The 115,343-nt window shown below is 39.1% G+C and carries 116 protein-coding genes (1 of these 116 running past the window's edge); 42 read left to right on the plus strand and 74 right to left on the minus strand.

The features are described 5' to 3' along the window. Positions 1-200: 200 nt before the first annotated feature. The 3 genes from OC25_RS28230 to rplU form a co-directional block, all read right to left on the minus strand. Positions 201-1,061, minus strand: coding sequence for a hypothetical protein (locus OC25_RS28230; protein WP_039476068.1), 861 nt, complete (start codon positions 1,059-1,061; stop codon positions 201-203). Between the two features lie 460 nt (positions 1,062-1,521). Continuing rightward, positions 1,522-1,938 (minus strand): 50S ribosomal protein L27, encoded by a 417-nt coding sequence (gene rpmA, locus OC25_RS27335; protein WP_082018584.1) that lies wholly within the window; start codon positions 1,936-1,938, stop codon positions 1,522-1,524. Between the two features lie 51 nt (positions 1,939-1,989). Further along, entirely contained in the window at positions 1,990-2,301 is a 312-nt protein-coding gene (rplU, locus tag OC25_RS11600) for a 50S ribosomal protein L21 (RefSeq protein ID WP_039476071.1), read from the minus strand. Positions 2,302-2,717: 416 nt separating this feature from the next. Here rplU and OC25_RS26900 point away from each other — a divergent pair, with 416 nt between their 5' ends. Both OC25_RS26900 and OC25_RS11610 read left to right on the plus strand, forming a co-directional pair. Then, entirely contained in the window at positions 2,718-3,674 is a 957-nt protein-coding gene (locus OC25_RS26900) for a GLPGLI family protein (protein ID WP_052266159.1), read from the plus strand. Beyond that, positions 3,671-6,331: a TonB-dependent receptor gene (locus OC25_RS11610; protein ID WP_039476075.1), complete on the plus strand. Its 2,661-nt coding sequence runs from the start codon at positions 3,671-3,673 to the stop codon at positions 6,329-6,331. Before OC25_RS26900 ends, OC25_RS11610 begins: the two co-directional genes overlap by 4 nt. Before the next feature lie 58 nt (positions 6,332-6,389). Here the strand turns inward: OC25_RS11610 and OC25_RS11615 are convergent, their stop codons facing one another. The 4 genes from OC25_RS11615 to OC25_RS11630 all read right to left on the minus strand — a co-directional run bounded on the left by OC25_RS11615 (position 6,390) and on the right by OC25_RS11630 (position 10,344). Beyond that, a complete protein-coding gene (locus tag OC25_RS11615) occupies positions 6,390-7,889 on the minus strand; it encodes a M56 family metallopeptidase (protein WP_039476078.1) in 1,500 nt (499 codons plus the stop codon). Between the two features lie 5 nt (positions 7,890-7,894). Further along, positions 7,895-8,257, minus strand: a complete 363-nt coding sequence (locus OC25_RS11620; RefSeq protein WP_039476366.1) for a BlaI/MecI/CopY family transcriptional regulator — start codon at positions 8,255-8,257, stop codon at positions 7,895-7,897. A 99-nt stretch (positions 8,258-8,356) separates the two neighbouring features. Beyond that, positions 8,357-8,857 carry a hypothetical protein gene (locus OC25_RS11625; protein ID WP_052266160.1) on the minus strand — a complete coding sequence of 167 codons (501 nt, stop codon included), beginning with the start codon at positions 8,855-8,857 and terminating at the stop codon, positions 8,357-8,359. 101 nt (positions 8,858-8,958) lie between these two features. Next, positions 8,959-10,344: a dicarboxylate/amino acid:cation symporter gene (locus OC25_RS11630; protein ID WP_039476080.1), complete on the minus strand. Its 1,386-nt coding sequence runs from the start codon at positions 10,342-10,344 to the stop codon at positions 8,959-8,961. Between the two features lie 326 nt (positions 10,345-10,670). Here OC25_RS11630 and OC25_RS11635 point away from each other — a divergent pair, with 326 nt between their 5' ends. The 3 genes from OC25_RS11635 to OC25_RS11645 all read left to right on the plus strand — a co-directional run bounded on the left by OC25_RS11635 (position 10,671) and on the right by OC25_RS11645 (position 12,433). Further along, entirely contained in the window at positions 10,671-11,168 is a 498-nt protein-coding gene (locus OC25_RS11635) for an RNA polymerase sigma factor (protein WP_039476083.1), read from the plus strand. Continuing rightward, positions 11,155-11,754: a hypothetical protein gene (locus OC25_RS11640; RefSeq protein ID WP_039476086.1), complete on the plus strand. Its 600-nt coding sequence runs from the start codon at positions 11,155-11,157 to the stop codon at positions 11,752-11,754. Before OC25_RS11635 ends, OC25_RS11640 begins: the two co-directional genes overlap by 14 nt. A 103-nt stretch (positions 11,755-11,857) precedes the next feature. Further along, positions 11,858-12,433: a DUF922 domain-containing protein gene (locus OC25_RS11645; RefSeq protein ID WP_039476087.1), complete on the plus strand. Its 576-nt coding sequence runs from the start codon at positions 11,858-11,860 to the stop codon at positions 12,431-12,433. Here the strand turns inward: OC25_RS11645 and OC25_RS11650 are convergent. From OC25_RS11650 to OC25_RS11675, 6 genes are all read right to left on the minus strand, one after another. Next, complete coding sequence (locus OC25_RS11650) at positions 12,422-12,793, minus strand: diacylglycerol kinase family protein (protein ID WP_039476089.1); 372 nt, start codon at positions 12,791-12,793, stop codon at positions 12,422-12,424. The two genes, OC25_RS11645 and OC25_RS11650, sit on opposite strands and share 12 nt — an antisense overlap. Positions 12,794-13,110: 317 nt before the next feature. Next, the gene (locus OC25_RS11655; RefSeq protein WP_039476091.1) at positions 13,111-13,737 is read right to left on the minus strand and encodes a hypothetical protein; all 627 of its coding nucleotides are present in this window, start codon (positions 13,735-13,737) and stop codon (positions 13,111-13,113) included. 64 nt (positions 13,738-13,801) lie between these two features. Then, the gene (locus tag OC25_RS11660) at positions 13,802-15,712 is read right to left on the minus strand and encodes a beta-N-acetylhexosaminidase (RefSeq protein WP_039476093.1); all 1,911 of its coding nucleotides are present in this window, start codon (positions 15,710-15,712) and stop codon (positions 13,802-13,804) included. Between the two features lie 231 nt (positions 15,713-15,943). Then, the gene (gene trxB / locus OC25_RS11665; RefSeq protein ID WP_039476095.1) at positions 15,944-16,900 is read right to left on the minus strand and encodes a thioredoxin-disulfide reductase; all 957 of its coding nucleotides are present in this window, start codon (positions 16,898-16,900) and stop codon (positions 15,944-15,946) included. 170 nt (positions 16,901-17,070) lie between these two features. After that, on the minus strand, positions 17,071-17,289 hold the full coding sequence (locus tag OC25_RS11670; protein WP_039476098.1) for a hypothetical protein: 219 nt from the start codon (positions 17,287-17,289) through the stop codon (positions 17,071-17,073). An 86-nt stretch (positions 17,290-17,375) separates the two neighbouring features. Beyond that, a complete protein-coding gene (locus OC25_RS11675) occupies positions 17,376-19,004 on the minus strand; it encodes an acyl-CoA carboxylase subunit beta (protein ID WP_039476100.1) in 1,629 nt (542 codons plus the stop codon). A 162-nt stretch (positions 19,005-19,166) separates the two neighbouring features. On the opposite strand from OC25_RS11675, the gene OC25_RS11680 reads away from it, so the two are divergent. Then, positions 19,167-19,610, plus strand: coding sequence for a DUF2721 domain-containing protein (locus tag OC25_RS11680; RefSeq protein ID WP_039476103.1), 444 nt, complete (start codon positions 19,167-19,169; stop codon positions 19,608-19,610). Here OC25_RS11680 and OC25_RS11685 read toward each other — a convergent pair. The 5 genes from OC25_RS11685 to guaB all read right to left on the minus strand — a co-directional run bounded on the left by OC25_RS11685 (position 19,607) and on the right by guaB (position 26,104). After that, complete coding sequence (locus tag OC25_RS11685) at positions 19,607-20,155, minus strand: hypothetical protein (protein WP_039476105.1); 549 nt, start codon at positions 20,153-20,155, stop codon at positions 19,607-19,609. The two genes, OC25_RS11680 and OC25_RS11685, sit on opposite strands and share 4 nt — an antisense overlap. Before the next feature lie 63 nt (positions 20,156-20,218). Beyond that, entirely contained in the window at positions 20,219-20,680 is a 462-nt protein-coding gene (locus OC25_RS11690) for a MaoC family dehydratase (protein WP_039476107.1), read from the minus strand. A gap of 260 nt (positions 20,681-20,940) precedes the next feature. After that, positions 20,941-21,534 carry an LOG family protein gene (locus tag OC25_RS11695; RefSeq protein ID WP_039476109.1) on the minus strand — a complete coding sequence of 198 codons (594 nt, stop codon included), beginning with the start codon at positions 21,532-21,534 and terminating at the stop codon, positions 20,941-20,943. Between the two features lie 211 nt (positions 21,535-21,745). Further along, the gene (locus tag OC25_RS11700; protein ID WP_039476111.1) at positions 21,746-24,331 is read right to left on the minus strand and encodes a TonB-dependent receptor; all 2,586 of its coding nucleotides are present in this window, start codon (positions 24,329-24,331) and stop codon (positions 21,746-21,748) included. 303 nt (positions 24,332-24,634) lie between these two features. Then, the gene (guaB, locus tag OC25_RS11705) at positions 24,635-26,104 is read right to left on the minus strand and encodes an IMP dehydrogenase (RefSeq protein WP_039476114.1); all 1,470 of its coding nucleotides are present in this window, start codon (positions 26,102-26,104) and stop codon (positions 24,635-24,637) included. A gap of 196 nt (positions 26,105-26,300) precedes the next feature. Here guaB and OC25_RS11710 point away from each other — a divergent pair, with 196 nt between their 5' ends. From OC25_RS11710 to ppnP, 3 genes are read left to right on the plus strand one after another with little or no spacing between them, the layout of a single operon-like run. Beyond that, on the plus strand, positions 26,301-28,307 hold the full coding sequence (locus OC25_RS11710) for a DUF3857 domain-containing protein (RefSeq protein ID WP_039476116.1): 2,007 nt from the start codon (positions 26,301-26,303) through the stop codon (positions 28,305-28,307). After that, positions 28,307-30,202: a DUF3857 domain-containing protein gene (locus OC25_RS11715; protein WP_039476117.1), complete on the plus strand. Its 1,896-nt coding sequence runs from the start codon at positions 28,307-28,309 to the stop codon at positions 30,200-30,202. The genes OC25_RS11710 and OC25_RS11715 overlap by 1 nt, the downstream gene beginning before the upstream one ends. Before the next feature lie 7 nt (positions 30,203-30,209). After that, entirely contained in the window at positions 30,210-30,491 is a 282-nt protein-coding gene (gene ppnP / locus OC25_RS11720; protein ID WP_039476120.1) for a pyrimidine/purine nucleoside phosphorylase, read from the plus strand. A 102-nt stretch (positions 30,492-30,593) separates the two neighbouring features. Here the strand turns inward: ppnP and OC25_RS11725 are convergent, their stop codons facing one another. Next, positions 30,594-31,865 (minus strand): M16 family metallopeptidase, encoded by a 1,272-nt coding sequence (locus OC25_RS11725; protein WP_039476124.1) that lies wholly within the window; start codon positions 31,863-31,865, stop codon positions 30,594-30,596. Further along, positions 31,858-33,102 carry a M16 family metallopeptidase gene (locus tag OC25_RS11730; RefSeq protein WP_039476127.1) on the minus strand — a complete coding sequence of 415 codons (1,245 nt, stop codon included), beginning with the start codon at positions 33,100-33,102 and terminating at the stop codon, positions 31,858-31,860. The genes OC25_RS11725 and OC25_RS11730 overlap by 8 nt, the downstream gene beginning before the upstream one ends. Positions 33,103-33,240: 138 nt before the next feature. Here OC25_RS11730 and OC25_RS11735 point away from each other — a divergent pair, with 138 nt between their 5' ends. From OC25_RS11735 to OC25_RS11755, 5 genes are all read left to right on the plus strand, one after another. Further along, positions 33,241-33,945 carry a hypothetical protein gene (locus OC25_RS11735; RefSeq protein ID WP_039476129.1) on the plus strand — a complete coding sequence of 235 codons (705 nt, stop codon included), beginning with the start codon at positions 33,241-33,243 and terminating at the stop codon, positions 33,943-33,945. A 24-nt stretch (positions 33,946-33,969) separates the two neighbouring features. Then, entirely contained in the window at positions 33,970-35,079 is a 1,110-nt protein-coding gene (locus tag OC25_RS11740; RefSeq protein ID WP_039476131.1) for a hypothetical protein, read from the plus strand. A 28-nt stretch (positions 35,080-35,107) separates the two neighbouring features. Then, complete coding sequence (locus OC25_RS11745; protein ID WP_039476135.1) at positions 35,108-36,103, plus strand: hypothetical protein; 996 nt, start codon at positions 35,108-35,110, stop codon at positions 36,101-36,103. 118 nt (positions 36,104-36,221) lie between these two features. Next, positions 36,222-37,346 (plus strand): CofH family radical SAM protein, encoded by a 1,125-nt coding sequence (locus OC25_RS11750; RefSeq protein ID WP_039476139.1) that lies wholly within the window; start codon positions 36,222-36,224, stop codon positions 37,344-37,346. Positions 37,347-37,360: 14 nt separating this feature from the next. Next, positions 37,361-37,867 carry a hypothetical protein gene (locus tag OC25_RS11755; RefSeq protein ID WP_039476142.1) on the plus strand — a complete coding sequence of 169 codons (507 nt, stop codon included), beginning with the start codon at positions 37,361-37,363 and terminating at the stop codon, positions 37,865-37,867. Positions 37,868-37,956: 89 nt separating this feature from the next. On the opposite strand, the gene OC25_RS11760 is transcribed toward OC25_RS11755, so the two are convergent. Together OC25_RS11760 and OC25_RS11765 are read right to left on the minus strand one after the other, a co-directional pair. Then, positions 37,957-38,835, minus strand: a complete 879-nt coding sequence (locus tag OC25_RS11760) for a ferritin-like domain-containing protein (RefSeq protein WP_039476145.1) — start codon at positions 38,833-38,835, stop codon at positions 37,957-37,959. 18 nt (positions 38,836-38,853) lie between these two features. Next, entirely contained in the window at positions 38,854-39,576 is a 723-nt protein-coding gene (locus OC25_RS11765; protein ID WP_039476148.1) for a ferritin-like domain-containing protein, read from the minus strand. A 123-nt stretch (positions 39,577-39,699) separates the two neighbouring features. Between OC25_RS11765 and OC25_RS11770 the strand changes: the two genes are divergently transcribed. The 5 genes from OC25_RS11770 (at position 39,700) to OC25_RS11790 (ending at position 45,772) form a co-directional block, all read left to right on the plus strand. After that, positions 39,700-40,485, plus strand: coding sequence for a LytR/AlgR family response regulator transcription factor (locus tag OC25_RS11770; RefSeq protein WP_039476151.1), 786 nt, complete (start codon positions 39,700-39,702; stop codon positions 40,483-40,485). Positions 40,486-40,525: 40 nt separating this feature from the next. Next, complete coding sequence (locus tag OC25_RS11775; RefSeq protein ID WP_245221976.1) at positions 40,526-43,480, plus strand: ligand-binding sensor domain-containing protein; 2,955 nt, start codon at positions 40,526-40,528, stop codon at positions 43,478-43,480. Between the two features lie 252 nt (positions 43,481-43,732). Then, positions 43,733-44,299, plus strand: a complete 567-nt coding sequence (gene scpB, locus OC25_RS11780; RefSeq protein ID WP_039476154.1) for an SMC-Scp complex subunit ScpB — start codon at positions 43,733-43,735, stop codon at positions 44,297-44,299. 87 nt (positions 44,300-44,386) lie between these two features. Further along, a complete protein-coding gene (locus OC25_RS11785; RefSeq protein ID WP_039476158.1) occupies positions 44,387-44,581 on the plus strand; it encodes a hypothetical protein in 195 nt (64 codons plus the stop codon). 72 nt (positions 44,582-44,653) lie between these two features. After that, the gene (locus OC25_RS11790; RefSeq protein ID WP_039476162.1) at positions 44,654-45,772 is read left to right on the plus strand and encodes a hypothetical protein; all 1,119 of its coding nucleotides are present in this window, start codon (positions 44,654-44,656) and stop codon (positions 45,770-45,772) included. Between the two features lie 120 nt (positions 45,773-45,892). Here OC25_RS11790 and OC25_RS11795 read toward each other — a convergent pair whose 3' ends face one another. From OC25_RS11795 to mce, 10 genes are all read right to left on the minus strand, one after another. After that, a complete protein-coding gene (locus tag OC25_RS11795) occupies positions 45,893-46,822 on the minus strand; it encodes an EamA family transporter (protein ID WP_039476165.1) in 930 nt (309 codons plus the stop codon). A gap of 4 nt (positions 46,823-46,826) precedes the next feature. After that, complete coding sequence (locus tag OC25_RS11800) at positions 46,827-47,306, minus strand: Lrp/AsnC family transcriptional regulator (protein ID WP_039476168.1); 480 nt, start codon at positions 47,304-47,306, stop codon at positions 46,827-46,829. A gap of 108 nt (positions 47,307-47,414) precedes the next feature. After that, positions 47,415-47,732 carry a helix-turn-helix domain-containing protein gene (locus OC25_RS11805; RefSeq protein ID WP_039476171.1) on the minus strand — a complete coding sequence of 106 codons (318 nt, stop codon included), beginning with the start codon at positions 47,730-47,732 and terminating at the stop codon, positions 47,415-47,417. Positions 47,733-47,828: 96 nt separating this feature from the next. Beyond that, positions 47,829-49,181, minus strand: coding sequence for a UDP-N-acetylmuramate--L-alanine ligase (locus tag OC25_RS11810; RefSeq protein ID WP_039476175.1), 1,353 nt, complete (start codon positions 49,179-49,181; stop codon positions 47,829-47,831). A gap of 90 nt (positions 49,182-49,271) precedes the next feature. Then, positions 49,272-50,111: a 50S ribosomal protein L11 methyltransferase gene (gene prmA / locus OC25_RS11815; protein ID WP_039476178.1), complete on the minus strand. Its 840-nt coding sequence runs from the start codon at positions 50,109-50,111 to the stop codon at positions 49,272-49,274. After that, positions 50,111-50,872 carry a triose-phosphate isomerase gene (gene tpiA, locus OC25_RS11820; RefSeq protein WP_039476181.1) on the minus strand — a complete coding sequence of 254 codons (762 nt, stop codon included), beginning with the start codon at positions 50,870-50,872 and terminating at the stop codon, positions 50,111-50,113. The genes prmA and tpiA overlap by 1 nt, the downstream gene beginning before the upstream one ends. Before the next feature lie 50 nt (positions 50,873-50,922). Beyond that, on the minus strand, positions 50,923-52,095 hold the full coding sequence (locus OC25_RS11825; RefSeq protein WP_039476186.1) for a putative sugar nucleotidyl transferase: 1,173 nt from the start codon (positions 52,093-52,095) through the stop codon (positions 50,923-50,925). A 71-nt stretch (positions 52,096-52,166) separates the two neighbouring features. Then, positions 52,167-52,415 (minus strand): type B 50S ribosomal protein L31, encoded by a 249-nt coding sequence (locus OC25_RS11830; RefSeq protein WP_025142617.1) that lies wholly within the window; start codon positions 52,413-52,415, stop codon positions 52,167-52,169. A gap of 234 nt (positions 52,416-52,649) precedes the next feature. Further along, positions 52,650-52,934 carry a hypothetical protein gene (locus OC25_RS11835; RefSeq protein ID WP_039476192.1) on the minus strand — a complete coding sequence of 95 codons (285 nt, stop codon included), beginning with the start codon at positions 52,932-52,934 and terminating at the stop codon, positions 52,650-52,652. 257 nt (positions 52,935-53,191) lie between these two features. Next, complete coding sequence (mce, locus tag OC25_RS11840; RefSeq protein WP_039476195.1) at positions 53,192-53,599, minus strand: methylmalonyl-CoA epimerase; 408 nt, start codon at positions 53,597-53,599, stop codon at positions 53,192-53,194. A gap of 119 nt (positions 53,600-53,718) precedes the next feature. Here mce and OC25_RS11845 point away from each other — a divergent pair, with 119 nt between their 5' ends. The 8 genes from OC25_RS11845 (at position 53,719) to OC25_RS11880 (ending at position 61,027) form a co-directional block, all read left to right on the plus strand. Then, positions 53,719-54,930, plus strand: coding sequence for an IscS subfamily cysteine desulfurase (locus OC25_RS11845; RefSeq protein ID WP_039476197.1), 1,212 nt, complete (start codon positions 53,719-53,721; stop codon positions 54,928-54,930). A gap of 125 nt (positions 54,931-55,055) precedes the next feature. Further along, positions 55,056-55,469, plus strand: a complete 414-nt coding sequence (gene iscU, locus OC25_RS11850) for a Fe-S cluster assembly scaffold IscU (RefSeq protein ID WP_039476200.1) — start codon at positions 55,056-55,058, stop codon at positions 55,467-55,469. 103 nt (positions 55,470-55,572) lie between these two features. Beyond that, positions 55,573-55,899, plus strand: coding sequence for a HesB/IscA family protein (locus OC25_RS11855; RefSeq protein ID WP_039476203.1), 327 nt, complete (start codon positions 55,573-55,575; stop codon positions 55,897-55,899). Positions 55,900-56,275: 376 nt separating this feature from the next. Further along, positions 56,276-58,192: an AMP-dependent synthetase/ligase gene (locus OC25_RS11860; protein ID WP_039476206.1), complete on the plus strand. Its 1,917-nt coding sequence runs from the start codon at positions 56,276-56,278 to the stop codon at positions 58,190-58,192. Positions 58,193-58,253: 61 nt separating this feature from the next. Beyond that, the gene (locus OC25_RS11865; protein ID WP_039476210.1) at positions 58,254-58,547 is read left to right on the plus strand and encodes a type II toxin-antitoxin system HigB family toxin; all 294 of its coding nucleotides are present in this window, start codon (positions 58,254-58,256) and stop codon (positions 58,545-58,547) included. 5 nt (positions 58,548-58,552) lie between these two features. Continuing rightward, positions 58,553-58,909 carry a helix-turn-helix domain-containing protein gene (locus tag OC25_RS11870; protein WP_039476212.1) on the plus strand — a complete coding sequence of 119 codons (357 nt, stop codon included), beginning with the start codon at positions 58,553-58,555 and terminating at the stop codon, positions 58,907-58,909. 61 nt (positions 58,910-58,970) lie between these two features. Continuing rightward, positions 58,971-60,680 (plus strand): lysine--tRNA ligase, encoded by a 1,710-nt coding sequence (gene lysS, locus OC25_RS11875; protein WP_039476215.1) that lies wholly within the window; start codon positions 58,971-58,973, stop codon positions 60,678-60,680. Between the two features lie 134 nt (positions 60,681-60,814). Then, positions 60,815-61,027: a hypothetical protein gene (locus OC25_RS11880; protein WP_039476219.1), complete on the plus strand. Its 213-nt coding sequence runs from the start codon at positions 60,815-60,817 to the stop codon at positions 61,025-61,027. Between the two features lie 55 nt (positions 61,028-61,082). Here the strand turns inward: OC25_RS11880 and OC25_RS11885 are convergent, their stop codons facing one another. Further along, on the minus strand, positions 61,083-61,637 hold the full coding sequence (locus tag OC25_RS11885; RefSeq protein ID WP_039476221.1) for a pyridoxamine 5'-phosphate oxidase family protein: 555 nt from the start codon (positions 61,635-61,637) through the stop codon (positions 61,083-61,085). Positions 61,638-61,755: 118 nt separating this feature from the next. On the opposite strand from OC25_RS11885, the gene OC25_RS11890 reads away from it, so the two are divergent. Next, positions 61,756-62,253: a DUF1905 domain-containing protein gene (locus OC25_RS11890; RefSeq protein ID WP_039476223.1), complete on the plus strand. Its 498-nt coding sequence runs from the start codon at positions 61,756-61,758 to the stop codon at positions 62,251-62,253. A gap of 54 nt (positions 62,254-62,307) precedes the next feature. Here OC25_RS11890 and OC25_RS11895 read toward each other — a convergent pair whose 3' ends face one another. Both OC25_RS11895 and OC25_RS11900 read right to left on the minus strand, forming a co-directional pair. Further along, positions 62,308-64,329, minus strand: a complete 2,022-nt coding sequence (locus OC25_RS11895; protein WP_039476226.1) for a M3 family metallopeptidase — start codon at positions 64,327-64,329, stop codon at positions 62,308-62,310. Positions 64,330-64,444: 115 nt separating this feature from the next. After that, positions 64,445-64,984, minus strand: coding sequence for a YgaP family membrane protein (locus OC25_RS11900; protein WP_039476229.1), 540 nt, complete (start codon positions 64,982-64,984; stop codon positions 64,445-64,447). A 113-nt stretch (positions 64,985-65,097) separates the two neighbouring features. Here OC25_RS11900 and OC25_RS11905 point away from each other — a divergent pair, with 113 nt between their 5' ends. The 4 genes from OC25_RS11905 (at position 65,098) to OC25_RS11920 (ending at position 67,530) form a co-directional block, all read left to right on the plus strand. Then, positions 65,098-65,616, plus strand: coding sequence for a thioredoxin family protein (locus OC25_RS11905; protein WP_039476232.1), 519 nt, complete (start codon positions 65,098-65,100; stop codon positions 65,614-65,616). A gap of 91 nt (positions 65,617-65,707) precedes the next feature. Continuing rightward, positions 65,708-66,388, plus strand: coding sequence for a uracil-DNA glycosylase (gene ung / locus OC25_RS11910; RefSeq protein ID WP_039476235.1), 681 nt, complete (start codon positions 65,708-65,710; stop codon positions 66,386-66,388). Continuing rightward, the gene (locus OC25_RS11915; protein ID WP_039476238.1) at positions 66,389-67,048 is read left to right on the plus strand and encodes an alpha/beta hydrolase; all 660 of its coding nucleotides are present in this window, start codon (positions 66,389-66,391) and stop codon (positions 67,046-67,048) included. 77 nt (positions 67,049-67,125) lie between these two features. Continuing rightward, positions 67,126-67,530, plus strand: a complete 405-nt coding sequence (locus OC25_RS11920) for a GxxExxY protein (protein ID WP_039476241.1) — start codon at positions 67,126-67,128, stop codon at positions 67,528-67,530. Positions 67,531-67,994: 464 nt separating this feature from the next. Here the strand turns inward: OC25_RS11920 and OC25_RS11925 are convergent, their stop codons facing one another. Next, complete coding sequence (locus OC25_RS11925; RefSeq protein ID WP_025142637.1) at positions 67,995-68,465, minus strand: Lrp/AsnC family transcriptional regulator; 471 nt, start codon at positions 68,463-68,465, stop codon at positions 67,995-67,997. A 127-nt stretch (positions 68,466-68,592) separates the two neighbouring features. Between OC25_RS11925 and OC25_RS11930 the strand changes: the two genes are divergently transcribed. Together OC25_RS11930 and OC25_RS11935 are read left to right on the plus strand one after the other, a co-directional pair. Then, entirely contained in the window at positions 68,593-69,255 is a 663-nt protein-coding gene (locus tag OC25_RS11930) for a metal-dependent transcriptional regulator (protein WP_039476245.1), read from the plus strand. After that, positions 69,242-71,107, plus strand: coding sequence for an Nramp family divalent metal transporter (locus tag OC25_RS11935; RefSeq protein WP_039476248.1), 1,866 nt, complete (start codon positions 69,242-69,244; stop codon positions 71,105-71,107). The genes OC25_RS11930 and OC25_RS11935 overlap by 14 nt, the downstream gene beginning before the upstream one ends. Before the next feature lie 144 nt (positions 71,108-71,251). On the opposite strand, the gene OC25_RS11940 is transcribed toward OC25_RS11935, so the two are convergent. Beyond that, a complete protein-coding gene (locus OC25_RS11940; RefSeq protein WP_052266161.1) occupies positions 71,252-71,731 on the minus strand; it encodes a TlpA family protein disulfide reductase in 480 nt (159 codons plus the stop codon). A gap of 395 nt (positions 71,732-72,126) precedes the next feature. Between OC25_RS11940 and smpB the strand changes: the two genes are divergently transcribed. After that, positions 72,127-72,576 (plus strand): SsrA-binding protein, encoded by a 450-nt coding sequence (smpB, locus tag OC25_RS11950; protein ID WP_039476253.1) that lies wholly within the window; start codon positions 72,127-72,129, stop codon positions 72,574-72,576. Between the two features lie 122 nt (positions 72,577-72,698). On the opposite strand, the gene OC25_RS11955 is transcribed toward smpB, so the two are convergent. From OC25_RS11955 to OC25_RS11965, 3 genes are all read right to left on the minus strand, one after another. Next, a complete protein-coding gene (locus OC25_RS11955; RefSeq protein WP_039476255.1) occupies positions 72,699-73,355 on the minus strand; it encodes a protein-L-isoaspartate(D-aspartate) O-methyltransferase in 657 nt (218 codons plus the stop codon). A 194-nt stretch (positions 73,356-73,549) separates the two neighbouring features. Continuing rightward, positions 73,550-76,030, minus strand: coding sequence for a replication restart helicase PriA (priA, locus tag OC25_RS11960; protein WP_039476257.1), 2,481 nt, complete (start codon positions 76,028-76,030; stop codon positions 73,550-73,552). Then, positions 76,030-76,416, minus strand: coding sequence for a DUF423 domain-containing protein (locus OC25_RS11965; RefSeq protein ID WP_039476261.1), 387 nt, complete (start codon positions 76,414-76,416; stop codon positions 76,030-76,032). The genes priA and OC25_RS11965 overlap by 1 nt, the downstream gene beginning before the upstream one ends. 90 nt (positions 76,417-76,506) lie before the next feature. Here OC25_RS11965 and OC25_RS11970 point away from each other — a divergent pair, with 90 nt between their 5' ends. Both OC25_RS11970 and OC25_RS11975 read left to right on the plus strand, forming a co-directional pair. Beyond that, positions 76,507-78,075 (plus strand): hypothetical protein, encoded by a 1,569-nt coding sequence (locus tag OC25_RS11970; RefSeq protein ID WP_039476264.1) that lies wholly within the window; start codon positions 76,507-76,509, stop codon positions 78,073-78,075. Between the two features lie 31 nt (positions 78,076-78,106). Continuing rightward, positions 78,107-79,516 carry a DUF5723 family protein gene (locus OC25_RS11975; RefSeq protein ID WP_052266162.1) on the plus strand — a complete coding sequence of 470 codons (1,410 nt, stop codon included), beginning with the start codon at positions 78,107-78,109 and terminating at the stop codon, positions 79,514-79,516. Here OC25_RS11975 and tsaB read toward each other — a convergent pair whose 3' ends face one another. The 8 genes from tsaB to OC25_RS12010 all read right to left on the minus strand — a co-directional run bounded on the left by tsaB (position 79,517) and on the right by OC25_RS12010 (position 84,364). Beyond that, positions 79,517-80,212, minus strand: coding sequence for a tRNA (adenosine(37)-N6)-threonylcarbamoyltransferase complex dimerization subunit type 1 TsaB (gene tsaB / locus OC25_RS11980; protein WP_039476267.1), 696 nt, complete (start codon positions 80,210-80,212; stop codon positions 79,517-79,519). Between the two features lie 189 nt (positions 80,213-80,401). After that, a complete protein-coding gene (gene yidD / locus OC25_RS11985) occupies positions 80,402-80,632 on the minus strand; it encodes a membrane protein insertion efficiency factor YidD (protein ID WP_039476271.1) in 231 nt (76 codons plus the stop codon). Then, a complete protein-coding gene (locus OC25_RS11990) occupies positions 80,616-81,014 on the minus strand; it encodes a ribonuclease P protein component (protein WP_039476274.1) in 399 nt (132 codons plus the stop codon). Before OC25_RS11990 ends, yidD begins: the two co-directional genes overlap by 17 nt. A gap of 66 nt (positions 81,015-81,080) precedes the next feature. Beyond that, positions 81,081-81,239, minus strand: coding sequence for a 50S ribosomal protein L34 (gene rpmH, locus OC25_RS27340; RefSeq protein ID WP_010601723.1), 159 nt, complete (start codon positions 81,237-81,239; stop codon positions 81,081-81,083). Positions 81,240-81,469: 230 nt separating this feature from the next. Next, positions 81,470-82,204, minus strand: a complete 735-nt coding sequence (locus OC25_RS11995; RefSeq protein WP_039476277.1) for a LytR/AlgR family response regulator transcription factor — start codon at positions 82,202-82,204, stop codon at positions 81,470-81,472. Next, positions 82,182-83,243 (minus strand): sensor histidine kinase, encoded by a 1,062-nt coding sequence (locus OC25_RS12000; protein WP_245221978.1) that lies wholly within the window; start codon positions 83,241-83,243, stop codon positions 82,182-82,184. Before OC25_RS12000 ends, OC25_RS11995 begins: the two co-directional genes overlap by 23 nt. After that, a complete protein-coding gene (locus OC25_RS12005) occupies positions 83,240-83,581 on the minus strand; it encodes a DUF4288 domain-containing protein (RefSeq protein ID WP_039476280.1) in 342 nt (113 codons plus the stop codon). The genes OC25_RS12000 and OC25_RS12005 overlap by 4 nt, the downstream gene beginning before the upstream one ends. A 21-nt stretch (positions 83,582-83,602) precedes the next feature. Then, a complete protein-coding gene (locus tag OC25_RS12010; RefSeq protein WP_039476283.1) occupies positions 83,603-84,364 on the minus strand; it encodes a LiaF transmembrane domain-containing protein in 762 nt (253 codons plus the stop codon). A gap of 131 nt (positions 84,365-84,495) precedes the next feature. Between OC25_RS12010 and OC25_RS12015 the strand changes: the two genes are divergently transcribed. After that, positions 84,496-85,368, plus strand: a complete 873-nt coding sequence (locus tag OC25_RS12015) for a ChaN family lipoprotein (protein ID WP_039476286.1) — start codon at positions 84,496-84,498, stop codon at positions 85,366-85,368. A gap of 41 nt (positions 85,369-85,409) precedes the next feature. Here the strand turns inward: OC25_RS12015 and mscL are convergent, their stop codons facing one another. Then, positions 85,410-85,847: a large conductance mechanosensitive channel protein MscL gene (gene mscL, locus OC25_RS12020; protein ID WP_039476289.1), complete on the minus strand. Its 438-nt coding sequence runs from the start codon at positions 85,845-85,847 to the stop codon at positions 85,410-85,412. Between the two features lie 162 nt (positions 85,848-86,009). Between mscL and rpoN the strand changes: the two genes are divergently transcribed. After that, positions 86,010-87,482 carry an RNA polymerase factor sigma-54 gene (gene rpoN / locus OC25_RS12025; RefSeq protein WP_039476292.1) on the plus strand — a complete coding sequence of 491 codons (1,473 nt, stop codon included), beginning with the start codon at positions 86,010-86,012 and terminating at the stop codon, positions 87,480-87,482. A gap of 160 nt (positions 87,483-87,642) precedes the next feature. Here the strand turns inward: rpoN and OC25_RS12030 are convergent, their stop codons facing one another. From OC25_RS12030 to OC25_RS12045, 5 genes are all read right to left on the minus strand, one after another. After that, positions 87,643-88,653, minus strand: a complete 1,011-nt coding sequence (locus OC25_RS12030) for a PorP/SprF family type IX secretion system membrane protein (RefSeq protein ID WP_039476295.1) — start codon at positions 88,651-88,653, stop codon at positions 87,643-87,645. Positions 88,654-88,655: 2 nt separating this feature from the next. After that, the gene (locus OC25_RS12035; protein WP_039476297.1) at positions 88,656-92,204 is read right to left on the minus strand and encodes a T9SS C-terminal target domain-containing protein; all 3,549 of its coding nucleotides are present in this window, start codon (positions 92,202-92,204) and stop codon (positions 88,656-88,658) included. A gap of 246 nt (positions 92,205-92,450) precedes the next feature. Then, on the minus strand, positions 92,451-92,663 hold the full coding sequence (locus OC25_RS12040) for a hypothetical protein (protein ID WP_039476300.1): 213 nt from the start codon (positions 92,661-92,663) through the stop codon (positions 92,451-92,453). A 104-nt stretch (positions 92,664-92,767) separates the two neighbouring features. Continuing rightward, complete coding sequence (gene tatA, locus OC25_RS27345; protein ID WP_082018585.1) at positions 92,768-92,911, minus strand: twin-arginine translocase TatA/TatE family subunit; 144 nt, start codon at positions 92,909-92,911, stop codon at positions 92,768-92,770. Positions 92,912-93,118: 207 nt separating this feature from the next. Beyond that, positions 93,119-93,973, minus strand: coding sequence for an HD domain-containing protein (locus tag OC25_RS12045; RefSeq protein ID WP_052266164.1), 855 nt, complete (start codon positions 93,971-93,973; stop codon positions 93,119-93,121). Between the two features lie 211 nt (positions 93,974-94,184). On the opposite strand from OC25_RS12045, the gene OC25_RS12050 reads away from it, so the two are divergent. Together OC25_RS12050 and OC25_RS12055 are read left to right on the plus strand one after the other, a co-directional pair. Further along, positions 94,185-94,838, plus strand: coding sequence for a TetR family transcriptional regulator C-terminal domain-containing protein (locus tag OC25_RS12050; protein ID WP_039476303.1), 654 nt, complete (start codon positions 94,185-94,187; stop codon positions 94,836-94,838). Between the two features lie 8 nt (positions 94,839-94,846). Continuing rightward, entirely contained in the window at positions 94,847-96,151 is a 1,305-nt protein-coding gene (locus OC25_RS12055) for an ABC1 kinase family protein (RefSeq protein ID WP_039476306.1), read from the plus strand. Positions 96,152-96,308: 157 nt separating this feature from the next. Here the strand turns inward: OC25_RS12055 and OC25_RS12060 are convergent, their stop codons facing one another. Next, positions 96,309-96,665 carry a response regulator gene (locus OC25_RS12060; protein WP_039476309.1) on the minus strand — a complete coding sequence of 119 codons (357 nt, stop codon included), beginning with the start codon at positions 96,663-96,665 and terminating at the stop codon, positions 96,309-96,311. A 292-nt stretch (positions 96,666-96,957) separates the two neighbouring features. Here OC25_RS12060 and OC25_RS26905 point away from each other — a divergent pair, with 292 nt between their 5' ends. Further along, complete coding sequence (locus OC25_RS26905; protein ID WP_052266165.1) at positions 96,958-97,560, plus strand: GIN domain-containing protein; 603 nt, start codon at positions 96,958-96,960, stop codon at positions 97,558-97,560. Positions 97,561-97,642: 82 nt separating this feature from the next. Here OC25_RS26905 and OC25_RS12070 read toward each other — a convergent pair whose 3' ends face one another. From OC25_RS12070 to OC25_RS12160, 19 genes are all read right to left on the minus strand, one after another. Further along, a complete protein-coding gene (locus OC25_RS12070; protein WP_039476312.1) occupies positions 97,643-97,924 on the minus strand; it encodes a hypothetical protein in 282 nt (93 codons plus the stop codon). Between the two features lie 2 nt (positions 97,925-97,926). Then, entirely contained in the window at positions 97,927-98,868 is a 942-nt protein-coding gene (locus OC25_RS12075) for a hypothetical protein (protein WP_039476316.1), read from the minus strand. Between the two features lie 12 nt (positions 98,869-98,880). After that, positions 98,881-99,240: a hypothetical protein gene (locus tag OC25_RS12080; RefSeq protein WP_039476319.1), complete on the minus strand. Its 360-nt coding sequence runs from the start codon at positions 99,238-99,240 to the stop codon at positions 98,881-98,883. 160 nt (positions 99,241-99,400) lie between these two features. After that, the gene (locus tag OC25_RS12085; protein ID WP_052266166.1) at positions 99,401-99,886 is read right to left on the minus strand and encodes an ankyrin repeat domain-containing protein; all 486 of its coding nucleotides are present in this window, start codon (positions 99,884-99,886) and stop codon (positions 99,401-99,403) included. Between the two features lie 33 nt (positions 99,887-99,919). Then, positions 99,920-100,402, minus strand: coding sequence for an ankyrin repeat domain-containing protein (locus OC25_RS26910; protein ID WP_052266167.1), 483 nt, complete (start codon positions 100,400-100,402; stop codon positions 99,920-99,922). A gap of 37 nt (positions 100,403-100,439) precedes the next feature. Then, complete coding sequence (locus OC25_RS12095; protein WP_039476321.1) at positions 100,440-100,853, minus strand: immunity 70 family protein; 414 nt, start codon at positions 100,851-100,853, stop codon at positions 100,440-100,442. 16 nt (positions 100,854-100,869) lie between these two features. Continuing rightward, positions 100,870-102,345: a hypothetical protein gene (locus OC25_RS26915; protein WP_052266168.1), complete on the minus strand. Its 1,476-nt coding sequence runs from the start codon at positions 102,343-102,345 to the stop codon at positions 100,870-100,872. Positions 102,346-102,348: 3 nt separating this feature from the next. Beyond that, complete coding sequence (locus tag OC25_RS12105) at positions 102,349-104,127, minus strand: type VI secretion system Vgr family protein (RefSeq protein ID WP_039476323.1); 1,779 nt, start codon at positions 104,125-104,127, stop codon at positions 102,349-102,351. A gap of 23 nt (positions 104,128-104,150) precedes the next feature. Next, positions 104,151-104,735, minus strand: a complete 585-nt coding sequence (locus tag OC25_RS12110) for a T6SS effector amidase Tae4 family protein (protein ID WP_039476326.1) — start codon at positions 104,733-104,735, stop codon at positions 104,151-104,153. A 1-nt stretch (position 104,736) separates the two neighbouring features. After that, positions 104,737-105,285, minus strand: coding sequence for a hypothetical protein (locus tag OC25_RS12115; protein WP_039476329.1), 549 nt, complete (start codon positions 105,283-105,285; stop codon positions 104,737-104,739). A gap of 128 nt (positions 105,286-105,413) precedes the next feature. Continuing rightward, positions 105,414-105,809 carry a type VI secretion system tube protein TssD gene (gene tssD, locus OC25_RS12120; RefSeq protein WP_039476331.1) on the minus strand — a complete coding sequence of 132 codons (396 nt, stop codon included), beginning with the start codon at positions 105,807-105,809 and terminating at the stop codon, positions 105,414-105,416. Positions 105,810-105,974: 165 nt separating this feature from the next. Continuing rightward, the gene (gene tssD, locus OC25_RS12125) at positions 105,975-106,370 is read right to left on the minus strand and encodes a type VI secretion system tube protein TssD (RefSeq protein ID WP_039476332.1); all 396 of its coding nucleotides are present in this window, start codon (positions 106,368-106,370) and stop codon (positions 105,975-105,977) included. 309 nt (positions 106,371-106,679) lie between these two features. Continuing rightward, positions 106,680-107,252 carry an NAD(P)H-dependent oxidoreductase gene (locus OC25_RS12130; protein WP_039476333.1) on the minus strand — a complete coding sequence of 191 codons (573 nt, stop codon included), beginning with the start codon at positions 107,250-107,252 and terminating at the stop codon, positions 106,680-106,682. 125 nt (positions 107,253-107,377) lie between these two features. Continuing rightward, the gene (locus OC25_RS12135) at positions 107,378-108,766 is read right to left on the minus strand and encodes a DUF5458 family protein (RefSeq protein WP_039476336.1); all 1,389 of its coding nucleotides are present in this window, start codon (positions 108,764-108,766) and stop codon (positions 107,378-107,380) included. 18 nt (positions 108,767-108,784) lie between these two features. Continuing rightward, positions 108,785-109,231 (minus strand): hypothetical protein, encoded by a 447-nt coding sequence (locus OC25_RS12140; RefSeq protein WP_039476338.1) that lies wholly within the window; start codon positions 109,229-109,231, stop codon positions 108,785-108,787. Between the two features lie 56 nt (positions 109,232-109,287). Then, positions 109,288-111,807, minus strand: a complete 2,520-nt coding sequence (locus OC25_RS12145; protein ID WP_052266169.1) for an ATP-dependent Clp protease ATP-binding subunit — start codon at positions 111,805-111,807, stop codon at positions 109,288-109,290. Positions 111,808-111,811: 4 nt separating this feature from the next. Then, a complete protein-coding gene (gene tssR / locus OC25_RS12150) occupies positions 111,812-114,184 on the minus strand; it encodes a type VI secretion system protein TssR domain-containing protein (protein ID WP_039476340.1) in 2,373 nt (790 codons plus the stop codon). A 43-nt stretch (positions 114,185-114,227) separates the two neighbouring features. Continuing rightward, entirely contained in the window at positions 114,228-115,208 is a 981-nt protein-coding gene (locus OC25_RS12155; protein ID WP_052266170.1) for a PKD domain-containing protein, read from the minus strand. A 32-nt stretch (positions 115,209-115,240) separates the two neighbouring features. Continuing rightward, positions 115,241-115,343, minus strand: the 3' end of a protein-coding gene (locus tag OC25_RS12160) for a type VI secretion system transmembrane protein TssO (protein ID WP_039476342.1). Its footprint extends 383 nt past the window's final position; only the last 103 of its 486 coding nucleotides appear in the window; the start codon falls outside the window, past its right edge — the gene reads right to left on this strand; the stop codon is at positions 115,241-115,243.

Raw genomic sequence — 115,343 nt, forward strand, 5'->3', positions numbered from 1 at the left:
AATTGTAACTGTGATTTAGCCAATCCATACATATTGGAAAGTTCATGTACAGAGTGTTCTTCTTTGATTACCTTGTTGACTAAATCAAGTTTAAACTGATAGTCATATTTTTGTTTTCTACTCATAAAAAATGCCCCAAAAAGTGTCTAACTTTTTGGGGCATGTCCATTCTTCATAGAACGACAGCTTTTTTATAACTATCAGGCTCTAACCAGCTTATATTTAATCCAAAAATCGGCTGATTTAGCGGCAGATTCTCCGCCTTGCTGGGGTCTTTCACCACCGCCACCACCTCGCATACCACCTCCTGATCTTCCTCCACCCATACCACCACGGCCGCCGCCCATTCCGCCCATACCTTTTCCACCACCACCGCCGAAACCACCTGCTCTTCCGCCACCTTCTGGCTTACCTGCTCTATGCATGGCAGTTTTATTCGGCTGGTTAATTTTGATGTTGTACACCAGCGGTTTTTTCATATCTAAATTCACAGCCAGTTGCGCCAGCGGAATACGCAATTCGTAAATCAAATCTTTATTGGGGTGAATACTCATACCGGTTTCAATGCCACTCTGGTTATCGGCAGGTAAATCGCCATCAGCAATATTTTTAAAACCCGAAACACGAATACTTTTATTCATCGTTGATGGATCGTGCATCATCCCGTTATCCTCATCATGGTGCTGTGTTTGATGATCATTCGATCCATCAGCATCTCTGGGCATCGGCGGTCTTTCCATTAGCGGAAAGGTTAATTTAATCCCGTCTTTCTTCTTGCCTGCTGTATTAATATTTAGGGTAATGCCCCCGCTTAACACGCTAAAGGTAGTTTGCGGGTCTAAAGATTCGATAATAACATAAAGATTTTGATCATCGTTAGCCAGCGCAAAAGCCAGCCGTGTGGCATCGTTATACTGATTAAGCGGTTCGTTCCATTCGTTCGATATACCATCGGCTTTAAAAGGCTTTACCATGCGGATGTTCTCTTCTACATCTTGTGCGTATAATAAACTGCCTGAAATAAGTAATGGAATTAATAAGGATATTTTCTTCAGATTCATGGGGATTTGTTTTAAAATCAATACCCAAATCTAAATGCCTGAAATGTTAATTTTTGTTATTTAACAGGGTTTAACAATTTAGTCGGAAGTCGGGAGGGCATCTAAAAGGGGAAATGAACTGATGTCCAGTTTTCAGTTATCAATTTTCAGTTGGATTAGGCTATTAACTATCAACCATTGACTATAAATCAATTTTCAGTTATCAATTTTCAGTTAGATTAGGCTATGAACTATTGACCATTAGCTATAAACCAATTTACAGTTATCAATTTTCAGTTGGATTGGACTATTAACCATTGACTATAAACCAATAAACTAATGACCAGTATCCAGTTAACTGTAGGTAGTTCGCAGTTAACCAATTAACCGATTTAAACAATTAACCGACCAATAAAAGCTATAAACGCAAAAAAGGTCCTGATTTGCATCAGAACCTTTTTTATATTTTATTTCGTACTAATTATTCTGCAGATGCAGCTTCTTCAGTAGCTTCGTCTTTTTTAGCTGCTTTTTTTGCAGGTGCTTTTTTAGCAGGTGCTGCTTCAACTTCAGCTACAACTTCTTTCTTTGCAGCCGCTTTTTTAGCAGCTGGTTTAGCGATTGCTGCTTCGATCTCTGCATCAGTGATAGGAAGAATAGAAACGTATGATTTGTTATCTTGTTTCTTTTTGAAAACAACCGTACCATCAACTAAAGCGAATAAAGTATGGTCTTTACCAATACCCACGCCTTTATCAGGATGGTGTTTTGTACCACGTTGACGTACTAAAATGTTTCCTGCGATAGCTAACTGACCACCGAAAACTTTAATACCTAAACGCTTACTATGCGATTCACGTCCGTTTTTCGAACTACCGGCTCCTTTTTTGTGTGCCATGATTTTATATTTTGTAACCCGCTAAAAGCGGATTATTGGGTTAACAATTAATTATAACGTGATGTCAGAGATCTGAATCTTAGTGAAAAACTGGCGGTGACCGTTTTTCTTTTTGTAACCTTTTCTACGTTTTTTGTGGAAAACGATTACTTTATCACCTTTTAAATGAGATACGATCTTAGCTGAAACTTTAGCACCTTTAACTGCAGGAGCACCTACAGTAATTGCACCACCGTTATCAACCAACAATACATTATCAAATTCAATACTAGCGCCTTCATCTCCTTGCAATCTGTGTACAAAAAGGTGCTGGTCTTTAGCAACTTTAAATTGCTGCCCTGCTATATTTACTATTGCGTACATTGTTTAAATATTAGTTTTTTAATTTTTATTTAACGAGGTGCAAATATAGAACAATTTCAATTAACACACAAATAGATATCGAAAATATTTTTCGATAAAACATTCCGCCCATTATTACCTCCCCTTCCATATCCGTTTACCCACCCCGACTTTAGTTTTCACAAGGGCAAAGATAAACATTTTAGCATCGTCATGTATCCTGCACTTGCTTTGTTTATAAACCCGATAGCAATGGAAAGCCTCCGCTTTTTCAGCGGTGCTTGTAATGAATAGCGGGACTACAGGCCGCCAAATGCTTCCCCACACTCCTTTTCTGAATAAAAAACAGCCATCTGTTAAAAAATGTTAAACCGCAATCTTATTACGAAAATTTCGTAGATTTACGAAAATTAAATAGACAACTAAATCCCAATACCATGAAACGAATATTGACTACCTGTCTGGCTACGGCCATTTTATTTTCTGCAAAGGCCCAGGAAGCCGATAAAGCACTGGCCAGGGTGCGCTATACTTTTACACACGTGAGAGATACCACTCAAAGAGATCAACCTAAAGTAGAAAACATGCTGCTGGTAACCGGTAAAAATGCATCGGTTTATACGAGTTACGACAAACTGAACCAGGCACTTAAAATGCAACAGCAGCTACAGGAGCAGATTAAGAACCAAACCGGCAACGGCAACGTGAAAATTGAGCTGAAAAGCGAAATGAAAACACAACCTACCCAGGAAGATTATTTCTTTTTTGCCAGCGAGCATAAAATGATTACCAAAGAACGCCTGTTTAACAATTATCTGGTTGAAGAACCTGCCGCTACCATTGACTGGAAAATACTAAAAGATACCATGAGCTTTTCGGGGGTGGCTTGCCAGAAAGCAACAACGCGGTTTAAAGGCCGCAACTGGATTGCCTGGTTTGCTACAGAAATTCCGTTTCAAAGCGGTCCGTGGAAATTAAACGGCCTGCCCGGATTAATTATAGAAGCTTACGACGATAAAAAAGAAGTGAAATTTGAATTTGCAGGACTTGAAAATGTAAAAGAAGCAGCTGCCACTACCAATGCTGATGGCGATGTTAAAATTGCAGCTCCAAATGGCGGAGTGGGCTCGGTAAAAATTATGGGCATAGATGTAAACACGAGCTACCTGGGAGCCGAAATTAAACTACCAAGCGATGCGATAAAAACCACCCGGAAAGAGCTGGATAAACTTAAAGCTGCCCGCGATAAAGACCCGCAAGGTTTTATGCAGGCACAAATGGCCGCGAATGGTATGCAGGGCTCGTTCAGAATGAATCAGGCACCACGCCCCGCAGGTGTAGCTGCAGTTAAAGCCGAAGTAAATAACCCAATAGAAATTGAAGATAAAAAATGAGAAAGCTCGTTTTAACCTGCTGGCTGCTGCTGGCAGCTTTTTCAGTTTTTGCCCAAAAGCCCCTTAAAGGCCAGGTAAAAGATGCCAGTGGTAAAGGGGTCGAATCGGTTAATGTAACTTTAAAGGATGCCGAAGGTAACATCATTAATTTTACCCGTACAAACAAAAATGGCGTTTTTAGTATGGTGCTCAAAAACGACCAGATTGCAGGTTACAAAATTGAAGCTTCGAGCATTGGTTATAAAAAACTGATTACCACGGTAACTGATCTGGCTAAAAACTACGACCTGACTTTGCAGTCCAGCGAAACCACATTAGAAACAGTTAACGTTAAAAACAGGCCATCGTTAACAGCCCGTGGCGATACTTTAAATTACCGTACAGCTGATTTTGCTGATAAACAAGACAGAAGCATTGGCGATGTGCTAAAAAAAATGCCGGGTGTGGAAGTTGCCGAAGATGGTAAAATCAGCTACAATGGCAAATCGATTTCGAACCTCTATGTGGATGGCGACAATTTGTTAGATGACAAATACAATATTGGCACTAAAAGTATCCCGCATGGGGCAGTTGATAAGGTACAGGTAATCCAAAATGATCAGCCTGTTAAAATGATGCGCAAAAATAATATGAGCGATGATGTTGCCCTGAACCTGGTGATTAAAGATGAAGCCAAACTTAAAGTAATGGGCGATGCTACTGTGGGCGCAGGCATGCCCAATCGTTTTGACGAAAACCTGACAGCCATGCTGTTTAACAAAAAGCTAAAGTTTATTAACAACATTAAGGGCAATAACATTGGCAGCGACCCGGGTGGCGACCTTATTGCACACAATTTTTCTGATTATTTAAAGAAACTGGATAACGATAAACCTAACGGACTGCTCTCAACAGGTGCTGCCGGAGTGCCATCTTTACCGCAAAGCAGGTACCTTTTTAATAAAGCAGGATTGATTAACCTGAACAATTTGTACAAGTTTAATCAAGACCTGCAATTAAGGGCCAATATTTCCTATTTGTATGACGAGCGACGCCAGGAATACAATAAATTTTCGGAAACTTATCTTCCAGGTCAAACTATACGGTATGCCGAAACACAAAACAATGGTATTAATCCACAAAAGCTGAGGGCGCAGTTTAACTTAAACGGCAATGCCGAGCAATACTACCTGAATAATAATCTGGTAGTGGAGTATGCGCCTTTCAAAACTACTTCTGGTTTTGTAATTAACAACGTAGCGGCCAACCAGGTGCTTAAACAGGAAACCTTCGATTTGTCGAACGAATTTAATTACCGCAAAAAGTTAAAATCGGAGGATGTGATTAACCTCTACTCCTACTTAAACCGCACCACACAACCAGAAACACTAAATATTACCCCCGGTTTAAATGCCGACATCTTGAATAATGGGAACAGTTATCTGGGTTTAACGCAGTATATTAAACTCCCAACCTGGTACACCAACAACTATGTATCGTTCGCTTTCGTTAAAAACAATTTTGTGCAAACCTATAAAGCAGGTTTCAATGTGCAACAGCAACAGCTTAACTCGGAACTCTACCGCACACAAAACAACCAGCAAACAGAGCCAGTTACAGGCAGCACAGTAAATGATCTCGACTGGCTTAAAACCAAACTTTACACCGAAGCTACTTACGAATATACCAGCGATAAGTTAAAGGCCGGTTTGAGCTTGCCCTTAAGCTACAACCATATTAACTATAGTGATGCAACTAATCAACTGGATAACGACCTGAATAAACTATTTATCAACCCGGGGCTTAATATAAAATACCAAACCAGTACCGAAAATTACGTTACGGCAAATTATAATTTCAGAAACGATCTGGGCGGCATTAACGATGTTTACCGGGGTACCATCTTAAAGAATTATCGCTCGTTATTTTCGAACGATGCACCCATTGCCGAATCCAAATCGCATAATATTGGGGCAGGTTTTAATTTTAGAAAAGCCATGCAGATGTTGTTTGCGAACGTAACGGCTAATTACAGTGATACTGAGCTGAGCACCATTTCGGCCTACAACTTAAGCAACAACATTCAGCAGAAAATTGTACTGCCGCTAAACAACCACATCCGCAGTCTCTCTTTAGCCGCAAATGCAAGCAAATACCTGTTTAGCTTAAAAAGCACTGTAAATGCCGGCGTAAGTTTTGCGCAAAGCAAATACAGCCAGCTGCAGAACGATGCACTTTTACCGTTTAACACACAAACCGTGGCTTACAAAGTCGGCATTGAAGCGAAGCTCACCAACTTCATTAACTGGTCGTACGCGGCTAATTTTGCCATTACCGACAATAAAGCCATGGTAGCCGACGGAATAAAAACCAATTTTAAACAATTGAGGCAACAGTCTGCTTTAGCCATTACCACGGTTAGAAATCTGTATTTAAATTTATCTGCCGAGCACCTTTTAACCCGGCAATCTTCGCAACCTGATTTGAAGTACCTTTTTGCTGATGCGAATATGCGTTACAAATGGTTAAAAATGAAGACTGATATTGAATTTGGAATAACCAACCTTACCAATATTAAAAGCTTTGATGCCATTTACCTTTCGGCAAACTCCCTCACTACCGGCACTTATGCTATCCCGGGGCGTGTAGCGATGCTAAAGGCTACTTTTAATTTTTAATCAATCAATTGCATTAGTTGTCAACTTTCTGGTATTCTTGCTATTAAAGTTGACAACTTTAATTTGCCGAAGGCTTGGTATTAATCTGGATAAATTGTCCTTTCTGATCCATTTTCAAATCCATAATCATATTGGGATTCAACTTATCAAGTTCTGCTTTGCTCACCTTATTTCCATTCAGATAATAACTCGTACTGGTAACCGATGATTCTTTTGCTGCTGGTTTATCTTTTCCGCCTTCATTGTTTTCTTTCGTATTTACGGTTGATTTCATGATAAAAACGGCAGTTATTTTTTTCCCTTTGGTATCAGCAACATTCCCAAAGCCCGTGTTGGCCTGGTCAGCAAGCATCATTTGTTCAATTTTCTCGTTGGTTGGCACTGAATCGGTTAAAGTAAAATGTTTCACAAAAGTTCGCTTACTTAAACTTCCATCTGTTTTAAAATCGAATTTAACATTGCCTGTCATTTTTTTCAGTACTTCCGCCACGCGGTGCTGTACAGTATCGCCTGCCTGATCGTTAGACCTAAAAACAAAGGTAAATCTGGTAGCGGTGTCCTTTTTAACCAGCGGCAATCTAGTCTTTCTTTTTTTGTTGATTTTTGATTTTATTTTGGCTTCCGCAATAGTTTCAGCTTCCTTATGCGGGATCACATTTACCACCATTTTAGTTAAAGGGACAAAACTTTTTTGAACGGCTTTTTTATCGATAGTAAAAGCTAAGGTAATGCACAACAAAACAGGTAAAGCAAGCATGTAACGTGTTAAATTCACCTTCGATGAGCGCCTTGCATTCATCATTTTTATTCTTTTTTTCAGATCAGACAAACTGAAATTGTTCACAATAGCAACCGAAGCCTGTAAAGTACCCACATCGAGCAAACTGTACTGATAGGCCTTTTTATCGATCCCTTTCTTTAAAATGCGGGCATCGGTAATAAACTCTATATTTTCGCGTACGGCTTTTTTCATCAGCCAAACGCCCGGGTTAAACCAGTAAAAAACCACACAAATTTCGGCCAGGATAATATCAAGCGTATGCCATTGTTCTACATGCACTTTCTCGTGTGCCAAAATATTCGGCAAATCTTCCTGCTTATGCAGCCCCGGATTAATGTAAATGGTTTGCCAGAAACTAAAAGGACTTACCTCATCGGTTAAAATTCTTACCGGATACTGATTCAAACTATCGGGCGAAGAATTTTGGTGCATACGGTACAGGGAAATAAACTGCACCAGTAAACGCAGCGCCATCAGCACCACGCCCACATAAAAAAGCAGGGTAAGTACTTGCCACACTACCGAAACGGCATCTTGTTTTACCAGCTGGCTTACCTGCTGGTTCAGCCCGGGAACAAACGCAGGTATAGCTTTATGGTCAGCCAAAAACCCGGTAAGATTGATAAAAGGGTACGCAGAAGAAAAGATAATTCCAAATACAAGAAAAGCCCGGTTAAGCGAATAAAAGGTAAGCCTGCGCAAGACCAAGTAGTAGGTAGCCGAAAACAAAATCAGCACCAGGTTAATTTTCAATAAAATGAGAAAGAAATGTGGCATAGCCTTTACTTTTCGGGGTTCTCTATTAAATTTATAATCTCTTTAAGTTCTTCGGCACTGATCTTTTTATCCTTAGCAAAAAAAGCAACCAGCTCTTTGTACGAGCTTTGAAAATAATTATTAACAAAACCGCTCATGAAACGCTTTTTATACTCCACTTCCTTAACCTTTGCACTGTAGCGGTTGGCATTGGCAAAACGCTCGCTTACCAGATAACCTTTACGTTCCAGGTTCTTAATTGTTGAAGCCAGTGTAGTGTAAGGTGGTTTAGGCTCGGGCAGTACATCCATAAAATCTTTAATAAAGCCTTTCCCAACCTGCCAAACAGCCAGCATCGCTTCTTCTTCCTGCAATGTTAATTTTTCCATACTTACGAATATATCGTAAATATACGAAAACATCCTAAACAAAAAAGACCTTAATCTGCTTAGATTAAGGTCTTTTCCTTTTGATATTGAATCAATATTTTATTTTGCACTTCTTTTTTCAGCCTGCAGCAAAGTTTGATCGATCACTTTACGCATTTGTACCGCAGCATCAAGCAATTTGGGGTTGCCATCAAAATCGCCATAAATTATTACATGCTTTGTTTTTTCCTTGTATTTAAACAATAAATCATAACGCGGCACACGCATTGATTTTTCGCTTTTCTTTCCAATGGTATCCGGAAAGTTCCACAAACCAATTTCATTGGCTTTGCCGTGCATGTAAAGAATATCGTCGCTCTTTAAAAATATTTTTTTCTTAATTACCGAATCAGCGCCATTAAGGTACTGATATTCGCCCGTGGCAGAATTGTAGTGATTTTCTAAAGTATCTTTAATGCCCCATTTGTACTCCATAGATACAAAATCCTTTTTTCGGAAAGGCGCATTCTGGATAATCGGTTTATAATAGATATAACAATAAATGATCATCGGCACGATGATGGTAATGGCTAAGAATATTTTTTTTCCTCTGCTTGACACTTTTTATATTTAATTATTGAATGGACGAATTACTGAATTATTTAGTGAAAGGGCCATCATTTTTTTGAATGATTGCATCTTTTTGACTCAAAGCAATCAATCTAAGCTTCCTGAACATCTTTAAGTTCACCTTCCCACTTACTTACCACTGCGGTTGCGATACTGTTACCCACCACGTTGGTTGCCGAACGGCCCATATCCAAAAGCGGATCAATACCGATTAGCAGTGCCAAACCTGCTTCAGGAATATTGAAACTGGCAATGGTGCCGGCAATCACCACCAACGATGCCCTTGGTACACCGGCAATACCTTTACTGGTTAACATCAGGATTAACAGCATCGAAATTTGTTGCTCAAAACCTAAATGAATGCCATAAGCTTGCGCAATAAACAAAGAGGCAAAGGTCATGTACATCATCGATCCATCCAGGTTAAACGAGTAACCCAATGGCAGCACAAAACTTACAATTTTATCTTTACAGCCAAACCGCTCTAACAATAACATGGTTTTAGGATAAGCCGCTTCGCTACTTGCCGTACTAAAAGCCAGTACTGCCGGCTCTTTCATATCGTTTACCAGGCGGAAAATACGTTTTTTCAGCACCAGGAAGCCCAGGAAGATTAGTAATCCCCACAGAATGGCCAAACCAAAATAAAACTCGCCAATAAAAATGGCATAGGTATTTAAAACACTTAAACCCTGCTTGGCAATAATGGCGGTCATGGCGCCAAAAACAGCAAGCGGAGCAAAATTCATCACATAACCAGTCATTTTTAAAATTACGTGTGCAATGGCATCAAAAGCTTTGATTACGATCTGCCCCATATCGCCAATGGCTGCCGTAGCTACACCAAAAAACAAGGAGAATACCACAATTTGCAAAATTTCGTTGGTAGCCATCGATTCGGCAATACTTTTTGGGAATACGTGTGCTATGAAATCTTTAACACTCATGGCCGCCTTTTGGATACCAGTATCAACCAGATGATCGGGCAGCGATAATTTCATGTGCTTACCTGGCTCAAACAAATTCACCAGAATCATTCCTAACACGAGCGACATGAGTGACATGGTTAAAAACCAGCCCAGTGTTTTACCACCAATACGCCCTACAGCTTTAATATCGCCTACTTTGGCTACCCCGACAACAAGGGTAGTAAATACCAGTGGTGCAACGATCATTTTAATCAAACGCAGAAAAATATCGCTCAAAAGGGTAAAAAACTCCAGTTTTTTCTCTCTTATTCCCTCATTTTCCTTTTTGATTTTGGCTGCAGCTTTTTTATCTGCTTTAAGTTGGGTATAAATTGCGGTAGTAGTATCGGTGGTTTTGGCAATGCTTACCTCTATACTCTTAACCTTTGCATCGGCATTCAGGATATTCTGGTTGTAAACATTGATGGAGTTTACGTTTAAAATATAGCCCAGTGCAATACCTGCAATCAGCGCTATGAAAATAAAAAGCGTGAGTTTGTTTTTCTTCATGAATAAAAAAGTTTGTGGCACTCTTAATTCGGTAAAACTACGATATTTACCGCTTGTAACAAATTTTGATATCGGGAGGTGTTAAAAAAATAGATCAATGTCGTTGAGTTAAGTCCGTATAAGCAAGCAGAAATAATTTAACCACAGATAAAAAGGATACACACAGATGTAAAAATCTTTGTTTATCTGTGTACATCCCCTCCTGACCGGCTGGGCGGGTGTGGTTATAACTTTTAACTCAATCCCATTAAAAAATATATTATTTTCGTATTCTCGTGTAACAAAAAAAGTGCACCATCATCTAAAACGCAACTATAATTCCCTAAATGGAACAAAAAGACAAGTTATTTAAGCAGATCTTCGATTCGAATTCCAAAAAAATATTCCATTTATGTTATGGTTATACCGGCGATACCGACGCTGCAAATGATCTTTTACAGGAAACTTTTTTAAAGGTCTGGCAGAATCTGGATAAATTCCGCAACAAATCTTTGATTTCTACGTGGATTTATCGCATCGCAGTAAACACCTGTTTAACTTACCTGAGATCGGAAAAGAGACAGGCTAAAGACGAATTAACGGATAACATCATTGAAAATAAAGTAGAAGAATTTTCGGAGAAAAACGAACAGGTAGCCCTGCTTTATAAATGCATTTCTAAACTTGAAGAGAATGACCGTTTAATTATAACCATGGTACTTGATGAGCTTCCATACCACGAAATTGCCGATATATCGGGCATAAGCGAAGGCAATTTGAGGGTAAAAATTCACCGTATTAAACAAAAATTAACAGAATTATATAGCCAGTATGCAAGCGTTTGATCAAATACAGGAATTGTGGCAAAAGCACGAGGTTGAAGTTAAGGTTTCTGCCGATGAAATGCTGCAACAAGCTAAAAAAGAGGTAAATGGTTTGAAGCTGAAATCGGCCTTAAACATTGGGGGTATGCTGCTGTCTTTCATCGCCATTGCCGCCTTATGGATATTTTTCCATTTCGAATCGTGGACCACACACGTAGGCATTAGCATTACCATTATTGCCATTGGTGTGTATACTTTAATCCTTTACCGTGATTACCGCCTGATTGCGAAAAACGATTTCACTGCCCATCCAAACGAGTTTTTAAACAACTTAAAAACCTACCAGTTAAACCGTTACAAATTGTACAACTCGCTTTACTGGTTTTACGTAATTGCACTTTCTTTGGGTCTGATATTTTATTTCGTAGAAATACTGGCACATTTTAACACCGCCCAAAAAGTAATTGCCGTAGGTTTAACCGCACTATGGATGATTTTCTGCTCGACTATTTTACGTAAAGCTGTAATGAAAAGAGAAAAAGAGCGGATTGCCTTGCTGATTGAAAAATTTGAGCGCATTAGCGGTCAGATTTCTACGCCTGAGTAATTTTAGGCACGGTTTTTTCGTTGTAAAATTCAACACACAAAATCCTGATGATTTGACCAGCCCCTAAGGCGACAAATAATGGGGTTACGACACCGTTGAAAAAATGACAACACTGAAAAAACTGATTATACCGATATTCGCGCTGCTGATCCTCCCCTTTTCTTTTGCCTTTAAGCAAGATTTTACGCAGCCCGTACAACTGAACTGGGAAACGTATTTTAAAGGCAAAGCCGATGAGCGTTCGCCATTTTATGCCTTAACAGCCATGACCTGGGAGTATAGCTACAACAGTACAGTGTATCGCAATCGGGTGGTGATTAATCTCAAAAATGAGGTACGGATAGATAAAACCCGCTCCTGGGTAAAATGGGATAAAATTAAAGATCCCGAAATCAGGGCGAGTTTACTGCACCACGAACAGGGCCACGTAAATATCCAGTATATTTTACTTTCTGAGGCAGAAAGGGTGCTGAAAAACCGCAATTATTCGGTTAACAATTATAAAGCGCAAATATCGGAACTGGCTAACCAGATTAGCGAGTATTTTGATACCATGCAGCGTAATTACGACGAAGAAACCGAGCATGGTAGCAATCACAAAATGCAGGCCCGCTGGGATCGTATTATCGAGGATAAAATGGAGGAATCGAGAACGGCTACACTGGCCTCACAAAAATAATTTCGGGATAAATATAATGGCACCAACGGCTACTGCTAAAAATGCAGCTACTAAAACTGCAGCTGCAGCAAGGTCTTTTACTATTTTAATTTTAGGATGAATGGCAGGCGAAACTACATCAGCCAGTTTCTCGATCGCAGCATTTAAAATTTCGGCGACAATAACCGCGGAGATAACGCCTAAAATAGCAATCCATTCTAAAGCAGAAAGTTTAAGGTAAAAAGAAAGACCAATAGCGATAATTGCCGCAAAAAGATGAACCCTTCCGTTATGATCGTTAATAAAAAACAATTTTATGCCATGAAAAGCATATTTAAAACTTTTAATGCGATCTGTAATTGAGAATTTCTGATTGTCCATTGTTTTAAATTTATACTAATAGCAATAAAGATAGTCGTTATCTCGACTGAAGCGCAGCGGAATGCCTACCCGTACAGGCGTGGAGAGATCTAAATCAAAAGGACTTTCCTCGAGATAGATTTCTCGAATTTCTTTCACTTCGCTTGAAATGACGGCTACTGGAATAGGTTTACATCGTACCTCGCAATGACAAGGGATCTACTTTTACCTAACCAAATCGTCATTCCCGCGAAAGCGGGAATCTTAATAGGCTAACACGCTAAAATTATTAAGATTCCCAGTCGAGCTGGGAATGACGAATATCTATAATAAATCTGTTACTTCTTGGCTTTGGTATCTTCCTCTGCAGTCTTTACTTCATTGGCAGAAAAACTATTACCACTTAACCTGTACTGCAAAGTTTTGGTAACCGTTTTAGTACTGTCAGCCGTATCTTTTACCGGAAACGAGCGAAAAAGATCGCCATTTTTGATAAAAAACTTATCGTTACCGGTATAACCTTTTTTTTGCTTATCGTTTAAAGCAGGAAAACTGATTTTATTAAAATCGCCACCTGCATATTCAAAAACATTCAGGTCGGAAACATTTTTCTTGCTCAGCAACTGAATGTATAATTCCGGATTTCCGTCGTTATCCAAATCCATGTTCCAGGCATCGGTTATGATTCCTTTGCGATCAACAGCTGCTGAACGGTAATTATTACGGATAGAATCGGACATTAAAATCTGGTAACCACCAATAGAATCAACCCCTTTACCCCAGCTTATGATTTCGAAGTTTAATCCGGGTTTTACTTCAATATCTTTATAAAAAGGAAAAGGATTTTTACTGGCTTTAACCGGTGCAACGGCAACTTCTTTAGGTTTATCTTCAGTGCATGCCAAACAAAACAGCATCCCTGTTATGCACAAGAGATGCTGTAATGTATATTTCTGTAGTTTCATTTTAATTCGGGACATTTTTGGTTGTTCCAAATTAATGATTTTAGCCTATCAAAGCAATTATTTTTTATTTCTTGGCATCTGCTTTAACATCAGGTGCACCATTATTTAAAACCGTTTCGGTAGTTACACTTCTTCTGCCACTTGGCGCAATTACAATGGTTTTTAATACTCTTTTCTCGCCTTGCGGAACAGTAATTTTTACCGGACCAGTGTACAAGAAAGCATTTTCTGAAGGACGGGATAAATCAATTGAATAATAGATTTTGCCACCCTTAACCGGCACTTTCAGATCAATAGTAAATTCACCACCAGTTAAAGGCTTATCGCTCTGACCAATTGGTGTTGGTACCCAAAAGTTAACTCCCATTTTATCTAAGCGTGCTAAATGCACAGGTAAACGCTCTTCGCTAAAGTTTTTCAAATCTTTACGTTCAACCGGCGACCAGGCAATTTCTGATAAAGCCAGGATGCGCGGGTAAGCGTGGTTTTCTGCTTTTTCAGGGGTTTTAATGTACTCAGTCCACATGTTAGCCTGTACACCTTTAATATACTTCCGCTGATCGGCAGTTAATACTTTTGGAATCGGATCGTAAGCGTATATTTTCTGATATGGGGCGAAACCACCAATGGTAACCGGCTCATCAGGAGAATTAGATTGTTTGTGATCGATATACAAGCCCATCGAACCAGGAGTCATAATTACATCGTGATTTTGTTGCGCCGCAGCAATACCACCATCTTCGCCTCTCCAGCTCATTACGGTAGCGTTTGGTGCTAAACCACCTTCTAAAATCTCATCCCATCCAATAATAGAACGGCCTTTGCTATTTACATGTTTCTCAATCGTCTGGATGAAATAACTTTGCAGTTCGTGTTCATCTTTTAAGCCTTTTTCTTTCATTAAAGCCTGGCAAAACGGCGATTCTTTCCAATAGGTTTTAGGCGCTTCATCTCCTCCGATATGGATATATTTTGAAGGGAAAATAGCAATAACTTCGTCCAGAATGTTGTTCAACATGGTAAAGGTATTGGCCGAAGGCACAAAAATATCGTCAAAAACGCCCCAGGTTTGTTGTACCTGTTTGCCTTTCCGGCTACCTGCCCATGGGGTTTTATCGCTGATAAAGGTATCGCGGTCTGGGAAACAGCTTAACTCCGGATAGGCTGCGATGGCTGCTGAAGCGTGACCGGGCAATTCGATTTCAGGAATTACGGTAATGTATTTTGAAGCGGCATAACGAACCACTTCTTTAGCTTCTTCCTGTGTGTAGAAACCTTTTACCGGTGTAAGGTAATTGCCGTTTCCGGGATAGTTTCCTATAATAGAGCCATTACGTAAAGAACCTACTTCGGTAAGCTTCGGATATTTTTTAATTTCCATTCTCCATCCCTGATCATCAGTTAAATGCCAGTGAAAGGTGTTGATTTTGTAATAGGCTAACTGATCGATATACTTTTTGATAAACGAAACCGGGAAAAAGTGACGGCAAACATCCAGCATGGCTCCACGGTAAGAGAAACGCGGATAATCTTTAATCGATACCAGCGGTAAAGTAATTTTATCACCAGTTTTGTCCGGCATCATTTGCATCAGTGATTCAACAGCATAAAATAAGCCAGCGCCTTTACCTACTACAGTGATTTGTTTAGCTGAGATATTAATGTTGTACCCCTCATTAGGCAACTTATCGGCACCTACTGAAGTTAATACAATGGCTTTTTGACCTGCTGGAGCTGTTTTCACTTCTCTTAAAGCAAAGCCCCCTTTGCTTACGATAAATGCATTTAAAAGATCGCCCATCTTTTGGCCGTCGGCATCGTTATGCACCAGTACAGCTGTTTTGTCTAAAATAAAGGTTCCGGCATTTTTGGTAATAGATACCGGGGCTGGGATAATACCTAAATTAGCATCGCTCTGGGCAAACGCACTTGTGCCCATTAAGACGCCAATAAAAACCGATAATGTTTTGTTCATTTGTGTTTTAGTTTAAGGTTAAATTTTTGTTTTAGCATGACCAAGATAAAGATTGTGGCAAGATTCTTAATCCCACATTCTTGTTACAATCGAGATCAAACGTTTGATTTTATTGCGCTGGGCATATAAATTTTAAGGGTAAAAAGATCTGTCGGATGCTTTATGAAACATTAGCCCATAAAAAAAGAGAAACCACTGCTGATTTCTCTTTTAAAATAAGATTTAAGCTGCTTAAGCCTCTACCGGATGCTCCTTTGCAGCCAGGTATCTTTCGGCATCTAGTGCAGCCATACAGCCAGAACCTGCAGCAGTTACTGCTTGTCTGTAGTACATATCCTGCACATCGCCACAAGCAAAAACACCTTCGATATTGGTTAAAGTAGAGCCCGGTTTAGTAGTTAAATAACCGGTTTCATCCATATCCAACTGTCCTTTAAAAATATCGGTATTAGGTTTATGTCCAATAGCTACAAAGAAACCTTCAACAGCGATATCAGATTCTACACCTGTTTTGTTATTGATTACTTTTACTGCTGTTACATTTTTACCGTTACCCAAAATTTCCTGCGTTTCGGTATTGTAGTGCACTACAATATTAGGAGTTGCTAATACACGGCTAACCATGGCTTTAGAAGCTCTGAACTCGTCGCGGCGAACCAATAAATGTACTGTTTTACAAAGTTTGGCTAAGTAAGTAGCTTCTTCGGCAGCGGTATCGCCAGCACCTACAATAGCCACATCCTGACCTTTAAAGAAGAAACCATCGCACACGGCACAGGCAGAAACACCAAAGCCATTGTATTGTTGCTCACTTGGCAAGCCCAACCATTTTGCGGTGGCACCGGTTGCAATAATTACGGTGTCGGCAGTAATGGTTTTAATTTCATCAACCACTACTTTATGTGGTGCTGAAGAAAAATCTACTGAACTTACATAACCGAAACGGATGTCAGTTCCGAAACGCTCGGCCTGCTTACGGAAATCTTCCATCATTTCCGGTCCCATAATTCCCTGAGGGTAGCCAGGGAAGTTTTCTACATCAGTAGTTTGCGTTAACTGACCGCCGGCTTGCATACCTGTATACATAACTGGTTTTAAATCGGCTCTGGCCGCATAAATTGCAGCAGTGTAACCAGCAGGACCAGAACCTATAATTAAACACTGAACGTGTTCGTTTTCTTGTGACATTATATGATGTATTTGAAATTCATTAATTGTAGCGCAAATCTAGTGCTTTAAATAATTGTTAACAAGCGCACATTGTCAACATAATTTACTTATTAACAGTGGGGCTGAGTGATGTGCGAAAAGCGGCTGGCGTTTGGCATTAAACTCAGGTGCTATTAATTAAAGTGGTTTCAGCTATTTCTAGCTGAAACTAATTGAGTAATCTTTAAGACATTATTCCCTGAAGGAACCTCATTTTTTTTAATCACTTGCTTCTTCTCCTTTGAGATACTTTTGCTTTTTAGATCCAATGTTTGTTTTCTCATTTCCTCTATAGATTTTTTGCTTTTATTTAAATTAGCCTCTTGTGCCAATTTATCCATTTCCAAGAAAGATATTTTGTAATTCATACTTGATTTTCAATACTGTGTACTAAAAACAAATTATTAACTGTCAGGTGGTAACACCTGACAGCACTGAAAACACCTGACAGCACCTAAGTCTGAATTACCCCAACATTAAACTTTTTGGTTAGCGGCGATTGGTTAGCGGCTTCAATTCCCATCGAAATGACCTTTCTGGTTTCGAGCGGATCGATAATCCCATCAACCCAAAGCCTAGATGCCGCATAATACGGTGTAGTTTGACTATCATACTTATCGGTAATCTCTTTCAGCAATTCCGCTTCTTTTTCAGGGGTAATTACCTCGCCTTTGGCTTTTAAAGAGGCTTCCTGAATTTGCAGTAAGGTTTTAGCGGCCTGTGAGCCACCCATAACCGCAATTTTTGCAGTAGGCCAGGCATAAATTAATCTTGGATCATAAGCTTTGCCACACATGGCATAATTACCGGCCCCATAAGAGTTCCCCAAAACAATGGTAAACTTCGGCACTACCGAATTGGCAACTGCATTAACCATCTTGGCGCCATCTTTAATAATGCCACCATGTTCAGACCGGCTTCCTACCATAAAACCGGTAACATCCTGCAGAAAAACCAAAGGGATTTTTTTCTGATTGCAATTCATGATGAAACGGCTTGCCTTATCGGCACTATCAGAATAAATAACCCCACCAAACTGCATCTCCCCTTTTTTCGATTTAACTACTTTACGCTGATTGGCCACAATGCCAACCGCCCAGCCATCAATGCGGCCTAAACCACAAACAATGCTTTGTCCGTAGCCTTTTTTATATTCTTCAAATTCAGAACCATCAACCAGGCGGTTAATAATATCCATCATTTCATAAGGTTTATCTCTGTTTTCGGGCAAAATACCGTACAATTCTTCTTCTTTTTCTTTGGGTTTTGCTGGTGCAATACGATTAAAACCTGCATTTTCAGGTGTTCCCAACATACTCATGATATTGCGGATCGAATCCAGGCAAGCCTCATCATTAGGATGTTTATAATCGGTAACACCCGAAATTTCGCAATGTGTGGTTGCGCCGCCCAGGGTTTCGTTATCTACATCTTCGCCTATAGCCGATTTAACCAAATAAGAACCTGCTAAAAATACCGAGCCTGTTTTATCTACAATCATGGCTTCATCGCTCATGATGGGCAGATAGGCACCTCCTGCTACACAAGCCCCCATAATGGCTGAGATCTGTACAATCCCCTCTCCCGACATGATCGCATTGTTACGGAACATCCTGCCGAAATGTTCTTTATCGGGAAAAATCTCATCCTGCATGGGCAGATAAACGCCTGCGCTATCAACCAGGTAAATTACCGGTAAGCGATTTTCCATGGCAATTTCCTGTGCACGAAGGTTCTTTTTAGCCGTCATCGGAAACCAGGCACCTGCTTTTACGGTGGCATCATTAGCCACAATCATACATTGGCGGCCACTTACATAACCAATACCACAAACCACACCTGCTGCCGGGCAACCGCCTTGCTCTTTATACATTCCATCGGCTGTAAAAGCACCTACTTCTAAAAACTCGGAGTCTTTATCAATCAGGTAAGCAATACGCTCGCGGGCCAGTAACTTGCCTTTTTCTTTTTGTTTGGCTGCATTTTTTTCGCCACCGCCCTGGTATATTTTTTTGAGTCTGGTTTTCAGTTCGTACACCAACTGCTTGTTTACATCCTCATTTTTATTGAATTCGATATTCATGGAGGCAATTTAAATTTAATTTTATAAAAACAGTATTGACCAAATTGGTTTCTGGTATACGGCATATTTTTTACCACAGAGAAAACGGGAGAAAACACAAAGCATATCGAGACTGTGATTAAATTATCCGTTTAAAATGATATTTTTGGTTAAACGCCAAAAATGGAACTAACCATCAATATCCCAGCATTACTTTTTCCGGCCATCAGTTTAATCATGCTGGCCTATACCAATCGGTTTCTGGCTTTGGCCAGTCTGGTAAGGAGTTTAAAATCCAAATATGAGGACGGTGATAAAAACAAGGCACTGCACGGACAGATCGAAAATCTGCGTTACCGCTTAAAACTGATCAAAAACATGCAGGCTTTTGGCGTAATCAGCTTTGCCTGCTGTCTTTTTTGTATGTTTTTTATTTATCTGAAATGGAATACTTCGGCAGAAATACTTTTTGCCTTAAGCCTTATCTTTTTCATGATTTCGTTAATCATTTCATTAATCGAAATACAGATCAGCACCAGGGCGCTTGAGTTGGAACTGAGTAGCCTGGAAACGCATGACGATCCTTCATTTGTGGGTAGAATTAAGCAAAAATTTGAAAAAGACTAGTTCTGATAAACCACACCGTTAATCACTACCTTTTTCCAGTTTCCGGGAAAGCCTTTGCCTTTTATGTATTTTACCGGATGGGGATGCCCTTTTAAGTTGGGATGATAAACCGCATCGAAAGAAAAAGTCATCTCCGTATCGCTTTTTTGAATAACGGTAACTTCATTATCGTTGTAGTCTTTGTCTCCTGTTGTGAAAAATTTATCGCCAACACTGGCATTAAAATCAGCTCTCAAAAAGATTTTCAATGGCGCATCGGGATAACTCTCAATTAGCCGATTCTTTTCATCAATCCTTAAATAAGATATTGAGATTGCATCACCTCCAATTAAAGAATAAAACTGAAAATAAGGTTTGTTATTGATCATCACTTTATCCTTAATTTCAGTATAACTCCCGTCATTCAGGTACCACAGGTTACCCACTTGCATAGGCAAGAATGAATCGGATGGCGCTTGTTCAGTAGCCTTTTTCTTACAGGCACCGATAAAGAGTAAAGCAATCAGGGCTAAGATCAGGCTTGCGCTTAAGTAAGTTTTTTTCATGAGAAGAGTTTATTTTCCTACTCAAACGCAAGCTAGTATTAAAACGCTACAGCAGCTAAATATTTAACTTTCAAAGTGGTACAAGAAAACAACCTCACCATTAAATGCAGGCTTTTTCTGTCCTTCAATTTCCATTTCGATACCCATATTTACCTTGGTTACGCCACGTAGGTTGATAATTGAAGCCAGTTTAGCTTTTAGCCTTACTTTACTGTTTACGGTAACTGCCTGCGCAAACCTTAAATTTTCAATACCGTAGTTAATTTCCATTTTCAGGTTACGGATTTCGACAATCTGTTTCCATAAAAAAGGGATTAAAGAAAGGGTCAGGTAACCATGGGCAATAGTAGCTTTAAACGGTCCTTCGTTTTGAGCACGCTCTTCATCAACGTGTATCCACTGATGATCTAAAGTAGCATCGGCAAATTTGTTAATCTGCTCTTGTGTAATGGTGTGCCATGAAGAAACGCCCAATTCCTTATCCAGGTATTGCTCAAATTCTGCGTGTGATGTAATAATTTGCATTGTTATAGTTTTAGTTCCTTTTAATAAGGTATTTCGTAATGTTTTATTTCTTAGTTGATGGTTATTAGTTGATGGCTAATAGTTGATAGTTAATGGCTCAATCGTTAATCCTGCTATCAACCATGAACTATTGACTATGAACCACAAATCCCCCTCTATATCTGGGCAAATGGCTTATGGTTGATAGTTAATGACCAATTCGTAAATTCTACTATAAACAATGAACTATTGACTATGAACCACAGACCATTAACCACCTGTTAGCTCAAATTCCTATCCCTGAACCAAACTTCGTCGGGTATGGCAGAGAAATGATCCATCTTATCGATTAAACTTCCGGCATCGGCTTCATTAAAAACGAGATCGCGGTTGGCAGGTTTTAAAAATTTGTGCTGCACCATCATTTCCATTTGGGCAAATAACGGATCGTAAAACCCATTAACATTTAAAACGCCTATTGGTTTATTGTGCAAACCTAACTGTAGCCAGGTAAGCACTTCAAAAAACTCTTCAAGGGTGCCGAAACCGCCAGGCAAAATCACAAATCCATCGCTTAAATCGGCCATTTTTTGTTTCCGCTGGTGCATATTTTCAGTTACTATCATTTCGGTTACACCGGTATGCCCCACCTCTTTATCCATTAAAAACTGCGGAATTACGCCAATAACCTCGCCACCTGCGTCGAGTACATCGTTAGCCAACACACCCATTATTCCTACACTTCCTCCTCCGTAAACCAACTTGATTTCCTGTTTCACAAGTGTTTCGGCCAATTGTTTTATCGCATTGCGCACTTGTAAATCGCCATTAAAATTGGAACCACAATACACGCAAACCGCTTTAAGCTTATTCATTTAGTTTAAATTTTACCGAAGTTAAGTTTTTCTATACGCGCTGTAAAGTTTAGTTCTTCACAAAATCCTTTTAGGAGAAGCTTTACAGCCATTAAAACAATGATATATAAAAAGCTGCGCTTTGCAAAATATTATGCAGCATTATATAGATATAAAACAAAAAAGCGCCGGATAAACCGACGCCTTTAACCAAATATAAGAGAGAAAAGATTTAATTTGAGAATGCATACCGTAAGGTTGCACCGTAAGTTCTCGGATCGCCAAGTACCCCTGCGTACAAGCCAGAGTTACCTGCAGCAGCCTGTAATTGCTCAAAGTAATTTCTGTTACCAATGTTTCTGCTCCAAACAAATACCGAAAACTTATCCGATTTAAAGCCTAAACGCGCATTAAACAATCCATATCCTTTAACCACTAACACGTTTGATGGTGTTGGGTTTGAAGAATAGTCTGAACGGTAGCTGGCATCGGCAGCAATAAAGAACCTACCTGCTTTAGTAGCTAAAGTTCCCGGAAGGCTAAATTCTGATCCACCAGAGATATTCCATTTTGAGATACCTGGTAACCTGCCACCCGATGCATCTTTAAAGGCTACCTGCGTTGCAGTACCGTTAATAATTTCGGTATGACCGGTTTCCTCTAAAGGCAGTGGTGCATTAGTAAATTTCACATATTTACCATCTAAATAAGCTACAGCGGCATTAAGTGTTAAAAATCTTTCCAGCTGATAGGTACCATCAATTTCCAGTCCTTTTACATTAACTTTTTCTGCATTGGCCAGGTAGCCCCTGTTTACCCCTAACTGTGGCGATTGCACATTGGTTTGGTAATCTTTAATATCGGTATCAAAAGCAGTAACATTTAATAATCCACCTCTAACCGGGCGGGTTTTTAAACCCAATTCGTAATGCTGAACATATTCAGGTTTAACTACGGCAACTGATAAATCTGCGGCACCAGTTGAAGTAGTTGGTAAACCGCCTACGTTAACGCCCACTGGTTTGTATGCGGTAGAAAAAGTACCATAAACATTCAGGTTGGCATTAGGACGATAAGAAACGGTTAAGTTACCCGATAAATTATTGTTATCTACATTGGTAGTAAACTGCTGGTTGCTATAAACGGCAGCCTTTAGCGCTAATAAAGCAGCATCGGTAGTTTGTAAACCGCCATAAGTTACCCTATCATAGTCTACATCTTTCTTATCGTAAGTATACCTTAGTCCAGGTAATACGTGAAAATGCGTTAAAAACTCCCAGTCAACCTGCGCAAAAACTGCAGCACTTAAGGATTTGATGGTCGAATTGGTTTTAATACCGTAACCATCCAACAAGCCTGGGGTCGAATATAAAGCCTGACTACCGGTATTACTGGTTTGAACAAAACGCCATTGATCTTTACCAACTTCTTCAGTTTGCGCCAGGCCTTTTAAGTTTTGGGCCAATGCAAATACACCAACTACACCACTTAATTTATCGGTAATGTTACCGGCATATCTTACCTCCTGCGAATACTGATCGTGACGCGAGTTACCCTGCGACTTGGTTAAGGCCGCTAATTCAGAGAAGTCGCGATCGTTGGTTGGATCCCAGTTCCAGAATCTCCACGCAGTGGTAGAGGTTAGGGTTCCGTTACCAATTTTATAATCAACGTTTAAAGATATACCACCAATTGACTGATTGTGTCTCCATGGTGTGTTGGTATTGATTTCTCTCGAAAAAGGATCAATTTTAGGTTGCTGATAACCTAAATCGGAAACAATTTTAGCATATTGACGGTAAGCGCTTCTTTCGGTAGTGGCCACACCTGCAATTACCAATGGATAACCGGCAGGATGTTGAACACTTACATCGCCACTTAATAAGATCTTTAACCTGTCTGAAGGTGTGTAGTATAACTGACTTTTAAAACCCAGGTTGTTTTGTCCGCTGTATTTTCGTTCCTCTCTGGTATTCCAGATGGTACCATCGCGTTGTGTACCTGAAATAGAGATTTTTGCCGCCAGATTTTTAGCTAAACCACCCGAAACAGAGGTTTTAGCTTGCAGGAAATTATAGTTACCCACGCTGAGTTCTACTTTAGCACTGGGTGTTTGTGTAGGTTTGGTAGTAGTAATGTTAAATGCACCTGCTGTAGTATTTTTACCAAATAAAGTACCCTGCGGACCGCGGATTACCTCTATCTGCTCGATATCCAGAAAATCGGTTGAAGTAGCAGCCGGACGGGCGTGATAAACCCCATCTACATAAAAACCTACCCCCGGGTCGATACCATCGTTGGTTAAACCAAATGTTGAGCCCAATCCGCGGATATTCAAAGTAGTATTTCTGGCGTTTGAAGCATATAACTGAACTGAAGGCACCAGCTCTTTTAAACGGTTAACATTAAAAGCACCCGAATTTTCGGCAGCCTGCCCACCAATAACCGTAATCGGGATTGGCACATCCTGCAGCACTTCCGAGCGTCTTCTTGAGGTTACTACAATTTCGTCTAACAGGTCACTTTCAACCAGTACCAGTTCAATTGGTGTATCCTGTAATTTTATAATTTGAAAATCCTGAGGTTTATAGCCTACTGAGCTCACCTGGATGTAAAAAGGAAGTTCTTGTTTGGCATTGATGCTGAAAGCACCATTTTCGTCGGCAACAACAGCTGTGTTTGTGCCTCTGATCTTTACTGTTGCATGTGGTATTTTGGCACCATTAGCTCCTTTTATAATCCCGGTTACCGGGCTCTGAGCAAAAATGGCTCCCGTTATAAGTAGTAAGAAAAAGATTATTGGAAAGCTTTTTTTCATGATTGGTTATTCGTATTTATTTTAATTATTGTTGACTAGTTATGCGTTCGATGGTATTTGACTGGTATTGAAAAATAGCTGCAACAGCAATATGAACGTGGTTTTTGTTTGGTTTTCATTTTAATTTATATTAAATCTATAGATTTAGTCGACAAATATATTAAAAAAATACAGCTGCCAAATTTTATTTTGTAATTTTTATTTTTTTAACCCTTGCAGGTTTCAAAAATCTGCGGGGGTAGCGCACAAAAAAACGGGGCGATCATTACTGACGCCCCGTTTAATTTCTCTATTTAACTTAGCTTACCTGGTATAGTTAGGTGCTTCTTTAGTAATGGTAATATCGTGTGGGTGGCTTTCGCGCATACCCGCAGCGGTAATTTGTACAAATTGTGCTTCCTGCAATGCTTCGATATTGGCCGCTCCACAATAGCCCATACTTGCACGCAAACCACCAATGTACTGGTACATTACTTCTGCTAAAGTACCTTTAAATGGTACACGACCAACAATACCCTCTGGAACGAGTTTCTTAATATCGTCTTCCACATCCTGGAAATAACGGTCTTTAGATCCCTGCTCCATCGCTTCGATTGATCCCATTCCGCGGTACGATTTAAATTTACGTCCTTCGTAGATAATGGTTTCGCCCGGTGATTCTTCTACGCCAGCAAATAACGAACCTGCCATTACCGTACTTGCACCCGATGCAATTGCTTTGGCAATATCGCCTGTGTGTTTAATCCCACCATCGGCAATAACCGGTACCCCAGTACCTTTTAAAGCTTTGGCACACTCATAAACTGCATATAATTGCGGTACACCTACACCAGCAATAATCCTGGTGGTACAAATAGAACCCGGACCAATACCTACTTTAACAGCATCTGCTCCTGCTTCTGCAAGGAATTTGGCAGCTGCACCTGTAGCAATGTTACCAACAATAACCTGCAAATCAGGGTATTTGGCTTTAACCTCTTTTAATTTATCTACTACACCTTTGGTATGGCCATGGGCAGTATCGATGGTAATAACATCAACACCTGCATGTACCAGCGCATCAACACGTTGTAAAGTATCGGCAGTTACACCAACTGCAGCACCAACGCGTAAACGTCCGCGCTCATCTTTACAAGCTACAGGGTAATTTTTAACTTTCGAAATATCTTTAAAGGTAATTAAGCCGCTTAAATAGCCATCTTTGCTTACTACAGGCAATTTTTCGATTTTATGGTTCTGTAGAATTTCTTCTGCCTGAACCAAGGTAGTGCCTTCTGGTGCAGTAATCAGGTTTTCTTTAGTCATTACTTCAGAAACCGGTCTTTTCATATCTTTTTGAAAACGCAGATCCCTGTTGGTAATAATCCCTACCAATTTATTATCGCTGCTTACAACCGGAATGCCACCAATTTTATGTTCTTTCATAATTTTGAAAGCATCGGCAACAACTGCTGATTCCAATAAAGTAACCGGATCCTGGATCATACCACTTTCAGAACGCTTTACTTTGCGTACTTCGCTGGCTTGTCTTTCAATGGTCATGTTTTTATGTAACATGCCTATTCCTCCGTTTTGCGCAATGGCAATGGCAAGCTCGGCTTCTGTTACCGTATCCATTGCAGCAGAAATCAACGGAACATTGAGTTTAATTTTTTTCGTTAAAAAAGTGGATGTATTTACTTCACGTGGCAGAATTTCGGAATATGCGGGTACTAAAAGTACATCGTCATACGTCAAACCTGTGGCAATAAATTTTGTGGAATCGAGTTGCATAGCAAATAAATTAGGATTTATTATTTGCCAGGCAAAGATAAGGAAAAACCAGGAAAATAAAAATGTAAATGCGAATTTGCTTAAATATTAAGCTTTGTTGACAATTGGAATACCTGATAAGGAAATGTAATATTTCTTTCACAAAATCCGTATAATCTGTTTATTATTGCATTAACCAAAAAAACTATTTAAATACATGCAGAAAAATGCTCTCAAATTTCTGATGCTGATGCTTTGTGTCGGTATTGGAAATCTTTATGCCCAAACGGCAACGCCAGTAAAAAGAGAATTTAAATTCGGTAAAATTGCTCCGGCAGAATTTGAAATCAAAGCTTCAGGACCAGATTCTGCAGCCTCGGCCATTAAATTATTCGATGTTGGAGACTGTTATTTTGAATTAAGCCCTTCATCAAGAGGCTTTGTATATGTTTTTGAAAGACATATCCGCTACAAAATTTTAAACAAGAACGGATACGACCTGGCCAATTACAAAGTAGAACTTTACAAAAGCAGTAATGCTGCTAAAGAAGATCTGAGTTTCATGGATGGCGCTACCTACAACATGGTTGATGGTAAAATGGTGACCAGTAAATTAAACAAGGATGCGAAATTTACCGAGGAGTTCAACAAAAACTATATCATCAAAAAATTTGCCCTTCCAAATGTTAAAGAAGGCTCCATTATCGAATTCCGCTATAAAATTAAATCCGATTTTATTTTCACCCTTCGCGGATGGCGTTTTCAGTCTGATATCCCTACCCTTTGGACAGAATACAATGTTAAAATACCTGAATACCTCACTTATAAAAACAACATGAGTGGTTATTATCGTGTTGATCATCCTAAACATGAATCGGTAAGTGCTTCTTATATCCCGGGTGTTACCTCGAATGCGATGTACGATAAATATTGTGCAGAAAATGTACCGGCATTAAAAGAAGAGCCTTACGTAACTACTATGGATGATTATATCCCTAAAATCAGCTTTGAGTTACGGGCAACCAATTTTCCGGGAGAACTTGTACAGGATTTTAATGGTTCGTGGGGAAAAATCATTAATGAAATGGCTAATGACGAGAATTTTGGCAGTTTCATTAATAAAAACAGCTATGCAAAATCGGTACTTCCAGGTATTTTAAAAGGCGAAAAGGATACACTAGCAGCCATTAAACTGATTGTGAATTATGTAAAAAATAATTTAAAATGGAACAAAGAGTATTCGAAATATGCTAATGAAACCAATCCAAAAAGTGTTTTCGAAAAAAAGACAGGTTCATCAGCAGATATTAATCTTTCGTTATTGAGTTTATTAAAAGAGGCCAAAATAGAGGCCTACCCGGTTCTACTCAGTACCAGAAAGAATGGCGAACACCCAGGTTATCCATTAATTTCGGCATTTAATAATGTTGTAGGCGTTACCCAAATTGGCAATAAACTCTATTACCTTGATGCAACCGATAAAGACCTGCCTGTAGGCATGCTCGATTACGAGAACCTGAGCCATCAGGGCTTTTACATGGATCTGAAGGCCATAATCGGCAAATGGTTACCAACTGAGCCAGAACTTGCCAGCGAGGATATGTTTGTTTACAACCTGACATTAGACAAAGAACATAAACTTAAAGGAAAAATTAACCAGTATACCAAAGGTTACTCGGCATTACACCTGCGCGACAAATACAGAACCACCAATAATGAAGCTGAGTTTATTAAGAGCTTTAAAAAGGATAAAACAGGTTTAGAAGTAAGCAATTATAAAATCGAAAATCTGGATAACCTGGACGAGTTGCTTACCGAAACTATGGATGCCGAAATTGAAGATAATGTAGAAGAAGCCGGCAACCTGGTTTATTTTACCCCACTCCTTTTCGAAAGAACAAAAGAGAATCTTTTCAAACTTGAACAGCGTAAATTTCCGGTTGATTTTGCTTATCCTTTTAAAGAAACCTATCGAATTACGGTAACCTTCCCTGAAGATTATGAGATTGATAAATTACCAAAAGGCGGTATTTATAAACTACCAGAAGAAAACGGAAGTTTTGCAATCACCTATCTTACCGAAGGTAAAACTTTAATGGTAAAAAGCTCAATCAGTGTAAACAAATCGCTTTATACACCCGAAGAGTACTTCGATCTACAGGCTTTGTTTAAAGCCATAGTTGAAAAGCAGGCCGAGCAAATTGTATTTAAAAAGAAAGTATAATGAAACGATACTTAAGTTTGGCTGTTGCATTTTTAAGTATAAGCACAGCCTTTGCACAAACAAATTACGATGTAGCTAAAATTGCCGACAACCTTAAAAAAGATGCTGTTGCTGTAATTAGAAATGAAGATAGCTTTTTTGATGTGAAAGGACCTGGAGCAGCAAAAATGGATTACAAAATTGCGATAACCATTTTAAACAAGGCTGGAGATGACTTTGCAGAAATGGCTGAAGTTTACGATAAATTCAGCAACATCTACAACATCAAAGCTACCCTTTATGATGCCGCGGGCAAAAAAATTAAAGATTATAAAAGTTCGGACATTAAAGACCAAAGCCTGATTTCTGATTTCTCTATTTTTGAAGACAACAGGCTTAAACTGTTAAAGTTTGTAAGCATTTCTTACCCTTACACTATCGAGTATAGTTATAGTCAGGATTATAACGGTTTGCTTTATTTCCCTTCGTGGCGCGATCTTAAAACTTTTGGGATTTCGGTAGAGCAAAGTGCTTATACCATACAAAAGGCAAAAAATTACCAGATGCGCTACTTAACCAGCAGCAATCTTAAAACCGATTCGGCAACTATTGGCGAAAAAGTTCAGTACAAATGGAAAAGCACAAATGTGCCTGCTATTGTCCACGAACCAATGAGTACAGGCATTGATAACATTTCTGCCTGGGTAAAAGCCTCTCCAAACCAATTTGAGTACGATGGATCGACCGGTAATTTTAACAACTGGAAAAACTTTGGTTCGTGGCTATACACCTTAAACCAGGGTGGCAATAAACTACCCGATGCCACCAAACTGATGGTGCAGAACTTAATTAAGGATGCCAAAACGCCAAAAGAGAAAATGCGGATCCTATATAATCATCTGCAACAGAATACGCGCTATGTAAGTGTTCAGTTAGGCATAGGTGGTTTCCGCCCTATTCTAGCCGAGAAAGTTGCACAGGTAAATTATGGCGATTGCAAAGCGCTTTCTAATTACATGAAAGCCTTACTTAACGAAGCTGGAATTGCCTCCAACCTCATTGTAATTGGCAACGACATGCCGAGTTTAAACCCGAATTATTCGAGCATGGGGCAGGCTAATCACATGATTTTATGTGTACCCTTACCTAAAGACACCACATTCTTAGAGTGTACCAGCCAACATACCCCCATGGGTTTTATAGGCTATGGCAACGCCGATCGCAACGTATTGATTGTAACAGAAGATGGAGGCAAAATTATCCATACACCGGCTTACGTTGCCAAAGAAAACTACCAGATCAGGAAAACCAAAATCGTTCTGGCCGAAGATGGAACAGCAAGTTCAGAAATCAGAACAACTTATGGCAATGCGCAGTTTGAAGAAAATCTCTCGATGACCTTAATGGAACCAGTTGAAGCCAGAAAACGGATTATCGAAAGCAGTAAAATACCGGTTGCCGAACTCATCAATTATAAATATGCCCAGGCGGATAAAACAATTCCGGTGCTTACCGAGGAGATCAATTTCAAAACCAATCCGATTTTAACCAAAGGAGGCGATAAATTGTTTCTGGTGATTAATCAGGTAAACCGCAAAGAAAATGTGCCCTTAAAGGTCGAAAACAGAAAAACTTTTTTTGCTGTTCCGTTTAGCTATAACGATGAGGATGAGATTAACTATACTTTGCCAAAAGGATACACTGTAGAATTTATTCCGAAAGATATTACCATAACTTCTGAATTTGGATCGTACACTGCCAAGTTTAGTGTTAAAGACAATATGATTGTTTATAACCGTACCCAGATCATGAATGATAAGAAATACCCGCCTGAAAAATATGCGGAATATGTAGACTTTTATAAAAAAATCTATCAGGCTGATAAGCAAAAAGCTATTTTAGCAAAAACTTTATAATTAGACTATGATTACTGAAAACCAATATTTTGACGGCAACGTTAAATCTTTAGGATATGAAACAGCTGAGGGCAAATCAACCGTAGGGGTGATTAATCCGGGCGAATATACTTTTGGCACGGCGCAGCAGGAAATTATGCACGTTGTTGAAGGCGAACTGGAAGCACTTCTACCAGATGCTACCGAATGGATAAGCATAACAGCCGGAAACCACTTCGAAGTACCTGCCAATGCTTCGTTTAAAGTAAAAGCTGCTGTACAAACCGCTTACCTTTGCCAATACAGATAATCAAAAAAAGAAGTCAGGTTTTTACCCACTCGTCATACTGAACTTGTTTCAGTATCTCTTACGTGGCTGGAAAACCTGACTTCTTAGCTTAAACGTTTCGCCTTACTTCTTCCCGATTACCACTTCGGTAAAACTTTCGGTAGTGAGGTATTTATTGGCCAAAGCCAGCAATTCCTGGGCGGTAATGGTTTTTACGGTATTAATATATTTTGTATAATAATCGTAATCCAATCCGGCGAAATAAATATTCTTAAACTTATCGGCATGAGAGAAAACATTTTCTAAACTGCCCAACATGGAGCCCAGCATATAATTACGCACTAAATTAAGCTCTTCTTCTTCGATCAGTGTCGTTCTCAGTATTTCGATCTCTTTATAAATTTCGGTTAAAGCGGCGCCACAAACATCGGCACCGACCTCGGTTGCTATAAAAAGGTATCCGGCTTGCTGCAACGATGATATACCCGAACCGATGCCATAAGTATAACCTTTATCTTCGCGGATGTTGGCCATTAAACGCGATCCGAAATAACCACCCAAAACTGTATTTAAAATCTGAAGTCCTGAAAAATCTTCGTGCTTGCGGTTAACGGCCAGCTGCCCAATCCTAATGGCCGATTGTAAAGCCTCTGGTTTCTCTTTATATACAAACTGTTTTTCAGTCGGGCTAAAGCTAAAAGCGTTTTTTACCACCTCGCTTTTTTCCCAATCGCGACCAAAATGACTATCCAGCAGATCAAAGCCTGCTGCATCAAATTTGCCCGATACCACAATGGTACAGTTGTTTGGTGCATAAGCAGTTTTAAAATAAGTTAAAAGCGCTTCACGCTCCAGCCCGTCATAGTGTTCTGCTTTAATATCTACGCCGTAAGCAGTTTCACCAAATAAAGCGTGGGCAAATTCTTTTCTCGAAACGATATCGTTCTTTTTAAGGTTAACCTGCAGCTTTTGTTTCTGGTTCTGAATATAAATATCGAGTTCGTTTTGCGGAAACTGGCTGTTGGTTAAAACATCTTTTACTATCGGTAATACCGAATGCAAATGTTTGTTTAAAGTATACAGGGTAACCAACGATTGATCCTGCGTATACTCCGTTTGAAAAAACGCACCGTAAAAATCAATTTTTTCGGCTATTTCCTTCGCCGATAGTTTGTTCGTTCCGTTATTAATTAAAGTACTTACCGCAATGGCCTGCAAAGGTTTGTCGCGATTCCAGTTTACGTTTTCAAAGATAAATTCAATCCGTACCAGATCCTGCTCACCCGAATAAATCGTAAAAACGGGCACGCCGTTGCTTAATAATCTTTTCTCAGGCTGGATAAAATTTATAGCAGATACCTGCTTAAAATCAGGCGCTTGTTGTCTGTTAAGCATGTTCTTCAGTTAAATAATATAAGGTTGAGGATGAATTTTTGTTAAAAGTTTCGTTGGCTATCCGTTGGATGTCTGCTGATTGAACCTTTAAAAATTCGGCTGTTTCGTTATTCAATAAAGCAGCATCGCCCAGCAATTCATAATAAGCCAGGTTCATCGCTTTATCCAGTAAACCCATTTCAGAAAATACCAGGATTGATTCTACCTTGTTCTTTACTTTAGTAAGCTCAGTATCCGAAACCAGTTCGGTTTTTAGTTTTTCCAGTTCGGCCCATATGGCTTTTTCGGCTGTTTCTATGGCTACGCCTTCTATCAGTTTACCCTCAACAATAAACAAACCCGGATCTAAACTACTCGAAATATAAGCGTTAATCTCGCTAAAAAGCTGCTGTTCTTTAAGCAAGCTGTTATATAACCGCGACGATTGTCCGCGCGATAAAATATCAGACAGTAAATCGAAGGCATAATAATCACTGTTCAATCTGCCCGGCATTTTAAAAGCCATATAAATGGCATTTAACGGCACATTTGCTTTAACGGTTTCTTGCCTGGCTTCAATTTGCGGTTCTTCCTGCTCCAAATTGCGGTGATACTTCTCTCCTGCCGGAATAGGTTCAAACCATTTTTCGGCCAGTTTTTTCACCTCTTCGGTTTTCACATTGCCACCTACAACCAAAATCGCATTTTGCGGATTGTAATGTTTCTTAAAAAACGCCTTCACATCATCCATCGTTGCATTTTCGATGTGCGAAAGTTCCTTACCGATAGTTGCCCAGCGGTAAGCATGTTTTTTGTAGGCCAGCGGACGCAGTTTTAACCAAACATCGCCATAGGGCTGGTTCAGGTAGCGTTGCTTAAATTCTTCGCTTACCACATTGCGTTGCGTATCAAGGCTCTTTTCAGAAAAAGCAAGGCTCAGCATCCGGTCGCTTTCCAACCAGAACGCCGTTTCAATATTTTCGGCCGGCAGGGTAATGTAATAATTGGTAATATCGTTGCTGGTGAAGGCGTTATTTTCGCCGCCAACGCGTTGTAAGGGTTCATCGTAATTGGGGATATTAATTGATCCGCCAAACATTAAATGTTCAAACAAATGTGCAAAGCCGGTTTTTTCAGGGTCTTCATCACGCGCGCCCACATCATATAAAATATTCAGAACTGCCATCGGAGTAGTTGCATCTTCGTGCACCAAAACTTTTAAGCCGTTAGCTAGTGTAAAACGATTAAAATCTACCATTATCTAATTTTAGAGCGGTAAAGATAATTTAATAATTCATTTAGCAGAAAGCGATTAGTAAAGAGAATACAATTAAAAGATATTTTGGTAGGCGGCAATGCTATTTTTATTATTTTAGCGACAGATAATTAAGTTAACATGGGCGAGGAAACACCAAAAAATTCATTCGGAATTTTAAACAGTTTAAAAAAATTAATCTTCGAAGATAGCGCAGATGCTCCCGGCAACACTCCTGAACCGCAGCCTGCCGGCAACAATACAAAAACACCCGAACCTGTAACTTACCAGCCACCTGTTAATCTAAAGGAAAATGTTGCCGTAACCGGTGCTACTGATGTTAAGCAAATGAAGGTAAAAGTTTTGGGTATACTGGAGAAAATGAATGAACCGGGACTCGATTTTTTTGAGGTTTGGAATGCCGCAGCAGAAATGGGCAGTGTTGATGCAGCAACCATTAAAGCAGCTTATACCTCTTTAAAATATGTAGAAAAAGACTTAAGCAAACAAAAACTGTTAACTACCGGCCGTAATTATGCTACAGAACTGAAAAAAGTTATAGATCAGGAAAGCAACCAGAAACAGCAGCAAAAACAAAACATAGAAAATAGCATTGTTGATGAAAAAAACAGGCTGGCAAACGAAATTAAAATTATTGAACAAGACCTTGCCGATCTTAAAGCCAAACTGCATACTAAAGAGCAGGATTTAAAGAACATTAATGCCAAGTACGACCCGCAACTGAAAGATATCGATCAGAAAATTGCCCTGGGTAATGCTGCCGTTAATGAGGTAATAGCCGATATCGAAAAAGCATTAAGTATTATTGAAACAAACATAAATTAACGATTAAAAATTAACGAAAACGTAATGGAAAACAAAAGTCAGTATGTAAATATTCCAGCCGAAATTAAAAGTCAGCTGCCTATATTTCAGGTTTTAGGCGATCATCTCCCAAGCCAGATCCAAACACCTGAAGGCAAAAAGGTAATTTCGAGTATCTTTTTTTGGGCACTAATTTTAGGGGGTGCATTTGCTTTTTTCAAATTCCTGCCTATTATGCTGGAATATGCAGCCAAAAGTATTTTACTGGTTATCTTTAGTATTATACTGATTGTATTGCTTTTACTGGCCCCAAAAATTATTGCTTTACTCCACAGATTGGGTACTGTTTTAATTTTTAAAGGAGAAAAAGCCATCATAAGAGGTAATCCTATCGAAACCCTTCAACTACTCTCAAAAGACGCAAAAGATACTTTGAAAAGAGTAAAAGATAAAATTGCCAACGTTGATGGTGTTCGCATAGACATGATACAAAGCGGAGAAACAGCCCAAAAAACTGCCGAAGAAAAATATACTTATGCTAAACGTTTTACTGTTGAAGCGGCTAATTTAGATGAAAAAGCTAAGCAGGAATCGGCCAACAACAATATCGAAAAAGCCAACGACTTAAACAGGGATGCCAAGGAGACACGTACAAAAGCTTTCCTTTTGGGTAAAGAAGGCGAAGCCGAAGAACAAAATGCGCGCAGTTACGTACAATATGCCAACCAGTTTGCCAAAGTTTTGGAGGTTTTAAAAGATAACGAAAGTGCTGCCCGTATTTATGTAAGCACCTTAGATAGCAGTATTTCTATCATTTCTAAAAAACTGGAAGCAACCCAAAAAATGAAAAATGCAACCGAAGGGCTTGCAGAAGTTTTTAACATTAAGGATGGATGGGCTTTCCAGGAGGCGATGAATGCAGCAACAGGCGCCATTAGCCAGAATATTGCTTCTATCCGTTCAAATCTCGATTTCTTGGATCAAAACAATAACATTACTGTTGGCGGTGCCCCATCGCAAAGCGAATTGGAAGAATTCATCAAAAAAGTAGACGATCGTAACCTTAAAATGCTTAACGTAAGCAGAATGGCCGATGCTTCTTACGAACTTAAACCTGAAGAAAAAGTAGATAAAGGCTTTACCTTACTAGATTAATCAAACTCTTAATTAAAAACATATCACAATGGAAGAAAAATCAACCTGGGCAAGATTACGCTGGCCTATAAAAGCAATTATTATCGCAATACCGATTATTGGCCTTGGTTACTGGGCTTTCGAATCAGGAAAAATTGATGCCATATCAACTGAAGGAAGTAAAAAAGACAGCACAGAGCAGGTATCCTCACCTACCTCTTCTTCAGCTAAAAGCGACGAAGCAAGGAGCTTTAATTACACCCCCGAAAAACCGGTAAATGGCGAATATAAAGGTGTTGTAGAAGTTGGTGCATCAGGCTTTAACTCATTTGTAGTAAATATTGATAAAGAAAAACGCTGGGAAATTATCTCTAAAGATTTTGGAAAATCATTTGTTTACGAAGGTTTGGCAAATACTGCCGATATCAGAACCGGCCTGAAAGATTATATAGGCGCCATGTTTGATAAAGGCGTTAAATCTAAAAACATTCACTTTGTTATCAGTTCTGGTGCACAAAAAGAACCTAAAACAACTGCCATTGTTTCTGAATTAAAGAAAATGGGCTTTGTGGTTAACCTGGTTACGGCAGAACAGGAAGGTAAGCTGGCTTTAAAATGTGTGTTACCGGCATCTTACTATGATAACTCTTTCGTTGTAGACATTGGCTCTGGAAACACTAAAATTTCGTGGATGGATGGCGACATTAAATCTTTCGAAGCACCGGGCGCCAAATATTATGAGAAAAACCTGAAAGATGATGTGGTATATAACGATGTTAAATCTTTATCATCAAAAATTCCTTCCGGAAAACGCGAAGTTTGTTTCATTATTGGCGGTGTGCCATTTGAACTGGCTAAACAAACCCGTAGCGGCGAGGAAAGATTTACCGTTTTAAATGATCCGGGTAAATACAATACCGATAAAATTAAAATCAAAAGTGGTGTAAACATTTACAAAGCCATTAAAGATGCTACCAATTGCGATACTTTTGTGTTTGACTGGGATGCAAACTTTACCATTGGATTTTTATTATCACTTAAATAATAAATCTTTTAAAAGGGCGACTGTTTAAATACAGTCGCCCTTTTTTTATGTCAAAAATTTACTTTCCCGCCAGAATAACTAATCACTGTTTGTATAAACAATTTAGTATTTTTGCCTTATGAATACAGCCGATTTACTGCATAGGGCATTACATTTTGATTTTTTAAGCCTTGAAGAAGGTGTCCATTTATACCACAATGCCGATACCGCATCTTTGATGTTTGTGGCAAACGAATTGAGAAAGATACAGGTACCCAGCGGTAAAGTAACCTGGCAAATCGATAGAAATGTAAATACCACCAATGTTTGCATTGCCAACTGTAAATTCTGTAACTTCTTCCGCAGGCCTGGCCATGAGGAGAGTTACATTACCGATATCGAAACCTATAAGGTAAAAATCGAAGAAACTTTCCGCTTAGGTGGCGACCAATTGTTATTACAAGGTGGGCATCACCCCGATTTAGGTTTGGCTTTTTATGCCGATCTGTTTAAAAAACTAAAAGAATTATATACCGATTTAAAACTTCATGCTTTAGGCCCGCCAGAAATTGCACACGTTGCAAAACTCGAAGGCATGAGCCATACCGAAGTTTTAAAAACGTTAAAAGCAGCCGGTATGGATTCTCTACCAGGTGCCGGTGCCGAAATTTTAAACGACCGTGTGCGTCGCCTGATTTCGAAGGGTAAATGCGGTGGACAAGAATGGCTCGATGTAATGCGTGCCTGTCACCAATTGGATATTACCACTTCGGCTACCATGATGTTTGGCCATGTAGAAACCATCGAAGAACGTTTCGAACACCTGGTTTGGATTCGTCAGGTACAAAGCGAAAAGCCAGCCGATACCAATGGCTTCCTGGCCTTTATCCCCTGGCCTTTTCAGGATGATGGCACTTTGTTAAAAAGACTACGTGGCATCAGCAATACGGTAACTGCCGATGAATATATCCGCATGATTGCACTTAGCCGTATTATGCTGCCGAACATTAAAAACATTCAGGCCAGCTGGCTAACCGTAGGAAAAACAACCGCTCAATTGTGTTTACACGCAGGCGCAAACGATTTTGGATCGATTATGATCGAAGAAAATGTGGTTTCGGCTGCAGGTGCCCCACATCGTTTTACGGCTAAAGGCATCCAGCAATCTATCAGGGCAGCCGGTTTCGAACCTCAGTTACGTGGACAAAAATACAACTACCGGGATTTGCCAGAACATTTAGAAGAACAAGTAATTACATACTAAATAAAAAAACGCTCGTGTTAAAGAAAACTACGCTTTTATTGTTCCTGGTAATTGGAGCTGTTAAGTTAAATGCCCAAAGCAAATGGTTTAAACAACAGATTAGCGAAAAGGTAAGTGTTAACTTTCCTGTCCAGCCAAAAAAAGTTAACGAAACTTCTTATGCATTAAAAGATTCGACAGGAACCATTTATGTCAATTCCAGAGTTGACCTGCTTCCGATAATGAAATTAGACGTGGCAACCTTTAATGCTGAAATTGAAAACCAAAAATTTGCAGACGAGTTTGTTGTTGGTATAAGCGGTTCATTCCCGAAATATAAATTTGAAAACCCTAAACTGATCATGGTAAGTGGGTATAGAACTTATGCTGTAACCGCCCGCGATGAAGAAAACAAGATTAGCTTGTACATGAATGTTTGCTTTTTAGATGGTACTGCATACAGTTTTTCCTGTTTTTTACCTGACGGAAAAAGTGTCAAAAACAAAGATATATTCATGAGTACTATCTGGCTTAAGAATTAACAAAACCGCAAGTTATAAAAAAAGGGAAGCAGCCCAAACGCTACTTCCCTACCTTAAACTAAACATTACCTACTCAACAATCTATCTGGCTACGATAATTTTTTACCTGGCTGTAAGAATAAGTTAGCAATAGTAATTACACTTGCCCGATCTAAAGGCTCATCAAAACTTTCAACCGCTGCCAATTTAGCTGCTGTTGCATTTGGTGCCCCCGTAATATTGGCAATGTTCACATTAGCCTGTACAGTTAAATCTTCACCGGCATATACTGCATCTACCTGTGGTACACCCGAATCATTTGCCTGACCTGAAGCGCCAAGACTTACCCATGGTTTGTAAACCGCTGTACCTGCTGCAGTACGCATCTGGCGGATATGCGAAGCATGACGCGCCTCAACCGAGTGGATTTGCAAAGCTGTTTGTAATACGCCAGGACTAACCAATAAATTACCTGCCTGACCTTTGTAAGCCCTAACTCCTGTATCTTCAAAACCCTGTGCTACCGCTAAAAATGTATTGTAATCTGTATATACTGTAGCAAATGTACCTCCAGCCCTAAAATCGGTATCGGCATAAGCAATAGGTGCACGTGCCGAGCTTCCCAAAGCACCAACCAATAAATCTACGTGTGCTTTTTCATGATCGCGAATGGTTGTAATGGCTGTTTTTGCCGCGGCAGTTGGGTAAGTGAAAGTAACGTCAGTACCCAGCAAAGCGTGATTGTAAAAGTGATATTCCAAATATTCTAACGATAAAGCGAAGTTTAACACATCAACTACGGCAGTTGGTAAAGTCGTTTGTCCGTAAGCTTTCTGAAACATAGAGCCTAAAGCAAGCGGCATTGCAGCCAATGATATCTTTTTACCTATGTTGAAAAAGCTTTTCATCGCGGCTCTTCTCGGGTTTAAACGCTCATAGATTTCGCCATCAACTTTTTCAATTTCTTCTAATATATTTACGATATTCATGATTTCTGATTTTAAAAATTAAAGATTAATTACATTAATTTTGGTTTTGATATACTTACCTGCAGTGGCTAAAACCTTGTCGGGGGTTAAAGCAGCATCCAGGCCGCCGGCATTATTGGCACCCAGTGGCGCAAGGCTGTTCAGATCGGCAAAAGATCCGTTCGAAATCAAATCGCGCACATAGGCTGCATGACGGGCCTCAACCGAAACGATTTTTCCTGCCAATAATAAATAAGTAGCACTCTTAATTCGTGGTCCGGCACCATTGTATGCAGAAACGCCTAAATCTTCGAAAGCCATGGCAGTACCCAATACGCTCGATGCACTGGTAAAATCTATAGAATCAAAATTCACTTCCAAACTACCTATTGCAGCTGTACCTAAAGCTGCTTTGAAAAACTCACGGTGAGCAATTTCGTGAAACTGGATATCCTGAAAATAGGCTTTTTGGGCAGCGGTAAAACTTGCTGGTGGCGCTGAAGCAACTTTAACATAAAATGCTGCCTCAAGCTGCTCTAAAGCATAGGCATAATTTAAAACACCAAAATCGTCTTTAAAATCTAAAGTTACACCGGTATTCATATCCGGATAGCCACGGTCTTTTTTACAACCTGCAGCTACGAGGGCAATACCTGCCGCGCTAGCTCCGGCATACTGTAGAAAAGATCTTCTTCCTACAGCTTTTTCAAATAAACTTTCTTCCTGAAGTTCACTTTTCCTTATTGGTTCATTGTTTTTCATAGTCATCTATGTTAGTGGTTTTGAATACGTTTGATGATACATACGTGACAATCAGAGCACTGGTTTTTTGCTATTCTATTTTTTTTTGTTGTCCGATTTTAATACATTCACCAACGTATTGATATGACGACTTTAAAAGCCATTATTGTTGATGATGAGGAATTTGCCCGGTCATCCTTGTTTTTTTTATTGCAACAGAACTGCCCACAGGTAGAAATTACCGGCATTGCACGGTCTGTAGCAGAGGCTAAAGACATTTTAGCCCACCACCCTATCGACCTGATTTTTTTAGACATTGCCATGCCGGGCGGTAATGGTTTTGAGTTAATTCCAGATGCGCAAAAGCATAATGCCGCAGTTATTTTTACAACCGCTTACGATCAGTACGCCCTTAAAGCAATTAAGGCCAATGCACTTGATTATTTATTAAAACCGATAGATATTGACGAGCTGACTATTGCCGTTGACAAGGTTTTTGAACACATTAAACGCTTTAAAGGTCAGGAAGAAAATGATGAAAGAATCCAGAATCTGGCTTCCAGTTTAAGTTCGAGGGCAGAGATAAAAAAACTGACTTTACCTTATGGTCAAGGCTTTAAAATGATCGATATTGACGATATTATTTACATTGAAGCCGATAGTAATTATTCTATCGTACACCTCAATAGTCACGATAAAATAACGGTTTCTAAGGTTTTACGCGAGTTTGAAGAGCTTTTACCTGGCGATCAGTTTGTCAGGATCCATAAATCGAGCATCATTAACCTCAATCATTTAAAAGAATACAATTCTAAAAATGGTCTGCAGGTTTTTTTGAAAAATGGCGAGAGCATTAATATTTCGCGCCGCAGGGCCAGCGATTTCTTCGAAAAAATAAAACTATTTACCAAGGCAAACAGTGAGCATTAAATACCGCACCGTGCACAGAAGTTCAGCTCAAAAAGCAAAGTTGAAGTTAAACCTCAGCCGAAATTTCTTTGTACTTTTCCTTTTGTTTTTAGCTTTTTTTCAGCCAAAACAGCTTTTTGCACAAACCACTTATCTGCCCCATTACAATGCAAAAAGCGGTCTGGCCAGCAACAACTGCTACTATATTTTACAAGATAAAAAAGGCTTTATCTGGATTGCGACCGACAACGGCCTAAGCCGTTTTGATGGCACCAATTTTCAGAATTTCACCATCGAAGATGGCCTGCCCGATACGCAAATCCTGCAGATGAAAGAGGATAAAGATGGCAGGTTATGGTTTTTTGCGCTTAATGGCCAGCTCAGCTATCTAAAAGAAGGTAAATTTTATAACCGCAACAACGATCAGCTACTCAAAAAATTAAGTTTCAATACCGTAATTGTATCTTTTTTAATTGATAAAGCCGGCAGGATCTGGCTGGGTACCAATTCCAACCTGATTGTTTGCTGGGATGGAAAAACAATCAAAAAGTATGTCTCGCCTAACCCTAATGATAAATTTATCAATGCTTTTATCCACGAAGATGAGCAGGGCAACATATTGGCTTACAGCGATCAGAGTGTGCAGCAGTTTGATGGGAAAAATTTTTCGCTTATCAAATCCAAAGTACAGCCCATTTCTTACATGACCGCTATTAACACGGCCAATAAATCGATGTTCTATCTGGATAATGGTGGTTTAAAGGAATTTAAACAGGGCCGTATTAACGATTTAATTGCTATCCCGCAGAACCTGATCAAAAATATGTCGGGTTATTTTTATTATGATAGCAGCACTAAAGAAGTATGGCTCTCGAATGCCAATGGTGCCTTTGCCCTCAATAAAAATGGCAAAACGGTACAGTACCTTCAGGATATTCCGGTAAATCAGGTAATTAAAGACAATAACCAGAACATGTGGTTTGCAACTACGCAGGGCATTTACATGTTACCCAATGTAAATAACCGTCTGTCCATTATCGATGCCGAATCGGGCTTAAGCAGTAATGTAATTAAAAGCATAACTAAAGATGGGAAAAACAGGCTTTGGCTGGGAACTGACGATGCCGTAATTGATGTTTTAACCATTAATAACTATCAGGTTGATGAAATTGGTTTAGATGACTTTAAGAAGTATAAAACCATTAAACAAATTACTTTTGATCCAAAAGAGCAATCCATTTACTTCGCATCCGATTATGGGATGGGCGTTTTTAAACACGTTTATAACAATACAGAAGAGGTAAGCTATCTAAAAGAATCGAACAACTCTATGTTCGTAATTAAACACTTCAGCGTTGGCGAAAACAATAATCACTTGGCGCTGGCGCTTTCGTCAGGAGTGGTTTTTCTGGCTGATCGGAAGAATAAATTCGAATTTAATGCAGCAAAATACCGCGAAAAGGAAGACTTTTTTAAAGACCGCTCCTACCACGTTTTTTATGATCGCGACGGCAATCTCTGGTTCTCCAATATCAATGGTCTTTCGCAGTTGGTAAAAGGAAAACTGATTAAGCACTTCGAAAATCATCCTTTGCTTACCAAACGGATTAACGATATCCAGCAACTGGCTGATGGTACTTTAGTGCTGGCCACTGATGGTTACGGATTGATTTTCTATAAAGACAACAAAATCAGAACACAGATTACCCAAAAAGACGGTTTAACCAATAATATCTGCACCAAAATATTTGTCAAAAACAGCGAAATATGGGTGCTTACTAACAAGGGCGTAAATAAAATTGCCAATTACCCTGCCGAACCCAGTGTGGCCAATTTTGATTATGGAAAAGACCTCTTAAGCGATGATGTAAATAGCTTGTTTATAGATGACAGTACGGCTTATTTTGCTACGAACAAAGGTCTTATTCTGTTTAAATACAATAATAAAAACAACCTGAAAAGCCTGCCCAAAGTGTACGTTACCTCCATTATTAAAGATAACGAACGCTTACCGGTTGACCAGGCCAATTTTACCTTCGAAACGGGCAACAATACCATTCTGTTTACTTTTAGCGCAGTTGATTTTACCACCAGTGATATTACCTACCGTTACCGCTTAAATGATAACCTGGCCTGGGTAGAAACCCGCACGAGGCGCCTCGATTTTTCTTCGCTGCAAGCTGGAGATTACGTTTTCGAAGTAAGCGCCAAAAGCCAGAACGGAAACTGGGGAGAATCTGCCAAAATTGCCTTTACTATTAAAAAACATTTCTGGCAAAGCCTCTGGTTCCTTTCTATTTTAATTTTGCTCGTTGCTTATATATTTTATAAAGTTGCCGTTTACATTACCCGCAAGCAGAAAGATAAAGAACAGGAACAGTTACTGCTAAAAAACAAAGTACTCATGCTGGAGCAACAAGCTTTGCAGGCCATGATGAACCCACATTTCGTGTTTAATGTAATGAACTCCATTCAACACTACATCAACACGCAAAATACTGCTTCGGCCAATAAAGTTTTAACCGGTTTTGCACGGCTGATTAGAAAAAACCTGGAAATTTGTACCAAAAGCTATATCTCGTTAGAAGAAGAGCTTGAATACCTGAACCTTTACCTTAAACTGGAAAAAAACCGATTTGGTGATAAACTCGATTACACTTTTACCATCGACGAAAATATCGATCAGGAAGAAACCTTTATCCCTTCCATGCTATTGCAGCCTTATGTAGAAAACGCCATCTGGCATGGCATTATGCCCAAAGAAACCGGAGGTAAAATCCAGATCAACATCAAACTGCAGGATGCTTTTTATTTAAATATCGAAATTATTGATGATGGCGTAGGTATTGATAACTCTTTAAAGAACAAAAAAGAAACCCACATCAGCAAAGGCATGCAACTTACCAAAGAAAGATTGCACCTTTTAGGTCAGATTGGAGCAAAACCTATACACTTAAGTGTACGCCAAAACCCTGTAAATGGTACAACAGTATCTATTTCTATACCGTTAAAATAGAAATTTTACCGTTTACTCAATTATTAATACCACTCACTAAATAGGAGTTTCACGGAAGCCCGATTAGCCTTAAACTTGTAATAGAAATAAACGATAGTGTTTATCAAAGACGTTCTTATAGAATTGATATAGATATTTAATAACCTAACCTAAAACTATATCTTAATTCAGGTTTCATTTGTGTGTTGAAAGCGGTCTTGTTTTTTAAAAGCGAGACCGCTTTTTTTATACCCAAAAATTCTATTTTTGCATATGTCCAATCCTAACATTACCAGGCACATTGAAGCCTTGGTATTCTCTTCTGTTCAAAGCATAGGCGTACAAGAGATTATACTCGCTTTAAATGCCATTTTTAATACCGAACATATCGAAACCCAGGTATTCGAAAGCATCGATCAGATTAAAGAAAAATACAGCCACGATGATTTCGCTATCGAGCTGGTACATTTGAATAACGGATACCAGTTTCTGACCAAAAAAGATTACCACGAAACCGTTAACCAGTTGCAGTTGCACCGCTCGAAGAAAAAACTGAGTCAGGCAGCCATGGAAACGCTCGCCATTATCGCCTATCGCCAGCCCATTACCAAGCTCGAAATCGAGCAAATCAGGGGGGTAAATTCCGATTACTCCGTACAGCGATTGCTTGAAAAAGAACTGATCAGTATCGATGGAAAAGCAGAAACTCCCGGCAGGCCGATTCTTTACAGTACCAGCCCGTTATTTATGGATTATTTCAGTTTAAACAGTTTAAACCAACTTCCGCAGCTCAAAGACATCGTAAAAGAAGAAAATACTGTAGGCGAAAATGCTGAATAAATAATTTATTTTCTTTGCTTCCAGATTGTTATTAAAAAAAGTTTTTTTGTAATTTTAAAGTATAAAAGCAATTTTTATTTTTGTGTTATGAAAGCGCCAAAGAAACTCCCAGCAAAGCCGACTACCAAGAAACAGGTAGACGAAGATGACGATCTTGAAGATGACGATATTCAAACTACGAAAAAGAAGCCTCAAGACGATGACGACGACGATGATTTTGACATGCCGTTAGATGATCTTGATACCTTCGATAATTTCGATGACGACGACGACGATTATTAATATTTAAAAAACATATATTTGAAAAGCATCCTACCGCTTGGTTGGATGCTTTTTTAATTTTAAAATCTTTTCATGCAAATCATACCAGTAAGCAGCCCATCTTTAAAAAAAGACTTTCTCAATACACCTAAATTACTTTACAAAAACGATCAAAACTGGATCTGTCCGCTGGATAGTGAGGTAGAAAACGTTTTTAATCCTGACAAAAACCCTTTTTTCGCGCATGGAAAATGTACACGTTGGGTTTTAAAAGATGATGCCGGAAAGTTAATTGGCCGTGTTGCTGCTTTTATCAACGAGAAAAAAGCACATAACTACGAGCAGCCAACCGGTGGAATGGGTTTTTTTGAATGTATTAACGACGAAAAAGCGGCTTTCCTTTTGTTCGATACAGCAAAAGCCTGGTTAATCGAAAACGGAATGAAAGCCATGGACGGCCCGATTAATTTCGGCGAGAACGATAGTTTTTGGGGCTTGTTGGTTGAGGGCTTTACCCCGCCTTCTTTTGGCATGAATTACAACTTCCCATACTATCAGCAGTTTTTTGAAAAATATGGTTTTGTTAAGGAGTACGAACAATTAACCAATCACATTAACCTTACCATCCCCTTCCCTGAGCGTTTTACCAAAATCGCCAACTGGGTAAGAAATAAACCAGGCTATACTTTCGAATATTTTAGCAAAGCCAATTCAGACAAATACATTAACGATTTAATGGAAATCTACAATGATGGCTGGCAGGATTTTGAAAACTTTGTGCCCATTAAAAAAGAGACCCTGCAAGAAAGCTTTAAAAGCATGGAACCCATTATGGATGAACATTTAATCCAGTTTGCTTATTTTAACGGTGAACCGGCTTCTTTTGTAGTACTCATTCCCGATGCAAACCAGATGATTAAAGGCTTTGACGGGAAACTGGGCTTATTAGAAAAATTAAAATTTGCTTACAGGCGCTGGGTGGGTGTAACCCGCATGCGCGCAATCGTGATGGGTACCAAGCCAAAATACCAGAAACATGGTCTCGAATCGGTTCTTTTTATCCGCCTGGGCGAGTATGTATTACCAAAAAATCAATATAAAGAACTGGAGTTAAGCTGGGTAGGCGATTTTAATGAACAGATGATTGCTATTCACAAAGCTACAGGCGCAACCTTTGGTAAGAAGCACCTGACTATGCGTAAAGTATTTTAGATATAAAAAATGGTTCGTGTCACTACGAACCATTTTTATTTTCCATCGTCCTCGTTTGTAACGAGGATGAATGAGACCGGCGATTTTATCGCCATTATAAACTATAATTCATAAAACAACCTAGGCATTCTTATATTTGGGCAGGTTAATCAACAGCACACTTCCTAAAATAATGGCCAAACCAATTACCTGTGTTACACCAATTACCTCGTTGGTAAAAGTTAAACTCAACAAAACAGCCACTACAGGGTTAACATAAGCATAAGTACTCACTTGCGTAGCCGGACGCACCTTTAAAAGCCATACATACGCGCTAAAAGCAGCTATAGAGCCAAATAAAATAAGATATACGATAGATAACCACGCATCGAGTGGTATACCCGACCAATCAAGTGTTTTAAATTCAGCTTTAATCAAACTGCCAGGCAAAAAGGCAACACTAGCCATTAACATTTGCCAACCTGTATTTACCGAAACCGAACTACCGGTGGTTGGGTGATATTTGGAATAAAGCGACCCTCCGGCCCAGGCAACAGGCCCGAAAACCAGCAACACCATACCAATAACCTGCAGCTTACTTTGAGGCTGATCAAGTGCCTGCAAAAGCTGGTTCCCAAATAACAGTACCACGCCCAAAAAGCCAATAATCAGACCAGAAACGATGTATTTATTGCTTAAGTTTTCTTTCCAGTGCGATTTATCCAGAATTACAAACCAGATAGCAGCCGAAGCTACCATAATGGCAACTAAACCACTTGGAATGAACTGCTCTACCCAAATTACGATACCATTGCCAAGCCCCAGCATTAAAATACCACTTACCGTAGCAATTTTAATGGTTTTGAGGTTAAAAATATCTTCACCTTTAAATTTACACCAGCCCAGCATTAAAACTCCGGCAATAAAAAACCTGATTACCCCCAAAGCAAAAGGCGGAAAACCAGCCAGTGCCTTTTGAATAAAAAAGTAGGTAGAACCCCAAACTATATATACGATAGCGAAAGCCAGGTAAACCATTACCGGCGATGCTTTTTTGTTTAAATCTGTCATAACTTTATTTTTCGGGGATTACCAGTTTTTGTTGCTCTTTTACCGTTTCTAATACGATGGTGGTTTTAACGGAAAGGATATTGGGCACCTTGCTAAACTCATCGCGCAACAAAGCCATCAGGGAAGCCGAATCAGCCGTTCGTACCTTTACCAGGAAACAATCATCGCCGGCAATAACGTGCACTTCCTGCACATCCGGAATTTTAGCCAGCTCGCTTGCAGTATCATTGCAACTAAAACTCTGGGCCGATTTCATAGAGATAAAAGCCAATAACTTTAAATCAACCGCAAGCGGATTCACCTTAGCATTGTAACCGGTAATTATATTTTTCTTTTCGAGTTTTTTTACCCGCTCCAGCACAGCCGATGGAACCAGCTCAAGTGCTTTAGCTAAATCGACATTCGAAATACGGGCATTATCCTGCATTAATCTGAGAATAGCCAGATCGATATGATCGAGGCTAAAATTGTTTTCCGTTACCATAGTATAAAACTATAAATATTTAGAATAAAAATCACAACAATTTAATTAAAAATGAATTTTATTCGAAATAATAATTTTATAATGACAAATAGTCGAAATAAATGCGATTTAGATCCCCAGCTTATCGTACAGGTCGATTACCTTTTTACGGAGCTTATTAATTTCTTCGTCTTTCTCCATCAGCTCTTTTTTCAGCATAGCGAGCTCTTCTGATGAATCAGGCGCAGCCGATAGCCCAAGTAACTGGGTAATGGGAACTTTGAAAACTTTTGAAATTTGTTGTAAACGGGAAATGTTCAGGTCGGTTTGACCGGTTTCGATTTTACAAAAAGCCGGGGTAGAGATATTCAGTTTTTTAGCCGCATCAGCCTGACTTAAATTTAAAGCCAATCTGCATTGCTTAATTTGATCTCCTATGCTTTTCATGTCTTTGAGATTTGAGATATAAGATGTGAGATATGAGACGTGAGATTTGAGACGGAGTTATCTTCTGTCTCAAATCTCATATCTAATGTTTGCAACCTACTTCTCTAAAGCAGCTGCCAGCTCTGGCAAATCAAAACCCGCGTAATTACCCGAACTCATCATCAGCAAATTGGTATCTGCATAATGTAAGCTCAATAAATATGACTTCAGCTTTGAAGCATCGTTAAAAAATTTCAGTTTTGGGTTCTGGAAAGCATTTTGCACATCATCTTCTGAGAAAGGCTCCATCCGCTTCTGCTCAAAAGATTTAATATCGATAAATACAATGGCATCATCAGCTTTATCCATAGCACCTGCATATTCTTTTAAGAAATCTTTATTCAAACTGCTAAAAGTATGTAATTCAATACAAGCCACCAGCTTACGATCAGTAAACTGTGTTTTAACTGCATCAATTGTAGCTTTTAATTTCGAGGGTGAATGTGCAAAATCTTTGTATACATTGGTCGAAGCATCGGCCGAAATCACTTCTAAACGTTTGGCTGCGCCGGTAAAAGAAGCAATAGCAGTATTAAATGCAGTTTCGTCAATTTCCAGTTGTGCACATACCAGTTTGGCAGCATTCAGGTTCATTAAATTATGATCGCCGAAAACTTTCAAAGCAGTATGTTCAGGAAGCAAATAGGTAATACCGGTTTTAATTTCGTGAGCTGGTATAGCATAACCAATTTTATTGATTTTAGCTTTTGAATGGCTTACAATCTCATTTAAATCAGCATCAGCTTCGCAGTAAATTAAGGTGCCGTTTTCTTCAATGGTATCAATAAATTTATCAAACTGGGCTGTATAATCGGCATAAGTTGGAAAAACATTGATATGATCCCAGGCAATACCACTAATTACGGCCACATTGGCTTTATACAAGTGAAATTTAGGCCTTCTGTCAATTGGTGAAGATAAATACTCATCTCCTTCAATAATTATAACCGGCGCCTCTTCCGTTACTTTTACCATGGTTTCAAAACCGGCAAGTTGTGCACCAACCAGGTAATCGAAATCGCGGTTATAGTAATTCAGTACATGCAAAATCATGCTGGTAATGGTTGTTTTACCATGACTACCACCAATAACTACACGCAATTTATTTTTACTTTGCTCGTAAATATATTCAGGGTAAGAATAAATTTTAACACCAAGTTCTTGTGCTTTTAACAACTCAGGGTTATCAATCCGGGCATGCATGCCCAAAATAACGGCATCCAAATCGCTGGTAATTCGATTTTCATCCCAACCCATTTCAGCCGGCAATAAACCGTATTTATCCAAACGCGATTTTGCGGGTTCGAAAATTACATCGTCCGAACCGGTAATCTGATAACCTTTTTTATGCAGGGCAATAGCCAGATTGTGCATGGCACTTCCACCTATCGCAATAAAATGTATACGCATATTTTTAATATTTTAGATTTGAGAAGTTAGATTTTAGACATGAGAATAAGCCTTAAGCTTCCTGCCTTTCACCTTCCGCCTTCCATCCTTCTACCTTTTCTCAAACTGAGCCGCAACCCACTCGCCATTTTGTTTATGGTCGATATATTTAATGCCGTATTTAGCACATTCGGCAGTAATCATGCTTAAATCGGGATCGAGGTAAAAACCACTGAAGAAAATCTTTCCGCCTGGTTTTAATACTTCGGCGTAGCGATGAATCTGATCTAAAAGAATGTTCCGGTTAATGTTGGCAAAAATAATATCATAAACTTCATCCGGAATCACCTCTTTACTACCACAAAGTGCAGTTAAATTATCGACACCGTTAAGCGCAGCATTTTCGATGGTACTTTGATAACAAATATCATCGTAATCGATTGCAACCAGGCTTTTAGCACCTAATTTAGCAGCCAAAATAGCCAGAATAGCTGTACCACAGCCCATATCCAAAATGGCTTTATCTTTTATATCTGCAGCCAGGATATACTGCATCACCATGGTGGTGGTTTGGTGGTGACCTGTACCGAATGACATTTTCGGATCGATTACAATTTCGTAAGGATACGATGGCTGTGGTTCATGGAAGGTTGCCCTCACGTAACACACATCATCAATTACCAGCGGGCTGAAATTTTTCTCCCATTCGGCGTTCCAGTTTTCATCGGCAACATCTTCTAAAGTATAATCTGTTGCAAACTCATCACTGTAATTAGCCAGCAGATCTTTCAACTCCTGCTCATTAAAATTATCTTTTATTACGAATGCCGTAAAACCACCCTCACTGTCTTCGAAAGTATCGAAGCCTAAATCTGCCAGATCGCTAATAAGCAAATCCTGCTGGTAGTCTTCGATACCCTGAAATGTAAATATTGCTTTTGTGTATTGCATTAGCTGTTTAATGCTTTAATAATATCTGTAAAATCGCGCGATTTTAACGATGCGCCACCAATCAGGCCACCATCAATATCAGGTTGTGCAAATAAACTTGCTGCATTGCCCGGGTTACAGCTACCGCCATATAAAATGGTTGTATCATCAGCTGTATTAAAGCCATATTTTGCCTGAATTTCGCTACGGATGAAAGCATGAATATCCTGAGCCTGCTCTGGTGAAGCGGTTAATCCTGTACCAATAGCCCAAACCGGCTCATAGGCAATTACAATTTTCTTAAAATCTTCTTCGGTTAAACCAAAAATACCATCTACCAATTGTTTTTTTAATACTTCGTAATAACTGCCGTTGTTACGCTCGTCTAAAGTTTCGCCGATACAAAAAATTGGGGTTAAGCCATTGGCTAAAGCAACTTTAGTTTTTTCTGCCAATAAAGCATCGCTTTCTGCAAAGTATTGTCTGCGCTCTGAGTGACCTAAAATAACATATTCTGCACCAACAGATTTTACCATTTTAGCAGAAGTTTCGCCAGTGTAAGCACCGCTTTCTTTATCGCTGATATTCTGAGCGCCAATTTTAACATCGTTACCACCCAATTTTGCCAGGCTGTTTAAATGGATAAATGGTGAGCAAATAATGGCTAACTGATCGCCTTTGCGCTCATCTCTAACCATATTTACGATTTCACTGAACAACGAAACGCCTTCGTTATAATCTAAGTTCATTTTCCAGTTACCGGCAACAATCTTTTTTCTCATTTTGTATTATTTAAGGATTGGTTGATCTTTTTCAAGATCAGGTTTTTATATTAAAATCGCCTATACGATTCAGTTAATTCAAATACTTTAGTCAGGATGTTTTTTTCAACCTCGTTAAAGGCCACATCTTTTCTGGCAAACACCTTTTCGGTTGTTTCGAACATTTTATGCAGTTTATAGGTATCGAAACCAGCAGCACCACCCCAGGCAAAATCGGCTATATGGTGTGGCGGGAAACCGGCACCAAAAACATTCGCTCCAACGCCTACTACGCTACCGGTATTAAACATGGTATTGATACCACTTTTGGCATGATCGGCCATAATTAAGCCACAAAATTGCAAATTGGTATTGCGCAGTTTTTCGCTTTCGTAATCGTAAAGTTTTACTTCTGCATAGTTGTTTTTTAAATTCGAGTTGTTGGTATCGGCACCAATGTTACACCACTCGCCCATTACCGAATTACCCAAATAACCTTCGTGACCTTTAGCTGAGTTACCCCAGATTACGGCATTGTTAATCTCGCCCCCAGCCCGGCTGTTTGGGCCAATGGTAGTACCCGAATATATTTTAGCACCCATTTTTATGGATGAATTTTCGCAAAGGGCAAAGGAGCCTCTTATTAACGAGCCTTCCCAAACCTCGGCATTTTTACCGATATAAATAGGTCCGTAGCCACTGTTGAGTACACTGCACTCTACCTTAGCACCTTCTTCCAGAAAAATATCGTTGCCTAAGAGCTGATTGGTGCTGCTGATAGCTGCAGAAGTACGTCCTTCGGTTAACAATTTAAAATCTTTCCTGATCTCAGCCGGATTGTTACCAAAAATGTGCTCCGGATAGCTAATCTTGATGAAGTTTAAGCCGTAATCAACAGGTTTTAATTGTTTTTTAGCCTCCTGCCAGGTTAAGCCTCCATTATTATTGAAGGCCAGAACAACATCACCCGCCAACAACACTTCACCGGCTTTAAGCGCGGTAACCGCGTTAAGCAAATCCTCATCGGGGCATACCGAACCATTTATAAATAAACTGGTGTTAGATTTCGGAGCAAATTTTACAGAGAGGTAATCCTGGGTCTGAAAGCCATAACCGGCTTTTAAGTATTTCGCCCACTTTTCTGCAATGGTTAAAATACCAATGCGCAAATTGGCCACAGGCCTGGTAAACGTAAGCGGACGAAGGGACATCCAGCTGGCATCATCAAAAAGATTGATTGTCATAAGCAACAAAAATAAAAAAAGTCCCGATGCTTTTGGCAAAGGGACTTTAAAAAATGCTTTTGTAGCTAAAATTATTTCTTAGCGTAACGGTTTTTGAATTTATCGATACGTCCTGCAGTATCAACCAATTTCATTTTACCAGTATAAAAAGGGTGTGAAGTGTGAGAAATCTCTAATTTATATAATGGATACTCGTTACCATCTTCCCATTTAATAGTTTCTTTAGTGTCTACGCAAGATTTTGTTAAGAAAGCATATTCGTTAGACATATCTTTAAAAACAACTGGTCTGTAGCTTGTTGGGTGCAAATCTTTTTTCATTTGAATATTATTTTTAGTTATCTGTGTGAAAGCATCAAGAACATTTTTGCAATTTGCTGGCAACAACGCTTATGACATTTCCTATTAGTCTTTCTACCTCTATTTTAGAGGATGCAAATATCTTAATTTTATTTTTGATTTACAAGCCTAATTCAAGAATTTTAATTAATAAGGTATTTCACTGCAATTATAAACTAAAAATGACGGCAATAAAGCCAAACACAGCACTTTAAACTAATCTTTTTTAGGACTATATTTTTGCCAGGTTTCGATCTTTGCTTTTTGTCTGGCGATATAAGCATCGGCAATTACCTCGGCTGAGCTTGAACCCTCAACCGTTTCGAGCAATTCTTTTAACTTATACTGATCTACATCGGCCTTGTACAAAATCTGAATCAGCTTCGGAAAATCGTTATCAATCAGATAGGCAAATGCATCGACCATCACCTCCCGAAGTTGATTTTCGGACAGGTTTTCGGCGATATCGAAATCTTTGCTGATGATACTAATTAACGACATGGAACAGAATTTATAAGATTACAGGATTTTAGGTTCAAGGTTTATTCGTAAAGTGTTTATTAATTCTGACGTTAGGCCATTTGCATTAAACGAAGAACAACAACACAAAGTTAAATAAACCTGATGGAAATGGCATGCCGATTTTTCTTTGGCATATAATGTACAGCAGGGCTGCAGATGCGATGAAATACAGAACCGTTAGTTTTCAAAGACCCTGAAATAAATCCGATAGCTATCGGATCAGGGTGACACCAGAATTACACCCATTTAATTTCCTGGCAAAGCTCTATTAAAACGCCATTTGTTTGCTTAGGATGAACAAAGCACACCATTTTATTATCGGCACCTTTTTTGGGTGTTTCGTTTAACAACACAAAACCATTGGCTTTCAAGCGTTCCATTTCGGCCAGAATATCATCAACAGCAAAGGCAATATGATGAATCCCCTCTCCTTTTTTTTCCAGAAAGCGGGCAATGACACTATCTTCATCAGTAGCCTCCAGCAGCTCAACCTTGTTCTCGCCGGTTTTAAAAAACGCTGTGTTCACCTGCTCCGAAGCTACCATTTCAGTTTTATAACACGAAGTGTTGAGCAAAAGCTCGTAAAGTGGAACCGACTTATTTAAACTATTTACGGCAATTCCGATATGTTCTATCTTATTCATCGATTTAAAAGGTTGGTTAAATGTAAAAATGCAGGTTTTCTCTATAACCTCATAGCTATTAATTATAATTGTTAGCAAACTTTTTTTGTATCTTTGTATCAATAATCAACAGAATAAAGATGAAACAGCCGATATATTTAGATAATAATGCAACAACACCGTTAGATCCGAGAGTGTTGGAAGCAATGCTACCTTACTTTACTGAGAAATTTGGGAATGCCGCGAGCCGCAATCACGCGTTTGGCTGGGTGGCTGAAGAGGGTGTAGATTATGCTCGTGAACAGGTAGCCAAATTAATCGGCTGTACTGAAAAAGAAATTATTTTTACATCAGGTGCTACTGAGGCCGATAACCTGGCCATTAAAGGTGTATTTGAAATGTACAAAGAAAAAGGTAACCACATTATTACTGCGGTTACTGAGCATAAAGCAGTTTTAGATACCTGCAAACACTTAGAGAAAAACGGTGCACGTGTTACTTATTTAGGTGTTAAAGAAGATGGTTTAATTGATTTAGCTGAATTAGAAGCTGCCATGACACCAGAAACGATTTTAGTTTCGATTATGTATGGTAACAATGAAATCGGCGTAATCCAACCGGTTAAAGAAATTTCGGCTATTGCACACAAACACGGCGCTTTATTTATGACTGATGCTACGCAGGCAGTTGGTAAAATTCCGGTTGATGTAAATGCTGATGGTATTGATTTAATGGCTTTCTCGGCACACAAAATGTACGGACCAAAAGGTGTTGGTGCACTTTATGTACGTCGTAAAGGTCCAAGGGTTAAAGTTACTGCACAAATGGATGGCGGTGGCCACGAACGTGGCATGCGCTCAGGTACTTTAAACGTTCCGGGTATTGTTGGTTTAGGTAAAGCCTGCGAACTTTGCCGTTTAGAGATGGAAAGCGAAACTATTCGTTTGTCAGCTTTACGTGATAAGTTAGAGTCGACTTTAAACAAAATGGAAGAAAGTTATGTTAATGGTAATACACAACACCGTTTACCACACGTAGCCAACATTTCATTCAAATATGTTGAAGGTGAAGGTTTAATGATGGCCATGAGTGATTTAGCAGTATCTTCAGGATCGGCTTGTACTTCTGCTTCTTTAGAACCATCATACGTTTTAAAAAGCTTAGGTTTATCTGATGATTTGGCTCACTCTTCTATCCGTTTTGGTTTAGGAAGATTTACCACTGAAGCAGAAATTGACCAGGCGATTGCCGTAACCGAAAAAGCAGTTAATCACTTAAGAGAACTTTCTCCGCTTTGGGAAATGTTTAAAGAAGGTATTGACTTGAGTAAAATTGAGTGGGCAGAACACTAATACAAGTAAAAAGACTAAAGCAAAAAGCTCAAAGCGAAAAATAATGCTTTAGACTTTGGTCTTTCAGCTTTAAGCAAAAAATAGTAAAAATTACTCTTCTTTGAGAAGAACAAAAAAAATAAAACATGGCATATTCAGAAAAAGTAATTGATCATTACAATAACCCACGTAATGTAGGTACTTTAAATAAAGACAGTAAATTTGTAGGCACTGGGTTAGTTGGTGCACCAGAGTGCGGCGACGTAATGCGTTTACAAATAGAAGTTGGAGAAGATAATGTAATTACCGATGCTAAATTTAAAACATTTGGTTGTGGTTCGGCCATCGCTTCTTCATCTTTAGCAACAGAGTGGTTAAAAGGAAAAACAATTGACGAGGCATTAGCAATCGACAATATGGATATTGTGGAAGAACTGGCTTTACCACCGGTTAAAATCCACTGTTCAGTATTGGCAGAAGATGCAATTAAATCGGCTATTAACGATTACCGCGTTAAAAATGGTTTGGAAGCAATTGCTTTAGAAAAATCACACCACTAATCTAGTAGCAAGTATTAGAGAATCAAGTATCGAGATTTAAATTTCGGCTTCATAATCTCTTGCTACTTGATACTAGATACTTGATACTAAAATACTCAACACCATGATCACAATAACCGATAAGGCAAAAGATAAAATTGATCACTTGATGCAGGACTCTGCGATGGGTTCTGATTACTTTTTACGCGTTTCTGTAAAAGGTGGTGGTTGTTCTGGTTTATCATACAATTTAGATTTCGATAACGAAGAACAAAAAGGCGATCAGTTTTTTGAAGATAAAGGAATTAAGATTGCATTAGATATGAAATCGTTTCTTTACCTGGCCGGAACTGAACTGGATTTTACAGATGGTTTGAACGGAAAAGGTTTCAACTTCGTAAATCCAAATGCAAGCCGTACCTGCGGCTGTGGCGAGAGTTTCTCCGTTTAAGCGAGTTAAAATATTTGACAAAAAGGTTTCATGGCTATGGAACCTTTTTTGCGTTTATGGATTTTATTTTTTCAGACCATTATCATTGGTTTCCCGCAGATTTAACTGATTTAAATCCGCGGATTTAGCAGATTTCAGGTAACAACATATTCACTACCTAACCTAGCTATACCTTCTCCTTAAATTGTGTTATATATAAAGAATTGGCATGATGTAAAATCGCTTTAACCTGCCTTTCTTTCCTGTTTAATCTGCAGAAAATAACTTAGGATCAGCCCAACCAAAAAGTGAAACCTACCTGAGCGCATATCAAATTGTATTTTTAAACCAAAAAGCGTTATAATTGTTAAAATAACGAACACACCAAATTACGAGCATGCCATTAATTAACGAATTTTCAACCGTTCCTACCTTATTAAGGAATGTTGTAAAAAATATACATAAACCTGAAGAAACTTTCCTGATCCACAAACAAAGTAATGAGTGGCTGGAAATTTCTTATGAGGATACCCTTAAAAGAGCTGATGCCGTTTCTGCATTCTTTTTAGAAAAGGGAATCAAAAAAGGAGATCGTTTGGGCTTAATGATCGAAAACTCTCCCGAATATGTGTATTACGATCAGGGCATTCAGCAGATTGGTGTGGTTAACGTGTCTATTTACCCTACATTGTCTGAACAGGAAGTAGCTTATATTATTAATGATTCGGGCATTAAAGCCATTCTGGTAGGGAACAATTTCCTTTATCGCAAAGTATTAAAGGTAGCAGCCAACTGTAAAGAATTAAAATACATTATTCCGGCTTTTAAAGATTTCGAAAAAGTAACGGTTCCAGCCGATGTTCATGTTGAAGTAATTGCTTTTTCTGATATCCTGGCACTTAAACACCAGATTACGGCAGCAGAAAGAGCTGAAATTGATCAATGCAGAAACCAGGTTTTACCGCAGGATGTTTCTTCACTGATTTATACCTCTGGCACCACAGGAACACCTAAAGGCGTAATGCTTACGCACTATAATTTTGTTAAAAACGTAGAGGTTTGTTTGCAGCAGATTCCCGTAATTGATCAGACTGAAACTTTCCTTTCTTTCTTACCACTATCGCACGTATTCGAACGTACAGCTACCTACCACGTATGTTGTGCGCAAGGTTGTAAAATCGCTTTTGCACAAAGCCTGGAGCTATTGGCCAAAAACATGGGCGAAGTACGCCCTACCGTTATGAGTTGCGTGCCGCGTTTACTGGAACGCATCCATGATAAAGCTATTAAATCGGGTACTGCCGGTGGAGGCACCAAAGCCAAAATATTTACCTGGGCGTTGGAAACCGGAAATAAATACCGCGTAGCTAAAGAAGCCGGTAAAAATCCGGGAATGATCCTATCGGCAAAAAAAGGAATTGCCGAGAAACTGGTTTTCAGTAAAATTAAAGAAAAAACCGGTGGCCGTTTAAAATTCATGATTTCGGGTGGCGCTGCCTTGCCTAAAAATGTGGGCGAGTTTTTTGGCGATCTGGGCATTAAAATATTAGAGGGTTTTGGCTTAACCGAAACCTCTCCGGTAATGTCGGTAACCGAATACCACAGACAGGTTTATGGTACTGTCGGGCGGATTATTCCTGGTATTGAAGTGGCTATACAGGATGTGGAGAGCAAAGAAATGATCAGCATCCAAACCCACAATACTTTTAACGAAGAATTTGAATGTGCAGAAGGCGAAGTAATTGTACGTGGCCATTGCGTAATGAAAGGTTATTTCAACAAGCCTGCAGAAACCGCCGAAGCGATTGATAAAGATATGTGGTTCCACACGGGTGATATTGGCCGTTTTTACAAAGGTAACCTGCAAATTACCGATCGTTTGAAAAATATGATCGTAAATGCTTACGGCAAAAATGTTTACCCTACACCGGTTGAAAACATTTACTTAAAAAGCCCTAAAATTGACCAGCTGTTTTTAATTGGCGATAAACGCGAATTTATTACTGCTATCATTATTCCAAACCGCGAAACTTTAGAGGAAACCTTCAAACTGAAGCCTTCATTTTTTGAAGAAGCCGATCCGTTTATCCGCAACCCCGAAATTATGGAATGGATGGAGCAGGATATTAAAAAAATATCCAACGAGCTGGCTAAATTTGAGCGCATTAAGAACTTTAAGATCAAACGTAATCCTTTCAATATAGATGAAGGAGAAATTACGCCAACCATGAAAGTTAAGCGCCGCATTGTAGAAAAGAAATACGCTGAAGCGATTAACGAAATGTATGAAGAAGGCGTAGAAGCAGAATCTTAGAGCAAACATAAAATTTCCCATTTAGGGAACTTTTTCTTATCTTTGTTTTATATTTTATTGAGTGAGAATAATCGCAAAAAAAATACTACGTGATTTCTGGGAAACACATCCGGATTGTGAACAACAACTGAAATCGTGGTTCCAGGAAACAAGTAATGCGAATTGGAAAAAACCCAACGATGTGAAAAGCGATTATCCCAGTGCAAGTATATTAAGCGATAACAGAATTGTGTTTAATATCAAAGGCAATAATTATCGGTTGATTATTAAAATCAATTATGATTACCAAATGATTTGGATACGTTTTATAGGCACTCATGCAGCATACGATAAAATTGATGCAACCAAAATCTGAAAAGGATGAATATTAAGCCAATTAAAAATCAAAATGATTATGATCAGGCCTTAGAACGGCTCGAAGTTATTTTCGATGCGAAGAAAGGCTCTGCAGAAGGTGATGAATTAGAGGTGCTGGCTATTTTAATTGAAAATTATGAGCAAGAGCAATTCCCTATCGGTTTTCCCGATCCAATTGAAGCCATAAAATTCAGGATGGAACAAATGGGTTACAAGCAGAGCGATTTGGCCAAAGTGGTTGGTTTAAAAAGCCGTGCAAGCGAAATACTAAACCGAAAGCGGAAATTATCGCTTGATATGATCAGGCAATTACACGAAAGTTTCAAGATACCAACAGATGTGCTAATTCAGGCATATTAAAATTACCAGCAAGACAAAATAAAACCCTGCAAAATCATTACTTTTGCAAAAAATACCCGAAATGAGTATAGGATTATCAGAACAGGAAATACAAAGACGTGACTCGCTAAAACAACTTCGCGAATTGGGCATCAACCCATACCCTGCCGAGGCTTATGAAATTAATGCCTACGCTGCAGATATTAACGAAAATTACGAAAGAGATAAAACTGCTTACAAGAATATCAGCATTGCCGGACGTATCATGACCCGTCGTATTATGGGTAATGCATCTTTTGCTGAATTGCAGGACTCTACCGGTAGAGTACAACTTTACCTGAAGCGTGATGATTTGTGTCCTGATGAAGATAAAACTTTATACAACACGGTTTTCAAAAAATTACTGGATCTTGGAGACTATGTTGGCGTAAAAGGTTATGTATTTACCACGCAAACTGGTGAAATTTCGGTACATGTTACCTCACTCACAGTATTATCGAAATCATTAAAGCCACTTCCTGTAGTAAAACGTGATGATGATGGCAATATCTACGATGGTTTTACCGATCCGGAATTACGTTATCGCATGCGTTATGTAGATTTAACGGTAAATCCTGATTATAAACAGATTTTCATTAAACGCAGCAAGGTAATTAACAGTATGCGTAATTACTTTGACGAGCAAGGCTGGATGGAAGTGGAAACCCCTATCCTGCAGCCTATTCATGGTGGTGCAGCGGCGCGTCCGTTTGCAACGCACCACAACACTTTAGATATGCCGCTTTACCTGCGTATTGCAAATGAGCTTTATCTCAAAAGATTAATTGTTGCAGGTTTCGATGGTGTTTATGAGTTTGGTAAAATGTTCCGCAATGAAGGGATGGACCGTACACATAATCCGGAGTATACTTCAATGGAAATTTATGTGGCCTATAAAGATTATATCTGGATGATGGCTATGGTAGAAGAATGTTTAGAAAAAGTAGCCATTGCAACCAATGGTTCGGCTGTAGTTAAAGTTGGCGAAAACGAAATCAATTTCGAAGGACCATACGAAAAACTGACCATGTACGAATCAATCCAGAAATATACCGGAATTGATGTTTCGAAAATGACTGAAGAGGAGCTTTTACAAACCTGTGCTTCGTTAGGTATCGAAACTGATTCTACAATGGGTCGTGGAAAATTGGTAGACGAAATTTTCAGTGATAAAGTGGAAGCCAATTTAATTCAGCCTACTTTCATTACCGATTATCCAATCGAAATGACACCGTTGGCTAAAAAGCACCGTACAGCAGAAGGTTTAGTAGAGCGTTTCGAAATTTTTGTAAATGGTAAAGAAATCGGAAATGCTTATTCAGAACTAAACGATCCGATTGATCAGAAAGAACGCTTTGAAGATCAGTTGAAACTGGCCGATCGTGGTGATGCCGAGGCTATGGCAATGGACGACGATTTTGTACGTGCTTTAGAATATGGTATGCCTCCTACCTCGGGTTTAGGCTTTGGTATCGATCGTATCGTTATGCTCATGACTAATCAAAGCACCATTCAGGAAGTTCTTTTCTTCCCGCAAATGCGCCCGGAGAAAAAGAAAATCGAAATGACTGCCGAAGAAAGTGAGTTGTATGCATTGGTAAAGGAAAACGAACAACACCTTTTAACCGATGTAAAAGCAAAATTAACCGACTGGAGCAATAAAAAATGGGATACTACTTTAAAAGGTTTAACCGGTAAAGGAATTTTAAAAGTAGCCAAAACCGACGAAGGTTTATTCTTATCGCATAAATAGTAAATTTGTTAATGTAGCGGTAAAACACCGGCCAGATTTTAACAAAAACATAACATAAACTTAAAAGGCTTGCTAACAATTGTTTAGCAAGCCTTTTCTATATTTACAGCAATCGATAAATAAAAAAGATTGTTATGAATACTTCAAGTTTAGAAATTAACGAAAGAGAATATTGCATCAAATTAAGCAAAGAAGCATTTGATTTAACGCTGGTACGTCAATTAATTAAAAGAATCCAGGCCGAAGCTTTGTTCTTCTCAAGAGTGCAAGCCGAAGAAGATGATATCTTAAGCAAAAGAGCCCAAAGAGAAGAATTTGAAGGTTTTGATTATTTAGGGGATAAATAAAGGTTAACAGTCAACAATATTCAGTTGGCAGTTAACCCATTATAATATTTACTCGTTAATCAATCTCCAGACTCCCCTCTACCGAGTCATCCATGGTTTTTCCTGTAATTACAGATGCTGCCATTTTTAAGAAGGCTACAGCTGTACCATGTTTAGTATCCCAATAATATCCTTCGGATGGAATTACCTTGATTAAGGTAATGTTTGGGTCGTCTTTTCCTCCCTGAAACCAGGTTTTGATTAACGGGCTCCACAGCTCATCAATTTTTGCCTGATCGCGGCTGATTTCGGAAATCCCGTAAATATTTACAAAGCCTGAATGTGCACTGGCCTGAAAAAACAAATGCGTGAATGGATCGGCGGCCAGCTCTTCATTTTTATGACTGTCTTTCATACTCATAAACCAGATATTGCCATCGTCATCTACCTGCTGAATGGCCATTGGCCTTACCGATAAAGGCACACCCGTTTTAATATTGGTGCAAAAGAAACAACTCTCAGCTTTCTCTGCCAGCTCACGAAGTTTTTCAACAGCGCTTTTTCCACCTAAATCTTTAATATTTTCTTCTTCCTGGGTACGGTTTGTACTCCCCTCTTGTGATGTTGCCATAATGTAGGTTTTATTTAAAGTACAAGAAACAAAGCACTTTGGTTTTAACAATCTCAAAGTGAGCACATCCAATTTGTACCATCGAACAGAAAGCATTAACTTTAATTTATCGTATAATATGAGTAAAACCAGGCCCAATCCCTTTAAAGCGAAAATTGATATTATTGGTATAAATCCTTTTGTATTTGTACCTGAAGCATATTTAAGTTACCTCTTTGAACAAGCAGGTAAAGAAAAGGGAAAAATACCTGTGCGGATGAAAATAGACGGGCATGAGTTTAAACAAACGCTCGTTAAATATGCCAGTACCTGGCGTTTATACCTTAACACACCTATGCGTAAAGCCGCAGGAAAAGAAGTTGGCGATGAAGCTGTTTTTGAAATCGAATTTGATGCCGAAGAACGCACTATTACTGCACACCCCAGGCTTTTACAGGCTTTGGCAGAAAATGCTGCAGCTAAGGCCATTTTCGAGCAGCAAGCTCCTTATCTGCAACTCGAAATTATCAGGTACATCAATCATTTAAAAACGGAAGAATCGATAGAGCGGAATGTTAAGAAGGCTGTTCAGTTTCTTTTGGGTAAAGAGCGCTTTATCGGGAGAGATGGAATTTAAGGAAGTCAGGTTTTTAAAAACCTGACTTCCCTGAACATGAATTATAAGTCGGTTTTACAACAACCCACGTTTTTTAAGCATAGGCTTAATATCAGGATTATGCCCCCTGAAATTGAAAAACATTTTACCCAGATCTTCGGTATTTCCTTTAGATAAAATCATATCCCTAAACCGTTGGCCATTGGCCCTGGTTAAGCCTCCATTTTCCTGAAACCAGGAATAAGCATCGTTCTCGAGCATTGAAGTCCAGCTGTAGGCGTAATAACCGGCTGCATAACCGTTACTCCAAATGTGTAGAAAATAACTCGAACGGTAACGCGGTGGAACATAAGATAAATTCAAATTTGTTTTCTTTAAAGCATCGGCCTCAAACTGATCTACATCCTGTAAAGGCGAGCCAGCCGGAAGTGTATGCCATTGCATATCCAAATCAGCGGCTGCCAAAGCCTCTGTAAAAATATAACCCTGGTTAAACGAGCTTGCTTTTTTAATCTTATCTAATAATGCTTGTGGCATTTGTGCTCCGGTTTGGTAGTGAAGGGCATAGTTTTTCAATATTTTCGGATCAGAAGCCCAGTGCTCGTTAAACTGAGATGGGAATTCGACATAATCGCGGGCAACATTGGTACCTGAAAGGCTTGGATATTGCTGATTGGCAAATAAACCATGCAAACCATGCCCAAACTCATGGAACATGGTGGTTACATCATCAAAACTAATCAAAGCTGGCTTTCCAGCCTCAGGTTTATTAAAATTGCAGACATTGTAAATTACCGGAATGGTGCCAAATAATTTAGATTGTGGAACCAGGTTATCCATCCAGGCGCCACCATCTTTGTTATCGCGTTTGTAGTAATCGCAATAAAACAAGCCCAATTGCTTGCCATCTTTGTCCATCACATCAAAAACACGTACATCTTCCTGATAAACCGGTAAATCTTTACGTTCTTTAAAGGTTATACCATAAAGCTGTGTTGCAGCATAAAATACGCCGTTAACAAGTACTTTATTTAATTCGAAATAAGGCTTAACTTCATTTTCATCCAAATCGTATTTTGCCTTACGCACCTGCTCAGCATAAAAATCCCAGTCCCAGGGTTCTAGTTTAAAACCACCCTTTTGCTGATCGATTACTGCTTGTATATCTGCTGCCTCAGCTTTTGCTTTCGCAGTAGCAGCCGGAATAACCTTACTAAAAAAATCTTCGACCGCTTCTGGTGTCTTAGCCATCTGATTTTGCAATTTCCAGGCTGCATAGTTTTTAAAACCTAATAAGGCCGCCTGCGTAGAACGGATTTGTGCTATTCTGGAAATGATTTTACGGGTATCATTTGCATCGCCTTTTTCTGCCCTGGTCCATGATTTATTAAAAAGTTCTTCTCTTTTCGCGCGATCGGTCATCGATTGCAGTTCGGGTTGTTGGGTGGTATTTTTTAAACCTTTGCCTGCGGCCTGCAACTGTGCCGTAAACTTAGCGCTCAAAGTAGCCTCTTCTTTATTCAGCTCTTTCAGTTTATTTTTATCAGCATCAGATAATTTCGCGCCTGCCAGTTCAAATTTCTGGTAATAATATTCCAGTAAACGCAAAGATTCTGCATCCAGTTTAAGTTGATCCTTCTGCTTAAACAGCGTTTCTACTCGTTTAAAAAGCCTGGTATTTAAGTAAATGGCATCGGTATTTGCGGTTAATTTAGGTGCTTCCTCCTCTTTAACCTTTTGCAGTTCGGGGTTGGTATTGGCACCTGTTAACAAGGTAAAAACCATATTTACACGACTCAGCAGCTGACCGCTTTTCTCCAGCGCCAGAATGGTATTTTCAAAACTTGGCGCTTCGGGTTGATCGGCAATCTTTTGGATTTCTTCCATTTGCTGCTTCATACCAGCTTCCAGCGCGGGCTTAAAATCGCCGTTTTTAATTTTATCGAATGCTGGCGCCTGAAAAGGAAGTTCGCTGGCCTTAAAAAAGGGATTAGCAGACGAAAAGCTTTCACTACTGCTTTCGCCGTTTTTAGGGCTATTACAGGCACCTAAAATGGTTAAAAAAGTCAGCATGGGTAAATAAGATACTTTTTTCATGAATATTTAAAAGTTTAGTATCCATAAAAATAATAAATTATCGGCTGCAATTTTCAATAAACAAAACCTGATTGAAACAAAAAAGCCATTCCGGTTAAGAAATGGCTTTTAAATTTTAGCGGTAACGAACTTGCTGCTGCTTATCCATCATCCCCATCTGATCTTTCATCTGCTTAATCTGATCGGCCAATAGTTTGTTTTTATCGGCCTTTTTAGCTTCGGCCAGATACATGGTTGCTTCGCGTTTATTGCGTTTTGCCATTGCAATACCAGCTAAACTCAATTTAGCCAGGGCAACGTTATGATCCATTTGCATACCTAAGCTTAATGCAGCTTTAAAATATTTTTCCGATTTCATTGGTGCAGTCCTGCTTTCAATTAAACCGATTAATAAGTTATAATAACCATGTTGTACTCTAATTAACTGACTTTCGTAATTGGTAATGCGATCTAAAAACTGTTTTGCTTTAGGCATATTATCTTTTCTTAAAAACCATTGTGCCAAAAGCATGTTTTCATTAAAGAAATAAGTTACCAATACAATTATTCCCAATAAAATGGCAACAATGCCCCAAGGCCAGAAGCCGAAAACAAATAAAGCTATTGCACCTCCCAATAAAGCAAACCCCGCAATTAATCTGATAATATTTGGCATAAATTCTATTCTAATTATTTTTTTGCAAATATCGTGTTTAAATGGCAGAATTTAGATTTTAAAACAATAATTTCATTAAAAATTTCAAAGACTTAAAAAACCAGCTCAATACTATGAAAATCATCCTTTCTATAACACTAATTATACTTGCCATGAATGTTTCTGCTCAAGAAGTCAATAAAAAAATCCACGATTCGGTTCACAATAAAGATATCCTGATTAATGCCTGTACGCGCGAAGGCATTACTACCTTCCCCGAGTTTAAGGAAATGTACGATCCGCTATATAAAGCTTATGTGCCAGATGCAGCAACCATGATCGAACTGAAAAAACTAATCAAAAACGAAAAGATTAAAATTGTTTTCGGCACCTGGTGTGGTGATAGTAAAGTAAATGTGCCCAATTTCTTAAAAGTGCTTGATGATTTACACTTTAAACAAAAAAACGTAGAATTTATAGCTGTCGATGGCAACAAAAAAGCAGAAAACGGCATATTAGACGGTTTAGAGATTTTAAGGGTACCAACTTTTATTGTTTACGATAAAAAAGGAAAAGAATTGGGAAGAATTATTGAGGGACCTAAAGCCACACTGGAAGCTGATTTATTGGCGATTTACCAAAAGAAACCATAGTTGAGGTTTGTTAGATAATGATTGATAGCTGATAGCTTAACTTCACTATCAACCATGAACCATTTTACATTACACATTTTACACCAAAAACATGTCAGCAGCATTAGAACCGGGATGGTTAGCCGTATTAGAAGAAGAATTTGAAAAAGACTACATGATTAAACTCAAGTCTTTTTTACAGGAAGAGAAGCAAAGAGGTGCTACTGTTTATCCGAAAGGTGCAGATATATTTAACGCGCTAAATACTACCCCTTTTGATGAGGTAAAAGTGGTAATTCTCGGTCAGGATCCTTACCACGGCGTTGGTCAGGCTCACGGACTTTCCTTTTCTGTACAGCGCGGCATTGCAGTACCGCCTTCATTAAAAAATATTTACAAGGAGTTAGAAACCGACATACCCGGATTTAAAGCGCCAAATCATGGCCATTTAACACACTGGGCAGAACAAGGTGTATTGCTCCTTAATGCAACCTTGACTGTGCGCGCATCTGAAGCGGGCTCGCACCAAAACCGGGGCTGGGAGATTTTTACAGATGAAATTATAAAAGCCTTATCGCAAAAACGTGAGCATTTAGTTTTTTTGTTGTGGGGCAGATATGCCCAGCAAAAAGCAGCGTTAATTGATCAGAAAAAACATTACGTGCTTACCGCAGCACACCCCTCGCCTTTTTCGGCTTATAATGGTTTCTTCGGATCTAAACATTTTTCGAAGGCCAATCAGTTATTGGTACAAAATAACCTGAAACCAATTGACTGGAATTTACCTTTATAAATGAATGCTTATTTCATTAGCGGTCTGGGCGCCGATAAGCGGATTTTTTCGAAACTAAAGCTCAGCGAAAAGATCAACATTATTCATATTGATTGGATAAAGCCTAAGAAAAATGAAACACTTGAAGCTTATGCCCAACGGTTGAGCCGGATGATAGATACCAGCCAACCCTTTTCTTTAATAGGCGTTTCTTTTGGAGGAATGATTGCCGTTGAAATTGCAAAAATTTTAGCGCCCACCACAACAGTTATCATTTCCAGTACAATGCTAAGTACGCAATTGCCCCGACTTTACCGTTTCGCCGGAAAATTGGGAATCCTGAAACTGATTCCAGCCAGACTGTTAAAATCTTCCAATAAGCTTACCCAAAACTACTATTTCGGTACCCGATCAGGAAGTGAGAAAATATTATTGAGTAGAATTATAAAAGATACCGATCCTTATTTTTTAAAATGGGCCATAGGCAGTATACTCGGCTGGAAAAATAACATTAAACCAGAACGGATTTACCATATTCACGGTACAAATGATAAAATATTATACAGCAAAACAGCAAAGCCCGATTATATAATCCAAAACGGAACCCATTTTATGGTTTATCAAAATGCTAAGGAAATCTCAGGAATTATTGATAAATTAGTATTGCGTCTTACTCCCTAGAATGGCTCAACATATTTAGTTAGTCATCAGAAAAAATCATCCCATTAAATATTTATTAACCTAATAGTTTGATTTTTATGATGAATAAAACTTTTCTCGACAATTTAGAATACAAAGTTACAGGAGCCTGTATAGAAGTGCATAAAATACTGGGGCCAGGTTTATTGGAAAGTGTCTATCAAAAATGCTTAATGCGAGAATTGGAGCTGCAATGTATAAGCTTTAAAGCAGAACATTCAATTTTACTTTCATATAAAGATGTAGTGTTAGACACCTCTCTTCGGGCAGATTTAGTTATTGAAAACTGTATGGTATTGGAGCTTAAGTCAGTTGACAGCATACTTCCTATCCACGAAGCACAAATTTTAACCTATATGAAATTATTAAAAGCACCTAAAGGGCTACTTATAAATTTCAACTCAACAAACATTGTGCAACATGGTAAGCGGAGTTTTGTTAGCGAGTTTATGTATGACTTTTAATTTATTTCAACTCCTATTACAATAACATTTCTTACCACCTTAGACAACTAAGAACATGTTAGAACCTAATCTTATACTTGCTTAGATGCCCTAAGGTGTCTTAGGTGGTGCAATAATATGCATGGAGGAATAAACTTTAAATAATTCTGACCACCTTAGACAACTAAGAACACGTTAGAACCTGGTCTTATATTTCCTCAGATGCCCTAAGGTGTCTTAGGTGGTGTAATAATATGCATGGAGGAACAACCTTTAAATAATTATTACCACCTTAGACAACTAAGAACACGTTAGAACCTGGTCTTATATTCCCTTAGATGCACTAAGATGTCTTAGGTGGTGTAATAATATGCATGGAGGAACAACCTTTAAATAATTATTACCACCTCAGACAAATAACAACACGTAGAACCTGGTCTTATATTCCCTTAGATGCCCTAAAATATCTCAGGTGGTGCAATATTTTAGTATTCCAAAGGCACAATCGGCTCCTTCTTGGTCGTCGACATGATCATCATCGTCTGGAAGGTTTTAACCACCGAAATTTTACTGATCTTATCCATAATTAACCTTTCGTAAGCCTTAATGTCTTTCACATAAACCTTCAATAGAAAATCGGCCTGACCAGTAACGTGATGACACTCCGTGATTTCTTTAATCTGATTTACCTCATCCAAAAAGATCTGAATGGTATTGTTTTTATGAAAATCGAGCTGAATCTGAATAAAAGTTTTGATCCCTAAACCCAGTTTTTCCTCATCAACCAAAGCGTGGTAACTTTTAATATATCCCGCCATTTCGAGCTTACGAACACGCTCTAATGTTGGTGCAGGCGATAAACCAATCTCCTGTGATAGTAGCAAATTGGTAATTCTTCCGTTCTCTTGAAGGATTCTTAAAATTTTAAAGTCTATTTTATCTAATTCAGATGCCATAAAGTGTTAAAGGTATTTGAGAACACAAACATAACCAAATTATATTCTAAATTTTAACATAATTTATCATATATATTTTAAATAAAAATTTTTAGATTTACCTAAAAATTAAATTAGATAAATATAAATGCAAAGTTACACCGAGGAGAACTATTTAAAGATCATTTATCACCTTGCTGAGAAGACCACTAACGTACAAACAAACGCCATTGCAGAGCAAATGCAAACAAAACCTGCTTCAGTTACTGATATGATAAAAAAGCTGGCAGATAAAGGTTTGGTAGATTATATTAAATATCAGGGGGTTACTTTAACCGAAACAGGTAAGAATGCAGCTATAGATATTGTGCGGAAACACCGCTTATGGGAAGTTTTCCTGGTTGATAAATTAAATTTTAAATGGGACGAAGTACACGATGTAGCCGAAGAACTAGAGCATATTAAATCGACAGAGCTAATTGAAAGGCTCGACGAATTTTTGGGCTTCCCAAAAGCCGATCCTCATGGCGACCCCATTCCGGATAAAAACGGTCGCTTTGCCAAAACCCAGTTTATTAAATTAATTGAACTGAAAGTTGGCGATACAGGTACAATAACAGGCGTTAGCCAGCATAGCTCGGCCTTTTTAAAACATTTAGAGAAACTTGGCCTAACCCTGGGCATACCAATTAAAATCAGTGATATTACCGATTTCGACGGTTCAGTAGAAATCCAACTAGCAGATAAACAAGTTAATATTAGCAGAGAAGTTGCAAAACACATTTTAATAAGCAGTAATGGTAAAAACTGAATCGTTAAGTGAAGTTCATCAGAGCGTAAATACCGATAAAAGAAAAGGCTGGAGAAAAATTTTATCGTTTATTGGTCCGGCTTACCTCATTAGCGTAGGCTATATGGACCCCGGAAACTGGGCTACAGATTTAGCCGGTGGTAGTAAATTCGGCTACCAGCTGATATGGGTTTTGCTCATGTCGAACCTGATCGCACTCCTTTTGCAATCGCTAAGTGCACGTTTGGGTATTGTACGGGGGCTCGATTTAGCACAAGCATCAAAACAAGCTTATGCCCGCTGGGCTAACATTCCATTGTTTGCATTGGCCCAAACCGCGATCATTGCCTGCGATCTGGCCGAAATTATAGGTATGGCCATTGGCTTACAACTCCTTTTCGGCTTGCCCCTCATCTGGGGTATCTCCATTACCATATTCGATACCATGTTATTGCTTTTCCTCCTTAATAAAGGTATGCGTGCCATGGAGGGCTTTATCGTATCGATGGTGTTTATTGTAGGCATTTCCTTTTTAGTGGAAATGTTCATTGTAGAACCATCGTTAAAGGAAGTTGCCAGAGGATTTGAACCCTCCATATTAACCGGAGATGCCTTATATATTGCCATTGGGATTATCGGCGCCACAGTAATGCCGCACAACCTGTATTTGCATTCTTCACTGGTGCAAACCCGTAAAATAGAGCGCAGCAATAAAGGTATTAAAGAAGCCTTAAAATTTAACCTCATTGATACTACAGTTGCCTTAAACCTTGCTTTCTTTGTCAATGCGGCCATACTCATTTTAGCGGCTGCTGCCTTTTACAAAAATGGATTGCACGAAGTTGCCGAAATACAGGATGCCCATAAATTGCTTTCGAATATTTTTGGTAATGTAGCCCCAACCCTCTTTGCCATAGCATTAATTGCGGCCGGACAAAGCTCTACCGTTACCGGAACCCTGGCCGGACAAATTATTATGGAGGGGCACATCAACTTACGCATCCAGCCTTGGTTACGGAGGTTAATTACTCGTTTACTGGCCATTATTCCCGCTTTCTTTACGATCTTACATTACGGAGAAGATGCTTTAGGAGGATTACTGGTATTGAGTCAGGTGGTTTTAAGTTTACAGCTTGGTTTTGCCATCATCCCCCTCATTCACTTTACCTCTGATAAGAAACAGATGAAAGATTTTGCCATTAAACCCTGGGTAAAAGTATTGGCATGGGCCAGTGCATTGGCAATTATCGCTCTTAATGTAAAGCTGGTAATAGAAGAGGTTGGCGGCTGGGCAAAAGAAGCCAATAACTGGTGGATTTACGTGATCGTGCTTCCGGCTTTAATTTTAATCGTACTCCTTTTACTCTATGTTTTCTTTCACCCGATGATTGAAAGTAAAAGAAATGCAAGCAAACAACTTGTTCCCCATGGTAACGCGCTTGATATTGGTAAAATTGAAAAAATCAGTTACAAACGTATTGGTATTGCAGTAGATTTTTCTAAAAACGACAGGAACACCATCAGACATGCCTTAATTCAAGGAGGAAAAGATGCGCATTATTATTTAATCCACGTGGTAGAAACTGCAGCTGCGCGCTACCTGGGCAAGGATGTAATGGACCACGAAACGCAAAGCGATGCCCAAAACCTGGATAAATATATTGCTAACCTGAACGATTTAGGCTATGATGCCACGCCATATATTGGTTTTGGGAGCACAGCAAAAGCCATAGCCAATATCAGTAACGAAAACGAAATGGAATTATTGGTTATGGGTGCCCATGGCCATAAAGGCCTTAAAGACCTTATTTTCGGTACAACCGTAGATTCGGTAAGGCATAAAGTAAAAATACCGGTACTGATTATCAGATAGTTTTAGTTAATTAAATAATATTTAACCACAGATAAAAAGCCTGCCCGGCCGTTCAGGCGGAGATGAACACAGATACATCAATCTTTGTTTATCCAGTCGATTAAATCTGTGGTTATCTGTGTAAATCTGTGGCTAAAACCGGGGTTATTTACCTACTACCTTCATCATTTTTTTAATACCACCATCGCCTGACTCATATAGCAATAACTTGCCTCCCGATGAGTATAAATACATGGCTGGATATTGTTTAGGTAAGAAGGTTGGAATAAACATTCGTTTTTTATCCTGCAGCACGAGTACGTTTGGCTTGGTATTTAAACCTTTAGCATACGAATTGAAAAACTGCGGAATAATATAGCCTTCATCCATGGTAATCATGTAAATGTTTACGTCTTTAAACTGAGCGTAATTGGTATTCAGTATTTTGCTTTCTCTCTGGCAGTGCTCACAGGTACAATCGAACAAAATGAAAAGATTTTTCTTTCCCTGTTTAATATCGCCGTTTGAGAAGGCCTTTCCATCCAACTTGTAAAAGGTAAACTGGGGCAGTAAAGTAGGCTGTTGTGCTTTTACCTGAAAAGTAAGGGCGAGTAATAAGATTAAAAGTAAATTCCTGAATTTCATTTTAGATAGTTAAAGTCCAAACTTAAACGAATAAATGCGAACATAATAATATATCGTTAGCTTTTACAAACAGATGAAGATTTTTAATGGCCGTTATTGATTAATTAGTTTTAAAAAGCAGTAAAACGTTTTGAAAGCGAAAGTCTGTTTTCCATCGCATCTGCAGCCCCGCCATCCGCTTTACTCCGTTGCACTCCGTGTTCGCTGCTGTCGGGCTTAGGAACAGGGGGCCTGAAGAGGCCAAAAGGGATAGCCGCACATCCAAAACCTGACTTATTTAAACTGTACAATTAAAAATTAAATTATCACATCAATTTTTAAGATATTTGCAACCCCGAAACTATACTTTATATACAATTGTATAATTATAGTAATAACCTATACTTTGTAAAATTTTGAAAAACGACATCAATATAAAAAATAAAAGAGCCTATTTCGATTACAATCTGATTGATAAATACGTAGCCGGAATTGCCCTTTTAGGTACTGAAATAAAAGCGATCAGACAAGGGAAAGCCAATATGACCGATGCATTCTGCACGTTTATTGGTGGCATTTTGTATGTGCGTAACCTCCACGTTTCTGAATACAGCCATAGTTCTTTTTATCACCACGATATTAAACGCGATCGTGCTTTATTGCTGCAAAAGAAAGAGCTCAGAAAATTGAGAGTAAAGGGAGAAGAAAAAGGTTACACCATTGTTCCTTTGCGTATTTTTATTAACGAAAGAGGTTTCGCTAAAATGGAAATTGCCCTGGCACAAGGTAAAAAGGAATTCGACAAACGCGATAGCATTAAAGACAGAGATACCAAGCGCGAATTGGATAGAGCATTGAAGAGATAGTTTGGAGTTGGCAGTATTTAGTTGGGAGTTCTGGGCGCAGATAAACTGTTGTTAAAAATGGCTGGAAGTTTTTAATTGAGGGGCTGTAACTCAACACTCCGAACTAAAAACTCCAAACTCACCTACCATGCCTGGTCGCCTACCAAGGGCACAAACCTGAAAGTATCCAATACAATTTTTTCGTAGTCGGTCTCACTTACGCGGATTACAGTTACCATTTTCTGCGTTTTCTCGTCGCCTACCGGAATAACCAGAATTCCACCAATTTTTAACTGTTTCAATAAGATTTCTGGCACTAGTGGCGCACCTGCAGTAACAATTATTTTATCGTAAGGCGCATGTTCAGCAATACCTTTTGAGCCATCGCCACAATAAAAGATAGGTTTATAACCCATTCCAGGTAAAACCTGAATGGTTCTGTTGTAAATATTCTCTTGTCTTTCAATCGTATAAACCTTGGCGCCAAGTTCCATTAAAATGCAGGTTTGGTAGCCAGATCCGGTACCAATTTCGAGCACTTTATCGTCTTTTTTGATGTGCAGTAATTCGCTCTGATAAGCCACCGTATAAGGTTGCGAAATGGTTTGACCATCACCAATCGGAAAAGCAATGTCTTTATAAGCCTGGTTCCAGAAAGTTTCGTCGAAAAAGAAATGACGTGGTACTTTGCCAATGGCTTTTAATACACTTTCATCTTCAATTCCGCGAGATCTTAACAACTCGACCAATTTTTTTCTAGCTCCCCGCTCCCGATAATTATCAACAAATTTATACGCCATGAAGTTTCAAAATTAGCCTTTTTAAACCGTGTTACAAGAGCATTACAAAATTTAGCCTGCGATTAACGAGTGAATACCTGTGTTTGAGAAGGATACATTATCCACATAAAATTACTGATTTTTACGGATAAAGCATGAATGAGTGAATAAGACATATTCACCCATTCAATCAATCAATATTCAATTCTTTAACCCTAGTAAGGATCAACATCAATCTGCGTAAAAATGCCTTTAAATTCTTTGGTGGCATTAAACTCTGTTAATGTTTCGCGCAGGGCATCTTTAACTTTCTGAATAGCAGTATGCTTGTCGGCCTTAATGATAATCTGCTTGATGTAAAGATTACGCACACGGGTAACCAATGGCTGCTCTGGTCCCAAAACCCTTTTACCAAATTTAGCTTTAAGAATATTGGCCAGCGTTAATGCAGCATGATCCAACACATGCGAATCTTTGTGTTTAATGTACAGGAAAATCATCCTTGAAAATGGCGGATATAAAAACTTTTCGCGTTCTACAATCTCATCATTATACATCCCTTCGTAATCGTTGTTTACCACCTGCTTAATAATGCGGTTGTCTGCATCATAAGTCTGGATGCACACATTACCTTGATCAGCCCTTCTGCCTGCCCTACCGGCAACCTGTGCCAGTAACTGAAAGCTGCGCTCATATGCCCTGAAATCGGGATAACCTAAAAGTGTATCGGCATTAATTACCCCAATCAGACTCAGGTTATCAAAATCCAATCCTTTGGCCACCATTTGTGTACCAATCAGAATATCGGTTTTCTTTTCCTGAAAATCGTTTAAAATTTGCTGCAGACCATTTTTGGTACGTGTGCTGTCCATATCCAGGCGGGCGATAGTAACCTCTGGATACAGCAATCTCAGCTCCTCCTCAATACGTTCGGTACCGAAACCTTTTTGCTCTACATGCACCGAACCACAGGCCGGACAAATGTTTACGCTGCTTTGCTGATAACCACAATAATGGCAATGCAATTTACCGCTGCTTTTATGGTAGGTTAAACTCACATCGCAGTTTACACATTTAGGTGTATAACCACAGGTGGCGCAAATGAGAATGGTGGCATATCCCCTCCTGTTCTGAAACAGCACAATCTGTTCTTTTTTTGAAAGTGCCAGATCAATATCTTTAATGAGCACACTCGAAAAATACGAACTCATTGTTTTTTTCTTGGTTTCCTCTGAAATGCTGACCACTTGCTGATTGGGTAGCTGTACCCCACCAAAACGCTCTTTCATTTCTACCAAACCATATTTGCCCTGTAAGGCATTGTAATAACTTTCGAGTGATGGTGTAGCAGAGCCCAATATCACTTTTGCCTGATGCAAATAACCTAAGTAAATGGCCGCATCCCGAGCCTGATAACGGGGTGCTGGATCATATTGTTTATAAGAAGGCTCGTGCTCTTCGTCTACCACAATTAATTTCAGGTGCTGAAAAGGTAAAAAGACCGCCGAACGTGCTCCAAGTACAACCTTGTAAGCACCAGTTCTTACTTTATTCCAGATTTCGACCCTTTCGTTATTATTAAATTTAGAGTGGTACACCCCTATCGAATTGCCGAAATAACGTTTAATCCGCTCTACAATTTGGGTGGTTAAAGCAATCTCAGGCAACAGGAATAATACCTGACCGTCGGTATTTTGAATAATCTCCTCAATCAGCTTAATGTATACCTGGGTTTTACCCGAGGCGGTAACACCATGCAACAATACCACCTCTTTTTCTTCAAAGTGATGATTAATCTGCGCTAAAGCACGCTGCTGACCTTCGTTCAGCTCAAAATTAACGTTAAATGCTTCATCGTGACTTGCAAGCCGGCTAACCGGTCGCTTCATCACCACAAAAATATCTTTATCGGTAAGGGCTTTTAACGCCGCAGGTCCGCAATTACTTTCTTCTAAAAGTTGTTCTTTAGATACGGGTAAATTCGTTTTTTGCAATTTAAGGTAAGCCAGTAAAGCATCCAACTGTTTAGGTGCCCGGTCTAAAACATTAAAAAGCTGTTTGAGGTTTTCTTCGTCACTATAAAAATCATTCAGCACCACGAACGATTTTAGCAATGGTTTATATTTCTGCACCACCTCTTCGGCTACGAGCACCAGCATTTTATCTAACAGCTGGTTAATGATCGGATATACTGTCTTTTGTCCCAACAGCTTAGAAACATCGTTAACTGTCAGTTTCTCCTGTTTTTTAAGGGCTGCAATAATTACTTCCTCTTTATCCGTCAGCGCCGTTTCTTCGTCATAATCATCACGGAGGATCAGAATGGTTTCGCTGGCAAGTTTTAAACTTGCAGGCAAAGCTGCAGCCATTACGTCGCCCTCATTACACATGTAATAATTGGTCATCCAGGTCCAGAATTTTAGCTGGGTAGGTGTAATTACAGGTTCGTTATCAATTACATCAATAATATATTTGGCTTCGTAAACGGTAGGCGGAACAGTGGTTATGCCACTAATTAAAGCGGTATATATGCGGTGCTTACCAAATTGAACCACCACGCGTTTCCCGATGGCAATCTGCTCATTAAGATCAAAAGGTACACGATAAGTATAGTTTTTTGCCAGAGATAAGGGCAAAATAACTTCAACAAAAAGTGTTTCTCTTTCTGTAAAAATATCGTTCTCGTAAGTATTCATTATTTATCTTTAAATGCCGCAAAAAAGAGCATTATCCATCCCAGCACAAATAAAAGTCCACCAATTGGGGTTAACGGACCAATAAACTCGGTAAAACCCAAATGCGATATGCTTCGGGTAGCCAGTAAATACAGTGAGCCCGAAAAAAGTACAATCCCAAAAGTAAAACAGAAATAAGCAATATTGATGAGTTTATTGCGGTAACGTGCAAAGGTAGACAGATATAGCAGTGCGAAAGTGTGATAAAACTGATAATCAACGCCTTTTTGCCAGATCTCAAGTGAAGGTGCATCGATCAAAGCTTTTAAGCCATGAGCGCCAAAGGCACCCAACAGAACAGCAACAACACCAAAAAAAGAAGCAGTAAGGATTATTCGTTTATTCATAGTTCTTTGCTATAAGCAATCGCTAAATTAATAAATTGACAAAGAACTTCTCACTAATCAATGTAATAAATTAAATTTGTTGCACAGCAGATGAAAAAGATCATAATTCTAACAAGCGCTTTATTTTTAGGTGTAGCCCTAATGGCTTACCTCTATTTTTCGAGATTAGGGATAGAAAATAATGCAAAAGATTTGGCCCTGCAATCGGCCACCAATAATGCAGCGCTGGTATTTTCATTTCAGAACGATAAGGGCTTTTACAACATTATGGAGGGCCAGCAACTGATTCAACAGGTTTTGGGTCAGGATAAAATGAACCTGCTCAACCAGTTAAAAAAGAGCATTATCGACGATAACGCACTCAACAAATTCATTAAAGATCAGCAAATTTACATTAGCGTATTGCCTGATACGAATAAGACCTTAAACTTTCTGATCACCATTCAGATTTCGCCCGAAAACGACATTAAAAAGTTTTACGATCAGTTAAAATCGAAAAAGGCAATTGGCCAAACCTCAAAAGATATTTACAGCATTAAAGTAAATGATAGCCTTTCGGTTTATATGGGGGTACAAAACCAAGTGATAACGGTATCTACTTCGCTAAAACTGATTAAAGATGCAAGCATCCGCTTAAGCGAAAATCCTTTTACTGAGTTTATTAAAGAAAATAATCATCAGATTAAAAATGTGCTGGCACATGTTTACATTAACTTTAACCAGGCCCCACTATTGCTCAAAAGCATTATTGCCGGTAATATTAATGGCGAAATTGCTGTATTTGATAAACAAAACAGTTATGCCATCCTCAGTTACAATTTCAGTAAAGAAAAAATCCTGTTTAACGGAAATACGCTGTTAAAAGACCCCAACAATTACCTTAAATTGTTCGAAAACACACCTGCACAAAATACGACCATACAAAATATTTTACCAGATAATACAGCCAGTTATGTACTGTATGCCTTTGATGATTACACCAAATGGTCGGCAAAGTTAAGCACCTGGCAAGAGCAAAATAAAACTTTTGAGCAAGCCGGTAGCGTAATCAAACGCATTAAAGACCAGTACAGGGTTGATTTGAATACGGTTTTTCCGGCTTATACCAAAAATCAATTTGTAACCTTTCAATTGAGTACAACCGAAAAACTGGGTGCAATTGCCTTGAGCAATGGTGAAAAAGTAAGGCAGCTGCTACTGGAAGTAAGTGCAGATTACAATGAAGACATTAAGATTTTTAAATCAGCCGATATTTTATTCAGCTATTTCGGCGAGCCTTTTAAAAAATTCGGAAGGCCCTATTACACCATCATTGATAATAATTTAATTGTAGCCAATAACGCCAGTACCATCCAGGTATTTTTGAACAATTACAAAAATAACCGGCTTTTAATCCAAACCCCCGAATATTTAGATGCAGTAAACCAGATTTCGAACACTTCGAACGTGAGTTATTACATCAATACTAAAAATTCGACGGGTATTTTCAGGGATAACATCCAACAACCTTTTTACAAACATTTAAGGGCTGATAGTGGTTTAAAAAGTTTCGATACTTTTTGTTATCAGATGAGTGCCGATCGCGATAAATTTATTACCAACTTACTCTTAAACAAATATTTAAAACCAGAAATACCAGATTCACTAAGCAACCGTTAATAAAAAGAACCGTCCCCAAGAACTAATTTACATGAAGAAACTTTTACTTACGTTACTAGCAGTAGCTGGTATCGGGGTAGCAAATGCTCAGCAATATGCGCTTTTTGGCTCAAAAACGATGTTTGATGCATTCGAAAACCCCTCTCAGAAATCGTTCACTTTAGATTCGTCACGAAAATTTTCTTCCAACTTCTTCCTGCCCTATTTCGGCACCAACGCCATTAATAAAGGGAGCTCTAAATATGTGATCCGCAAATTAACACAAGAGGGTACCTGGGATACTGAAGGCTTGCCGCTGGGTACTGGTGAGGTTAACCATTTCTTCGAAAACAGCAATATTTATGTTGCTGCGTTCCGCCTTTTTAAATCGTATAAATACCAGAAAGAAATGGGCTTTGCCTGGCAAATCAGATCGGATGCCCATATCGATTATACCAACGAAACACTGGCTATTTTCGATTCGTATGAACGCTTTACGCCGGGCAGAGAATACACTGGTATATTCGATACTAAGGGATATCAGCAAACTTACCACCAGTTCAGTTTTACCTATCGTGAAAATTGGGATAAACGCCTTGCCTTTGGTTTAAAAGCCAGTTTATTGAGTGGCATGGTTTACAATAAGCTGGATGTTAAGGACTCTTATCTCTATATTGATCCGGAGGGCTCTGCTATGCTCATCGGGCTAAGAGGTACTTATTCTGCTAATTTTTCTGACTTTAACGAAGTAGATAAAAAAACATTCTTCCCTAATTTTAAAAATCCAGGCTTATCATTAGGCTTTGGAACCAATTATACCACCAAGAAGGGATTATTTTTAATGGCCAACGTTAAAGATCTCGGTTTTATCTGGTGGCGTAGAAATACACACAGAAACACCGTAGATCAATCGAAAGTGATCGAGAACCTGGAAAATAATCAATCGAACACCAACCAGGAAATTGAAGATATTTTTCTGCTTTCTGAGCAGAGCAAGAAGTTTCTGGCACCTACCAATGCCAAAATCGATGTATTTGTATCTAAACGTTATGGATTTTACAAACCGGCTTTAGCAGTTTCGAAGAATTTATTTTACAAAGGTGGTGATATCGCTTTTGTAAATACTTTTATTGCCAACGATTTTTCGGCCAGTGTTACGCCCCTGTACAATTTGAATCAGGTATTTATGGTTGGTGCACAGGTTAAATACCAGACACCAAATTTCGAATTATTTTTAGGCACAGATAATTTAGTGGCAACCAGTTTTCAAACCATTGGTACCATCAGAAACGATGCTACAGTAGGCAGCGGACCAAATGGAGCATCGTTTTATATGGGTGTGGGCATTAAATTCGGGAATGTGGTTAACCACCCGCAATTTAGCGATGTTATGCCTGGCATTAACGACCGTGAAGGTGGAAGTTTCTTTAAAAGCTTATTCTCGATCTTTAAAAGAAAGTAATTAAGGTTGTACCTGTTGCTTTTTAGATTGGGTAACCACAAAATCTTTCAGGTAAAAAGGCTCGAAATAAGCCACATCCTCGAAGTTTTTTTGCTGGAAAGCAGTTTCGGCCAAGGCCGACATGTAGTTAGCAGCATTAAAATTAGCAGCGTTGAACGAGGCATTTCCGTGAGTTAAAACGGCTGCACATTTGGCTGCGCCATCGCCCAGGAAAGTAATTTGTTGTGTGGCCAGCAAATCTGCAAAACTGGTTTCGTCGATAATTTTGGCCTCAGTTGGTAAAAGTACATTCAAATTGCTGTCAAAAACTGAAGTATAAACTTCCATACGGCGCGCATCAATCATCGAACAAATTAGCCCGGTATATTCTGGGTTTTCTAAGTGGAAACCAGCCGCCATCATTTTTAGCGTTTCGATGGCAATTAAAGGCTTATCCAGGGCGTAACATAAACCTTTCGCAGTAGAAACTCCTATACGCAAACCCGTATAAGATCCGGGGCCTTTACTTACCGCAATGGCGTCGAGCTCGTTGTAGTTAACACCGGCACTTTTTAACACTTCATCAATAAACAGGGTAAGCTTACTTGCATGCAGATTTTGCCCGCTTTCCTCTTTCGCCGAAACTGTTTTCCCATCAACCGATAAAGCAACTGAACAAACCGCTGTAGCTGTTTCTATTTGAAGTATTTTAGCCATGCTGCAAAGATAAGTTTTTTAGTCAGAAGTCCGGAGTTCGGTGAATCAGTTTGCAGTTGCCGGTTTGCAGTTGGATTCTGCTATTAACTATGAGCTATAAACCATAAGCCAGTTTGCAGTTAACAGTTTACAGTTGGATCGTCTATTAACTATGAGCTATTGACTAATGAACCAATGACCGATGACCAATTAAGGTACCGGATCATGCCCGTGTTTACCCCAGGGGTGACATCGGCCAATTCTTTTTAGTGCCATCCAGCCACCTTTAAAGGGCCCGTATTTTTTAATGGCTTCTACCCCATATTGCGAACAGGTTGGTGTAAACCTGCAATTTGCGCCCAACATAGGCGAAATAGCATATTGGTATACTTTTATCAAGCCTAAAAAGAACCAACCAAACAGTTTATTTATGAACTTCATTGGGCTGAATTAAGTTCTGGAAACGTTTAAATGTAGCGATTAGCTTTTTCTCGATGAAAGGAAATGCATACTTATCTTTCCCTACAAATTGAATGGAAAATAACAGCAATCCTTTATCGGTTGGTAATGGCAGGTATAACTGGTTTTGTTTATTCAGGCGATAAGCCTCTCGGATGCGGCGTTTAAGCAGGTTGCGGTCAACTGCACGCTTATATCTTTTTTTGGGAACATTAATCACCACCTGTGCCGGTACATCGGCTGGCTGATCGATAAAAAGATAGGAAACCCGAAAAGGGTATAATAAAAAAGAAGAACCGTTTTTAAACAACAGGTCTAAATGTTTCCTGCTGCATAACCGTTCTTCTTTTCTGAATGTGTACATATATTTTGATTGATAACTGCAGATTTTGATCTGCCAATTCCGGTTTTACGGAAAAGCAATCAAAAATTATGCTTTATGCTTGCGTTCGTCAGAAACTGTTAATCTTTTTCTTCCTTTAGCACGACGTGATGCTAATACTCGTCTGCCGTTAGCTGTTGCCATTCTTTCGCGGAAGCCGTGTTTGTTTCTTCTCTTTCTTTGCGAAGGTTGGTATGTTCTTTTCATGACTGTATATTATCTATTGTAAAATTAAGAGGTGCAAATATAAAGCGATTTCTCTACAAATGCAAGAGTGATTAATTATTATTTTTTCTATTTAGCTGCAAATGTAATAATTCTTTTGGAAAACGGCATTACAGGCGTATGTAAATGTTTTTATGAAACGAAAATATGCACAACGCAAACATGCGTCGCACCTATTTTCTACCCATGAAGCATTCCTTCGGAACGACTTGTTATAATCCTAAGGCAGCTTTCAACTTCACATAACCTGTTTTGCTCACAGGCAGCCAAATATCTGATTTTAGCAGCACCACATAGCTATCTTTCTCTTTAAGCTCTATTTTGGTTACCTGCGCCAGGTTAATAATGTATGAACGGTGTATACGGATAAACTGACTTGCATCCAGCGTTTGCTCAAAATAAGCCATGGTTTTATTCTTATAGAAAACACCTTCAATGGTACTGAGTTTTACATAGTCATCGTCAGCCTCCAGGTAGTTGATATCGGCAACGGGGATAATTTTAATTACTCCGTCTTTTTTAACCACTACCCTATTGTTTTGTGCGGGGCTTAGTGCTGCTGCATCTAAAACAGCTTCGGTATTTTCGGTCTGGTTTAACTTGGCAGGTATTTTTTTAACCGCAGCATCAAAACGTGATTTATCGATAGGCTTAAGCAGATAATCTACAGCATTTACTTCAAAAGCTTTAATGGCGTACTCGTCAAAAGCAGTGGTAAATATTACAGCAGGCTTATCTTCAACCAGCTCGAGCATTTCGAAACCACTGATTTTCGGCATCTGTATATCCAGAAAAATCAGGTCGGGTTTGTGCTGGGTAATTGCTTTTAAACCTTCAAAACCATCTCCACATTCGGCAACAATCTCTATTTCAGCATGATCGGAAAGATAGAATTTTACAATATCTCTAGCTAAAGGTTCATCATCAATTAGTATTGTTCTGATCATTTTTTTGTGGAATTTTTAGGGTGGTAATATATAAATTATTTGCCTCAATATCGGTCTGTAACAGATGTGTATTCGCAAATAACAGATATAACCTCCGTTTAATGGCACTTAAACCAAAACCAGTGCCTCCGGCAGCCTTCATTTCAGGATCGAAAGGATTTTGCACCCGTAGCGACAGTAAATTCTGATCTACAGTAACATCAATCTTAATGGTAATGCCTGCAGAAGTATTGTAAAGCCCGAATTTAATGGCATTTTCTACAATTGGCTGCAATAAGGTACCCGGCAGACAAAGATTCAGGGTATCTTCGGCTACATTTACCTCTATGTTTAACCGGTGGCTAAACCTTACTTTCTCAATATCCAGGTACAATTGAATGTATTCCATTTCTTCTTCAACAGAAACCCACAATTCATCGTCGCGTTTCAGTGTACCGCGTAAAAAGGCTGCCAGTTTGGTAATCATTACCCCAGCTTCTTTAGGATTAACCATTGTTAGCGCAAATACTGAGTTTAAACTATTGAAAAGAAAATGCGGCTGTAACTGATGTCTTAACTTATTTAACTCGGCCTCTTTGGCCAGATTTTTTGCAGCCGAAAGCCTTTCGTGTGTTTCTGATTGCTCTTCTAAACGGTACCACAAAATATTAGCCAGCGCACACCAGCCTAAACACATAAAAGAAATTAAGCCGCGAAAAGCAAAAGAAAAATTATAAAAGTCTTTGTATTCTGTGTAATCGGCGAAGATGTACAGCAAAGAATATTTTGCAGCATAAATAATTACAAAGGTGAGTGCAATCGTGATAATGAGCACATACAGGATCCGCTCATTTTTGGGTTGGTAATACCCCAGCATATTGCTAATTCCGACACAGGCCAGCGCCAATAAAACATTATTGACGAGGCTATCTGTAACCGAGATCCACCATGAAAAATTTACGACATAATGCAATCCGACAGCACACAATATCACCCAAACTACCGCAAAGGAGAGTGATGTTTTTTGTATCTGTGGAACGGATAATGGTCTAGTTGTCAAAACAGTTTTTGATTAGTTAATGATTGATTGCGGTGTTTAAGCGCTTCGAGGTATTGATCAACTGATTCCGGTTCAACAATACTCGAACTAACCTCCACACCATCAGCAGGTTCTTCTACTGCTAATATTCCCCCTACACCGATAAACTTCCACACCACTTTTTCTCCTTTACAGTTATTAAAGGGTGGGTTAAAATTTACTGCATTTAATCTGGCCTTATCGAGGGCCTCCATTTGCCCAACAGCCTGTATTAAACGCGTTTGCTCGTTAAACTGCGGCGCATGTTTTCCGTCACCACAAATTACCTGATAAATACAATTTACAGCAAACCACTTCATAGGCAATGATTTAATATAACATTAAAAGCTTTTAATCTCTATTCCTCCAAATAAGGCTGTACCATTTAAAATAAGCGTTTTCTGCATTTCGCTTATCGGCATGGTATGGGCACGTTTATCTTCAACACTACCAAATAGTGCGGTTACATTCGATTTGATGGCCCAGTTTGGCGGTACAATTAATTTAATTCCGCCAAATACAGCGGTTACATCAAGCGAAACTGTTTCAGGAAAATCGGCCTGGGTCATTACAATATCGGCGCCACCAAAAACTGCAGTAATATCGCCACCCTGAAAGTTTTTAGAGTAAACAGTTTGATGACTACCACCAAAAACAGCCATTACATCAATAATATCGTTATTATTAGCTGTTTTATCATAACCAAAGGTCGTAGAATCGAGCTTATCATTTTTGCGTCTGCCAAACAAGCCGCCATCTTTAAATGAGTTTTTAGGTCTGAAGATCAAAAAGCCCCCAACTATTACCAAGCCTGCTCCTAAGGCATATTTCGAGAAATCGAAATCGAGCCCCATGTTATCGAGGGTATTGTAAGCTCCGATTAATACTAAGATCAACCAGCCTATGCCTCTGAAGTTGCGGCGTGCCCCGATGAAAAGACCCAGCACGATTAAAAAATTAGACCAGCTAATGATCCAGTTTGGAATATCGAATCCTATATTATCCAGTAAAAAAGCTAGTCCGATTACCACTATGATTACGCCACTCCAAACCCGTCCTGAGTTTTTAATATGGCTATTTTCGTTTATATTGAGATTTTCCATTGTGTCTTGTTATTTAATAATCAAAAGTATATATCAGCCAGACATCAGCCTATACAGCAAGTGCAGGAATTGGATAAAAGGCGGTAAGTAGCCTTATTTTGTCGGTGAAAATTATTTTGTTATTTTGAAATATGAAAATCCTCCTTATTATTATCAGTCTGGGGCTTTGCGGCAAACTCTACGCACAAGACATAAATAGCCATTATAAAATTTTCGATACCAGAAAGCAAAAAACAATCAGCCTTGATGATTTGATTACAGATATGGACCGGGCTGATGTGCTTTTCTTTGGCGAAGACCACAACGATTCGGTTGGACATTACCTTGAAGCCGAGATTTTCAAAAAGTTAAGCAACAGGTATCCTCAAAAAGCGGCATTATCTTTAGAAATGTTTCATACCGATGTTCAACCCGTAGTAAATGAGTACCTGGCTGGAATGATTTCGGAAAAAAACTTCATTAAAGAAGGTCGCGCCTGGGGAAATTACAAAGACTACAAGCCTTTAATAGAACAAGCCAAACAGCAGAAACTACCTGTTATTGCTGCAAATGCAGCTGCACGCTACAGCAATGCAGTTACCATGAATGGTTTAAAGGCACTGGATAACTTACCTAAAACCTCACTTAGTTTTTTACCTCCACTCCCTATCGATACGGCACAGGGCAGATATTACGATAAATTTAACGAAACTTTAGGCGGGCACAACATGGGATCGATGAAAATTTACCAGACACAAAATTTGTGGGATGCAACCATGGCCTGGTCTATAGCCAGATTTGCCAAATTAAATAAGGGTTTTAAAATCCTGCAACTTAACGGCCGCTTTCACAGTGATGAAAAACTGGGTACACTGGCTAAACTGGCTCAAACTAACCCGAAACTAAAAATATTGAACATTTCTTCGTTTTCAGATGAAAGTTTTAATAATCCGGATTGGGAAAAGTTTAAAAACCTGGGCGATTACATTATTATTACCGACCCGGCTGTAAAGAGGAGCTATTAAAAAAAAGCCGCAGATGGGACGAATCTGCGGCTTTTTTTTGATTATGCTTTTGTTTTTAACAAATCTCTTATTTCGGTCAAAAGTACTTCTTCTTTTGTTGGTGCTGGTGGTGCGGCTGCAACTACAGCTTCTTCTTTACGTTTCATTTGGTTAATTGCTTTAACCATTAAGAAAATAACCAACGCTAATAAAAGGAAATTAATGGCTACAGTGATAAAGTTACCATATGCAAAAATTGCAGCACCTTCTACTTTTTTAGCATCAGCCAATGCTGTTCCTTCTGGTACGGCTCCGCGCAGTACTACATATAAGTTACTAAAATCAGGCTTACCAATAATCGCAGCAACAACCGGCATCACCAAGTCATTAACCACACTGTCGATTATCTTTCCGAAGGCGCCACCGATAATTACACCGACAGCAAGATCCATTACATTGCCTTTTATAGCAAATTCTTTAAATTCTTTTACAAATCCCATTTTAAATTAAGTTTTAGTTTTTTATTAAAATTAACAAACTTTAATTTGAATCCAAATGTTTAGGAAATAATTTAAAAACCGAACATATCAATAGCATTTAGGCTAATTCAACAGAATATCTGAAATCTATTGTTTATTTTTGCCCATTCTTTTATACATACTATGCTAAAGCAACACTTACAACAAAAATTATTACAAAAGTTATCACCCCAGCAAATACAGTTTATTAAGCTGCTGCAGGTGCCTACTGTTGCCTTAGATACGCGTGTAAAAGAAGAACTGGAAGAAAATCCGGCTTTGGAAGATCCTAGTTTAATGACTCAGGATGAGCCAAAAAGTGAGTATGATGACTTAAATGATGGCCCTGATGATTACGAACAATCATCTGAAGATACCAGCATGGATGAGTTTAATGTGGATGATTACCTGCAGGACGACTCGGCCAACGATTACAGTACCAATTACAATAACGGCGATGATGATGAAGAGAAGAAAGAAACGCCTATTGCCATTGAAAGTACTTTTTTTGAAAGTTTACAAGAGCAGTTAGATCTCATTCCCCTATCGGACCAGGATTTTATTATTGGTAAACAGATTATTGGCAGTTTAGATGATGATGGCTATTTACGCCGTCCGCTGGGCTCGATGATCGATGATCTTGCTTTTTCGCAGAATGTAATGGTTGAAGAAGAGGATGTACTCGAAATGTTAAAACTGATTCAAAGCTTCGACCCTCCGGGCATTGGTGCCAGAGACCTTAAAGAGTGTTTGTTGATTCAGCTGAAAAGGAAAGACGCACATAACCCAATCATCATTAAAGCGATGAATGTGGTAGAAAACTATCTGGATGAATTTACCCGCAAACATTACGATAAACTGGAAAAAAGTTTAGGACTGGATAGCGAAGAACTTAAAGAGGTAGTGAGCGAAATTTTGCGCTTAAATCCTAAACCTGGCGACGCCAATCAGGTAACTACCAAGCAGATGCAGATTATCCCCGATTTTCACATCAGCAATAATGATGGTGTACTGATTTTGACCCTGAACTCAAAAAACGCACCTGAATTAAAAGTGAGCCGCTCATACCAGGAAATGTTCGAGCATTACGATAAGGCTGCATCTAAAGATAAAAAACTAAAAGAAGCCGTTCAGTTTGTAAAGCAAAAGCTCGATTCGGCAAGATGGTTTATTGATGCCATAAAACAACGTCAGCAAACCCTCCTGAAAACCATGAATGCCATTATGCATTATCAGTACGAATATTTTTTAACGGCCGATGAGCGTAAAATGCGCCCCATGATCCTGAAAGATATTGCGGATAAAATTGATATGGATATTTCAACCGTATCTCGTGTGGCCAACTCTAAATATGTACAAACCGAGTTTGGTACTTTCTTATTAAAATCGTTCTTCTCGGAGGCGATCCAAACCGAAAACGGAGAAGAAGTTTCGAACAAAGAAGTTAAAAAAATCCTGGAAGATTGCATTGGTAACGAAGATAAGCGTAAGCCGCTAGCCGACGAAAAACTGACCGAAATACTAAAAGAAAGAGGCTACAACATTGCCAGAAGAACAGTCGCCAAGTACCGCGAACAGATGAATATACCTGTGGCCAGGTTAAGGAAAGAACTTTAGTTCAGTTCGCAGTTTTCAATTAACAGTTTTCAGTTAGCAGACTATAGTCCTCGTTTGTAACGAGGATTATCGAGATTAGCATTTACAATGCTACGAAGCAGTTTTTCAGTTAATTACTTTTTGAAATTTCCAAATTGTAAACTGCCAACTGATAACTGATTTACCACATTTTAATGTACGAAGGCACTTTATAGATATTATTCAACATTAAACCTAAAACAATTTCATGGCTGCCATTGCTTACCTGGTTAAGTGCAGAAGTTGAAAAATCATACGAATAAGTCAGGTTTACCATTTTTCCGATATTAAATCCGGCCATTGCCGAAAATGAATCGTCTTTGCGGTAACTGCCTCCCAGCCAAACTTTATCCTTAAAGGCTAATTTCATATTCAGATCGACCGATACCGGAGCAGGCGAAACGTACTTAACCATAACCGAAGGGATAGCTGAGATCTCGTCATCGACAAAAAACTTATAGCCGGCCGTAGCGAAGTAATGTGGCACTTCTTTACCCAGGTTATAGCTGCTTTCGCCTGTAAAACTTAATTTTTGAGGCAAAATTTGCTGAACGGATATACCGGCAAACATCCGCGCACCATATAACCACAATCCAATACTTAAATCAGGTTTTACCTGATTAATCAAAGCCCTGTTCAGTGCCGGATCATATGGCGTATCGAAAGTTAGCGCATTAACATCTAATGAAATACTCGAAATCCCCGCAGCTACACCTGCTGAGAGGTTAAAGTTATTACTCAACTGTAAATGGTAAGCATAGGTTACATTCGCATCCAATCTTTTTACCGGTCCGGTTTTATCGAGCACTGCCGTTACCCCCATGCCATGATGTGCTGGCGACGACATGTAATTCTGCATATAATTCCGGTCCATCGGGTTTCCGGTTTGCTCAGGGAAAGATGTAAGTGCGTTACTCCATAACTGATTATCGCCCAGCGCCCAGTGAGCTGATACAAAAGAAGTTTGCGGCGCATCGGTAATCCCCGACCATTGTTTGCGGTACCCTCCCTTAAAATCAATATAATTTTCGATACCCGAGAGTGCCGGATTTAACAGGTACTGGTTAAAGATATATTGGGTATACTGGGGCTTTTGCTGCGAAAAAGCATTAAACGAGGCTAAAAGCGCTGATATGATGAGGAGCTTCTTCAATTTTATCTGATTATGGTCAAGGGTCCGGTTATGGTTTTACGTCCGTTTCTTGGGTTGATAATATAGTAATAAACACCGACAGGTAAAGGGCCGTTTTGATAATTTCCATCAAAGGGCACTTTATAGCCATTGCTAAAAAACACCCTGTTCCCGTTTCGGTTAAAAATTTCTACTGTAGCATTGGGATAAGATTCTAAATATTTAATATTCCAGGTATCGTTTACATTATCGCCATTGGGCGTAAAAGTATTGGGTGGGGTTAATGCCTGCAATACTTTAACCAGCACTTTGGATGTAGTAGCACAACCATCGGGCTGTGTGGTAGCTGTAAGGGTGTATTCGGTATCTTTTTCGGGCGATGCAACAGGCCTCAACACATTGGTTTTGCTTAGGCCAGCGGCCGGCGACCATTCGTATTTCAAATTGGTACCTTCGGCAGTGGCCGGAAGTTCAATCTCTCCGCCAGCCAGAATGTAAACCAAATTGCCTGCATCGGCAACTGGCGATGCGTACACTTCAATTTCTTTACTAATAGAAGAAGTGCAGCCATTTGTAGCCGCAAAAGTATAGGTGATAGTATGGTGGCCTACACCGGCAATTTTAGGATTAAAAGTACCATCTGCTTTCATTCCATCGCCTGCATATTCGCCTATGCCTGGCATTTCTTCTTCAACTTTCTGTGTAGCCTGTACAATTAAAACCGTACCATCGGCTTCGCAAACTGCAGGCATATCGGCAAATTCTAATTGCGGTACGGGTTTTATAGTAACTGGTTTATCTACTGATTTAAAACAACTTTCTCCCGAATAAGCTATCAACCTAATATTTGGAGAACGATCAGCAGTACCTCCAAAAGTATTGTATTCGATTTCTATATCACTATCATCCGGATAAGGTATGGTTTTATAAACACTCGTTTCATTAGGATAATCCCTGTAAATTTCAATTTTGGTAATCTTGCCGGTAAAAGTAGTTGATGTATTTTTGATCACAATTTTATCGCTCACACAGACATTATTCTTAACAATATCAAAATCTGCATCTTTTACCGCCCCGTTTACGGTAAACGTTTTCGATGTACTTTTTTCGCAACCATCTGCATTCCTCACGGTTAAAGTAACTGTGTAATCGCCTGTGGCCCCGTAAGCAAAAGCACCATCAAAACCGGTAGATGTTGCCAGCGGATTACTATTATCATATTTCCAAACAGCCGTTAAACCGGTCGTTGTGCCGTCAGCATTTTTGGTAGTATTTTTAAACCGGGCTACACCATCAGCCAAACAAAAATCGGGCATAATAAAATCAACCACCTGCGGGTCAATTACAGTTACAGTTTTGGTTTTAGCTTCACTAACACAGCCTAAATTGCTTACTGTTGTCAGGGTTATGGTATAATCGCCAGTTGCTGCATACTGATGAACCGGTGGGGTATTGTTTAATAATTTTACTTCTGCTGATCCATCGCCAAAGTTCCAGCGCCACTCTACAATGCTACCAGGGCTTTCAATGTTCGATTTTTCAGTTAATATCACTGGCAAATCCACGCATAAACCTTTAACATCAAAATCAGATACCGGCTGGGGGTTAATGGTTATTTCCTGAAATTCGGAAACTTTAGCGCATTTAGAATCGGTTGTAGCCGTTAAAATCACTTTGTAAATACCTGGCCTAACATATTTATGCACCGGATTTTGCTCTGTAGCAGTATTCCCATCGCCAAAATCCCAAAGCCAGGTATTAATGGTCCGTGTATCGGAGTTAGAAGTACTTTTATCTTTAAAAGGTATGGGAGCATTGGCGCAGTTGATTTTCTCCACTTCAAAATCGGCTGTAGGTTCTTTGTCAACCGTAAAATCAGTAATCAAATCTTCTGTACTTCCGCAATCATCGGCAGCTGGTTTGGTGGCCGTTACCTTAAACTGATAATCGCCCGGAAGATCATATTTAATATCGTTCGGATAAAAGTAAGTGTAATAAGTAATGCCATTATCGGTAAAGGTTGCTACCGAAGTTGGCGCATTTTGAGTAATTACGCCATCTCCATTGTGTACATCCCAATCTAAACGGGTTGCCTGATAAGGTAAATTAATTTTGAGCTTGATTATTTCTCCTAAACAACCACTGGTAACATTTTTACCGGTAGCTTCATTTTGAGGTTGAAAAGTAAAATTCTGAATATTTGCCCCTGCCAGATAAGCATAAGATTCTACACTACCATAACCATAGGCTATTGCCGAGAAACCTCCTGCAGCAGACAAACGATGCTGGGCCTGCGAGCTATTGGTTACATCAACAATCGCATAGCTATATTCATTATTAATGGCTACGAAATTGGAAACAGAATTTCCATCCAATCTAAATGATGGGATATCAGCAGTTTTAATAATAACATTGATAAAGAATTTATTAATGTTGGTTATTACGTTATCCAGCCTCGAATAAACAGTAATATTGGTTAAAGTTTGTTCCACAGGATTCAATACCGTTATTTCCGGATCTCCGGGATAAGGACCTCCCTGCTGAACATTAGCACTATTACTTAAATTACAGGTTTGAGAAGTTTGGTATTGTGCTACAGAAATAGGTTTTGAGCCCGAAATTACGTTAGCAGTGTTAGAAAAAAAGGTAACTACAGCCCCCTTATTGTAAGGATTACCCAGTGTTGTTCCATTGGCATTTGTAGTACTGCCATTAACGGTTAAAATTGTATTGTCTTCAGAAACAATTACCCGGATAATATCGGTATTGCCATGAATGGTATTGTAAAAAGGAGCAGTTACAAAATTCCTTCCCCAAGCCGTTACCGGAAAAAGCTCCTGATACAAATTGTCACCTCCACTGGCAGAACGGCTATTTCCCTGTTCGCAAAAAGAAGCCCATGTATTCCCTGAAAAAACAGCTATGGGTTTACAGCCTGATGTAGATTTGATATGACTACCGGAAAGATCATCTCTGGCCTGGTATTGGTAAATTTGTCCTTTATTTAAAGTTTTAGTAAAAGTGGTATTGGCCGCGTGTTCAGTATTGCCCTGGGTAGGTGTAATTTCTATTTCGGTACCGTCTTCTACCGCAACAATTGTAAACTGTGCGTAACGCCCATTGGTGGTAGTGCTTTGATAACTGTAAGTATAGTACTCTTTCCCAAGTGTATTGGTAGGTAAAACCAAAGTTCCTCCTGTACGTGCCTGGTAAGCAATTACACTATATAAGGAGATTGGATTATCAGTAGTAGTTACGTGAATGGCTTTATCACTTTCAATCACATCATTAGAGCCAATGTATGCATCAATGGTATTGGGATCTATAATTACCGGTAAACAGGTATTAGCTGGTATTGAACCGGTAGCAATTACAGTATTGCCCATAAAAACATTGTAGGCAGTTGCCTTATCTGCCGACAGGAACAAAGTTAAACGCGAAAGTTTTCCATCAATGTGCCCGCTATACGCCACCCAAAAGTCTTTCCCTTTGTTTGATGTGTTCTGCGAAAAAACGGTATTTGTTTTAAGCAGCAGTAGAAAAAAAACAACCCATAACCAATGCCTGCTCATTACCTACCAGCTTAGTTGAAAAACGTTATACATGTTTGTTTGATTAGATATGCAATATACTATTAATCAAAGCACATGAAAAAAAATTAACATTTTTTTAAGCACGAAATCACCGTTTCGTGTAATAAACTACAGGGGTGGTGTAAAAATTTTGCACAAATAAAATACAGCTTGATTGAATCAAGCTTATAAGCCATGCAAGCGAACTAATTAGGAAAAGATTATTGCTTATTAAACAATTATTATTCAGCCGTTATTTTCGTCTGATTGATCGCCACTGCCATACTTAGCCGAAAAATCTTTGGCCTTCTCATCAGCGACTGTGTCGTTATGGTCTTCCGGTTCGAGATTTTGATCTAAGCGGTCGTTCCAATCGTTAATGCCTTGAACAGGATGTTTGGCATGTTCTGCTGTAAAATCAGCTTTGGATTTTGCGAGATCTTGTTTTTGATTTTCCATTTCGATAATTATTTAAACTAAAACAATAAAGTATATGGAAAGTTTCGGGTTAAGCGCATTGAAATTAGCTTAACCGATAGATTTACAATTCGTACACAATTATGTTATTTATGAGCAGAAGGCTCATCTTTTGCATCTTTAAATTCTTTAACACTCTTGCCTATTCCCCTCATTAATTCGGGAAGTTTTTTACCTCCAAAAATAAGCAGGATCACCGCCCCTATTAATATCATTTCTAACGCCGACATATTTTTTCTTTTTTACAAGATACGTTAAATCTCCTGGAATAGTTCTTCAAATTATTTAAAGCTAAATAAAATATTGACCATTAAGTAATTAAGAAGATTAAGAGACTCATTATATTGTAAACAGAGTATTGGTTATTGAAAATTGATTATTGCCAATTGGTTATTGGTTGTTGGTTGTTGGTTATTGATCATTGATTATTGGCAATTCTACACCAACAGTGCATTCAACGTTCTTGTTTTTACTTTAGGCACAGCACCATGGCGCATAAACTCATCAAAACCCCGTAACTGCTTTATGGCTTTAATGGCCTGGTAGCCTTCATAATTTGTACGGATTTTATTCAGCAATAACGTATCTGTTTTAAACAAATCACTTTCTGTTAATAGTCCTTTATTTAAAAAACGTTTAATCAGCTCGGCCATTTTGCCATTGGCATACAAATGAAGCGGGAGCTTAAACATTTCATTATTCAGCTTTTCAAAAGCCTCATTAATCCAGGCAGCTTCATTTTCATCGTTTACAGCAATTTTACCATCGTTCAAAACAACCGATTTTAAAAACTGACGGGCCCGCTGACGCGAAATTACCCCACCATGCACACCATCACGCAGGGTATAGTCCAGCCGATCTGCACAAAGCGAAGGCAGTGGCTGCTCTAAAATATCAAAAGTACCATGCAAAATATCACTGATGTTATAACCATATTTAAGCAATACATCGGGCACTTCAGATTTACACAACATTTCAGCAAAAATCTGCTCATGGTAATCTTCGGCCGTATTATCGAAAACATAATCGCCAACATGCGAAAAAGCAGTATGCGAAACATCATGTAACAGCCCTGCAATCTGTTCCAATTCCGATCCCCCAAGCATCCTGATTAATAAGGTTACACCAATGGCATGCTCTAACCTGGAATGGCAAATATCCGGATTAACCAAAAATATAGCACCGCTTTGGTGTACACCACCTAATCTTTTTAAAACATCGGTATTTAACAGGTCAGAGAATACAGCTGGCAGTTCCATCTTGCCATACAAAAAGTCATTTAACTGGATCATATCGTTGTCTTATTAGGGGTGATTTTAAAACAAAAATACTAAAAATTTTAGTTTTTATCCAAATAGTTTTCCACATAAAAACTAAAAAAAGTAGCTACACATAAACTTTCAAATATTTTGAAAATGATTATTACAATCGCATGATCAATAAAATGTTATGGTTAGAAACAAGCCCATAAATTAAACGTTATACTTGTAAAAAAACAGCTATATGGCAACCGCTCAGCAAATTAGAAAAGCATATCTGGATTTCGTTTTAACACAAAACGAAAAACCAAAATCAGTTTACAGTTTTGTTAAGAAACTTAAAATTACAGAGGCCGATTTTTACCAATTCTTCTCTTCTTTCGAAAGTATTGAAAAAACCATCTGGTTCGAACTTACTTTCGAAACCATTAGCAAAATAAAAGAACAGGAAGTATGGCCACAGTATACTGCCCGCGAAAAAGTGCTTTCTTTTTTCTACAGCTACCTCGAAAACCTGAAAAACCAGCGGAGTTTTGTGGTTTACAGTCTGAAAAATTATCGGGGTAAATTTTCTACTCCTGATGTACTGAGTGGCGTTAAACCCATATTCGAAAACTTTGCTCAAGAAGTTATTGATGAGGGTTTAGATAGCGGAGAACTTGCCGAACGCCGTTTTTTAAGTAAAAGATATAAAGACGCCTTATGGATTCAGTTTGCTTTTATCGTTAATTTCTGGATTAATGACGATAGCGAAGGCTTTGAGAAAAGTGATGAAGCCATTGAAAAAGGCATTAATGTAACTTTCGATCTTTTTCAGCACTCGCCGATTGATAATTTGCTGGAATATGGCAAATTCTTATCCAGAAACGGAAAATTTGCCGATAAAATGGGCTTTTAGTAATTTAAATGAAAACACAAAAAAGTATCCCCACTACAAAAGTAGAGCGTTCGGCCAAATTTGTTAAAACAGGCATCCAGATTGGCGGGAACTACATTAAACACTACTCTAAAAAGCTGTTTAACCCCGATATGGATCGCGAGCAGCTTAACGAAGACAATGCTACAGATATTTACAAATCGCTCAGCGAATTAAAAGGCAGTGCCTTAAAAATTGCGCAGATGCTGAGTATGGATAAAAACATATTGCCTAAATCTTATGTCGATAAGTTTAGCCAGTCGCAGTATAATGCCCCACCCCTTTCAGGTCCGTTAATTGTGCGTACTTTCACCAAAAATTTTGGTAAAACGCCTGAAAAGATTTTCGATAGTTTTAACCTTACTTCGAGCAATGCCGCTTCTATTGGTCAGGTACACCAGGCCACTTTAGAGGGCAAAAAACTGGCGGTAAAAATCCAGTACCCTGGTGTTGGCGACAGTATATCGTCTGACCTGAAACTGGTAAAGCCGTTTGCGTTTCGTTTGCTGGGCATGTCGGAAAGGGAACTTAACATTTACATCAAAGAAGTTGAAGAGCGCTTGCTCGAAGAAACCGATTACGAGCTGGAAGTAAAACGCTCTATCGAGTTTTCGGAGGCTTGTAAAAACCTTAAGCATGTAGTTTTCCCTAAATACTATCCCGAATTTTCAGGCAAACGCATTATTACCATGGATTGGATTGAAGGGCTACACCTGAAAGAGTTTTTAAAAACCAATCCTTCGCAAACTTTGCGCAATAAAATTGGTCAGGCATTGTGGGATTTCTATAATTTTCAGCAACACGAATTAAGGGCAGTACATGCCGATCCACACCCCGGGAATTTTATGATTACCCCGGAAGAAAATTTAGGCGTAATTGATTTTGGCTGCATAAAAGAAATGCCCGATGATTTTTATTATCCTTTTTTCTCGCTGATTTCGACTGATGTTTTTAACGATAAAAGCAAAACGATTGAAGCTTTCAGACAGCTGGAAATGATCCACGCTGATGATACTGCCGAGCAAGTTGAATTTTACCACAAATCGTACAGCGAAATGATTAAACTGTTTGCCAAACCCTATACGAGCAAAGTTTTCGATTTTAGCAAACCCGATTTTTTTGAGCAGTTATATGCTTATGGCGAAAAAATTTCGAAAATGCCCGAATTTAAACAGGCCCGCGGCGTAAAACATTTCATTTATTTAAACCGCACTAATTTTGGTTTGTACCAGATTTTACATGAGCTAAAGGCAACTGTGCATACAGATACCTATAACCCCACTCTAGGGCGATAAAATACAGGAAATAATATAGTTATTGCTGACGTGAGTGAAGCGAAAAACTTGACGGTAAATTTATTCAGAACCTTGACTTTGCTGCTTAAAAGATGCTGAAATAAGTCCGATAGCTATAGGATCAGCATGACGCTGCTCTATGATTTAGCCGCTTTAGTTAAGCGTTTTTCTTCACTACATCTACCATGTGATCTAAATCAAAAGGCTTTTCGATATAGTCGTCGGCTTTACAATCTTCGGCCTCCTGAGGCAAATTATTTGAGGTAGAGGTTAATACAGCCGATACGTCTTCGGTTTGAGGATCAGATTTAAGCTCTTTAATTACCTGCGATCCTTTCTTTTTACCTTTAATGTGGTCGTCAACCACTACCACGTCTGGCTCAATCTCCTCTATCTTTTCTATTGGCTCGGTTGTTAGGGATGCCGTTACATCAAACCCTTCTTCTTCCAGCACCTGATCCATAATATCGAGGATATCTTTATTATCCTGAACAAGCACAACTTTTTTCTTCATAACTAAATCAAAAAAATTTCTGATTAAAGATAACGAAAATCTATTTGCAAACCAGAACCGGCATAAGATTTTACCTATGCGCACATAAATATTTTAACGCACTGATTTTTTTCTCCGGTTTCGTCTTGATTTTATGCCCGTTGGTCGAGAATTACCCATCGATTGTATAAAAATGCAAAAGATGTTGCAACGTTTTCAAAATCGCAGCGTCTTATCTACGAAACACAACAAAAACAGACTTAAACAATTCAATAACAATTAATTAACATTTAATTATTAAATATAAAATATTATGAAAACCTCAATCAAAACCCTAATCGCCACCACATTAACAGCCATTGTTTTATCATCGGCCTTATTTACAACCACTGTTTCGGCTACCGAAAAAGAACCTGAGAAAAACATTAAAATTGCTGATTTTAAACGCATCTCGGTAAAAGGAAATGTAGAGTTAACCATTGTACAAAAAGGAACCATCGGCATTTCTTATAACGACGACAATTATGGAGCTGCAAAGGTAGTACAGGATGGTGATGCGTTGAAAATTACTTCTATGAGTACTGAAAAAACAAGATTAACCGTTGTGGTTAACGACATTTACAGAATTGAGGCTTCGGAAAATGCTGTTGTTAAAACCGACGGAAAATTAAGCACCAAATACCTTCAGATTTTCTTAAAAGGAAATGCTCATGCAGACATCAATACAAGCTCGGAAGGTTTATACACCGTAATTGCCGATGATGCAGATTTAAAATTAAGCGGCTCAACAGATAACCATACTTTGGTAATGGGCAAATCGCAAAAATTAACCATTGACAAATTTGCTGCTTTAAAAACCAATATCAGCTCGGTAGAAACTGCTGCTATCGAAAAAGAAATTGCAGCAATTAAATAACACTGGCACACACCAATGAAACTGAGGCTCCCTGATTTGATTAGGGAGCCTTTTTTGTTTTAGATATCCTAAATTATCACATTTAATCTACTTTTTCTTTAATCTGATACCTACTAAAGAAGCCTAAACGGATATTTGCTAAGTGCGAAACAATGAAAATCCCTTTTGATATGATGCCTTGAGCGCAAACGTTACCATTTATTTTCTTAACCGATTTTCTAAAGGTAAAAACATAACGCTTGGCTTTGCTATTGGAGGATTGATCAATATTGAACGACAGGGCGTATTTACCAATAGAAATGGTTTTGGCAAACAATGTTTTAATTGCTCCGTACCCTGATTGTTCAACTTCTTTACTCCTCATTATTAAAAAAATTTAAATCTACTTTTATGTTCCTGAGTACTCACATTTTCTGATGATTTAACTGTTTCATCTTTAAGTTGGTCCACTTTGTTTTCATACGCATCTATAACCATCGTATATTTATTGATGACATATAATTTTTGCTCTTCAGCAATTTCTTTTTTAAGAACAGTTGTGCTCAACAATTTTCCGGTTTTAGCATCAATTGAATGAATGGCATCTTCGGTGATTTCAGGTTTGATGGATTTCAGATCAATTTTATCTTCAAAGGTCTTGTAGGCATTTTTCTTGAAACTCATGTCCAGCGTAATGTAAGGTACCGAATTGGTCACCACTTTAACATTATTCAGGCCATTTATCTCCTGATCAATAGTTGAGCTTACTTTAAATGGCAGATAGGAAGTGTTTAAAAAATTTGTCCGATTGGTATCAGATTTCGAAAATGGCACCTCATTTCCATACACATAGCCAAAATAAACCTGCAAAAATTCGTTTGCCTGTATGGCCTGCGTAATTTTTTCCGGACTTGCAAACATACTATCACTGAGCGCAATCAAATCTTTCAGGTCGTCGCTCTTATTTGCTGCCTGTTGCATGAGTTGCTTTGTTTGTTGCCATTTTGATAAAATCAACTCCATATTTAAAACTTTAATCACCTTTCCTGTATGATCCAGCTTTAAATGAAGCTCATTGAACATGCGGTTAAATGCACCAGTGAGCTCGGCTACTTCGTGTATTAGGTTATTATTGGCTTCCTGAATAAAAATATCCAATTGTACTAATCTGCACTCGAAGCCTTCCATATCAATATTTAATACCGAAAAATCATATCTGATTTCAGTTTTCGATTTCATTAAAGCATTAACCAGCATTGATTCCATTTCAATGAATAGCGTATACTGGGCCTGAAATTTTTCGTTTATACTGATATTTAATCTGTTCATAATTAAAATTGATTAATTCGTTTCTCTGATCACATCTGATAAGGTTTTTGTTTCTATCGGAACGGGATAAAAGCCATCATTTAAAACAACCTGATGTTCGAAATAATATTGAATAAGATTTTGTATCTCCTCTTCCTTTGCAAATTTTTGAAGGTAAATCATGTCATCACTATCGTTGGCAATTTCTATTAAATAAAGTCCCTCTTCCTGATAGAAAATCTGAAAAGTTTCTGTTGGGTTCACATCAAAGTATAGAAAAGTACCTTTTTGCCAATTTAGCTTCTGGAATAAATCTAATGCTTGCTCAAGCTCCAAAAAAGACTCCCCGTTAAAATTTTCGTAATCATTATAAACGATCTTTTTTATATTCATTTTTTTAAATTAAGTATGTATCCTTATCCCTTCAAGATATTAATAGTTCAAAAAATAGGTCCAACTTTTAATCCTGTCATAAATATTTGTAAAATTTAAATTCAGTTTATACAATGTTCTTCATGTTCAACAGAGAATTTATATTTAATACAACGTTATTTTATCTTTTTTTTAACAGGGCTACAAGATCCGTGTTACCTACTTTCTCAGCAAAAGACAACGGACTGGCTCCGGCATTATTTTTATGATTAGGATCAGCCTGGTGATCTAAAAAAAGTTCTACCAGGACATGCTTTCTCTTGTCGCCACGAACATAGAAAACAGCTGGCCATAACGGTTGGTTACCGAAACTATTTGTTGCATCTAAATCAGCATGATGATTTAGCAATAATTTGGCTATATCAAGTAAATTATTTTCAGCGGCATGATGTAGAGCAGTATTACCTTTATCGTTTGGAATATTTGGATCAGCCCCCTTCTCAAGCAGCAATTTAACCACATCATAATGATTGAGTGCTGCAGCAGTTGCTAATACTGTAAAGCCTACACTGTCTTTCATATTGATATCAACTGTTGATATAGCTAATAATTCCGCTATCTTTTCTGTTTTTCCGCCTATGGCGAGCTTTATAAGGTTGTTTTCCATAAACAAAATGCGTTCTATTAGCTACAACACTCACTAAGCGAGAAGCTCAATTAATGCCGGAACACCAATTTTTAGTGCTATATCTGCAGGCTTTTTCCCCACGTTGTTCAGGTGTTCCTTGTCAGCGCCTTTTTGTAATAAAAGTTTAACCAATGGTAATTTATTCTGATCACCATCTGCAGCACTAAATGTTGCTGTCCACAATGCCTGATTACCTGAAGTATTTTGAATATTTAAATCTGCTCCATGCGCCAACAATAGTTCAGCTATTTCCAGGCTATTGTTTTCACTCGCATAATGTAATGGAGTATTCCCTTTTTGGTCTTGGGTATTTGCTACAGCACCATATTGCAGCAATAATTTTACCACATCCCTATGTCCTCTTGCAACGGCTATTGCTAAAGGAGAATAATCGAGGTCTGCTTTATCATTGATTCCTTTGGTGTCTTTCTTTAGTTCATTTTCTAATTCTTGAACTTTTCCGTCCATCGATAAAGAGAATATTTTGTTTTTCATTTTTAAAATATTGCATCAAAGTTCCACACCAATTAAATTATAAACTTGTAATAGATACATCTTTTTTTACTTTTAAAGCGGTTTCAAAACTGGTAAATAAAACATCAAATAAATCCTTTCCATCGCTAGTATAAAAATAATTAGAAAGATTGGTTATTCTTTCCGCTATTTTATCTCCCCAAGGCGGTCTTTGCTCAGGATTCTCAATATCCCATATAACCTGATCAGGCATTATCATTTTGAATCTTTCTTTTATTTCTTCTAATTCCTTTTTTGCTTTATTAATATCTCCATTTGGTAAATTCCCTTTATATAATTTATTCATCAAAGTAGGATATATATTCCCCCATCTATTACCCTCAAGGTGGTAAGCGATATTTGAAAAGAAACAATGTAAAAAACTTCCTGTACCTATTCCATAAAAAATAGGTCCAACTTTTAATCCTGTCATAAATATTTGTTTTTTTTTATAATTTAAATATAATTTCCATATCTGGACAATTCTGTAAAATATCTTCTTCTAATTTTATTAATGTTTCTGGAGGCACGTTTTGCCCTCTTACATCTATTATTGCTGTTTGTTTATCTCCTTGTGGTAAATGCGTAACCCTTTCGTTATATTGTCTCGTTAGTTCTGCCTTTAAATGGCTCCTTCCAGCAGAACTTTCAATATCATAATTTTTTACTTCAACACTATGCCCGTGATTATATAAATCTGGTCGTGTACTACCCTCCGTTCCATAAGGCACCTCCTCCCCATTAATGAAACTTTTTTGAGTATCATAACCTGGATACATCTCTTCCGCATCTAGTTCGCTTTGACGCCAACTAGGCCTGTTTCCATTTGTCTGCCCGTCCTCATAAGCTTTTCCCGATCCACCACTTTTTACTTTCCTTGGATCGGTTGCCGTAGTGCCAGGTTTTAATCCATTAGGATTACCCCTGGAGTTTCTGAGCGTTCCGTTGGCATCCCTGAAGGTACCTGGCGGATCTGCTTTGATATTGAGGAAATATAAGCCTAGTAAGGCATCAGACCACTGCAAACCGCTTACCCCTTTATCAGCTATGCGGCTTCCAAATTCATATTCTGGCAGTGCGCCTTTGGCAAAACTATCCCCTACACTAACCGGTTCTCCATTTTCGTCTACCGCATCAATGGCATAAGTTTCAGCTGCAGATTCTGCACCAAAAATGCCCCTTGAGCCTAAAGCAATACCTGCGCCTGTCCATCCGGTGCCAATTCCAAAACTGGCACCTATATTGCTCAAAACACTGGCAACGGTAGGCCTGGCCAAAATCATACTCGCTCTTGATAAGCTAATTCCTGTTCCGACTGTTCCCCCTGTTCCTCCTACTGCAACGCTCCCTACGCCAAGCAATGAACCTACTGTACCAACGGCAGCCCCAACAAAAGCACATTTAACCAGCTCGCTCCCGTAACTCAAACTTGCGTAACCAATGGCGCCCATCCAACTTTTAATGTTTGGTGCATATTGAACTGTTCCACCAGCTTTACAGGTCATGGTACAACCTCCTGTAATAACGGGGGTACCCTGCAAAATCATATCTGGTTTCTTATTGTCCCACGCTCTGGCTGGGCCCATTTTATGGCCACATAATAAACCACCCACAACGGCACCGATAGCTCCTCCAACAAGTCCTGCTACTGCACCTAATAAAATTAGGCCAGCCCCACCTGTAGCAACAGTAAGTACTCCAACCGCTACTGCTACAACAACCGCCAGGGCAACAACCAGGGCCATTAGCAACATATACTTTTTACATCCAAAATCTATCCAGCTAATGGTGCTTGTATCAGATTTTGTAATGTATTTATGCCCTGAACTGTCGTGAAGGCTTTCCCGGGTACCTTGAAATGGGGAAGGCATTGCTCCTTCAGAACAAATCCAAAAATCCTCTTCTGTTATGATTTTATGTCCCATTACTTAGTTTATAAATACATCACCTCCGTCAATTTTAGTATTTCCACCGGTAACATGATTGGTTCCGGTTATGGTATTGTTAGACCCCGTTATGGCATTGGTAGTGGATGTAATCTTCATATCCTGGGTATTTACATTAGTTGCCGTACCATTGATATCTATCTTGCTTGATTTTGCTCCGTCTTTCTGTGCAATTTCAATCTTATCCGCATGAATTAGAATCTGATCCTTTTCCAGTGTGATAGAGGAAGAGCCATTTGTAAGTAATACTGTTTGGCTAGAAGTCACTGTTATTTTATTGTTGCCATCAACCACAATGTGGTTGCCGCCAGTTTTATCTTTAATGGTTATACCTCCACCATCATTAAGCTGCACGGTATGCCCGCTTTTAGAGGTCAAACTTTTACTGTTGTTACTGGCACTTCCACCCGAACCACTTTTACCATGAAATACAGAACCTAACACAATTGGGCGTGCAATATTCCCTTCTTCGAAAGTTACGGCTACCTGATCGCCAATTTCGGGGATAAAAACAAAGCCCCTGTTTTTACTTACTTTATCGCTGCTACCGGCATCGGGTGTAATTACCCTGAGCCATTCGGTAACGTCGTTGGTTTGGCATTCCCATTTAAACTTTACTTTAATGCGGCCATGGCCCTGGGGGTCGTTGTTATCTACCACATCTGCCAGTTGCATATCAGGGTATGGTTTTTCGTAGTTCTTAACGATTAAGCGCTCGGTGGTGGCAACAACTCCTTCAAAAGTATTGTGGTATTTGCCGGTTCCATCTATATTGTGGCTAATTTTGGTGATTAAAAATTTACCCAGGCTCTCTGTGGCAAAGCTCAGTTCTTTACGCAGGCTCATGGTAATTTCGGCAAGGGTACCAATAGCCAATTCTGCATTATCGCCACTGGCATTCACTTTAAGCAGTTCGCTAATGTGTGCTTTTTCTTCGTTTTCTACATGGTTTTTAATATCGCTGCCATTATCGACCCTAATGAGCGAGGGCTGATTAAATGTTTTACTGTACATGGCGTTGGAAGCCTTGATGGCATGTGCCAGATCGGGATTTCCGTCTGCCTTACCCGCACTTTCGCTTTGCAGCATTTCGTTCTCTTTTGGATTGTATGCAAAGCGCTTGTATTTTATGGGCGAAACCTCCATTGCATACTGCAGGTTTTGCACATCGCGGCCATAAAATAAGGCCACTTCTTTTTGCTTATCGGGTTTACCAAAATTGAGCTGTTTACCATCATAGAAAAACCATTCGTGGTATTCGCCAGATAAACGGTTCAGGAAATCAAAATCGCTCTCGCGGTACTGAATAAGGTAATCTATAGGTGTTTTGCGTGCAGCATTGGCCGAAATAGTTAGATCGTTTGCGGGCGTATCTTTTGTTGCCAGTTTTACAATGGTATCTAAATCTTTATCCAGATAGGAGCCCAAATCCGGCCCCCGATCTATCAATATAGTGGGGCTGTAACCACTTACTACTAAAACGCCATGATAGCCATGGCTTTGAGCCAATTCTACCCGGGTTACCAAACCTGCAAATTGCTGCATTTTCCCCGAAGTATAGCCAAAAGAAGCGGTTAAGGTTTTACCTACAAAATCGCGGCTATCATCCAAATTAATTAACCCCGGAGCACCCATCTGATCGTGGTTAAAACGCAGTTCAAAGTAATGGTGATCGTTAAAAGCCTGATTCAGGGAGAAGGAAGCAAAATGAAGTATTTCTTTTTGTTCTATACTGATTTCGGAGATTAATTTATTTTCCATAGTAAGGTTATTTTAATATTGCATTAACATTCCCAAAGGTAAATTTCAGAGGTACGGGGGTCCAGAAAATAATCCTGATACAGGCATTTGTAGCCATCCCATAAGGTAAAGTGCCCTGTTGCATCACTAAATTTGGTTTTAAAACATATAATGCCGGTTTTGTTGTTAATCTTATCAGTGAAATCGCGTAGCTCTGATTGGGAAAAAAATTTGCCTGTTTTTAAAATAAGCGAATGGTTATATTTCTGGTATTTATGGTTGAGGTAATTGAAAAACTCACTCACCCGGAAACAATAACGCTTTTTATCGGCCCCGGCAATGGTTTCGAATGCCTTAATAAACGAATATCTTTGAGGAATTGCATGCACTTTTACCTTTTCCTGTGCCAGAAAGGCTTGTTTAGTAGTGTATTTCCAGCTGGGGGTATTTAGGCTGAAAATGTGATTATCGATACCTAAATAATTAAATGCCCTGCTCATTCTAACCACACAGGTATTGGTAATATAGGCCGCATTAACAGCGCCGCCAATGGTTGCTTTTACCAATTCGCTACTGCCTGTAGGGTAATTAATCCGTAAATCGTTAAAAGTTGGCAAAGAAAGCGGCATATTATTTTTTGGTCAAAAGTGAATCCAGGTATTTGGTACCGGTAAAGGATGCGTTTTCCAGAGCAAAGAAAAATACCGCTTTACCTCCGGTTGTTAAAACAGGCGATTTGGCTTTATCAAGAAAAACAATCAGCGTATCATTCGGGTGTTTAATATATTTCATATCGTTCATAGCCATATATTTCAGGCTATCGCCAACCTTCAGTTTTCCTTTAAAAGATTTTAATATTGTAGCGCTAAAAACCTTTTCCGCATTGAATACAGAATCAACAGTGGTTACATTAACCAGGGCAATATGTAATGCCTGCTGTTTAAGGTGCTGTATTAGTGATTTTGGTGGTTCCTGATACTGTGTTTCTACCGGTGGCAATGTTTTGTCTGCCAAAGGCAATGAATCTTTCAGGATAATTGCACCTGAAGCATTCTTGCTTCGATTTTGCTGACATGCGGCAAAACCCAGCCAAAAAAATACCAGAAGAAAAATGCATGCATATTTCCTCAGGTTTCCTGATTCAATTTTATCCGTTCCGGAAATAACTAGGTATTGCATGAAGCGGTTTATTAAAGCTTTTAAATAGGTTTAGCGGGGAGCGTTTGGCGTTTGGCGGGGAGCATAGGGCAAAGGGCATAAGAGTTTTACCTACTTCAAGCCCTCTCCCCTCTAGCGCTCAACCTCCGTTAGGCTTTTGGCCAGTCGTTCTCGTGCTCGGCACTGCCCAGCTTGAGCTTGCGGGCCGATAGCACAAAAGTTAATGTCATTGGGGTATTGTCGTTTACTGCAATACCTTCGCTATATTGAATGATGTAGGCATCTTCGAAAGAAAGTTCTTTCATTTTGGCGTCTTCTTCGCCTTTCTTGAAAACCAGGGTGCCTGAAAGTGGCTTGTACTGGTTGTTAACCATCGATTCGATTACCGAAGTATCTTCTGTCGATTCGATTTCGATACTGATGGTACCACCATAAACACCTGAAGACGGACGGCCTTTTGCGTCAACATCTCTGTTTAATGAAAAGCTGCATTGCAGTACATCAAACTCTTTTGATCCTAAATTTAAACGGGTTTTAAATGCCATTGTAGTAAGTTTAAATGTTTTGAAATAAAGTGATTAGCGGGGAGCGTTTGGCGCTTAGCGGAGGGCATGGAGCGAGGAGCATGGAGCAAAGGGTATGGAGCCACGCGTTTGGCGTTTTGCCTACCTCAAGCCTTCTACCTTCCACCTTCAAACCTTCAACCTCAACTAGGCTTTAGGCCAGTCGTTAAGGTGCTCTGCGTTTCCTAATTTAAGCTTGCGCGCCGAAATCTGGAATTTAAGCGTCATCGGGTGATCGCCTACAATGTTTATACCTTCTGCATATTTAACAATGTAGCCATCCTCGAAATTTACTTCTTTCATTTTGGCATCTTCCTCTGTTTTCTTGATCAACAGGGTTCCGGTAATGGGTTTGTACTGGTTATTTACCATTGCTTCGATAATTGAGGTGTCTTCAGTCGACTCGATCTCAATGTCAATGGTACCGCCGTAAACTCCGGAAGAAGGTCTTCCCTTAGCATCTACATCGCGGTTTAACGCATAGGCACAATGAAGCACATCGTACTCCTTGCCTGAAAAATTTAATCTAGCTTTGAAAGCCATAGTTTTAAAATTTAAAGGTTTATAAATTAATTAATTGCAGTCTCCACTGCTGTAATAATCCAAACCAATTATCAGGCCAATTATCTTATATCTTACTCATTTATAATAAGTAACCTGATCGTTAAAACTAAGAAAAAGGTATAAATCCTCATTTATCACCTAAAAATACAGGTTGGCAATGTGGATAAAATGTGGAAAATTATCGAGTTAACATTAATGATACATATACAATACTACTCCAAATAAAACTACAAAAGTGTAGCTATTTTCCCCAAAGTGTTGCCTTTTTGGTCAACACTGTCTTAAATATTAAATTAACTGTGCACCAAACTTCTCCATTTTTACCAGCCACTTCTGACTATAATGGTTCTCCAGCGAATGCAACTCGCCAATAGTATTGGTGAGTACCGGACTCATCCTGCATTTTTCGAAAACTACTTTTTTAATGGAAAGATAGGTAGTCTTTTTATTGGCTTTCCAATCTTTAAATGTGGCTTCGTCTAAAATAGAAACAATCCTGGCCGAGCGGCCACTAAAATTATTATTTACCTGTTGTTGCTGGGTGGCAAATATCTGATCGGGCATAAATAAACGATCGAAAAAGCCCTTAATCTTGGCAGGAATATGATCTACATACACCGGACAAAAGAGCACCACGTGGTTGCTCTGCCTGATAGCCGTTAAAGCCCGCTGTAAATCAGGCTCCAGTTCGGCAATCTGCCGGTTGCTAAACAATTTGTTCGAATTGAATATCAGGTCGATAATGGCCAGTTCACGAACGGTTGCCCCGGAACTTTCAGCACCTTTTTTATATGCGTTAATCAGGAAATTTGTAGATGCGTTTTTTTCAATATCTCCATTGAGGAGAAGTACTTGCTTCATTTTTTTTGATTAATCTGATCTGGGCTGATGCATTACAAAATTATAAAGAATTTGTTAAGTGTTATGCATTGCCCATAAAAAAACCCAACGCAAAGGTTGGGTTTTTATTCTTCAGCGATCAAAAATTACTGCTGATTGTACTCTGTATTCCAGGTGGTATTTTCGTCTTCACCTTTGTGACCATCTAATTTTACCACAAAACTTTTAGCCGGAAAATATGGGGTAATGTGAATATCGAGGTGAATGCGGTCTTTTTGCTGCTCATCTCTTTCGAAACGCATGATTTTAAATCTTTCGATCAGACGGTCAGCACCTTGAATGCCATCTAAAAATTTCACAATCTGAGCGCGTAAATCCTGCTCGGTTTTAGAGGTCCAGTTTTCGAAGGCCCTTCTGTTCAGAAAATCGAATAATACTTTGGTAATGTAATCGAACACCCTTACTACTGAATAGGTTTGTAAACCAATGTTATCGCCATTAAATAATGTTTTGGCCGAGAAAGCCATTACCTTACCGTATTCATTTACCATTGGTACCAGTCCTACACGCTCTAAATGAGAAATTTCGCTCTTTTTCAAGTCGAATTTTACTCCATCAACTTCGTTAATGGCGCCGTGTTTTTTACCGGCGGTAACCTGCGACATTAAGGTGTAATACATTTTGCCCGCCAATGCAGCCGATCCCGGAACGGTAAGATCGTCTTCCTCACCAACTTCGGCAACTTTACCACGGCCAACCAGCCAGTTACAGGTCATGATTACGTTCGACCTGAAAGCATCGCCACCGGTAAAATTAGCGGCAGTAAATAAATCGAGTACATCATCCGGCTGATCCAAATCGGCAAAATCGGTTACCAGCATGGCCTTGTTGTTGTGTGCAATTTTAGCCCATCTTTCCAGCACTTTATTCGACCCCATGTAACCCGGAACCACCATTAGCGAATAGTTTTTACGTAAATCTAAACGGTCGTAGTTTTGTTTCAGCTCATCGTCTACATATTCGATAAAGCGTGGATTATCCAGATCTTTTATCTGATCCATCGATGCATTTAAAAGCACCACATTTTTAAGCTTATCGGCTTCGGTATTTTTATAAAACAAGTGAACAGAGCGGTAAGCTTGCTCCAGCTCACGCGTGCTTTCCAATGCTGTTCCGATGTTTTTATTCAGGTTTTCTTCTGCTGTGTTCAGTTTTTCGGTACTTTTCTCGACCATATCGGCTACCGAATTAGAAGATTCGAGTACATCAATCCATAACTGGATTTTCTTTTTCAGCTCTTCGCGTTCTTTTTTCTTTTCATCGCCGGTTAAAAAAATCTGTTTCCGGGCTTTTCTTTCAGGGTTTAAATTCTGAAGGCCATCTACTGTAGCTTCCAATAAATCGAAACCGCCCACCCTGGCTAATTTTTCCAGGTTATCTTTTAGGGCTGTTTTTTCAACGGTTTTACCTTCTGCCGGTTTAAAACCTGCCTGAGCAATATTTTGGTCTGTTTTTAATTCTTGAGGATTTGACATAGTTTTGGCGGTTTTAGATTATTTATTTTGCTCCAGTTCATCAACAAAATTCTTTAACGCACTAATAAAGGCGGCTTTTGTTTCCTCATCGTCGAGCGTTGCTTTTAAGGTTTTGTTCGATTTTAACTGCTTAATTACATTCAGCGACATTTCGCGCTCAATGTTTACATCAGTTAGGTAATTACTTTGATTAATGATGTTTTTCACTCCAAAATCACCCAGATCAGAGAAATTAAGGGTTTCTCCAACGGTAGAACCATCTTGTTTTTCGAAAGCGACCTTAACATTGGGTTTGTAGTGTTCAAATACTTCTTTTACCGTTTTTAATCCTTCAACTTTTTCAGGTTTAATGGGATCATTATCGGTTAATTTCTGTACAAAAAGCGTTTTGTTATGGGCAATTTCTGCGAAAGCTTCAGAAGTATCTATTTTCCGCTCGTTACCACCAATTTCATAATTAAACATAGTATGTAGATTTAAGTTTACGATTAAAATTTTCTAAACATATAACAGTTAACGTTTTAACTCAATTTTTGTTCCAATGGAGGCACAACTTCAGGCTGAATGATATTCCATTCGATTTCATCAGCATCAGCTTTTTTACTCACCTTGATTTTCGAACCCTTTTTCAACTCTCCCGAAATGATGTATTTCGATATCGGGCGACGCAATAAATTACGGATCACCGCCGAAAGCTGTCTGGCGCCATATTTGGGCGTAAAGCCATCTAAAGCAATCATTTTCTTGGCCTCATCTTCAATTTCAAAATCAATACCCATTTTGCTGAGTGCCTGTACCAGACTGCTGAGCTGGATTTCGAAAATGCGCACTACATTGCTTTCATTAATCGGCGCAAATGGAACGATTTCTGAAATACGCGCTAAAAATTCGGGGCGAAAATGCCCGGCCATAACTTCCATCAGCTGGTTCGAAGCCGGAATAGTGCCTTTACCAATCTGCTCGGCAATCCATTCGCTGCCAATATTGGAAGTGAAAAGAATTAACGAATTGCTGAAATCTCCTTCTTTGCCCAGGCGATCGTGCATGTGGCCTTCATCCAAAATTTGCAGAAAAGTATCAAAAACCGAAGGATGCGCTTTTTCGATCTCATCAAAAAGCAATACCGAATAAGGTTGCTGCCTGATTTTATTAACCAGCAAGCCGCCTTCCTCATAGCCCACATAACCCGGAGGGGCACCATATAGCAAGGCTGCGCTGTGTTCTTCTTTAAATTCAGACATGTCAAACCGGATCATAGCTTTTTCATCGTTAAATAAAAATTCGGCGATTGATTTGGCCAGCTCGGTTTTACCCGTTCCGGTTGGGCCCAGTAAAAAGAACGAACCAATAGGCTGCCCCTTTTTGTTTAAACCGCTGCGCGATTCGAGAATGGCATCTGAAACCGCTTTAAGTGCCTGATCTTGCCCCACCACACGCTTCTTGAGATACTGCTCCATATTGAGCAATTTTTCCTTTTCGCCGGCCTGCAGTTTCCCCATCGGAATACCTGTTTTGTAAGCTACAATTGAAGCAATATCCTGTTTGGTAATGCGGTCGCTCTTTTCGGCAGCATATTTTTTTAGCTCCTGCAGACTGCTATCAATGTAACCCTGATATTCATCGGCTGTTTCAAAAGCATCGGTCTGAGTTTCATCAGTTAAACGCCCTAACAGCACCGGACTCAATTTATTCTGCAACAAAGAAAACAGCCATTTATAATCGGCAAATTTTTGTGGTTCGGCCAGTTCGGAATTTGTTTTTAAAGTTTCCAGCTCAGTTTCCAGGCTTTCAATTACCTGGTCTGAAGTATCGTTCATCATCTTCATGGCAGCCATTGTCCGGTCGAGCAAATCAAAAGCCGAGTCGGGTAAACGCCTGTCTTTCATGTATCGCTTAGCCAGGCGTACGCATTCGCCCAAAGCATCACGTTCAATCGTTAAAGCATGGTGATCTTCATATTTTACAGCCAGCTTTTCTAACATTTTGATGGTACTTTCTTCATTCGGCTCATTGACCTGAAGTACTTCAAAACGGCGACTAAAAGCCTGTTCAGGTTCAATTATCTTCCGATACTCATCAATGGTTGTCGCGCCAATAACCGTTATTTCGCCGCGGGCAAGTTCAGGTTTCAACAAATTGCCTATACCTGCACCTAAAGGGCCTTTGCTATCTAAAAGGGTATGGATTTCATCAATAAAAAGAACCGCCTTTTCGAACTGTTTAATTTCTTTGATGATATTTTTCAATCGATCTTCAATTTCGCCCTTGTATGATGCGCCTGCAATAAGCGATCCCAGATCGAGTTCGAAAAGCTGTACCGGTTTCAAGCTGTCGGGTACATTTTGTGCTACAATATCGAGTGCAAAACCATCAACCAAAGCTGTTTTTCCTACACCGGCATCACCGGTAAGAATTACATTTGGTTTGGTTCTGCGACAAAGAATTTCCATCATCATCCGGGTTTCTTTATCACGCCCAATAATGGGGTCTGTTTTTCCATCGCGCACCTGCTGAAGCCGGTCTATACAATATTTGTACAAGGCATTGCCTGTAGTTTTTTTATCTGTACTTGAGCTAGTGGCATCTGGAGAAACTGCACGCGCAATTTCCTCATCTTTTACGTAGAGGTCTAAAATTTCGCGTTCTTTTATCGGAAATGATTTTAGCTGATCGGGCTGAAAACCAATACCTGGTTTTGCCAATGCGGTTAATACGCAAACAGGAGTAATCAAATCAAGTCCAAGTTTAATGCGCACGTTATCAGCCTCTTCAAAAATAACTGCAATTTCTGGAGCTCCGCTTACACTATCGCTAAAGCTTGCCGATTTGGTTTGTTCATCAATGCGCACTTCTGCCCATTCGCTAATGTATTCTTCATCTTTACCGATTGAATCCACAAAAGCCCTAAGTCCAACATCTTTGTGCATTAAGCCCTTAAGCAAATGAGCAGCAGAGAAAACCTCGTTTCTGTACTCTTTTGCCAGCGATTGCGCAATATGCAGTGCTGTTTTTACCGATTCGCTTAAATTTGTAACTGCCATACTGCTACTTACTTTGTGATGAAACTGCCTGGTTAAAATTATTCTCGGTGATGTAGTAATAGGTTTTTCCGTTTGATACGAATTGCTGTTCGATCTGAGTAGCCCTTTTAATCTGTTGTACCGATTGACTTAATAATTTGATATAGGTTTCAAACTGCTCTAAAGGCATTTTCGAAGTTCTTTTTAAATCGGCAACGGTGTATTGCGATAAAAACTCGTTGTTAACAGGCAAACCGGTTACCAATTTGATATAATTGGCCAAAGTCATTGCCTTTACCTCGCCCGATGATATTTTCATACCGAGCAATTGTCTGGGTATGTTAACATAATTTTTAACCAGCTTACTTCTGAAAGAAGATTGATCGGCCTGTAGATTTTCGCCCAGCATAATCGAGAATACATCAACAATTTGTTTGTACTCCATGTTATTTAAAACAATTGCGTACTGTAAAGCTGAACGGTTGTTTTTAACGGCATCGGCCGATAAACTGGCGGTACTGTAATATTTGAATGCGTTATGTGGCATACGGTCGGCCACATCATCACCAACGGGTTCCGGTAACTGGCCCTGAACTTCTGATGAAAGGTTTTTACGCGAAATGCCTGTTAAACGAAAGGCACTATCCAGCGAACTGATTTGCGAATAAATATCAGCGTTGGTTTCTTTTACAAAACGGCGCAAAGCCACCGTCATGCTTTGGTTAGAATTAACTGTGCCTTTGGTTGGAAATACTACTCCCCCTTGTATTAAGCTGTTTTTAGGATAATCTAAATAATATGAAATCGAATCCTGCAGGCTGGTATTGTAAGGTTGAAAGCTTTTTAAACCCTCGCCTTTAACCATGGTATTTTTACGGTATTCTGCCGAGCGGATGGCTGATTCGGAAACGAGTTTGCGCGATTGGATTACAAAATCGTTAAAGGTCGAATTAAAATCGCTGTATACCTGTAAAGCTAAAATACGCGCATCGGCCAGGGCCACCTGCTCGCTCAATGCATTAATTTGGGTATTATCGGTTCCTCCGGTTGTTCCGGTACTACCTACCAGGATAATTAAATTGGTTTCGTTCTTTTTACCTTTAAAAAGATTTAAGCCAGCCTTTAGTGCACCAAAAACAGGTTCTTCTGTTACCTGGCCATTACAACGCACGGTATTTTTAGCCTGATTGGAGAGGAAAGTCATTAATTTTCGGTAATCATCCTGAATGGGGTTTACAAAAATGCCCGGCACAGAACAACCCGATTCGCCGCGGTACACCACGCCACCATAGTTTACTTTAGCGCCTTTACCAAAATCGCCCATTATGCTTTCAAAAGAGGAGATGGTATTGGTCATTCCCGAAAAATATTTGGTCATAGGACTTCCGCCATCTACCACAAAAACCACATTTACTTTGTTTTTATTTTTACGTAGCTGTATATAATCCTGATAAGAAAGTGATGAGCCGTTGATGGTTAAAATTTTGTTATCCTTTTTGTTGTAAACATCGGCGGCGATCCCAACCGAGTAGGTACCTTCATCATCCGAAACAACAGGAACACTTCTTAAAATCAGGTTTTCCCTTGGCAACAAAGGGTCGACTACGAACGCAGTACCTTTGCTGATACCATTTTTTATCGCGTTTGCGGTAGAGTCATCCGTATCGTAATTGCCCGGTTTTACAGCGGTAATGTAGAGTCTGTCGCCCCAACTGTGTACGGCCGAAGCGGCAACCCAGCCATAAATACTTTTTAAAGCGGTATCGGCTACGAGCTGATCGTCTGAGCCAATCAGGTATTTTTTACCATCTTCTGATTTTTTGAAGATATAAGCAATTTCGTGCAACCTCACCTTGGTGCGCCTGTCTTTAAGCTCAGGAGTGTTGTAAACCAAAATAGAATCAGTTGTATCGTAATAAAATTTAGGCTCGGTTAAAGGATTTTTACCGTTTACAATACCAATGGCTTTTTCTGCGTAGCCTGTTTTTTGATTAGAGAAAGCCCTTTGCCAAAGCAACAATTTAGATTTGGCAATCCAACCGTAGCTGATGGCGCTTCTTTTATCTGTTATTTTTCTTCCTCTGATCATTCCAGCTTTGTATTTAATGAGTTTCAGGTAGCCATTTTCTTCTTTCGATACATAAAAAGGTTCCATAAAACCGATTTTTTTCATAATCAGGCTTCCGCCCGGGGCGGTAGTGGTATAATTGTCGTCTCTGTCCGAAAAAACAATCCAGGGTAAACTGCTGCTGCTGGTACTTTCGTTTACGTTAATGCTTTCGGACGGTTTTTCGTACGATTTTGGCATGTATTTTACTTTTTTGCCAAATGAGGCCGGCGATTGGGCATAAACAAAGGATATTCCTAATAAAAGGATGGAAAAGAGATATTTTTTCATAGTTTTTTTTGTAGATGAGCTTTAAAATTAGGTTGAGGTTAATCTATCTGGTTTTCGCAGGCGCTTCTGCAGTGGCAGTTGCAGCTGGTTGGGCTGTTGCCGAATGCTGTTTAATATTCAATAAGCTGGCGCAGGTAGAATTGGGCTTAATGGTTAGCTGTGCTTCATCAATGGCTATTTCGCCACCAAAAGTGAGGCCCATGCAGTACGAATAAATATCGGTTTGTTTTTTCTTGCCATTCATTTCTACATTTACGCTAACTTTTTCGTTGCTGCACATGTATTTATTGATGAGGTAATAGTAATTGGAATTAAAATCGGCGCCATTGGCTATAGCCTGTAAGCGTGCCCTGATATCATCGATGGTTTTGCGTTCTCCATCACCTGGGGCAACCAGATCTTCTACTATTTCGGCATTAGGATCGGTAACCAGAATGGTTAAGTAAGCTGGTTTAGGATTTTTATCAGACCTGAGCTTAACCACATATTTACCTGGAGCACGATAAGTATATAGGGCGGTTCTTCCCTTTACGTCAACTCGGCCCGTTTCACCAAAAGACCATTCGAATTCTTTGCCTTCGCCGTCGCCTTCCAGCCTGATTTCTTCGTTTACCAAACCGGCAGTTGGGCCGCTAATGGTAAGTGCACTATCCACAAGGGCAGCCCGAACCGTATCTCTTACGGTGATTGGAAATTCCTGACGCAATTCACCGTCAACAGTTAGGCGAACGATATAGGTATCGGGTTTGGTGTAATGATAAGACCCTGTTTTTGTGGTAGCTTTTGCACCGTTACCAAATTCCCAGAGCCATTTTGATGCTTTTGGGGTATTATCGGTAAAAACCAGTGGTTCGTTCAGGTAAATTTCATCTTTGAGGATTCGGGCATCAATTACCCTTTTTTCGAACAAGGAGCTTTTAAATAAAAAAATGAGGCCGGTTAAAAGCAGTACAGCCAACAGGATGTAAAGGATAACGTAGCCCTGCGAATTGGAATTAACTTGCTTGGTGTTTGTATCAGACATAGTAGCGTTTTTTATAGGTTGATTAGGGATTTTTATCTGGCAGATATGGTTTGCTGCAATTGACGCCTGTTGGTAATGCAGTCGTCTAATTGTTTTTTATGCAGCTCTATATCTGTAATGTTTCGGTTTTGTTCC

Origin of the sequence: Pedobacter kyungheensis, from assembly GCF_000812965.1 — a bacterium.
Taxonomy (GTDB): domain Bacteria; phylum Bacteroidota; class Bacteroidia; order Sphingobacteriales; family Sphingobacteriaceae; genus Pedobacter; species Pedobacter kyungheensis.

Coding starts and splice junctions, on each gene's coding strand:
- OC25_RS11710 (WP_039476116.1), top strand. CDS start 26,301: ATGCAGAAAAATGCTCTCAAATTTCTGATGCTGATGCTTTGTGTCGGT.
- OC25_RS11890 (WP_039476223.1), top strand. CDS start 61,756: ATGAGTAAAACCAGGCCCAATCCCTTTAAAGCGAAAATTGATATTATT.
- OC25_RS28230 (WP_039476068.1), bottom strand. CDS start 1,061: ATGAATCTGAAGAAAATATCCTTATTAATTCCATTACTTATTTCAGGC.
- OC25_RS11835 (WP_039476192.1), bottom strand. CDS start 52,934: ATGTCGTTAATTAGTATCATCAGCAAAGATTTCGATATCGCCGAAAAC.
- OC25_RS12075 (WP_039476316.1), bottom strand. CDS start 98,868: ATGAACAGATTAAATATCAGTATAAACGAAAAATTTCAGGCCCAGTAT.
- yidD (WP_039476271.1), bottom strand. CDS start 80,632: ATGAAGTTCATAAATAAACTGTTTGGTTGGTTCTTTTTAGGCTTGATA.
- OC25_RS11615 (WP_039476078.1), bottom strand. CDS start 7,889: ATGCCACATTTCTTTCTCATTTTATTGAAAATTAACCTGGTGCTGATT.
- OC25_RS11770 (WP_039476151.1), top strand. CDS start 39,700: ATGACGACTTTAAAAGCCATTATTGTTGATGATGAGGAATTTGCCCGG.
- OC25_RS26910 (WP_052266167.1), bottom strand. CDS start 100,402: ATGAAAAACAAAATATTCTCTTTATCGATGGACGGAAAAGTTCAAGAA.
- OC25_RS11740 (WP_039476131.1), top strand. CDS start 33,970: ATGGAAAACAAAAGTCAGTATGTAAATATTCCAGCCGAAATTAAAAGT.
- OC25_RS11620 (WP_039476366.1), bottom strand. CDS start 8,257: ATGGAAAAATTAACATTGCAGGAAGAAGAAGCGATGCTGGCTGTTTGG.
- priA (WP_039476257.1), bottom strand. CDS start 76,030: ATGAATACTTACGAGAACGATATTTTTACAGAAAGAGAAACACTTTTT.
- OC25_RS11785 (WP_039476158.1), top strand. CDS start 44,387: ATGAAAGCGCCAAAGAAACTCCCAGCAAAGCCGACTACCAAGAAACAG.
- OC25_RS11795 (WP_039476165.1), bottom strand. CDS start 46,822: ATGACAGATTTAAACAAAAAAGCATCGCCGGTAATGGTTTACCTGGCT.
- OC25_RS26915 (WP_052266168.1), bottom strand. CDS start 102,345: ATGGGACATAAAATCATAACAGAAGAGGATTTTTGGATTTGTTCTGAA.
- OC25_RS12035 (WP_039476297.1), bottom strand. CDS start 92,204: ATGAGCAGGCATTGGTTATGGGTTGTTTTTTTTCTACTGCTGCTTAAA.
- OC25_RS12010 (WP_039476283.1), bottom strand. CDS start 84,364: ATGGAAAATCTCAATATAAACGAAAATAGCCATATTAAAAACTCAGGA.
- OC25_RS11700 (WP_039476111.1), bottom strand. CDS start 24,331: ATGAAAAAAAGCTTTCCAATAATCTTTTTCTTACTACTTATAACGGGA.
- OC25_RS12080 (WP_039476319.1), bottom strand. CDS start 99,240: ATGAATATAAAAAAGATCGTTTATAATGATTACGAAAATTTTAACGGG.
- OC25_RS12070 (WP_039476312.1), bottom strand. CDS start 97,924: ATGAGGAGTAAAGAAGTTGAACAATCAGGGTACGGAGCAATTAAAACA.
- OC25_RS12110 (WP_039476326.1), bottom strand. CDS start 104,735: ATGCCGCTTTCTTTGCCAACTTTTAACGATTTACGGATTAATTACCCT.
- OC25_RS11930 (WP_039476245.1), top strand. CDS start 68,593: ATGCAAAGTTACACCGAGGAGAACTATTTAAAGATCATTTATCACCTT.
- rpmA (WP_082018584.1), bottom strand. CDS start 1,938: ATGGCACACAAAAAAGGAGCCGGTAGTTCGAAAAACGGACGTGAATCG.
- OC25_RS11975 (WP_052266162.1), top strand. CDS start 78,107: ATGAAGAAACTTTTACTTACGTTACTAGCAGTAGCTGGTATCGGGGTA.
- OC25_RS11635 (WP_039476083.1), top strand. CDS start 10,671: ATGGAACAAAAAGACAAGTTATTTAAGCAGATCTTCGATTCGAATTCC.
- OC25_RS11955 (WP_039476255.1), bottom strand. CDS start 73,355: ATGGCGTATAAATTTGTTGATAATTATCGGGAGCGGGGAGCTAGAAAA.
- OC25_RS11640 (WP_039476086.1), top strand. CDS start 11,155: ATGCAAGCGTTTGATCAAATACAGGAATTGTGGCAAAAGCACGAGGTT.
- OC25_RS11825 (WP_039476186.1), bottom strand. CDS start 52,095: ATGACAATCAATCTTTTTGATGATGCCAGCTGGATGTCCCTTCGTCCG.
- OC25_RS12130 (WP_039476333.1), bottom strand. CDS start 107,252: ATGAAGCAAGTACTTCTCCTCAATGGAGATATTGAAAAAAACGCATCT.
- OC25_RS11800 (WP_039476168.1), bottom strand. CDS start 47,306: ATGGTAACGGAAAACAATTTTAGCCTCGATCATATCGATCTGGCTATT.
- OC25_RS11830 (WP_025142617.1), bottom strand. CDS start 52,415: ATGAAAAAAGATTTGCACCCAACAAGCTACAGACCAGTTGTTTTTAAA.
- iscU (WP_039476200.1), top strand. CDS start 55,056: ATGGCATATTCAGAAAAAGTAATTGATCATTACAATAACCCACGTAAT.
- tssD (WP_039476332.1), bottom strand. CDS start 106,370: ATGGCTTTCAAAGCTAGATTAAATTTTTCAGGCAAGGAGTACGATGTG.
- OC25_RS12060 (WP_039476309.1), bottom strand. CDS start 96,665: ATGAAGAAAAAAGTTGTGCTTGTTCAGGATAATAAAGATATCCTCGAT.
- OC25_RS11750 (WP_039476139.1), top strand. CDS start 36,222: ATGAATACAGCCGATTTACTGCATAGGGCATTACATTTTGATTTTTTA.
- OC25_RS12055 (WP_039476306.1), top strand. CDS start 94,847: ATGAAAACACAAAAAAGTATCCCCACTACAAAAGTAGAGCGTTCGGCC.
- OC25_RS11995 (WP_039476277.1), bottom strand. CDS start 82,204: ATGATCAGAACAATACTAATTGATGATGAACCTTTAGCTAGAGATATT.
- OC25_RS11810 (WP_039476175.1), bottom strand. CDS start 49,181: ATGCGTATACATTTTATTGCGATAGGTGGAAGTGCCATGCACAATCTG.
- OC25_RS12040 (WP_039476300.1), bottom strand. CDS start 92,663: ATGGAAAATCAAAAACAAGATCTCGCAAAATCCAAAGCTGATTTTACA.
- OC25_RS11690 (WP_039476107.1), bottom strand. CDS start 20,680: ATGCAAATTATTACATCACACGCAGAATTTGAGCAATACCTGGATAAG.
- OC25_RS11940 (WP_052266161.1), bottom strand. CDS start 71,731: ATGAAATTCAGGAATTTACTTTTAATCTTATTACTCGCCCTTACTTTT.
- tsaB (WP_039476267.1), bottom strand. CDS start 80,212: ATGGCTAAAATACTTCAAATAGAAACAGCTACAGCGGTTTGTTCAGTT.
- OC25_RS11920 (WP_039476241.1), top strand. CDS start 67,126: ATGATGAATAAAACTTTTCTCGACAATTTAGAATACAAAGTTACAGGA.
- OC25_RS11685 (WP_039476105.1), bottom strand. CDS start 20,155: ATGAAAAAAACTTACTTAAGCGCAAGCCTGATCTTAGCCCTGATTGCT.
- OC25_RS11610 (WP_039476075.1), top strand. CDS start 3,671: ATGAGAAAGCTCGTTTTAACCTGCTGGCTGCTGCTGGCAGCTTTTTCA.
- tssR (WP_039476340.1), bottom strand. CDS start 114,184: ATGAAAAAATATCTCTTTTCCATCCTTTTATTAGGAATATCCTTTGTT.
- OC25_RS11900 (WP_039476229.1), bottom strand. CDS start 64,984: ATGCCAAATATTATCAGATTAATTGCGGGGTTTGCTTTATTGGGAGGT.
- OC25_RS26900 (WP_052266159.1), top strand. CDS start 2,718: ATGAAACGAATATTGACTACCTGTCTGGCTACGGCCATTTTATTTTCT.
- OC25_RS11670 (WP_039476098.1), bottom strand. CDS start 17,289: ATGAATTACAAAATATCTTTCTTGGAAATGGATAAATTGGCACAAGAG.
- OC25_RS11990 (WP_039476274.1), bottom strand. CDS start 81,014: ATGTACACATTCAGAAAAGAAGAACGGTTATGCAGCAGGAAACATTTA.
- OC25_RS12085 (WP_052266166.1), bottom strand. CDS start 99,886: ATGGAAAACAACCTTATAAAGCTCGCCATAGGCGGAAAAACAGAAAAG.
- OC25_RS11790 (WP_039476162.1), top strand. CDS start 44,654: ATGCAAATCATACCAGTAAGCAGCCCATCTTTAAAAAAAGACTTTCTC.
- OC25_RS11905 (WP_039476232.1), top strand. CDS start 65,098: ATGAAAATCATCCTTTCTATAACACTAATTATACTTGCCATGAATGTT.
- ung (WP_039476235.1), top strand. CDS start 65,708: ATGTCAGCAGCATTAGAACCGGGATGGTTAGCCGTATTAGAAGAAGAA.
- mscL (WP_039476289.1), bottom strand. CDS start 85,847: ATGGGATTTGTAAAAGAATTTAAAGAATTTGCTATAAAAGGCAATGTA.
- OC25_RS11855 (WP_039476203.1), top strand. CDS start 55,573: ATGATCACAATAACCGATAAGGCAAAAGATAAAATTGATCACTTGATG.
- tatA (WP_082018585.1), bottom strand. CDS start 92,911: ATGTCGGCGTTAGAAATGATATTAATAGGGGCGGTGATCCTGCTTATT.
- OC25_RS11860 (WP_039476206.1), top strand. CDS start 56,276: ATGCCATTAATTAACGAATTTTCAACCGTTCCTACCTTATTAAGGAAT.
- OC25_RS12105 (WP_039476323.1), bottom strand. CDS start 104,127: ATGGAAAATAAATTAATCTCCGAAATCAGTATAGAACAAAAAGAAATA.
- OC25_RS11650 (WP_039476089.1), bottom strand. CDS start 12,793: ATGGACAATCAGAAATTCTCAATTACAGATCGCATTAAAAGTTTTAAA.
- OC25_RS12155 (WP_052266170.1), bottom strand. CDS start 115,208: ATGTCTGATACAAACACCAAGCAAGTTAATTCCAATTCGCAGGGCTAC.
- OC25_RS12015 (WP_039476286.1), top strand. CDS start 84,496: ATGAAAATCCTCCTTATTATTATCAGTCTGGGGCTTTGCGGCAAACTC.
- OC25_RS11630 (WP_039476080.1), bottom strand. CDS start 10,344: ATGAAGAAAAACAAACTCACGCTTTTTATTTTCATAGCGCTGATTGCA.
- OC25_RS11965 (WP_039476261.1), bottom strand. CDS start 76,416: ATGAATAAACGAATAATCCTTACTGCTTCTTTTTTTGGTGTTGTTGCT.
- OC25_RS11675 (WP_039476100.1), bottom strand. CDS start 19,004: ATGAATATCGAATTCAATAAAAATGAGGATGTAAACAAGCAGTTGGTG.
- OC25_RS11660 (WP_039476093.1), bottom strand. CDS start 15,712: ATGAACAAAACATTATCGGTTTTTATTGGCGTCTTAATGGGCACAAGT.
- OC25_RS12145 (WP_052266169.1), bottom strand. CDS start 111,807: ATGGCAGTTACAAATTTAAGCGAATCGGTAAAAACAGCACTGCATATT.
- OC25_RS11935 (WP_039476248.1), top strand. CDS start 69,242: ATGGTAAAAACTGAATCGTTAAGTGAAGTTCATCAGAGCGTAAATACC.
- lysS (WP_039476215.1), top strand. CDS start 58,971: ATGAGTATAGGATTATCAGAACAGGAAATACAAAGACGTGACTCGCTA.
- OC25_RS11765 (WP_039476148.1), bottom strand. CDS start 39,576: ATGAAAAACAATGAACCAATAAGGAAAAGTGAACTTCAGGAAGAAAGT.
- OC25_RS12050 (WP_039476303.1), top strand. CDS start 94,185: ATGGCAACCGCTCAGCAAATTAGAAAAGCATATCTGGATTTCGTTTTA.
- OC25_RS11845 (WP_039476197.1), top strand. CDS start 53,719: ATGAAACAGCCGATATATTTAGATAATAATGCAACAACACCGTTAGAT.
- mce (WP_039476195.1), bottom strand. CDS start 53,599: ATGAATAAGATAGAACATATCGGAATTGCCGTAAATAGTTTAAATAAG.
- OC25_RS12135 (WP_039476336.1), bottom strand. CDS start 108,766: ATGTCAAATCCTCAAGAATTAAAAACAGACCAAAATATTGCTCAGGCA.
- scpB (WP_039476154.1), top strand. CDS start 43,733: ATGTCCAATCCTAACATTACCAGGCACATTGAAGCCTTGGTATTCTCT.
- rpmH (WP_010601723.1), bottom strand. CDS start 81,239: ATGAAAAGAACATACCAACCTTCGCAAAGAAAGAGAAGAAACAAACAC.
- OC25_RS11925 (WP_025142637.1), bottom strand. CDS start 68,465: ATGGCATCTGAATTAGATAAAATAGACTTTAAAATTTTAAGAATCCTT.
- OC25_RS11805 (WP_039476171.1), bottom strand. CDS start 47,732: ATGAAAAGCATAGGAGATCAAATTAAGCAATGCAGATTGGCTTTAAAT.
- OC25_RS12115 (WP_039476329.1), bottom strand. CDS start 105,285: ATGCAATACCTAGTTATTTCCGGAACGGATAAAATTGAATCAGGAAAC.
- OC25_RS11895 (WP_039476226.1), bottom strand. CDS start 64,329: ATGAAAAAAGTATCTTATTTACCCATGCTGACTTTTTTAACCATTTTA.
- OC25_RS11645 (WP_039476087.1), top strand. CDS start 11,858: ATGACAACACTGAAAAAACTGATTATACCGATATTCGCGCTGCTGATC.
- OC25_RS11680 (WP_039476103.1), top strand. CDS start 19,167: ATGGAACTAACCATCAATATCCCAGCATTACTTTTTCCGGCCATCAGT.
- trxB (WP_039476095.1), bottom strand. CDS start 16,900: ATGTCACAAGAAAACGAACACGTTCAGTGTTTAATTATAGGTTCTGGT.
- OC25_RS11745 (WP_039476135.1), top strand. CDS start 35,108: ATGGAAGAAAAATCAACCTGGGCAAGATTACGCTGGCCTATAAAAGCA.
- OC25_RS11715 (WP_039476117.1), top strand. CDS start 28,307: ATGAAACGATACTTAAGTTTGGCTGTTGCATTTTTAAGTATAAGCACA.
- OC25_RS11655 (WP_039476091.1), bottom strand. CDS start 13,737: ATGAAACTACAGAAATATACATTACAGCATCTCTTGTGCATAACAGGG.
- OC25_RS11730 (WP_039476127.1), bottom strand. CDS start 33,102: ATGGTAGATTTTAATCGTTTTACACTAGCTAACGGCTTAAAAGTTTTG.
- OC25_RS12005 (WP_039476280.1), bottom strand. CDS start 83,581: ATGAAGTGGTTTGCTGTAAATTGTATTTATCAGGTAATTTGTGGTGAC.
- OC25_RS11725 (WP_039476124.1), bottom strand. CDS start 31,865: ATGCTTAACAGACAACAAGCGCCTGATTTTAAGCAGGTATCTGCTATA.
- OC25_RS11760 (WP_039476145.1), bottom strand. CDS start 38,835: ATGAATATCGTAAATATATTAGAAGAAATTGAAAAAGTTGATGGCGAA.
- OC25_RS12140 (WP_039476338.1), bottom strand. CDS start 109,231: ATGTTTAATTATGAAATTGGTGGTAACGAGCGGAAAATAGATACTTCT.
- OC25_RS11870 (WP_039476212.1), top strand. CDS start 58,553: ATGAATATTAAGCCAATTAAAAATCAAAATGATTATGATCAGGCCTTA.
- tpiA (WP_039476181.1), bottom strand. CDS start 50,872: ATGAGAAAAAAGATTGTTGCCGGTAACTGGAAAATGAACTTAGATTAT.
- rplU (WP_039476071.1), bottom strand. CDS start 2,301: ATGTACGCAATAGTAAATATAGCAGGGCAGCAATTTAAAGTTGCTAAA.
- prmA (WP_039476178.1), bottom strand. CDS start 50,111: ATGCAATACACAAAAGCAATATTTACATTTCAGGGTATCGAAGACTAC.
- ppnP (WP_039476120.1), top strand. CDS start 30,210: ATGATTACTGAAAACCAATATTTTGACGGCAACGTTAAATCTTTAGGA.
- OC25_RS11885 (WP_039476221.1), bottom strand. CDS start 61,637: ATGGCAACATCACAAGAGGGGAGTACAAACCGTACCCAGGAAGAAGAA.
- OC25_RS11695 (WP_039476109.1), bottom strand. CDS start 21,534: ATGAATAAGCTTAAAGCGGTTTGCGTGTATTGTGGTTCCAATTTTAAT.
- OC25_RS12095 (WP_039476321.1), bottom strand. CDS start 100,853: ATGACAGGATTAAAAGTTGGACCTATTTTTTATGGAATAGGTACAGGA.
- OC25_RS11915 (WP_039476238.1), top strand. CDS start 66,389: ATGAATGCTTATTTCATTAGCGGTCTGGGCGCCGATAAGCGGATTTTT.
- tssD (WP_039476331.1), bottom strand. CDS start 105,809: ATGGCATTTAAAACCCGTTTAAATTTAGGATCAAAAGAGTTTGATGTA.
- OC25_RS12045 (WP_052266164.1), bottom strand. CDS start 93,973: ATGATCCAGTTAAATGACTTTTTGTATGGCAAGATGGAACTGCCAGCT.
- rpoN (WP_039476292.1), top strand. CDS start 86,010: ATGCTAAAGCAACACTTACAACAAAAATTATTACAAAAGTTATCACCC.
- OC25_RS11735 (WP_039476129.1), top strand. CDS start 33,241: ATGGGCGAGGAAACACCAAAAAATTCATTCGGAATTTTAAACAGTTTA.
- OC25_RS26905 (WP_052266165.1), top strand. CDS start 96,958: ATGAAAACCTCAATCAAAACCCTAATCGCCACCACATTAACAGCCATT.
- OC25_RS11970 (WP_039476264.1), top strand. CDS start 76,507: ATGAAAAAGATCATAATTCTAACAAGCGCTTTATTTTTAGGTGTAGCC.
- OC25_RS11880 (WP_039476219.1), top strand. CDS start 60,815: ATGAATACTTCAAGTTTAGAAATTAACGAAAGAGAATATTGCATCAAA.
- guaB (WP_039476114.1), bottom strand. CDS start 26,104: ATGCAACTCGATTCCACAAAATTTATTGCCACAGGTTTGACGTATGAC.